Origin of the sequence: Pseudoalteromonas fenneropenaei (assembly GCF_042643375.1) — a bacterium.
GTDB classification, from domain to species: Bacteria; Pseudomonadota; Gammaproteobacteria; order Enterobacterales; family Alteromonadaceae; genus Pseudoalteromonas; species Pseudoalteromonas fenneropenaei.
On the sequence record NZ_JBHRSD010000017.1, the window covers coordinates 172,255 to 287,597 of the forward strand.

The 115,343-nt window shown below is 42.3% G+C and carries 93 protein-coding genes, 1 tRNA gene and 3 pseudogenes (1 of these 97 running past the window's edge); 80 read left to right on the top strand and 17 right to left on the bottom strand.

Features of this window, described 5'->3' with window-relative positions; translation table 11 throughout:
• The first annotated feature begins 83 nt into the window (after positions 1–83).
• Positions 84–314, top strand: a complete 231-nt coding sequence (locus ACFOEE_RS10970) for a helix-turn-helix domain-containing protein (RefSeq protein ID WP_377124128.1) — start codon at positions 84–86, stop codon at positions 312–314.
• Positions 315–340: 26 nt separating this feature from the next.
• On the opposite strand, the gene ACFOEE_RS10975 is transcribed toward ACFOEE_RS10970, so the two are convergent.
• The 3 genes from ACFOEE_RS10975 to ACFOEE_RS10985 form a co-directional block, all read right to left on the bottom strand.
• Positions 341–2,410 (bottom strand): M13 family metallopeptidase, encoded by a 2,070-nt coding sequence (locus ACFOEE_RS10975; RefSeq protein WP_377124130.1) that lies wholly within the window; start codon positions 2,408–2,410, stop codon positions 341–343.
• Positions 2,411–2,633: 223 nt separating this feature from the next.
• Positions 2,634–4,043 carry a YfcC family protein gene (locus tag ACFOEE_RS10980; RefSeq protein WP_377124132.1) on the bottom strand — a complete coding sequence of 470 codons (1,410 nt, stop codon included), beginning with the start codon at positions 4,041–4,043 and terminating at the stop codon, positions 2,634–2,636.
• 134 nt (positions 4,044–4,177) lie between these two features.
• Positions 4,178–5,428 carry a glycerophosphodiester phosphodiesterase family protein gene (locus ACFOEE_RS10985; RefSeq protein ID WP_377124425.1) on the bottom strand — a complete coding sequence of 417 codons (1,251 nt, stop codon included), beginning with the start codon at positions 5,426–5,428 and terminating at the stop codon, positions 4,178–4,180.
• A 356-nt stretch (positions 5,429–5,784) separates the two neighbouring features.
• On the opposite strand from ACFOEE_RS10985, the gene ACFOEE_RS10990 reads away from it, so the two are divergent.
• The gene (locus ACFOEE_RS10990; RefSeq protein ID WP_377124134.1) at positions 5,785–6,972 is read left to right on the top strand and encodes a cation:proton antiporter domain-containing protein; all 1,188 of its coding nucleotides are present in this window, start codon (positions 5,785–5,787) and stop codon (positions 6,970–6,972) included.
• Positions 6,973–7,074: 102 nt separating this feature from the next.
• Complete coding sequence (locus ACFOEE_RS10995) at positions 7,075–8,763, top strand: alkaline phosphatase (RefSeq protein WP_377124136.1); 1,689 nt, start codon at positions 7,075–7,077, stop codon at positions 8,761–8,763.
• A gap of 88 nt (positions 8,764–8,851) precedes the next feature.
• On the opposite strand, the gene ACFOEE_RS11000 is transcribed toward ACFOEE_RS10995, so the two are convergent.
• Positions 8,852–11,875: a bifunctional diguanylate cyclase/phosphodiesterase gene (locus tag ACFOEE_RS11000; RefSeq protein ID WP_377124138.1), complete on the bottom strand. Its 3,024-nt coding sequence runs from the start codon at positions 11,873–11,875 to the stop codon at positions 8,852–8,854.
• A gap of 438 nt (positions 11,876–12,313) precedes the next feature.
• Between ACFOEE_RS11000 and mraZ the strand changes: the two genes are divergently transcribed.
• The 16 genes from mraZ to lpxC all read left to right on the top strand — a co-directional run bounded on the left by mraZ (position 12,314) and on the right by lpxC (position 30,143).
• On the top strand, positions 12,314–12,772 hold the full coding sequence (gene mraZ / locus ACFOEE_RS11005; RefSeq protein ID WP_377124140.1) for a division/cell wall cluster transcriptional repressor MraZ: 459 nt from the start codon (positions 12,314–12,316) through the stop codon (positions 12,770–12,772).
• A 32-nt stretch (positions 12,773–12,804) separates the two neighbouring features.
• Entirely contained in the window at positions 12,805–13,740 is a 936-nt protein-coding gene (rsmH, locus tag ACFOEE_RS11010) for a 16S rRNA (cytosine(1402)-N(4))-methyltransferase RsmH (protein WP_377124142.1), read from the top strand.
• Positions 13,740–14,066 (top strand): cell division protein FtsL, encoded by a 327-nt coding sequence (ftsL, locus tag ACFOEE_RS11015; RefSeq protein ID WP_377124144.1) that lies wholly within the window; start codon positions 13,740–13,742, stop codon positions 14,064–14,066. The genes rsmH and ftsL overlap by 1 nt, the downstream gene beginning before the upstream one ends.
• Positions 14,063–15,877: a penicillin-binding transpeptidase domain-containing protein gene (locus ACFOEE_RS11020; protein WP_377124146.1), complete on the top strand. Its 1,815-nt coding sequence runs from the start codon at positions 14,063–14,065 to the stop codon at positions 15,875–15,877. The genes ftsL and ACFOEE_RS11020 overlap by 4 nt, the downstream gene beginning before the upstream one ends.
• A complete protein-coding gene (locus ACFOEE_RS11025) occupies positions 15,870–17,357 on the top strand; it encodes a UDP-N-acetylmuramoyl-L-alanyl-D-glutamate--2,6-diaminopimelate ligase (RefSeq protein WP_377124148.1) in 1,488 nt (495 codons plus the stop codon). The genes ACFOEE_RS11020 and ACFOEE_RS11025 overlap by 8 nt, the downstream gene beginning before the upstream one ends.
• On the top strand, positions 17,354–18,742 hold the full coding sequence (locus ACFOEE_RS11030) for a UDP-N-acetylmuramoyl-tripeptide--D-alanyl-D-alanine ligase (RefSeq protein ID WP_377124150.1): 1,389 nt from the start codon (positions 17,354–17,356) through the stop codon (positions 18,740–18,742). Before ACFOEE_RS11025 ends, ACFOEE_RS11030 begins: the two co-directional genes overlap by 4 nt.
• On the top strand, positions 18,736–19,818 hold the full coding sequence (gene mraY / locus ACFOEE_RS11035; protein WP_377124152.1) for a phospho-N-acetylmuramoyl-pentapeptide-transferase: 1,083 nt from the start codon (positions 18,736–18,738) through the stop codon (positions 19,816–19,818). The genes ACFOEE_RS11030 and mraY overlap by 7 nt, the downstream gene beginning before the upstream one ends.
• The gene (murD, locus tag ACFOEE_RS11040) at positions 19,819–21,156 is read left to right on the top strand and encodes a UDP-N-acetylmuramoyl-L-alanine--D-glutamate ligase (RefSeq protein ID WP_377124154.1); all 1,338 of its coding nucleotides are present in this window, start codon (positions 19,819–19,821) and stop codon (positions 21,154–21,156) included.
• The gene (ftsW, locus tag ACFOEE_RS11045) at positions 21,153–22,382 is read left to right on the top strand and encodes a cell division protein FtsW (protein ID WP_377124156.1); all 1,230 of its coding nucleotides are present in this window, start codon (positions 21,153–21,155) and stop codon (positions 22,380–22,382) included. The genes murD and ftsW overlap by 4 nt, the downstream gene beginning before the upstream one ends.
• Entirely contained in the window at positions 22,379–23,434 is a 1,056-nt protein-coding gene (gene murG / locus ACFOEE_RS11050) for an undecaprenyldiphospho-muramoylpentapeptide beta-N-acetylglucosaminyltransferase (protein WP_377124158.1), read from the top strand. Before ftsW ends, murG begins: the two co-directional genes overlap by 4 nt.
• Positions 23,435–23,502: 68 nt before the next feature.
• Positions 23,503–24,912 carry a UDP-N-acetylmuramate--L-alanine ligase gene (murC, locus tag ACFOEE_RS11055; protein WP_377124427.1) on the top strand — a complete coding sequence of 470 codons (1,410 nt, stop codon included), beginning with the start codon at positions 23,503–23,505 and terminating at the stop codon, positions 24,910–24,912.
• Positions 24,909–25,817 (top strand): D-alanine--D-alanine ligase, encoded by a 909-nt coding sequence (locus ACFOEE_RS11060; RefSeq protein WP_377124160.1) that lies wholly within the window; start codon positions 24,909–24,911, stop codon positions 25,815–25,817. The genes murC and ACFOEE_RS11060 overlap by 4 nt, the downstream gene beginning before the upstream one ends.
• Position 25,818: 1 nt before the next feature.
• A complete protein-coding gene (locus tag ACFOEE_RS11065) occupies positions 25,819–26,598 on the top strand; it encodes a cell division protein FtsQ/DivIB (protein ID WP_377124162.1) in 780 nt (259 codons plus the stop codon).
• Positions 26,595–27,827, top strand: coding sequence for a cell division protein FtsA (gene ftsA, locus ACFOEE_RS11070; RefSeq protein WP_377124164.1), 1,233 nt, complete (start codon positions 26,595–26,597; stop codon positions 27,825–27,827). The genes ACFOEE_RS11065 and ftsA overlap by 4 nt, the downstream gene beginning before the upstream one ends.
• Positions 27,828–27,849: 22 nt before the next feature.
• On the top strand, positions 27,850–29,064 hold the full coding sequence (gene ftsZ / locus ACFOEE_RS11075; RefSeq protein ID WP_377124166.1) for a cell division protein FtsZ: 1,215 nt from the start codon (positions 27,850–27,852) through the stop codon (positions 29,062–29,064).
• A 158-nt stretch (positions 29,065–29,222) separates the two neighbouring features.
• On the top strand, positions 29,223–30,143 hold the full coding sequence (gene lpxC, locus ACFOEE_RS11080) for a UDP-3-O-acyl-N-acetylglucosamine deacetylase (RefSeq protein WP_377124168.1): 921 nt from the start codon (positions 29,223–29,225) through the stop codon (positions 30,141–30,143).
• A 40-nt stretch (positions 30,144–30,183) separates the two neighbouring features.
• On the opposite strand, the gene ACFOEE_RS11085 is transcribed toward lpxC, so the two are convergent.
• Positions 30,184–30,693 (bottom strand): DciA family protein, encoded by a 510-nt coding sequence (locus ACFOEE_RS11085; protein ID WP_377124170.1) that lies wholly within the window; start codon positions 30,691–30,693, stop codon positions 30,184–30,186.
• 423 nt (positions 30,694–31,116) lie between these two features.
• On the opposite strand from ACFOEE_RS11085, the gene secA reads away from it, so the two are divergent.
• The 6 genes from secA to nagP all read left to right on the top strand — a co-directional run bounded on the left by secA (position 31,117) and on the right by nagP (position 42,923).
• Positions 31,117–33,822: a preprotein translocase subunit SecA gene (secA, locus tag ACFOEE_RS11090; RefSeq protein WP_377124172.1), complete on the top strand. Its 2,706-nt coding sequence runs from the start codon at positions 31,117–31,119 to the stop codon at positions 33,820–33,822.
• A gap of 53 nt (positions 33,823–33,875) precedes the next feature.
• Positions 33,876–34,277, top strand: coding sequence for an 8-oxo-dGTP diphosphatase MutT (mutT, locus tag ACFOEE_RS11095; RefSeq protein WP_377124174.1), 402 nt, complete (start codon positions 33,876–33,878; stop codon positions 34,275–34,277).
• 306 nt (positions 34,278–34,583) lie between these two features.
• Entirely contained in the window at positions 34,584–36,644 is a 2,061-nt protein-coding gene (locus ACFOEE_RS11100) for a M13 family metallopeptidase (protein ID WP_377124176.1), read from the top strand.
• Positions 36,645–36,806: 162 nt separating this feature from the next.
• A complete protein-coding gene (gene ggt, locus ACFOEE_RS11105) occupies positions 36,807–38,498 on the top strand; it encodes a gamma-glutamyltransferase (RefSeq protein ID WP_377124429.1) in 1,692 nt (563 codons plus the stop codon).
• 338 nt (positions 38,499–38,836) lie between these two features.
• Entirely contained in the window at positions 38,837–41,416 is a 2,580-nt protein-coding gene (locus ACFOEE_RS11110; protein WP_377124178.1) for a family 20 glycosylhydrolase, read from the top strand.
• Between the two features lie 205 nt (positions 41,417–41,621).
• Positions 41,622–42,923 carry an N-acetylglucosamine MFS transporter NagP gene (nagP, locus tag ACFOEE_RS11115; RefSeq protein ID WP_377124180.1) on the top strand — a complete coding sequence of 434 codons (1,302 nt, stop codon included), beginning with the start codon at positions 41,622–41,624 and terminating at the stop codon, positions 42,921–42,923.
• 330 nt (positions 42,924–43,253) lie between these two features.
• Here the strand turns inward: nagP and ACFOEE_RS11120 are convergent.
• A tRNA-His gene (locus ACFOEE_RS11120) sits at positions 43,254–43,329 on the bottom strand.
• Between the two features lie 187 nt (positions 43,330–43,516).
• Between ACFOEE_RS11120 and ACFOEE_RS11125 the strand changes: the two genes are divergently transcribed.
• From ACFOEE_RS11125 to ACFOEE_RS11210, 18 genes are all read left to right on the top strand, one after another.
• Entirely contained in the window at positions 43,517–44,332 is an 816-nt protein-coding gene (locus ACFOEE_RS11125; protein ID WP_377124182.1) for a mechanosensitive ion channel family protein, read from the top strand.
• A gap of 30 nt (positions 44,333–44,362) precedes the next feature.
• Positions 44,363–45,139 carry a DUF481 domain-containing protein gene (locus tag ACFOEE_RS11130; RefSeq protein ID WP_377124184.1) on the top strand — a complete coding sequence of 259 codons (777 nt, stop codon included), beginning with the start codon at positions 44,363–44,365 and terminating at the stop codon, positions 45,137–45,139.
• 443 nt (positions 45,140–45,582) lie between these two features.
• The gene (locus ACFOEE_RS11135; RefSeq protein ID WP_377124431.1) at positions 45,583–48,228 is read left to right on the top strand and encodes an SLBB domain-containing protein; all 2,646 of its coding nucleotides are present in this window, start codon (positions 45,583–45,585) and stop codon (positions 48,226–48,228) included.
• A 40-nt stretch (positions 48,229–48,268) separates the two neighbouring features.
• Positions 48,269–49,309, top strand: coding sequence for a nitroreductase family protein (locus tag ACFOEE_RS11140; protein ID WP_377124186.1), 1,041 nt, complete (start codon positions 48,269–48,271; stop codon positions 49,307–49,309).
• A gap of 50 nt (positions 49,310–49,359) precedes the next feature.
• Positions 49,360–50,481: a polysaccharide pyruvyl transferase family protein gene (locus tag ACFOEE_RS11145; RefSeq protein ID WP_377124188.1), complete on the top strand. Its 1,122-nt coding sequence runs from the start codon at positions 49,360–49,362 to the stop codon at positions 50,479–50,481.
• A gap of 37 nt (positions 50,482–50,518) precedes the next feature.
• Positions 50,519–50,914, top strand: a complete 396-nt coding sequence (gene gspG / locus ACFOEE_RS11150) for a type II secretion system major pseudopilin GspG (protein ID WP_377124190.1) — start codon at positions 50,519–50,521, stop codon at positions 50,912–50,914.
• Positions 50,914–52,572: a GspE/PulE family protein gene (locus ACFOEE_RS11155; protein WP_377124433.1), complete on the top strand. Its 1,659-nt coding sequence runs from the start codon at positions 50,914–50,916 to the stop codon at positions 52,570–52,572. Before gspG ends, ACFOEE_RS11155 begins: the two co-directional genes overlap by 1 nt.
• Positions 52,572–53,768: a type II secretion system F family protein gene (locus tag ACFOEE_RS11160; RefSeq protein WP_377124192.1), complete on the top strand. Its 1,197-nt coding sequence runs from the start codon at positions 52,572–52,574 to the stop codon at positions 53,766–53,768. Before ACFOEE_RS11155 ends, ACFOEE_RS11160 begins: the two co-directional genes overlap by 1 nt.
• Complete coding sequence (locus tag ACFOEE_RS11165; RefSeq protein ID WP_377124194.1) at positions 53,752–54,162, top strand: type II secretion system protein; 411 nt, start codon at positions 53,752–53,754, stop codon at positions 54,160–54,162. Before ACFOEE_RS11160 ends, ACFOEE_RS11165 begins: the two co-directional genes overlap by 17 nt.
• Positions 54,143–54,553, top strand: coding sequence for a PulJ/GspJ family protein (locus ACFOEE_RS11170; RefSeq protein ID WP_377124196.1), 411 nt, complete (start codon positions 54,143–54,145; stop codon positions 54,551–54,553). Before ACFOEE_RS11165 ends, ACFOEE_RS11170 begins: the two co-directional genes overlap by 20 nt.
• Before the next feature lies 1 nt (position 54,554).
• The gene (locus ACFOEE_RS11175) at positions 54,555–55,271 is read left to right on the top strand and encodes a prepilin-type N-terminal cleavage/methylation domain-containing protein (protein ID WP_377124198.1); all 717 of its coding nucleotides are present in this window, start codon (positions 54,555–54,557) and stop codon (positions 55,269–55,271) included.
• Positions 55,268–56,152 carry a hypothetical protein gene (locus ACFOEE_RS11180; RefSeq protein ID WP_377124200.1) on the top strand — a complete coding sequence of 295 codons (885 nt, stop codon included), beginning with the start codon at positions 55,268–55,270 and terminating at the stop codon, positions 56,150–56,152. The genes ACFOEE_RS11175 and ACFOEE_RS11180 overlap by 4 nt, the downstream gene beginning before the upstream one ends.
• Entirely contained in the window at positions 56,140–57,228 is a 1,089-nt protein-coding gene (locus ACFOEE_RS11185; protein ID WP_377124202.1) for a hypothetical protein, read from the top strand. Before ACFOEE_RS11180 ends, ACFOEE_RS11185 begins: the two co-directional genes overlap by 13 nt.
• A 10-nt stretch (positions 57,229–57,238) precedes the next feature.
• Positions 57,239–57,793 carry a hypothetical protein gene (locus tag ACFOEE_RS11190; protein WP_377124204.1) on the top strand — a complete coding sequence of 185 codons (555 nt, stop codon included), beginning with the start codon at positions 57,239–57,241 and terminating at the stop codon, positions 57,791–57,793.
• Positions 57,790–58,284: a hypothetical protein gene (locus tag ACFOEE_RS11195; RefSeq protein ID WP_377124206.1), complete on the top strand. Its 495-nt coding sequence runs from the start codon at positions 57,790–57,792 to the stop codon at positions 58,282–58,284. Before ACFOEE_RS11190 ends, ACFOEE_RS11195 begins: the two co-directional genes overlap by 4 nt.
• Complete coding sequence (locus ACFOEE_RS11200) at positions 58,268–60,340, top strand: secretin N-terminal domain-containing protein (protein ID WP_377124208.1); 2,073 nt, start codon at positions 58,268–58,270, stop codon at positions 60,338–60,340. The genes ACFOEE_RS11195 and ACFOEE_RS11200 overlap by 17 nt, the downstream gene beginning before the upstream one ends.
• Before the next feature lie 299 nt (positions 60,341–60,639).
• On the top strand, positions 60,640–62,061 hold the full coding sequence (locus ACFOEE_RS11205; protein ID WP_377124210.1) for a hypothetical protein: 1,422 nt from the start codon (positions 60,640–60,642) through the stop codon (positions 62,059–62,061).
• Positions 62,062–62,143: 82 nt separating this feature from the next.
• Positions 62,144–62,698 carry a hypothetical protein gene (locus ACFOEE_RS11210; protein ID WP_377124212.1) on the top strand — a complete coding sequence of 185 codons (555 nt, stop codon included), beginning with the start codon at positions 62,144–62,146 and terminating at the stop codon, positions 62,696–62,698.
• A gap of 191 nt (positions 62,699–62,889) precedes the next feature.
• Here ACFOEE_RS11210 and ACFOEE_RS11215 read toward each other — a convergent pair whose 3' ends face one another.
• A complete protein-coding gene (locus tag ACFOEE_RS11215) occupies positions 62,890–64,143 on the bottom strand; it encodes a flippase (protein ID WP_377124214.1) in 1,254 nt (417 codons plus the stop codon).
• Positions 64,133–65,023: a hypothetical protein gene (locus ACFOEE_RS11220; RefSeq protein WP_377124216.1), complete on the bottom strand. Its 891-nt coding sequence runs from the start codon at positions 65,021–65,023 to the stop codon at positions 64,133–64,135. The genes ACFOEE_RS11215 and ACFOEE_RS11220 overlap by 11 nt, the downstream gene beginning before the upstream one ends.
• Before the next feature lie 219 nt (positions 65,024–65,242).
• On the opposite strand from ACFOEE_RS11220, the gene wecA reads away from it, so the two are divergent.
• From wecA to ACFOEE_RS11245, 5 genes are read left to right on the top strand one after another with little or no spacing between them, the layout of a single operon-like run.
• The gene (gene wecA / locus ACFOEE_RS11225; RefSeq protein ID WP_377124218.1) at positions 65,243–66,322 is read left to right on the top strand and encodes a UDP-N-acetylglucosamine--undecaprenyl-phosphate N-acetylglucosaminephosphotransferase; all 1,080 of its coding nucleotides are present in this window, start codon (positions 65,243–65,245) and stop codon (positions 66,320–66,322) included.
• Between the two features lie 6 nt (positions 66,323–66,328).
• Positions 66,329–66,796 carry a PssD/Cps14F family polysaccharide biosynthesis glycosyltransferase gene (gene pssD / locus ACFOEE_RS11230; protein ID WP_377124220.1) on the top strand — a complete coding sequence of 156 codons (468 nt, stop codon included), beginning with the start codon at positions 66,329–66,331 and terminating at the stop codon, positions 66,794–66,796.
• Positions 66,793–67,239 (top strand): PssE/Cps14G family polysaccharide biosynthesis glycosyltransferase, encoded by a 447-nt coding sequence (gene pssE / locus ACFOEE_RS11235; protein WP_377124222.1) that lies wholly within the window; start codon positions 66,793–66,795, stop codon positions 67,237–67,239. Before pssD ends, pssE begins: the two co-directional genes overlap by 4 nt.
• Positions 67,239–68,666 carry a lipopolysaccharide biosynthesis protein gene (locus tag ACFOEE_RS11240; RefSeq protein WP_377124224.1) on the top strand — a complete coding sequence of 476 codons (1,428 nt, stop codon included), beginning with the start codon at positions 67,239–67,241 and terminating at the stop codon, positions 68,664–68,666. Before pssE ends, ACFOEE_RS11240 begins: the two co-directional genes overlap by 1 nt.
• Positions 68,629–69,759, top strand: a complete 1,131-nt coding sequence (locus ACFOEE_RS11245) for a TDP-N-acetylfucosamine:lipid II N-acetylfucosaminyltransferase (RefSeq protein WP_377124226.1) — start codon at positions 68,629–68,631, stop codon at positions 69,757–69,759. The genes ACFOEE_RS11240 and ACFOEE_RS11245 overlap by 38 nt, the downstream gene beginning before the upstream one ends.
• Here ACFOEE_RS11245 and rffA read toward each other — a convergent pair whose 3' ends face one another.
• Genes rffA through rfbB form a run of 4 tightly spaced genes read right to left on the bottom strand, consistent with a single transcriptional unit; the run spans position 69,760 to position 73,502 of the window.
• The gene (gene rffA / locus ACFOEE_RS11250; RefSeq protein WP_377124228.1) at positions 69,760–70,896 is read right to left on the bottom strand and encodes a dTDP-4-amino-4,6-dideoxygalactose transaminase; all 1,137 of its coding nucleotides are present in this window, start codon (positions 70,894–70,896) and stop codon (positions 69,760–69,762) included.
• Positions 70,893–71,594 (bottom strand): GNAT family N-acetyltransferase, encoded by a 702-nt coding sequence (locus ACFOEE_RS11255; protein WP_377124230.1) that lies wholly within the window; start codon positions 71,592–71,594, stop codon positions 70,893–70,895. Before ACFOEE_RS11255 ends, rffA begins: the two co-directional genes overlap by 4 nt.
• Positions 71,584–72,453 carry a glucose-1-phosphate thymidylyltransferase RfbA gene (gene rfbA, locus ACFOEE_RS11260; protein WP_377124232.1) on the bottom strand — a complete coding sequence of 290 codons (870 nt, stop codon included), beginning with the start codon at positions 72,451–72,453 and terminating at the stop codon, positions 71,584–71,586. The genes ACFOEE_RS11255 and rfbA overlap by 11 nt, the downstream gene beginning before the upstream one ends.
• A complete protein-coding gene (gene rfbB, locus ACFOEE_RS11265) occupies positions 72,450–73,502 on the bottom strand; it encodes a dTDP-glucose 4,6-dehydratase (RefSeq protein ID WP_377124234.1) in 1,053 nt (350 codons plus the stop codon). The genes rfbA and rfbB overlap by 4 nt, the downstream gene beginning before the upstream one ends.
• Positions 73,503–73,663: 161 nt before the next feature.
• On the opposite strand from rfbB, the gene ACFOEE_RS11270 reads away from it, so the two are divergent.
• From ACFOEE_RS11270 to ACFOEE_RS11410, 29 genes and pseudogenes are all read left to right on the top strand, one after another.
• Positions 73,664–74,590 carry a Wzz/FepE/Etk N-terminal domain-containing protein gene (locus ACFOEE_RS11270; protein ID WP_377124236.1) on the top strand — a complete coding sequence of 309 codons (927 nt, stop codon included), beginning with the start codon at positions 73,664–73,666 and terminating at the stop codon, positions 74,588–74,590.
• A complete protein-coding gene (locus ACFOEE_RS11275) occupies positions 74,590–75,795 on the top strand; it encodes a glycosyltransferase family 4 protein (protein WP_377124238.1) in 1,206 nt (401 codons plus the stop codon). The genes ACFOEE_RS11270 and ACFOEE_RS11275 overlap by 1 nt, the downstream gene beginning before the upstream one ends.
• 38 nt (positions 75,796–75,833) lie before the next feature.
• Positions 75,834–76,343, top strand: coding sequence for a DapH/DapD/GlmU-related protein (locus ACFOEE_RS11280; RefSeq protein WP_377124240.1), 510 nt, complete (start codon positions 75,834–75,836; stop codon positions 76,341–76,343).
• A complete protein-coding gene (locus tag ACFOEE_RS11285; protein ID WP_377124242.1) occupies positions 76,343–77,620 on the top strand; it encodes a hypothetical protein in 1,278 nt (425 codons plus the stop codon). Before ACFOEE_RS11280 ends, ACFOEE_RS11285 begins: the two co-directional genes overlap by 1 nt.
• Positions 77,620–78,483: a glycosyltransferase gene (locus tag ACFOEE_RS11290; protein ID WP_377124244.1), complete on the top strand. Its 864-nt coding sequence runs from the start codon at positions 77,620–77,622 to the stop codon at positions 78,481–78,483. Before ACFOEE_RS11285 ends, ACFOEE_RS11290 begins: the two co-directional genes overlap by 1 nt.
• A 1-nt stretch (position 78,484) precedes the next feature.
• A complete protein-coding gene (locus tag ACFOEE_RS11295; protein ID WP_377124246.1) occupies positions 78,485–79,591 on the top strand; it encodes a glycosyltransferase family 4 protein in 1,107 nt (368 codons plus the stop codon).
• A complete protein-coding gene (locus ACFOEE_RS11300) occupies positions 79,592–80,761 on the top strand; it encodes a nucleotide sugar dehydrogenase (RefSeq protein WP_377124248.1) in 1,170 nt (389 codons plus the stop codon). It begins immediately after the preceding gene.
• Between the two features lie 677 nt (positions 80,762–81,438).
• Positions 81,439–81,933, top strand: a complete 495-nt coding sequence (gene rfaH / locus ACFOEE_RS11305; protein WP_377124250.1) for a transcription/translation regulatory transformer protein RfaH — start codon at positions 81,439–81,441, stop codon at positions 81,931–81,933.
• A 1,249-nt stretch (positions 81,934–83,182) separates the two neighbouring features.
• Positions 83,183–84,298: a polysaccharide export protein gene (locus ACFOEE_RS11310; RefSeq protein ID WP_377124252.1), complete on the top strand. Its 1,116-nt coding sequence runs from the start codon at positions 83,183–83,185 to the stop codon at positions 84,296–84,298.
• Positions 84,299–84,307: 9 nt separating this feature from the next.
• Positions 84,308–84,742 carry a low molecular weight protein-tyrosine-phosphatase gene (locus tag ACFOEE_RS11315; RefSeq protein ID WP_377124254.1) on the top strand — a complete coding sequence of 145 codons (435 nt, stop codon included), beginning with the start codon at positions 84,308–84,310 and terminating at the stop codon, positions 84,740–84,742.
• A gap of 13 nt (positions 84,743–84,755) precedes the next feature.
• Positions 84,756–87,002: a polysaccharide biosynthesis tyrosine autokinase gene (locus ACFOEE_RS11320; protein WP_377124256.1), complete on the top strand. Its 2,247-nt coding sequence runs from the start codon at positions 84,756–84,758 to the stop codon at positions 87,000–87,002.
• Positions 87,003–87,272: 270 nt separating this feature from the next.
• Positions 87,273–87,647, top strand: a pseudogene (locus ACFOEE_RS11325) (UDP-N-acetylglucosamine 2-epimerase); the annotation flags it as partial.
• A 47-nt stretch (positions 87,648–87,694) separates the two neighbouring features.
• Positions 87,695–87,841 (top strand): annotated as a pseudogene (locus ACFOEE_RS11330) (3-hydroxyacyl-CoA dehydrogenase NAD-binding domain-containing protein); the annotation flags it as partial.
• Between the two features lie 65 nt (positions 87,842–87,906).
• Positions 87,907–88,812 (top strand): formyltransferase family protein, encoded by a 906-nt coding sequence (locus tag ACFOEE_RS11335; RefSeq protein ID WP_377124258.1) that lies wholly within the window; start codon positions 87,907–87,909, stop codon positions 88,810–88,812.
• Positions 88,799–89,375, top strand: a pseudogene (locus ACFOEE_RS11340) (aminotransferase class I/II-fold pyridoxal phosphate-dependent enzyme); the annotation flags it as partial. The gene ACFOEE_RS11335 and the pseudogene ACFOEE_RS11340, both read left to right, overlap by 14 nt.
• A gap of 447 nt (positions 89,376–89,822) precedes the next feature.
• Complete coding sequence (gene wecB / locus ACFOEE_RS11345) at positions 89,823–90,971, top strand: non-hydrolyzing UDP-N-acetylglucosamine 2-epimerase (protein ID WP_377124260.1); 1,149 nt, start codon at positions 89,823–89,825, stop codon at positions 90,969–90,971.
• A 26-nt stretch (positions 90,972–90,997) separates the two neighbouring features.
• Positions 90,998–92,263: a UDP-N-acetyl-D-mannosamine dehydrogenase gene (wecC, locus tag ACFOEE_RS11350; protein ID WP_377124262.1), complete on the top strand. Its 1,266-nt coding sequence runs from the start codon at positions 90,998–91,000 to the stop codon at positions 92,261–92,263.
• A gap of 112 nt (positions 92,264–92,375) precedes the next feature.
• Positions 92,376–93,266 carry a hypothetical protein gene (locus tag ACFOEE_RS11355; RefSeq protein ID WP_377124264.1) on the top strand — a complete coding sequence of 297 codons (891 nt, stop codon included), beginning with the start codon at positions 92,376–92,378 and terminating at the stop codon, positions 93,264–93,266.
• On the top strand, positions 93,263–94,495 hold the full coding sequence (locus ACFOEE_RS11360) for a hypothetical protein (protein ID WP_377124266.1): 1,233 nt from the start codon (positions 93,263–93,265) through the stop codon (positions 94,493–94,495). Before ACFOEE_RS11355 ends, ACFOEE_RS11360 begins: the two co-directional genes overlap by 4 nt.
• A 19-nt stretch (positions 94,496–94,514) precedes the next feature.
• A complete protein-coding gene (locus ACFOEE_RS11365; RefSeq protein WP_377124268.1) occupies positions 94,515–95,624 on the top strand; it encodes a glycosyltransferase family 4 protein in 1,110 nt (369 codons plus the stop codon).
• Positions 95,625–95,642: 18 nt separating this feature from the next.
• Positions 95,643–96,689, top strand: coding sequence for a CapA family protein (locus ACFOEE_RS11370; protein WP_377124270.1), 1,047 nt, complete (start codon positions 95,643–95,645; stop codon positions 96,687–96,689).
• Between the two features lie 2 nt (positions 96,690–96,691).
• Positions 96,692–98,077, top strand: a complete 1,386-nt coding sequence (locus ACFOEE_RS11375; protein ID WP_377124272.1) for a hypothetical protein — start codon at positions 96,692–96,694, stop codon at positions 98,075–98,077.
• Positions 98,074–100,212 carry a bi-domain-containing oxidoreductase gene (locus ACFOEE_RS11380; RefSeq protein ID WP_377124274.1) on the top strand — a complete coding sequence of 713 codons (2,139 nt, stop codon included), beginning with the start codon at positions 98,074–98,076 and terminating at the stop codon, positions 100,210–100,212. The genes ACFOEE_RS11375 and ACFOEE_RS11380 overlap by 4 nt, the downstream gene beginning before the upstream one ends.
• Positions 100,212–102,026 carry a heparinase II/III family protein gene (locus ACFOEE_RS11385; protein ID WP_377124276.1) on the top strand — a complete coding sequence of 605 codons (1,815 nt, stop codon included), beginning with the start codon at positions 100,212–100,214 and terminating at the stop codon, positions 102,024–102,026. Before ACFOEE_RS11380 ends, ACFOEE_RS11385 begins: the two co-directional genes overlap by 1 nt.
• Before the next feature lies 1 nt (position 102,027).
• The gene (locus ACFOEE_RS11390; RefSeq protein WP_377124278.1) at positions 102,028–103,245 is read left to right on the top strand and encodes a glycosyltransferase family 4 protein; all 1,218 of its coding nucleotides are present in this window, start codon (positions 102,028–102,030) and stop codon (positions 103,243–103,245) included.
• Positions 103,242–103,844 (top strand): sugar transferase, encoded by a 603-nt coding sequence (locus ACFOEE_RS11395; RefSeq protein ID WP_377124280.1) that lies wholly within the window; start codon positions 103,242–103,244, stop codon positions 103,842–103,844. The genes ACFOEE_RS11390 and ACFOEE_RS11395 overlap by 4 nt, the downstream gene beginning before the upstream one ends.
• Positions 103,831–104,472 carry an acetyltransferase gene (locus ACFOEE_RS11400; protein ID WP_377124282.1) on the top strand — a complete coding sequence of 214 codons (642 nt, stop codon included), beginning with the start codon at positions 103,831–103,833 and terminating at the stop codon, positions 104,470–104,472. The genes ACFOEE_RS11395 and ACFOEE_RS11400 overlap by 14 nt, the downstream gene beginning before the upstream one ends.
• A gap of 3 nt (positions 104,473–104,475) precedes the next feature.
• On the top strand, positions 104,476–105,654 hold the full coding sequence (locus ACFOEE_RS11405) for a DegT/DnrJ/EryC1/StrS family aminotransferase (RefSeq protein ID WP_377124284.1): 1,179 nt from the start codon (positions 104,476–104,478) through the stop codon (positions 105,652–105,654).
• A 584-nt stretch (positions 105,655–106,238) separates the two neighbouring features.
• On the top strand, positions 106,239–108,179 hold the full coding sequence (locus tag ACFOEE_RS11410) for a polysaccharide biosynthesis protein (RefSeq protein WP_377124286.1): 1,941 nt from the start codon (positions 106,239–106,241) through the stop codon (positions 108,177–108,179).
• 751 nt (positions 108,180–108,930) lie between these two features.
• Here the strand turns inward: ACFOEE_RS11410 and ACFOEE_RS11415 are convergent.
• Positions 108,931–111,006 carry a YjbH domain-containing protein gene (locus ACFOEE_RS11415; RefSeq protein WP_377124288.1) on the bottom strand — a complete coding sequence of 692 codons (2,076 nt, stop codon included), beginning with the start codon at positions 111,004–111,006 and terminating at the stop codon, positions 108,931–108,933.
• A 400-nt stretch (positions 111,007–111,406) separates the two neighbouring features.
• On the opposite strand from ACFOEE_RS11415, the gene gloA2 reads away from it, so the two are divergent.
• Positions 111,407–111,802 carry an SMU1112c/YaeR family gloxylase I-like metalloprotein gene (gene gloA2, locus ACFOEE_RS11420; RefSeq protein WP_377124290.1) on the top strand — a complete coding sequence of 132 codons (396 nt, stop codon included), beginning with the start codon at positions 111,407–111,409 and terminating at the stop codon, positions 111,800–111,802.
• A gap of 437 nt (positions 111,803–112,239) precedes the next feature.
• Positions 112,240–112,689 carry an REP-associated tyrosine transposase gene (locus tag ACFOEE_RS11425; RefSeq protein ID WP_377124292.1) on the top strand — a complete coding sequence of 150 codons (450 nt, stop codon included), beginning with the start codon at positions 112,240–112,242 and terminating at the stop codon, positions 112,687–112,689.
• 438 nt (positions 112,690–113,127) lie between these two features.
• Here the strand turns inward: ACFOEE_RS11425 and ACFOEE_RS11430 are convergent, their stop codons facing one another.
• From ACFOEE_RS11430 to ACFOEE_RS11445, 4 genes are all read right to left on the bottom strand, one after another.
• Positions 113,128–113,478 (bottom strand): DUF2750 domain-containing protein, encoded by a 351-nt coding sequence (locus ACFOEE_RS11430; RefSeq protein WP_377124294.1) that lies wholly within the window; start codon positions 113,476–113,478, stop codon positions 113,128–113,130.
• 10 nt (positions 113,479–113,488) lie between these two features.
• Entirely contained in the window at positions 113,489–114,073 is a 585-nt protein-coding gene (locus ACFOEE_RS11435) for a glutathione S-transferase family protein (protein WP_377124296.1), read from the bottom strand.
• A 115-nt stretch (positions 114,074–114,188) separates the two neighbouring features.
• The gene (locus ACFOEE_RS11440) at positions 114,189–114,470 is read right to left on the bottom strand and encodes a peptidylprolyl isomerase (protein WP_377124298.1); all 282 of its coding nucleotides are present in this window, start codon (positions 114,468–114,470) and stop codon (positions 114,189–114,191) included.
• Positions 114,471–114,535: 65 nt separating this feature from the next.
• A complete protein-coding gene (locus ACFOEE_RS11445) occupies positions 114,536–115,078 on the bottom strand; it encodes a glutathione peroxidase (protein WP_377124300.1) in 543 nt (180 codons plus the stop codon).
• Positions 115,079–115,147: 69 nt separating this feature from the next.
• Between ACFOEE_RS11445 and ACFOEE_RS11450 the strand changes: the two genes are divergently transcribed.
• On the top strand, positions 115,148–115,343 hold the beginning of the coding sequence (locus ACFOEE_RS11450) for a GNAT family N-acetyltransferase (protein ID WP_377124302.1). The gene runs 347 nt beyond the window's last position; the window shows 196 of its 543 coding nt (coding positions 1–196); its start codon is at positions 115,148–115,150; its stop codon lies beyond the right edge, outside the window.

Here is a 115,343-nt window from a genome sequence, read left to right on the forward strand (position 1 = left end):
TTTACCAATGCCAGCTTACTCTTTACTAACTTTACTAACTTTACTAGGATCCGTGCACCTACCCCCACGGGCAAAGCCAGCTGATGCGATTACCAAAAGGGGCTGAAATATTGCGCTATGCGCGTAAATTACGAGGCTGGACGCAAGCGGAGTCAGCTGTCTGCTATGGAATTGAAGAACGCACCTTAAGACGTTGGGAAAACAACGAATTTAATCCAAAATGGATTGACGTGGTCGGTTTGGTAGAAGATGTTTATGCGTTAGATTTGGCGCAGTTGTTGTTTGGTATTAAAGCCAACCAAGGCTCGAATTAACGAGCCTTAATTGTTGCGAAGCGTTTTTACCAAATGCGTACGCGCTGATCTTCTGGAAGATACAGTTTGTCACCTGGTTTCACGTCGAATGCTTTGTACCATGCGTCATGGTTGCGTGGTGCTAAAGCACGGAATTGACCTGGTGCGTGCGTACCTGCACGGAGCTGATTGAGCATGCTTTGTTCAGTACGTTTTTCTTTCCATACTTGTGCCCACGCAAGGAAGAAGCGTTGGTCACCCGTTAAGCCGTCAATGATTGGCGCTTCTTTGCCATTGAGGCTTAGTTTGTAAGCATGGTATGCCATGGCTAGACCGCCGACATCACCGATGTTTTCACCCAAACTGTTACGACCGTTTACGAAGTTACCAGGGATTGGCTCATACTTACTGTATTGCTCAGCCAATTGGTCGGCTTTGGCTTCAAACGCGGCGCGGTCAGCATCTGTCCACCAGTTGCGTTGAATACCATTGGCATCCGATTTAGAACCTTGGTCGTCAAAACCGTGACCCATTTCGTGGCCGATAACCGCGCCTATGCCGCCGTAGTTTACTGCGGCATCTGCATTTGGATCAAAGAATGGTGGTTGTAAAATCGCCGCTGGGAACACGATTTCGTTAAATGAGCTGTTGTAGTAGGCATTGACTTGTTGTGGTGTCATACCCCAACGATTACGGTCAGTTTTCTCTAGCTCTTTCGCTACGCTGTCGGCTTGGAAGAATTGACGAACGTTTCTGATGTTGCCCATGAGGTCGTTGTTGCTAATCGTGAGGCCATCAAATGATTGCCAAACATCTGGGTAGCCGATTTTTGGCGTGAAGGCGGCCAGTTTGGCTTTGGCGTTCACTTTGGTTTCTGCGCCCATCCAATCTAAACCATCAATACGCTCACCAAGTGCGGTGCGGAGGTTTTCAACCAGTTCAGACATCTGGTGCTTAGATGACTCAGGGAAATGGCGTTTCACGTACACTTTACCAATTGCGAAACCGAGCGAGTCAGTGTCTGACATTTGGTTGATGGCACGTTTCCAACGTGGACGAGGCTCTTGTTGACCACTTAACTCTTTACCATAGAAAGCAAAGTTAGTGTTGAAAATCTCTTCTGACAATAAGTCTGCATTACCGCTTAGCGCGTGATAAGTAAGGTAATCTTTCCATACTGCCAAGTCTTCTTGATTGATTAAAGCAATCATGGCTTTAATCGGCTCAGGCTGTGACATATTCAGCTGCGGCACTTGGTAGCCGGTTTGTGCGAAGTATAAATCCCAGTTAAAGCCTGGATAAGCGGCCGCAAGTTCAGTGCGTTTGATTTGGTTTAAGGTTAAATCGCGGTCACGGCGTTTTTCACGCGGCCAGTGGCCTTCGGCAATTTTTGTTTCAAGTGCTAAAATGGCCTCTGCGCGGGCTTTGCCGTCTTCAATACCCGCAAATTTCAGCATGTCGGCAATGTGCGCCACATAAGCTTCGCGAGTTTTAACAAAACGCTCAGCACTTTCTAAATAGTAAGATCTATCTGGTAAACCTAAACCACCGGCACCCATAGACATTTCATATTGATTTGGGTCTAAACGGTTAAACCACATTCCGCCACCTAATGGTGCTTTTACGCCAGTCAGCCAAGCTTGCCCAAACACTTTAGTCAGGTCATCAGTGTTAGCAATCGCATTGATTTCTTGTAGCAGTGGTTCAAGTGGCTTAGTGCCTAGCTTATTGAGCGTTTCAGTATCCATGTAGGCTGCGTAGAAGTCCGCGACTAATTTCTCTTCACCGGTCAAGTCCTGACGAGAGGCTAGATCATCAATAATGGCTTTAACTTGTTCTTCACTGCGATCAGCAAGTGCTGAAAACGCGCCGTAGCGAGTTTTATCCGCAGGCATTTGGTAGTTGTCGTACCATGTGCCACTGGCGTACATAAAGAAGTCATCACCTGGTTTAACCGCTTCGTTGCGGGCGGTTAAATCGACCCCAAAACTGCCTAGCTCAGCTTTGCCAGTTTTAACTTCAGCTTGAGTCACAGTTTCGGTTTGTTTTACTTCTGGTTTTGAGCAACCGGCTAGAAAAGTAGCAGCCAGTGCCGCAGCGATTAGGGATTTTTTCATTGTTATTTTCTCTTGTTAGCGAAAGCGTAAGAAAGTGAGTTAATCACAGCACTATTGCATAAAATCGCTTCAGGATGCAAACGGGCTGCAAATCGGAACACTTTCGCGTTAAAAGTAGCGCAAGTCAACGTAGGTTCAAAATATTACGGGGGAATTGCGACTAGTTGCGGATTTAGTAGACAGTTTGACGGACTAAGCCGTCAAACTGCACATCTAGTTGGATTTAGTGAATTAGACCCGGTTGGACATCTAACCCATAACCAAACATCACGGCAAGGATTAGCACTAGGGCTGCAGCTGCCATAAGTTTTAACAACAGTGGTAAGCAGAATCGGAACCAATGACCGTAAGGAACACCAGCCATGCCTAAGATCCCCATCAATACCGCATTGGTTGGGATGATCATATTACTTAAACCATCGCCAAACTGATAAGCTAGCACCGACACTTGTCGTGACACGCCAACTAAATCACCCAGTGGAGCCATCAATGGCATAGTCACATAAGCTTGACCAGAACCGGAAGGAATAAAGAAGTTCAGCACGGTTTGCATCATTAACATGCCAGTGGCAGAAATTTCCGCAGGGACGTAAGACAGCGGTAACGACATACCATAAACTAAACTATGCAGAATTTGCCCGTCATCTAAGATCAAGGCAATACCGCGTGCCACGCCAATAAGCAGGGCGGTAGTGACTAAGTCAGATACGCCAGAGATAAACTGTTTCGCGCTGTCATCGGCTGACAGACCACCGATAATCGCAGTTAATATACCCCAAGCGATAAACACCGCACCGAGTTCGTACAAGTACCACCCTTGTGTAGCGATACCTGTGACTGCAACGATTAAAGTGATAATAAAACTGCCTAAAATCAACTGATGGCGGCGGTTTAGGCGCGGATAATCCGGTGCAGTTTTACCTGCTAAAGGGCAAGGTACATCCAGCATTATGGAATTGTTTGGGTCCGCTTGGACGCGTTTGGTGTATTGCCAAACATGATGAAAACCAATTAGGACAAATGGCAGGAAAATCGCTAAGCGTAGCCAAATACCTGAGTAAACGGGGATTTCAGCGATTTGCTGGGCGATTAACACGGTAAATGGATTAAAAGCCGAAACCCCGTACCCTATGCCGTAACCTGCGACTATCATGCCAACGGCAGTCATGGCATCAAGTCGCATAGCCTTACAAAGTGCCACCAAAATAATCACAAACGGAATATATTCCCCTGCGGTGCCAATACTGCTGGAGGCTAAGGCAAAGCAAAATACCACCATAAAAATAAGGCGCTCTGGGTGTTTGCCGTGTTTTTCTAAGAGGCGACCAATTAATGCGTCGACTGTCCCTGTGGCTCTGGCAATAGCTAATACCCCACCGACAATCAACACAAAGAAAATCACGTCTTGGGCGGCAGCAAACGCACGCGGAATGGCTTTGAGTAAATCCCAAGGGGTAAGGTATTGGCGTTCTTCAACAAGCTGGTAGGTACCAGCGATGACCATTTGGCGGCCAGACTCTAAAGTCTTCGTTTCAAAAAAGCCCTGCGGTACTATCCAAGTGGCTATCAGCGCGACCAGCATCATTGCCAGCAGCAGAATGAGGGTGTGCGGCACGCGAAAGGAATGAGACACGATACTTCCTACATTGTTAACAGACTAAGCCACAATTGTATCTAAAAAGGGAATTAAGACCAGATAAATACGTTGCTAGTGCGATTTCGTCGGACAAATAGCCATAATGTTGCTGCTAAGAGTCCATTACATCACTATTTTACTATCGACAGCTGCATGCAGTTGGCATAAAAGCTGGTGGTAGCAGGCCAATCGGAAAACACCCCAATTACGCCAATGTCTTTTGCTAGCACATCAAGCAGAGTTAGCACATCGCCTTCGGTGCGAAGTTGATTTTGGCCTTCGAGCTGACCGTTGATACTTTGATAGTACCAGCCGCCGCCTTGTCGCAATGGACCGGAACGCTCCAAACTCCACGCGATAATGTCTAACCCCGCTGCACGCGCCGCTTTAGCATAGGCGGAAGGCACAAGTTGCTGGTTTTCTACTGTCACTAAAGCCCAAAGTGGAGGCGCGATAATTTTTACCCCAAGCCCAGCCAGCTCAGCCATGGTCGGTGTCAGTTGTTCAGGATGATGGAGCAAAGTTAAGGCCTCGACTTGGCGCTCTAGGGAATTGTGTTGTGGCTCATCGCGGTCTTCAAGATAGATGGCTTGCTTGGCAAAATCTGGAGCGATTTTTTGCCAGTAAAGAATGTCTTTTAGGTTAAAGCTTTGTGGCCACACTTCGGCTGGATCTATACCCGCGGAGCGGTACTCATCAATCAAGGCTTTGGCAAATTGCTGCTGGCTAAGGTGACTTTTATCCTCACTGACTTCAGGCGCTTTTAGTTCAGGCGTAAAGTGACGACCTAAGGACTTAAATAACGCAATGCTTTGTGCATGGGTCATCAACGTGCCGTGGCTGGCGTAAAGTTCGGTGCGCCACGGTGGCGTGCCGCCGAGGTACTCGGCAACCGTTTTTGCGTGCGGGTTTGCGGCATCCATTTTTCCGTCTAAGGTGAGAAATTCCGCTAAGCTAATGTCCGACGTACAACATTTGGCAGAAGCAGGAGTGCCTTGATTGGGATCCGCTGGGGTAAATGGCACACTGCACTTGCTGGCAAGTGAGGTGGCAAGAATATTGGTGGTGGTATGCAAATCGCACTGTGAATGGCGGCAGACGAGCTGATGATCTTTAGTGAAAGTGACATCACATTCCAATGCACCAGCCCCCATTTTGGCTGCAGCTAGATAAGATTGTTGCGTATGTTCAGGAAACTGCAGTGGTGCACCACGGTGGCCGATAGAAAATCGCGATGGATAAAAAGGCCCGTTTTGACAAGCGCTTAACTTATCTTTTAGGCCGCCTTCTGGCATTGCTGCCAGTAAGTAAAAGGGACGTGGACCAAGCTGAACGTGACTGTTTGGATCAGATTGCGAAGTTTGGCTACACGCTGCCAGCATCAGTAGAGATAACCAAGGTAGCAGCAAGTGGTGCGGCAAACGTCGAAGCATAAGAACAATTCCTAACAGGTTGAATGTGTTAATAAACTCAAAGTTTAACAAGCAAATATGACAAATTAGGGAGCAGTAAAACATCGCCAGTCACACCAAACTGCTTTAAGTTAGGCACTTTGAGCGCCTCACCATGACTCCATATCTGCTTTGCCCAAGTAACGCTTAACTTACTCCACCAAATATCAAATGCCAACGGCAAGCGAGTTTAACTTCTGCCTATTAAGAGGGTTTAGCGCTGCTTGTGCTTTTTGATGCCTTATCGCATAGTTAGTTAATAAAAATCAAAACAACTAGGTAAAACCGTGAGTTACACCGCCCTTGCGTGGCTTGGCGTCGCGCTATTTATTTATTCTATTTCAGTGCGGCAATTGCAGCGTGCCGAACTGACCGGGCCGATGTGGTTTGTGTTAATTGGTATAGGGTTAGCGCTTGGGTTTGAACACCATGTCTCCATTCGTGAACTCGACAGACAACTTTGGCAGCCTGTGGTTGAGCTAACGCTGGCGATTTTTTTATTTTCAGACGCGGCAAAAACCCGCTTAAGGGTGTTGGCTGCTTCCTATCAATTACCCACTTTACTGCTGTTACTGGGTTTACCGCTGACCGTGTTGTTTGCCACTGCAGTTGCGCATTACTTGCTGGGGTTATCATTTGCCGCGGCGGCGTTATTGGCGATAGTGGTAACCCCCACCGATGCAGCGCTATGTCGCGGTTTTATTACTGCCAAACAAGTACCGGCCAATTTACGTGAAGCCATCAATATTGAAAGTGGTCTTAATGACGGTTTGTGTGTGCCGCTATTCTTATTGGCCTTGGCACTCTTTGATAATCCGCAGGCACTTGCTGGTGGTGATATCTTTATGGTGTTTATTCGCGAATTAGGCATCGCACTTGGAGTGGCTGTAAGTTTGACGTTAATCGCCATTTTGCTGTTGAAGCGCGCTAAATTTCATCATTTGTTTGCCAAAAACACCAGCCCATTTTTGTTTGTTGGGTTTGCGATCATGGTTTATGCCCTGACTCAAAGTTTGCATGGCAGCGGCTTTATCGCCGCGTTCGTCAGTGGTTTGTTGTTTGACCGTTTTTACAATGATGAGCTTAAAGACACGCTGATTGCCGAAGGCGAAAACATAGCAGAGCTCGCGGCGATGTTGAGCTGGACTATTTTCGGTTTTATCTCGCTTGCGACTTTGAGCCAGCTCAGTTTAGCGGGGTTTTGTTACGCTTTAGGAGCGGTGACGATTTTACGGGTGTTGCCGGTGTTGCTGGCACTTGGCCGCAGCAACTTAGACTGGCAAGCTAAACTGACATTAGCTTGGTTTGGCCCGCGCGGCTTAGCTTCTGTGGTTTTTACCTTGATGCTATTAGATATGGCTAATCCTGAAGTGCGTTTGATAACCGAAGTTGCCGTCTGTACGATTTTACTCAGCGTTTTTTTGCATGGCCTAACAACCCGACCCATTGCGTTGAGCTTTGCTAAAAAGTTCTAATTTCAATACATTAAATTGTCATAAAGGTGAAATAAAAGCGTCATTAAGCGTCCCTAGACTGTGCCGCAATTTAGAACAAGAACTCTACCTTAGGGACATAACATGAAAAAATCCGTGCTCGCGCTGAGTGTCTCAGCATTACTCCTCACTGCTTGTAATGACAACAGCCCAAATGTGGTTGAAGTTGTCAAAGAAGTGGAAGTGATCAAAGAAGTACCTGTGACACCAACGCCTGTTACCTCAGTGAAAAACGTCATCCTTATGATAGGTGATGGGATGGGGCCACAACAGGTGGGTCTGCTTGAAGATTATGCGCGTCGTGCGCCAAACTCGACTTACAACGGCAAAGGCAATTTAACTGCGTTGTCTAAGTTGGCGGACAACGGACATTTAGGTTTAGCACTCAACCAACCGTACGGCGCGACCAGCGGCAAATTAGTTGTAGACTCAGCATGTTCTGCAACGCAGCTGGCAACGGGTAAAGCATCAGGTTCGGAAATGATAGGTCTTGATGAGCAAGGCTTTATTGTTGAAACAATTCTAGAAAAAGCCAAAAAGGCCGGCAAAGCCACAGGGCTTGTGTCTGACACCCGTATCACCCATGCAACGCCAGCCGCTTTTGCAGCCCACCAAGCACATCGTTCGCTAGAAGGGGCAATTGCGGTTGAGCTAGTAACCTCAGGCAGTGTCGATGTGTTGCTCTCAGGTGGTGCGCGTGAGTTTGTGCCAGCGGATATTAAAACCAATACGGCTGCACAACAAGCGATTGAAGCATTGGGCGCTGCGCCAAGTGTGTATAAAAAATCTAAGCGTAAAGACAGCCGCAACTTATTAGTTGAAGCCAAAGAACAGCATGGCTACAGCTTGGCATTCGATAAAACGCAACTTGCCAATAGCGATGCAACTAAGCTACTTGGCCTATTCGCTAACTCTGGCATGGCCGATGCGATTGCCTATAAAGCCTGTAGCGCTAATAACAGTTGTACCGAGCCATCATTAAAAGAAATGACCGTAAAAGCCTTGGATATTTTGGCTAAAGATCCTGATGGTTTCTTCTTGATGGTCGAGGGCGGTCAAATTGACTGGGCAGGCCATGCCAATGACGCCGGTTGGATGCTAAATGAATTACTGAAATTTGATGAAGCAGTAGAAGCGGTTTACCAGTGGGTAAAAGACCGTAACGATACACTAGTGGTGGTGACCGCTGACCATGAAACGGGCAGCTTTGGTTTTAGCTACTCGCGTAAAGATCTGCAAGAGGGTAAAGATTTACCGGGTGATGGTATGCACGGTGCGCAGTACAAGCCGAATTTTAACTTTGGTAACTTAAGCAACTTAGATATGCTTTATAAGCAAACTGGTACTTTCTTTAATATGATGGATGCCGCCAATGCGAATTGGGATTTTGCTTCTGCTACTGCCAGTGATTGGATGAACGCTATCAACAAGTACAGCGAATATAAAGTTAATATCGATCAAGCAGCGAAAGTCGGTGAGCGTGAAGTGAACGATTACTACGCGCCAGATCATAGTTACCAAAGCGCCACTATGGTGCCTAAGTTTGAAGACTTTAAAGAGTTTTATGTTTACGCCGACGAAGATCACACCGGTAAAATTGCGCGTGCGTTAGCAGCGGATCAAAACGTAGTGTGGGGTACCGGCACACATACTGCGGCACCAGTACCGGTTTATGCTTTTGGCCCAGAAGGCGTGACCAAAGCGTTTTCAACCATGCAGCATCACACTGATTTAGCCAACAAGATGATGGTGGCGTTAGGGGTTGCAGAGTAACTGACTAACGGCATTTAAAGGCCCTAGATAGAGCCGCTGACTTCGGTCGCGGCTTTTTTCATGCTGATTGCAGTGTTGCTTCTGTGCTCTAACTCAGTGTGTTCAGCAATTGCGAAAGTGGCATCGGCTTAGCATAGTAATAACCTTGCCCATAGTCACAACCCATAGCACTGAGCAGGGCGTCTTGCTGCGCACTCTCTATGCCTTCGGCAATCACTTTTAGTCCGAGCTGATGAGCCATGGCGATAATAGCCTCGCATAAAACTTGTGCTTCTCGTTCGGTGGCAAGGTTATCAACAAAGCGTTTATCGATTTTAATAAAGTCGCATTGCAGCTTCTGTAAATAAGCCAACGATGAATAGCCGGTGCCAAAATCATCAAGTGCTAATTGTAAGTCGGCACTGCGCAAGTCTTGCAAGCGTTGTTTGGTGAGAGCGCTGTCGCTCATCATTACCCCTTCGGTGATTTCAAGCACTATATCTTTAGGGGTTAAACCAGTTTTGATGAGATTGCGTTGCCATTCGCCGATGCGACTATGTGCGTTACTGAGCTGCACTGGCGAGACGTTGATGCTGAGCTGAAACTCAGAGTTCACTCGTTTTAATTCAGTGAGACTTTCCAGCGCAGTGGCAAAGATCCAGTCGCTTAACGGTAAGATCAGGCGAGTTTCTTCGGCAAGTGGAATAAACTCAGCTGGGCTAATCATGCCTGAACGGGGGTGTTGCCAACGAATTAAGCACTCTGCTTTAACAAACTGACGGCTGCTTAGGTTGATTATGGGTTGGTAAAGGAGATTAAATTCTTGGTTAGGTAACGCCGAGCGCAGTTGGCGCAATAAGCGCATCCGCAACATGGCCTGCTCGCGCATACTGTGACTAAACACTGCGATGGTGTTACGACCTTGCTGTTTGGCCTGATACATGGCTTGATCAGCTGCTTTTAGCAATTGTTCACTGTTTTTGCCATCCTCCGGCGCAAACGCGATACCAATACTGGCGCTGAGATGATGATATTCATTATCTATCAGCAGTGGTGTTTGGAATACGCGTTGTAAATGCTCGGCAAACTGCATTGCATCGAGTTTAGATTGGGCACTAAACACCACCACAAACTCATCACCGCCTATTCGCGACAGCAACATCCCGTCACTACAGCGCGCTTTGAGTAAAGCCGAAACCGACTTGAGCACTTGGTCGCCATGAAAATGGCCTAAAGTGTCATTAATGTCTTTAAAATGGTCAAGATCAAGCAGTAACACCGCCAGTGTCGCCTGATCATTGAGCTTACTCAGTTGCTGACGCAGTTGTTTTTTCAGCTCGGTACGGTTGGCTAAATCGGTCAGTAAGTCAAAGTGGGCTTGGCGCCAAATGACCTCATCTTGGCGCTTTTTCTCCGTAATATCGGTGAAGTTCGCCACGCGACGATAAGGTTCACCACGGTCATTATAGATGGTATTAATCGTGAGCCATTCGGTAAATAGTTCACCGTCTTTTTTACGGTTAATGATCTCACCTTGCCATTTACCTGAGTCGTTAAGCTTTTGCCACATTGCTTGATAAAACGCCGCATCGTGCTTGCCTGAGCTTAACATAGCGGTATTTTGCCCCAGTACTTCCTGGCGGCTAAAACCAGTTACCTGAGTAAAGGCGGGATTCACATCTAAGATATAACCATTGGCGTCGGTCACCGCCATGCCTTCACTGCTGTTTTCATAAACCAACGCTGCTAAGCGCATGGCTTCTTCTGATTGCTTACGACGACTAATGTCGCGAATAACCACAATTGCTTGGCGTTGCGACGACAAAGGTTGCAAGCGAAACTCGTAGATACGGGGGGAGGCATGTGGTTCAGTGGCCACTTCAAGTTGGCATTCAATCACGCTTTCTTGCCCATCATGAATACAACGTTGTAGCGGTTGGGCTAAACGAGTCACCACAGAGTGTGGTAACAGGGTCTCTAATTGTAGTGGTTGCGTGTCATCGAGGGTTGGGAAGAAATGGCCAAACTGCATACAAACATGATTATCGGCATCAATCCGTAAATAACTGTCAGGCAACGCACTGAGTAGTGCGACAAGTTCATCATGTTTGGCAGTCAACGCCATTTCTGCAGCAAGGCGAGTATTAGCCATGGCTAGGAAGGTGTCATGCACTTGCTTGAGCTCAGGGCTGTGCGGGGTATCGTGCTGAATAGCTAAGGTACCTTTGCCGAGCGAGTCGATGTTATATAGCAGTTGTTCCAAAGGCTTAAGTAGTAACGCGTGTAATTGATAGCGCGCCCATCCGGCAAGCCCAAGGAAAATCCCAAGCAGTAGTGCCGCCAGCCACAAGAAATGTCGCTCTACGGTGCTATACGCATTGTCAAACGGCACTGCAACCGTCAAGGTCAAGCTCTCATGTTGATTGGCGATTGCCAGAGCTTTACTGGTGAGTAAATAGCGTTTGTTATTGACGTTACGCAGTGTAAATGGCGCATCTTGTTGCTGTTGCCATTGTGGGTCGATGTATTGCCCAAGCGATGCCGCAACAAAAGGATAATGAGCAAGAATATGTTGATCGCGGTCAGTTACCCAGACTTTGCTGCCAAATGGCAATTTGGTTTTTGCAAGTTGGTGGCTCCAATGATTAAGGCTTTTTACCGCGACTAAGACATAAGCGACTTTGCCCGCTTGATACAACGGGGTAGCAAAATTTAAGGTCTTGGTGTGGACGCTACGGTCATGTTGAAATTGCCCAATGACAAAGCTTTGCCCAGATAACGCGGTTTGAAAATAGGGTCTGTCGGCAATATTAATGCCGCGTTCTGGCTCGCTCACGTTACACATAACTTCACCATTTGGCGCGACAATCCCGATATTGGCAAGCTGTGGATTAAGTGCCAAAGTAGTTTGCAGAAGCGGCTGACAACCCTGCTCAAAATCAAACAGCGCGGCTTGCTGGCCAACCTGTTTGAGTAATGAGCGCATATGATTCATATCGGCATGTTGTTGCAAGGCGATTTGCTCAGCAATCGCTATGGCTTGTTGTTGATATTGATTTAGAACCTGATTGCGGCCTTGCCATACACCAAAGGTAATTAATAGTACTGCAGGTAAACAGAGCAGGACAAACAAGCGATAAAAGCGCCACTTGAGCGTTGCAGAAATAATAGTCTAGCCTTTTGCGATGAACGAAACCGGGCGCGTATCATACAAAAGGCTAGGCTTTTTCGCTATGCTTTGTTGCCAAAATTACCACGCTGTAGTTCGTCTTTTGTTCTTAGCACTCAGCCATAATTCTGACAAATATCGTTCGGCTAAGTTGCAAGATTATTGTGATTTTTCTGTTATTGCATTGTGCGGTTTTTCTCATCACCACTTTTTCCCACCTTTTTCATAGACTTCGCTGGAAGCCTTATTTTTTCTGGCTTTCTGGGCAATTTTATCGGGGTGATTTTCTTGACAAAATAGGGTTGCAAGCCCTAGACTGTTCCACTGTGGTAAAAAGTGGTGTGAAGTGGATCAAGTTGGATCTTGGATGAGTAAAAAGGTGTTGGATTAGGTACGAAAAGCATGTTTCGCGGGGCAACGTCATTAAGCTTGGATGATAAAGGCAGGTTTGCGGTACCGACTAAGTATCGTCACACCCTTTTGTCTGAGCAGGATGGTACGGTGATCTGTACAGTCGCTTTAAACGAACCTTGTCTATGGTTGTATCCTCTTAGCGAATGGCTACTGATAGAAGCTAAGCTCGCAAAACTCTCCAGCATGAATCCTCGCGCTCGTCGTATGCAACGTTTGTTGTTAGGTCACGCCACTGAATACCAACTGGACCGAAATGGCCGTATTTTGCTTGCTCCGTCGCTACGTGCTCACGTTGGCTTAGGTAAAAAACTAATGCTGGTGGGGTTACTCAACAAGTTTGAGATTTGGGACGAAGAGACGTGGCTTGCGCAAATGCAACAGGACGTGGAACTGGAACGCAGCGGCGAATTTGACGCTGATCCAGACATTGACGCCATTTCGCTATGAAGACGAGATTTTTAAGGCACCTTTAACCACTCATGACTGCGCAATTTGAACATATTTCAGTGTTGATGGAAGAAACCATCGAGGCACTGGCGATTAAACCGGACGGTATTTACATCGACGGCACCTTTGGCCGTGGAGGTCATTCCGGACAGATCCTTGCGCGTTTGGGTGAACAAGGGCGCCTGCAAGCTATAGATCAAGACCCGCAAGCCATTGCCGCTGCACAAAAATATGCCGCTGATCCACGTTTTAATATTGCCCATAAACGTTTTTCTGCAATGCGGAGTGTTGCCGAGGAAGCGGGCATTTTAGGCCAAGTTGATGGCATTTTACTCGACATTGGGGTGTCTTCACCGCAGCTTGACGACGCGGCGCGCGGCTTTAGTTTTATGAAAGACGGCCCGCTTGATATGCGCATGAATCCAACTGCTGGGCGCAGTGCCGCTGAGTGGTTGGCTGAGGCGGATTTGGAAGAGATCACGCATGTCATCAAAGAATTTGGTGAAGAGAAATTTGGCCGCCGCATTGCGACTAAAATTATTGAAACGCGTGATGCCAACCCAATCACAACGACTAAGCAGCTCGCTGAATTAGTGGATTTAGCTGTACCGGTAAAAGATAAGTTTAAACACCCAGCGACACGTACTTTCCAAGCCATTCGTATTTATATCAACAGTGAACTGGAAGAAATTCAAACCGCTCTACGTGAAGCGCTCGATGTGCTTAAACCGGGTGGTCGTTTAGTGGTGATCTCTTTCCATTCTTTAGAAGACCGCATAGTTAAACAATTTATCAAGAAGCAAAGTAAGGGAGAGGCTTTACCAAGAGGCCTGCCGTTGACGGATGCGCAAATAAAACAACATCTCACCCTCTCGGCAGTCGGTAAAGCAATTAAACCAAGTGCGGCAGAGATCGCACAAAATCCACGGGCAAGAAGCTCGGTGTTAAGGGTGGCGCAGAAACTCTAATGAACCAAAAAGCGCAGTTGCGCCAACCCAATTTATTTTACGAGATTTTAAAGGGCTTGTTTTCGAACAAGTTCATCGCGTTTTTATTGGTGTTGATTTTTACCTCTAGCTTGGCCTTGGTGCAAATTACCCATTTCACCCGTCAACAACTGATTCAGCAGGACAAATTGCTGCAACAGCGTGATGAGCTTGATTTAGAGTGGCGTTACCTGCTCGTGGAAGAAGAGTTTTACTCACAACATGCGCGCATTGAAGAAGTTGCCACCACGCAACTGCAAATGAAGCGTCCGACCAGCAAAGACGAACAAGTGGTGGTGTTGCCATGATAGCGCCGAAAAAAACTGTCAATAAGCTTATCACTTGGCGTTTTGTGTTGGTGTGCTCCGTGTTGGTGATGGTGTTTATCACCTTGGTCGCACGCGCCGCTTACTTACAAGTTATTGAGCCGGACCGTGCGCGGGAAGAAAATGAAAAACGTACCGTACGGGTAGAAAAGCTTAAAGTTCAGCGCGGAATGATTTTTGACCGTAACGGCAACGAGCTGGCAGTCAGTGTGCCGGTGGTAAGTGTCTACGCTGACCCGTTGGCACTCGACAAGGCACTTACTAAAACCGTATTAAAACAGGCGAAAAAAGCCGGTGAAGACGTGGTTGCGCTGGAAAAAGACAGTACCGCACTCGCTGAGCGCAAACACATGTATTACCAAAATGACTTGCGCTGGCGTGAACTTGCTGACGTATTGCAGTTGGATAGCCAAGAAATTGATAGCCGTTTGCGTGCTGACCCAAGTCGCCGTTTTGTTTATTTAAAGCGTCAAGTCACGCCAGCGGTAGCGAATTATATCGACGACCTGTCTTTAGCTGGAATTCATCTGATTGACGAGTCAAAGCGTTACTATCCGAGTGGTGAAGTCACAGCGCATGTGCTTGGTTTTACCAATATCGACGGTCAAGGTATTGAAGGGATTGAAAAACTTTATGACAAAGCACTAACTGGTACGGAAGGGCGTCGTACTATCCGTAAGGATGCGCAAGGCCGTGAAATTCAAGTATTGGATGAGCAGCAGCGCGTTGAACCTGAAAATATCTACCTGAGTATTGATCAGCGCATTCAAGCGATTGCTTATCGTGCACTGAAATCTGCGGTGCTGTCATATCAGGCGACATCGGGTTCCGCTATGGTGGTGGATGTAAGTAGCGGCGAGATTTTAGCTATGGTCAACAGCCCCTCATTTAATCCTAACAATATGAGCGATGCGGCGCCGCATAAACGCCGTAACCGTGCTATTACCGATTTATTTGAACCTGGCTCCACTGTTAAGCCTCTGGCCATTTTGGCGGGGTTAGAGTACGGCGCTGTAAAGGCAACCGACACAGTCAATACCTATCCAGGCTGGATGCGCATTGGTGGCAGTTTGGTGCTAGATCCGCAAAATCGGGGCGAAATGACGCTACGTGACGTTCTTAAGTACTCCAGTAACATGGGCGTTGCTAAGATTAGCCAAATGGTGCCAAAGGATTATTTTGTTGAAGCTTATCAAAAAGTTGGATTTGGTGAAGAAACCGGCACCAATATGGTTGGGGAAAGCAGCGGGCTGTTTTATCCCAATCGACGTTGGTCTGACTTTGAAGTCGCAACCTTATCCTACGGCTACGCGGTTGGCGTTAGTACCGCGCAAATGGCACGTTTTTATTCGATTTTAGGCTCAGGTGGCATTAAACGACCCCTAACCATCATCAAACAAGATACCCCACCAGAAGGTGAGCGTATTTTCTCTGAAGACCATGTAAAAGCTGTGGTCGATATGATGGAAAGCGTATTTGAGAAAGGCGGTACAGCCCAAAAGCTGGCTGTTGATGGCTATCGTGCCGCGGGTAAAACCGGCACCTCGAAAAAAGCCGCAGCTGGTGGATATGGTGATGAATATGTTGGCTACTTTGCAGGGATAGCCCCAGTGAGCGATCCGCGCTTGGCCGTAGTGGTAATGATCAACGAGCCAGGTGGCGATGTGTATTACGGTGGGGCGACCTCAGGGCCTGCGTTTGCTGAAATCATGTCAAACGCGTTAAGACTTCTCAACGTTGCGCCAGATAAGGAGCGCGTAGCGTATTTAACAGGACGAGATAACGGTGCGTGATTTAAAAGCAGTACTTGCGCATTTTGCGATAGATATTTTACCAAGCCACAGCGAATTTCTGGTCGCTGACTTACGGCTGGACAGCCGTAGTGTTGTACAACATGATGTGTTTGTGGCTTTAGCTGGCCATCAAGTGCATGGCGCTGCATTTATTCAAACTGCACTAGCACAAGGTGCTGCCTGCGCTTTAGTTGATGCAGCGGTTAAACTCGACTTTACTGACGAGCGCGTTTTTGCCATTGCCGATCTGGAAGCTCGGATTGCAGAATTGGCGCATTACTTCTATCAATCGCCTAGCCAAACCATGCAACTTGTAGGGGTTACTGGCACCAATGGCAAATCAACCACCACCACTATGATTGCAAACTTGGCAACAGCTTGTGGTAAGCAAGGAGCGGTGATTGGCACGCTGGGTTTTGGTCAACCACACAAGCTAACAGCACTGGCTAATACTACCCCAGCACATGTCGATGTAGCGCGTATATTGGCACAATTGCAGGCTGATAATGTACAAGTGGTAGCGATGGAGGTGTCATCTCATGGTTTAGCACAAGGGCGTGTTGCGGGCTGTCAGTTCAAAGTGGGGGTATTTACCAATTTATCCCGTGACCATCTTGATTATCATGGTGATATGGCAAGCTATGCAGGGGCTAAACAGCAGTTGTTTACCCGCTATCAGCCGAGTGTTGCGGTGCTAAACGGCGATGATGAAGTGGCACAAACTTGGCTTAAAACGCCAGCAAGCCTTGCACCAAATTGTGTGGTGTACGGTCAAAAGCAAACCTCGTTAGCAGCCAATCTACGCTATGTGTGGATTGTGAACAGTCAATTCGATAAGCACGGTAGCCGTTGTCAGTTTAAGACCAGTTGGGGCGACTGTGACATTCATACGGCACTGTATGGCGAGTTTAATCTTTATAACTTAGCTGCCGCATTTGCGACTTTATTAAGTTTGGGTATTACTTTGCCAGCCCTCGCAAAAGCTGCACAAACACTTTCTCCAGTCGCTGGACGGATGCAGGCATTTTCAGCCATGCAACAGCCAACTTGTGTTGTTGATTACGCCCATACGCCAGACGCATTAGCGCAGGCGCTCAAAGCCTTGCAGCAACATGTGCCAGGTAAAGTCACTTGTGTATTTGGTTGTGGCGGCGATAGAGATAAAGGTAAACGTCCGCAAATGGCGGCAATTGCTGAGCAGTATGCTGATACTGTAGTGATCACCAGTGATAATCCCCGCAGCGAAGACCCTCAAGCCATTATTAACGATGTTTTAGCAGGTTTAAAACATCCAGAGCGCGCGTTTGTTGAAGCTGACCGAGGCGCGGCAATTCGTCTTGCCATTCAACATGCCGATGCCGACAGTGTGGTGTTAGTCGCAGGGAAAGGTCATGAAGACTACCAAATTATCGGTAACCAAGTTTTACCATTTTGCGATAGAAGCTGGGTGCAGCAGTTACTTGCGGAGGCAACGGCATGATAGCAATGGATTTTAACTGGATAGCTAAGGTATTACAGTGCGAAGTGCCAGAAGGTTCTGCGCCTGTGCTCAATATCAATACTGACACGCGTACGGTGAGCCACGGCGAAGTGTTTTTAGCCTTAAGTGGTGCCAATTTTGATGGCCATGCTTTTGTGGCAGACGCACACGCAAAAGGCGCGATAGCCGCGATTGTGAGTCGCAAAGTAGATGTCAATTTACCGCAATTTGTGGTTGCCGATACCCGCATTGCATTGGGTTTATTGGGCAAAGCCGTTATCGAACAAGTTAAGCCGAAAACCATCGCCATTACTGGCAGTGTGGGTAAAACCACAGTGAAAGAAATGTGCGCGGCGATTTTACGCCAAAAAGGCAAAACCCTAGCTACCAATGGCAACTTTAATAATGATATTGGTGTGCCGCTGACCCTACTGCGTTTGAGCGCCGATGATGAATATGCGGTGATTGAACTGGGTGCCAACCATATTGGTGAAATTGCCTATACCACCCAGTTGGTGTCACCAGATGTTGCCACTGTCTGTAACGTTGCACCAGCGCACATTGAAGGGTTTGGCTCGATTGATGGCGTTGGCCAAGCAAAAGGTGAAATCTTTACCGGTTTAAAAGCCAACGGCACGGCGCTCTTGAATGATGATTGCAGCTATGCCAACGATTGGCTGGCGCACCTTACATCCCAACAAGTACAACGTTTTGCCGCGCAAACTGAGCGAGATTATTGGCCATCAGAAATAAGCCTTGATGAAGTTGCGCGTGCCACTTTTACCCTTCATACGCCTCAAGGCGAAGCCCGTTTAAGCTTACCTTTGTCGGGGCGCCACAATGTGGTGAATGCCATCATCGCTGCCGGTTTGACTATGGCGGTTGGTGCTACGCTCAGTGAGGTAGTAAATGGCCTTACGCAAATGGGGGAAGTAAAAGGGCGCGTGAACTTAGTTAAAGTAAGCTCGCAGTTAACAGTCATTGATGACAGCTATAACGCCAATGTTAAATCGGTTAAAGCGGCCATAGATTTACTGGCAGATTTACCCACTAAGCAAGTTTTAGTGCTCGGTGATATGGGTGAACTTGGGCCAGATGCAAACACATACCATAGCGAAATTGGCGAGTACGCCAAAGCAGCTGGGCTGGATGCCTTATTTACCTTAGGTAAATTAACTGCCCATAGCAGTGCGGCGTTTGCCGCTGCGGGCGGACATTATTCTGAGCGAGAGGCGTTATTAGATGCCTTAAACGCTTATCTGGCAGAATTAACTCTGCCAGTGACGATTTTAGTGAAAGGATCACGCAGTGCGCGAATGGAACTTGTTGCGCAAGCTTTAATTTCACTGGGCCGACAAGGCAACAAGGGAGAAGTAACATGTTAGTGTGGTTGGCCGAGTATTTAACCCAGTTTTACAGCGGGTTTCACGTATTTTCCTATTTAACCTTTCGTGCCATCCTCGGCATCTTAACGGCATTAATGATCTCGTTATATTTTGGCCCGAAATTGATCCGTGCGTTACAGCGGATGCAAATTGGCCAAACAGTACGCAATGATGGCCCACAATCGCATTTTTCTAAGGCGGGCACCCCAACTATGGGTGGCATCCTCATTTTAGGTTCGATTTTTGTCAGCACTTTAATGTGGGGTGACTTAGAGAACAAATATGTTTGGGTCACGCTGTTTGTACTTGGTAGTTTAGGCATAGTGGGTTTTGTTGATGATTATCGCAAAGTCATTCGCAAAGATTCCAAAGGCTTAATCGCACGTTGGAAATACTTCTGGCAGTCCGTGATTGCATTGGCAACTGCTTCTTTTATGTATTTCAGCTCACATTCAGCCGCTGAAACTGTGCTAGTCGTGCCGTTTTTTAAAGAAGTCTTGCCACAACTGGGACTGTTTTACTTAGTCATGACTTATTTTGTGATTGTGGGCACTTCAAACGCGGTGAACCTAACTGATGGCTTGGATGGCTTAGCCATAGTGCCAACCATTTTAGTGGCTGGAGCCTTGGCGATTATTGCTTATGTCACGGGTAACGTGAATTTCTCCCACTATTTGAACTTGCCACACTTGCCGCTCGCCAGTGAGTTGGTAGTGGTCTGTACTGCGATTGTTGGTGCTGGCCTTGGCTTTCTATGGTTTAACACGTATCCAGCGCAAGTATTTATGGGCGATGTTGGCTCATTAGCGCTTGGTGGCGCGCTTGGCATTATTGCCGTGTTGGTTCGTCAAGAGTTGGTGCTACTGATCATGGGTGGGGTGTTTGTGATGGAAGCGTTGTCGGTTATTTTACAGGTCGGCTCATACAAGTTGCGCGGCCAACGCATTTTCCGCATGGCGCCGATTCACCACCATTATGAATTAAAAGGTTGGCCAGAGCCGCGCGTGATAGTGCGTTTTTGGATCATTTCATTAATTTTAGTGTTAGCTGGGCTTGCAACCCTGAAGTTGAGATAAATGAACTACTTAGAGTCATTAAAAGACAAAAATATCACGGTACTGGGGCTAGGTGTAACTGGCCTTGGCATCGTGCGTTTTTTACTGGCCCACGGCATAGTGCCAAAAGTGGTGGACAGTCGTACTGCACCGCCGGGTGCCGCTTGGTTGAGTCAGCAAGGCGTTGAAATAGAAGCTGTATTTGGCGATTTGGCCGAAGCTTGTTTACCGAATTGCGATATGTTGATCATCAGTCCTGGGATCCCCCTCTATGAGCCAAACGTTGCCAAAGCGATTGCGGCTGGCGTAGAAGTGATTGGTGATATTGAATTATTTGCTCGGCTTAACACCAAACCAGTAATTGCGGTAACGGGTTCAAACGGTAAATCGACAGTTGTATCGCTGGCAACTGCAGTGTTGAAGGCCGCAGGTTACAAAGTGGGCCTAGGTGGCAATATTGGCACCGCGGCACTCGATTTACTGGCGCTGGATGCCGACATTTATGTACTAGAGCTGTCGAGCTTTCAGCTTGAAACCACCACCAGTTTACGTTGCAAAAGTGCCATGATCTTAAATGTGACGGAAGATCACATGGACAGATACCCCGACTTTGCGGCGTATCGCGATGCGAAATTACGTATTTATCAACATGCTGAGCGCGTAGTGGTGAATGCTGACGATGCCAATACTTACTTTGCTTTGACTCCCGATCCACAGCAAGAGCAGGTCACAGTGTCTTTAACGCGCGGTGATTACTGTGTTGAAATTGCTGAAGGTAAAGCGCACTTTTCGGCACTCGGGCAAGTTTGCTTTGCAACCAATGAATTGGCGCTACTCGGCGGTCATAACCAGTTCAATGCGCTTGCAGTGATGGCATTGTTGGCGCCGTTTGCTGTGCCTGTGGGCGTATTTAAAGAAACTTTTGCGAGCTTTGTTGGGCTACCTCACCGTTGTCAGTTTGTCGCTGAAGTGAATGGTGTACGTTATATCAATGATTCAAAGGCGACCAATGTAGGTGCGGCGATTGCCGCTATCGAAAGTTTGGCAGACACACTTGGTAAGCTTGTGCTTATCGTGGGGGGGGATGCCAAAGGTGCCGATTTGGCACCGCTCGGTAAAGTGCTTAGACAACACTGTAAAGCGGTATTCAGTTTTGGCCAAGATGGCGCGCAGTTTTTAGCTTTGCACCCAGAAGCGCAGTTAGTTGCGAATTTGGATGAAGCGGTACAACGGGCACAGCAAATAGCAACGCCGGGTGACCAAGTGGTATTAGCCCCAGCTTGTGCCAGCATTGATATGTACAGCAACTATATGGCCCGAGGTGAACACTTCGTGCAGCTCGTGGAGGGCTTGGTATGAGTTTCTTCGCGCGCTTGAAGGAGTGGTGCTTTCCAAATCAGTCCAATAGCTTATATGACGTAGGTTTGCTCTACGCGATGCTGTGCCTCATCGGCATTGGGTTTGTGATGGTAACGAGTGCCTCGATGCCTGCTGGCGAGCGAATTTTTGACAATCCCTACCATTTTATTATCCGCCATGGCGCTTTTATCATGCTATCGAGCGTGCTGTTTATCATCACCACCTCCGTTCCCATGACTTGGTGGAAGCGCGCTAATCCATATTTGCTGCTTTTTGGCGTGTTACTGTTAATCGTTGTGTTAGTCATCGGCCGGGAAGTGAATGGTTCAAAACGTTGGATCCCAATTGGTCCAGTGGGTATTCAAGTTGCTGAATTAGCAAAATTGTTTTTCTTTAGTTATGTCGCTGGTTACTTAGTGCGTAAGCGTGAAGAAGTGCAGGAAAACCTCAAAGGCTTCGCCAAGCCGATGGCGGTATTTGCCGTTTATGCGTCGCTGATTTTATTGCAACCTGACTTAGGTACTGTGGTGGTGATGTTTGTGACCACAGTTGGGTTGCTATTTTTGGCTGGCGCGAAACTTTGGCAGTTTTTTGCTTTGATCTTAACCGGCGTAGGTATGGTGATTTTGCTTATCATCATCGAACCTTACCGGATGGCGCGGGTGGTGAGCTTTTGGGAGCCGTGGAATGACCCCTTTGGCAAAGGTTATCAGTTGGTGCAATCGCTGATGGCGTATAGCCAAGGCGGTTGGTTTGGTCAAGGGTTAGGTAACAGCATTCAAAAATTGCAATATCTGCCCGAGGCGCATAACGACTTTATCTTTGCCATTATCGCTGAAGAACTGGGTTTTGTTGGCGTGGTCAGCATTTTGTTATTGCTCGGTACTTTGGTGTTTCGCGCGTTGTTTATTGGTCAGCGAGCATTAAAGAATGGCCGTGAATATGAAGGGTATTTAGCACTGGGTATTGGTATTTGGTTTGCATTTCAAACCATGGTGAATATTGGCGCAAGCGCAGGGATTTTGCCAACTAAAGGCCTGACTTTGCCGTTTGTATCTCAAGGTGGCTCAAGTTTTATGGTGATGACAGTAGCGGCTGCTGTGCTATTTAGAATTGATTTTGAAACTAAGATGGCCAATCGTCAGGCGATTTCGCGTGGTTCATCTGGCCGTGCGGCTAGCCGTAATTCGGCTAGTCAGCCCAAATTGCAAGGAGCGGCACGATGAGTAAACGTTTATTGGTCGTCGCCGGTGGTACAGGCGGGCATATTTTCCCCGGTATTGCGGTGGCAGAAGAGCTTAAAGCGCGCGGCTGGCAAGTGTCTTGGATTGGCACAGCAGATCGCATGGAAGCTGAAGTGGTGCCAAAACACGGAATTGAAATTGATTTCATCCAAGTTAAAGGGGTGCGAGGCAACGGGATAAAGCGTTTGCTTGGGGCGCCTTGGATGGTTATTAAGGCAGTACGTGCCGCGATGGCGGTCATCAAACAGCGCCGCCCAGATGTGATCTTAGCCATGGGTGGGTATGTTACTGGACCGGTTGGCGTGGCGGCAAAATTATGTGGCGTGCCCTTGGTCATTCATGAACAAAATGCCATTGCAGGAATGAGTAACCGCTACCTTGCCAAATTGGCAAACCGCGTGTTAGCTGCCTTCCCTGGTGCGTTTAGTAATGCCGAGGTAGTGGGCAATCCGGTACGTGCCAGCGTCGCGGCAATCACCGCGAAAGCGCCTGCACAACCACTGCATGTGTTAATTGTCGGTGGTTCATTAGGCGCAGAGGTTTTCAACGAGGTACTGCCGCCAGTGCTAGCGGAGCTGAACCAAGAAGTGGCTATTGCGGTCCGTCATCAAACGGGTAAAGGCCATTGTGGCAAAGTGCAGTCGGCTTATCAGGCGGTGGCCATGAGCAATGCGCAGGTCGATGAATTTATTCATGATATGGATGCCGCTTATGCTTGGGCGGATCTCGTTATTTGCCGTGCAGGGGCGCTGACGGTAAGTGAAATTGCCGCAGCTGGGAAAATGGCGTTATTTGTCCCGTATCCACATGCGGTGGACGACCATCAAACAGCAAATGCGCGCTTTTTGGTCGAAGGTAAAGCGGCACATTTATTGGCGCAAAAAGACTTTAACCGCGAACAAATTATGGCAATATTACGCCCTTATATCAGCGACCCAGCACAGATTGGTCCATTAGCAACCGCAGCTAAAGCGCTGGCAACCATCAATGCCAGCACGCGTGTTGCTGATGTATGTGAAGAATTAACCGTATAGCTTGCGCAGTGGCGAGCTTAGGAAAAAGCGAAGAGAAATTTGTGATAGAACGTAAAACAGCAAGAGTAATGAGACGGATCAACACCATACACTTTATCGGTATTGGCGGTGCAGGTATGGGTGGGATCGCCGAAGTCATGGCCTTTGAAGGATATCGGATCACCGGATCGGATATCGCCGCAAACGCCATGACTGAACGCTTGTTGCGCGTTGGTGCGGAAGTTTTTATCGGCCATCATGAAAACAACGTTAAAGACGCTGACGTGGTGGTGGTTTCTAGTGCAATTGATGAGCGTAACCCTGAGATCATTGCAGCCAAAGCGGCACGTATTCCAGTGGTACGCCGTGCTGAAATGTTAGCGGAATTGATGCGTTTTCGCCATGGTATTGCCATTGCAGGCACGCATGGCAAAACCACGACAACCAGTTTAATTGCCAGTATTTTTGCTGAAGCGGGCTTAGATCCGACTTTTGTCATTGGTGGTTTGCTTAACAGTGCAGGCAGTAATGCCAAACTCGGCAGCAGTAATTATCTGGTCGCAGAAGCGGATGAGTCTGATGCCTCATTCTTGCACTTGCAGCCTATGGTGTCGGTAGTAACGAATATCGAAGCCGACCATATGGATACTTATGGCGGCGATTTTGAAAAGATGAAAGACACCTACGTCGAATTTATTCATAATTTGCCGTTTTACGGTTTGGCGGTGGTGTGTAGTGATTCAGACGTAGTGTGTGAGCTTATCCCTCGTTTCGCGCGGCCAGTGATCACGTATGGTTTGAATAAAGACGCCGATTATCGCGTCACCGAATTTAGTCAAAACGCCAGCAGCTCGCAGTTTACTGTGGTCACTAAACAGGGCAAAGCGCTTGAGGTCACGTTGAATATGCCGGGGCTACATAATGCTTTGAATGCCACTGCTGCGATTGCGGTAGCAAAAGATCACGATATTAGCGATGTTGCAATTTTAGCCGCATTGGCGAAGTTTGCCGGAGTTGGGAGGCGCTTCCAACACTACGGCACCTTTAACAACGAACGCGGCGAAGTCATGTTGGTGGATGATTATGGTCACCATCCGTCAGAAGTCGCCGCAACGGTACGTGCCGCAAAAGCCGGCTGGCCGAACAAACGGATTGTGATGGTATACCAACCACACCGTTTTACCCGTACTCGTGATTTGTACGAAGACTTTGTTAAAGTGCTGGCCGAAGTCGATTTACTTTTGCTACTCGATGTATACAGTGCCGGTGAAGCACCGATTGTGGGGGCGGATAGTAAAAGCTTGTGCCGCAGTCTTCGTCAACGTGGCGTTGAGCCTATTCATGTGGCGAAACATGAAGAACTATCGGGTATCCTTGCTGAGGTATTGAAAGATCAGGATTTAGTCATCACGCAAGGCGCAGGTAATATAGGTCAGCTAGTGAAAAAACTGGCCGCGACCGAACTTTCTATTGAAGCATTAAAACAAGGTGAACTATGACCCAGTTTGGTAAAGTTGCAGTCTTACTAGGTGGGAACTCAGCTGAGCGTGAAGTTTCGCTGAAGTCTGGCAATGCGGTATTAAAAGCACTGCAAAATGCAGGCGTGGATGCGTTTGCCTTCGACCCAGCAGAGCAGAACTTAGCGGAATTGCGCACACTCGATGTAACACGGGTATTTATTGCTTTGCATGGTCGTGGTGGAGAGGATGGCACAGTGCAAGGCGCATTGCAGTATTTAGGTTTACCTTACACTGGCTCTGGCGTACTAGGTAGTGCGTTGGCCATGGATAAAGTACGATGCAAGCATTTATTCCAGTCTGCTGGATTAAGCACTTCTCCATATCGCGTTGTGGATGCACAGCAAGCCCATGATGTTGAAGCGATTATTTCCGAACTTGGGGCTGTGATGGTGAAACCAAGTCACGAAGGCTCGAGCATCGGCATGTCGAAGGCAAGCAGCGCCGAGGAATTACAAGCCGCCTTGGAAGAGGCGTTTAAATATGACTCGCAAGTATTGGTGGAGCGTTGGATCACAGGCCGCGAGTTTACTGTGGCCATGTTGGGTGCAGATGTGCTGCCAGTTATCGAAATGACTACGCCGCGCGGCTTTTATGATTATCAGGCAAAATATCAGTCAACGACCACCGAGTACCATTGCCCTGCAGCATTAACGCCTGAGCAGACCACGCACTTACAGCATTTAGCTAAGCAAGCCTTTGATTTAGTGGGTGCTTCTGGTTGGGGGCGAGTGGATGCGATGCAAGATCAAAATGGTCAGTTTTACCTATTGGAAGTGAATACGGTGCCGGGTATGACAGAAAAGTCTTTGGTGCCAATGGCTGCCAAGGCGACGGGTTTAACATTTGAGCAATTAGTTATTCGCATTTTGGAGCAAACGCTTTAATATGCGTACATTTTTGGGGAAGACTCGGGCATTTTTACACAGCTGTAACTGGCCGTTGCTGGGTGGCGTGAGTTTTTTTCTGATTGTGCTACTGACCTTGTGGCAATTGGTGTTTGGCGTCAGTGACTGGCTGGTTACGCATAAAGATGCGCAAATCAAACAATTGACTGTACTAGGAAAGCCTCAGTATACCGAGGAGCGTGAGATCATCGCAGCAATCAAACGGGTTGATCTCAGCAGTTATTTTAAGCTGGATGTGAAGCGTGTGCAGCAAGAGGTACAAGCTTTGCCTTGGGTTGCGAGCGCCTCGGTGCGTAAGCAGTGGCCTAATACCTTGCAAGTATACGTGGTTGAACATCAGCCGATGGCTATTTGGAACAGTGATTTATTACTAAACCAGCAAGGGCAAGTGTTTCAGGCACAAAGTGAAAAATTGGCGGATGATTTACCGCAGCTTTATGGCCCAGAAGGGAGCGAAGTTGAAGCTTGGCAAACCTTTGTGCAATTTCGTGAATTGCTGGCGGTAAACCAGTTTAAGCTAGTGAGTTTGGCGTTATCAGAGCGTTTTGCTTGGCAGCTATGGCTTGACAATGGCATTCGTTTAAACCTTGGGCGGGAAGAAAAAGCCCAACGAGTACAAAGATTTATTGATGTTTTTCCGCATTTGGAAAGACCTGATGGCGCTAAAATCGACGCAGTAGATTTACGCTATGACACCGGATTAGCGGTAAGTTGGAAATTCCCAGCATCGCAACAACAACAGAATAAGAGTGCAGCATGACCAAATCAGCAGAGAGAAATTTGGTGATTGGATTGGACGTAGGGACTTCAAAAGTGGTCGCTACCGTCGGAGAGATCACGGCAGACAACCAGCTTAGTATTGTCGGGGTTGGTCGTCAGGTGTCTCATGGTATGGATAAAGGCGGAGTGAATGACCTCAACCTAGTGTCGGAATCGATTCGCCGTGCCATTGATGAAGCCGAGCTTATGGCTGATTGCCGCATCAGTTCCGTGTATTTGGGGATTTCCGGCAAACATATTCAGTGTCAGAACGAAAATGGCGTAGTTGCTATCAACAACGCTGAAGTGACGGACGAAGATATCGCTAACGTGATCCACATTGCCCGTTCAGTGCCTATTTCCGCTGAGCGTAAAATGCTGCATTCATTGCCACAAGAGTACAGTATCGACATGCAAGAAGGGATCAAAAACCCACTTGGCATGAGTGGGGTACGGATGGAAGCGCGCGCGCACATCATTACTTGCTCAAATGATATGGCGAAAAACATTGAGAAATGCGTTGAGCGCTGTGGCTTACAGGTAGATCAGTTGATATTCAGCGCTTTGGCCTCGTCTTATGCGTCTTTGACCGAAGATGAAAAAGAACTCGGCGTGGCGGTGATTGATATTGGTGGTGGCACGATGGACATCGCGATATTTATCAACGGTTCATTACGCCATTCTGCGGTGATCCCAGTGGCAGGCAATCAAGTGACCGGTGATATCGCAAAGATTTTCCGTACGCCAATCTCGCATGCAGAATCGCTTAAAGTACAATATGCCTGCGCGAGCAGCCAAATGGCGAGCAATGAAGAAACCATTGAAGTACCAAGCGTTGGTGGACGCCCAGCACGTTTAATGTCGCGTCATACATTGTCTGAAGTAGTGGAGCCGCGCTTTAGAGAATTATTTGAACTGGCGCTAGAAGAAATTCGTAGCGCGGGTTATGAAGAACAGATAGCTGCTGGGATAGTATTAACTGGCGGTACTGCGAAAATGCACGGCGCATTGGAAGTGGCAGAAGAAATCTTCCAGATGCCAGTGCGTATCGGCAAGCCCCTTGGTATGGTGGGGCTAACAGATTATGTTAACGATCCTGCTTTTGCTACGGCGGTAGGGCTATTACAATATGGCCGTACGTTGCAAACCATGAATGCGCAAAAGTCCAAAGCGGATCAGCAGGGGAGTTGGTGGAACCGAGTCACTAAATGGTTCCAAGGTGAGTTTTAATACTCAAAGTCGGAGAGTAGAGATGTTTGATATTATGGAACAGCACAGCGAAGAAGCTGTCATTAAAGTCATCGGCGTCGGTGGTGGCGGTGGCAATGCCGTCGAACACATGGTGAAACAACAAATCGAAGGCGTACGTTTTATCGTCGCCAATACCGATGCCCAAGTATTACGTAAGTCAGGTGCGGATATTACCGTTCAGCTTGGCAAGCAGATCACCGCAGGTTTAGGTGCTGGTGCAAACCCTGATGTTGGTCGCAAGGCGGCAGAAGAAGACGCCGAGTCGATTCGTAATGCCTTAGACGGCGCGGACATGGTGTTTATCGCTGCGGGTATGGGCGGTGGTACAGGTACTGGGGCTGCGCCAGTTGTTGCGCGTATCGCCAAAGAATTAGGGATTTTGACGGTTGCGGTAGTAACACGTCCATTTGACCTAGAAGGTAAAAAGCGTATGGCAGCGGCTGAGCAAGGTATTGCTGAGCTGGCTGAAATTGTAGACTCGCTTATTACAATTCCGAACAATAAATTACTTAAAGTATTAGGTAAGGGCACTACACTGCTAGATGCCTTCGCTAAAGCAAATGACGTATTGTACGGTGCGGTGCAAGGTATTGCTGAGCTTATCACTCGTTCAGGTCTTATCAACGTTGACTTTGCTGACGTGCGTACTGTGATGTCAGCGATGGGTACGGCGATGATGGGTACAGCATCTGCAACGGGTCCAGACCGTGCACAAGAAGCCGCAGAAGCTGCGATTTCTAGCCCGCTGTTGGAAGATGTTGACCTGACCGGGGCAAAAGGTATTTTGGTAAACATTACCGCCGGTATGGACATCACCATCGAAGAATTTGAAATTGTCGGGAACCATGTCAAGGCATTGGCGTCTGAGAATGCAACGGTGGTGGTTGGTGCGGTGATCGACCCAGAAATGAGTGAAGAGCTGCGTGTAACGGTGGTTGCGACAGGCCTAGGTGGTGATCGTCGCCCTCAATTTGGCATCGTCAACAACCACTACAAAAAAGCGGTTGGCGCTGAAACCACGCATGTGAGCAGCGTAGCTAACAATATGTTTGTACCAAGCTTTACTAGCCCAATGGCTGATGACGACCTAATGCCGACGGCTAAGCCTGAAGCTGCAGAGCCAAGCATCAAAGCAGAAGCGGCGAAGCCAAGTGCGAAAAAAGACAACGCAGATTATTTTGATATCCCAGCGTTTTTGCGTAAGCAAAGCGATTAATTGTAAAGCGCGGGTGCTGCGGTAAAGTAACTCGGAATAAGTGGTGAAATCCTTTTAGGGACATAGCACTTTTTTCATTGGTTGATGTTTAAACAATTTGGCAGCTGGTCGTATGTATGGTACGATCCGCGGTCTTACGTATTAGAGTAGGCGAACCTATGATTAAACAGCGTACGATTGCAGAAGTAGTCAAAGCAACGGGTGTAGGACTTCACAAGGGAGAAAAGGTCACTATCACTCTCCGACCTGCGCAGGCGAATACCGGAGTTGTATTTCGTCGCGTTGACCTTGATCCTGTGGTGGACTTCGAAACTACCCCAGAAGCCGTTGGTGATACGCAATTGTGTACCTGTTTAACAAACAAAGATGGGGTTCGTCTATCAACCACTGAACACTTAATCGCAGCTGTGGCAGCGCTTGGTATTGATAACTTGATCGTTGAACTCGATAGCGCTGAAGTGCCTATCATGGACGGCAGTGCTTTACCTTTCATTTATATGATCCAAAAAGGTGGTATTGCAGAGCTTAATGCGGCAAAGAAATTTATCCGCATTAAAGAAAAAGTCCGTGTCGAAGATGGGGATAAATGGGCGGAAATCGAACCTTATGATGGCTTTCATATTGATTTCGAAATTGCCTTTAATCACCCAGCGATTAATGACAGTCGTCAGCGTATCGGTTTGGATATCACGCCACGTAGCTTTACTGAAGAGATCAGCCGCGCGCGCACCTTTGGCTTTATGAAAGATATCGAATACATGCATGCGAATAACCTCGCGTTAGGTGGCAGCATGGATAACGCAGTGGTATTGGACGAGTTTAAGGTCTTAAATCCAAATGGACTGCGTTATGCAGACGAGTTCGTTAAGCACAAGATCTTAGACTGTGTTGGTGACATGTTTATGGCAGGCCACAACATTCTAGGTAAAATTCGCTGCTATAAATCGGGCCATGGTTTGAATAACAAGCTGCTGCGCAAAATTATGGCGACAGAATCAGCGTGGGAATGGGCAACATTTGATACACCAGTACAAATGCCAGCACCTGGTTTAGACTTAGTAACAGCTAAAACAGCCTGATGTTAAGAAAAAGAATTTGTTAGAAAATGACGCTTCGGCGTCATTTTTTATGCTTATCAGCAAGGGCTGCAAGTTTTAGAAATTTGGCTCGTAAACTCGGTGGTGCCTGCTGCGCGAGCGCTTCAAGCTGAGCTGCGGTAGCTTCACTCAGTTGGCGAGTGTTTTGCTCTTGCCCACTTTGATAGCTGGCTGAACTTTCTTTTACGCGATTGGCTTTTTGTAGCCGAGTTTGTGCTTCTGGGCTGCTGGTGATCTTTAGTGAGGCACAGTCAGGGAGTCCATTAGCACGAAACCCAGACAGCAAATCACCCTTAAGATACTGCAACCGCGTCGCCAGTGTTGGGGATGCCGCCTCGATAAATAGAATACCTTCGCGGTAATGACTAACGCGGCATTTTTTGCCTATGATTGGCCCTAAGATTTGTTGCAAAAGTGCTTGCCATTGCGCTTGCTGTGCGCTTTGTGTGGCATAACGCTGCATTTTTCCACGGTCTTGCAACGTTGCAAAGACTTCATCAAGCGCTTTGGGCGCATAGCGATTTTTGGCCATAGCAAACTACCTGTGGTAAAGATTAACTGAGCTCAAGAGATAGCTAGCAACTTGGTGCTATACCCTTCCTATAAGTACAAGTAATTTGGTAGGGTATCTCTGCTATAGATTGTATCAGAGTCGCGCGCCAAGCGAAGTGTTATCTCTTTAACAGATTTTAAACTTGTCAAACAAGTTATGCAGTTTACTCTTGAAAACGGGCAAAGCTGCCTTCATATCATGCAGATAGCAACAGCCAAGGGAAAGTGCCCCACATTTCTGACCAGTCGTTGTATATTCATTTACATCAATAGGTTTGCAGCGCCGCTAAGTCTGGTATGATATGGCAACTTTTTAGACTCTAAAGCTTAAAAACTCATCACTTGTTAGTAGTGGATTGGGATAAGTGGGGCGTAGACCCCAGAATTATGTAACGGTTTGAACATGATAACTAAAATTTTTACCAAGCTTTTTGGTAGTCGCAACGACCGCACGATCAGAAACTTACGAAAAACAGTGGCGCTTATTAATGCAATGGAAGCAGATATTGCAGCTTTAAGTGACGAACAATTAAAAGCGAAAACAGCAGAGTTTCGCGCGCGTTTTGATGCTGGCACCAGTTTAGATGATTTGCTGCCAGAAGCTTTTGCGGTAGTCCGCGAAGCGTCAAAACGGGTGTACGGCATGCGTCATTTCGACGTACAAATGATTGGTGGCATGGTATTACACCAAGGCCGTATCGCAGAAATGCGTACTGGTGAAGGTAAAACCCTGACCGCAACCTTGCCTGCTTATCTAAACGGTTTAACCGGCAAAGGCGTGCACGTTATTACCGTGAACGACTACCTCGCCAAGCGTGATGCTGAAAACAACCGCCCGTTATTTGAATTTTTAGGCTTATCAGTTGGTTGTAATGTGCCAGGTATGATGGGCGCACAGAAAAAACAAGCTTATGCTGCGGATATCACATACGGTACCAATAACGAATTTGGCTTTGATTATCTGCGCGATAATATGGCGTTCAGTATCAATGAGCGAGTACAACGTCCGTTGTATTTTGCTGTAGTCGACGAAGTTGACTCAATCCTCATCGACGAAGCGCGTACGCCTCTGATTATTTCAGGGCCAGCTGAAGACAGCTCGCACCTCTATGCTGAAATCAACAAAATTGTTCCAGAGCTACAACGTCAGGAAAAAGAAGACGAAGAAGGCGTTGAAGGCGATGGCGATTTCACTATCGACGAAAAGTCGAAACAAGTGCATTTGACTGAGCGTGGCCAAATTAAGGTTGAAGAGTTATTAACTAGCCGTGGTTTACTGCAAGAGGGTGATTCACTTTACTCTGCTGGTAATATTTCATTACTAAGCCATGTTTATGCGGCGTTACGTGCACACAAACTCTATCAAAAAGACGTCGACTATGTGGTAAAAGACAACGAAGTGATTATCGTTGATGAACACACAGGTCGTACTATGGAAGGCCGTCGTTGGTCAGAAGGCTTGCACCAGGCGGTTGAAGCCAAAGAAGGCGTTCGGATCCAAAACGAAAACCAAACATTGGCATCAATTACCTTCCAAAACTATTTCCGTCTGTACGACAAACTGGCAGGTATGACAGGTACTGCGGATACTGAAGCTTTTGAATTCCAATCTATTTATGCTTTAGATACGGTAGTTATCCCAACCAATAAACCTATGGTACGTGATGACCGTACTGATTTGGTTTACCTGACTCAAGAAGAAAAGTACGAAGCAATTTTGGCCGACATTCGTGGTTGCCAAGAGCGAGGTCAGCCAGTATTGGTGGGTACGATTTCAATTGAGAGCTCTGAATATCTTTCACATTTCCTGCGCAAAGAGAAAATCGAACACAACGTGCTGAACGCTAAGTTCCACGCGCAAGAAGCTGAGATTGTTGCTGATGCGGGTTTACCGGGTAAAGTTACTATCGCCACTAACATGGCTGGCCGTGGTACGGATATCGTGCTAGGTGGTAACTGGCAGGCAGAAGTTGCCAAGCTAGATAATCCAAGCGAAGAGCAAATTGCCGCAATTAAAGCCGCGTGGCAAGCTCGTCATGATGCGGTATTGGCTGCCGGTGGTTTACATATTATCGGTACTGAGCGCCATGAATCGCGTCGTATTGATAACCAATTACGTGGTCGTTCGGGTCGTCAAGGGGATGCGGGTTCAAGCCGTTTCTATCTGTCGATGGAAGATGCGCTAATGCGTATTTTTGCTGGCGAACGTATGACCAACATGATGCGTAAGCTCGGCATGCAACGTGGTGAAGCGATTGAGCACCCGTGGGTAAACCGTGCGATTGAAAACGCCCAGCGTAAAGTAGAAGCACGTAACTTTGATATTCGTAAACAATTGCTTGAATACGATGACGTTGCGAACGACCAGCGTCGCGTAGTCTACGAGCAACGTAACGAACTGTTGGAAGAAGGTGACATTTCTGAGACTATTGCGGCTATTCGTAGCGACGTAGTTGGTAGTGTCATAGATCAATACATAGCGCCGCAAAGTTTGGCAGAGATGTGGGATATTCCAGGTTTGGAAGAGCGTATTAAAGCTGACTTCTTAATTGAACTGCCAATCGCGCAGTGGCTAGCAGAAGACCACAAACTGTACGAAGAAGCCTTACGTGAACGTATCGCTGAACATATTGAACAAGCATACAAACGCAAAGAAGATATGGTTGGTGCGCAGGTACTACGCCAGTTCGAAAAGGCTGTAATGTTACAAAGCCTAGATCAACACTGGAAAGATCATTTGGCAGCGATGGATCATCTACGTCAAGGTATCCATTTACGTGGCTATGCACAAAAGAACCCTAAGCAAGAGTACAAGCGTGAATCGTTTGAACTATTCTCACAAATGTTGGAAAACCTCAAGATTGATGTGGTCGGGATCTTAAGTAAAGTACAGGTCCGTGCCGAAGAAGATGTTGAAAAAGTGGAAGAGCAACACCGTCGTAGCGAGCAAGCGCCACGCGAGTATCAACATGCTGAAGCGGAGCACATTGGTGGTGAAGTACCACAAAACGTGGTAGTGGCACGCCATGAGCCGAAAGTGGGCCGTAATGACCCATGTCCTTGTCAATCGGGTAAAAAATACAAACAATGCTGTGGCAAGCTGAGCTAAGCTAGCACAGAGGTAAAAAAGCGACTGCGGTCGCTTTTTTTATTGGAGGAAGTATGACTAAGAAAATCGTTAAGGTAGCCGTTGGTGTGGTACTTAAGGGCGAACAAGTGCTGATCTGTAAACGTAGTGCAGAGCAACATCAAGGTGGTTTATGGGAATTCCCAGGCGGCAAAATCGAAGCCAGTGAATCTGTGTTTAGTGCATTGCAACGTGAGTTAAAAGAAGAAGTTGACATCACTATTACCAAAGCTCAGCCGCTTATCGACATTGATCATGATTACGGAGATAAATTAGTTGCGCTAAAAGTGCTGCTGGTAACCGATTTTGTTGGTGAAGCCAAAGGCTTGGAAGGGCAACCCTTGTGTTGGGTCAATAAATCACAACTGGCTGAGTATGAGTTTCCTGCTGCCAATCAAGCAATTTTACATGCCTTGATTACGTATTTTAAGCAATAACCCCACTTATTACACCTAGGCTCAATACTTGACCAAGTAGTGAGCCAAGCTCCTTTTCAGCCCACATATCTTGTTACAAAATACATGGTTTTCAGCGCTTTCTCGACAAAGGTACACTATAGTCTATGACGCTAGGTCAGGTTCAGCGACGATAACTACATTGGCAAAGGCAGTAAGTCAGTAATGCTGAGGTTTATCAGCGTATTTGAGTGTGATCAAGTTATCAAACCTGAGCTTAGCTGAATAGACCTTGAGAAGGATGACACGCATCCAATCAATTGAACTGGGTATAATAAAGAGACGGCTATGAAAAAAATAACGTTAACCGCCGCAAGTATCGCACTTGCTTTAGGTCTGGTTGGCTGTGGCGAGAAAGTGGCACAAACGCCTACGGTCACAGTGGCTCCTGCAGCGACTTTACAGTCTGGTATCGCGCTAGAAAATTTGGATCAAAGTGTACGTGCACAAGACGACTTCTATTATTTTGTGAATGGCAAGTGGCTTGAGAAAACCGAGATCCCAGCAGATAAATCTAACTACGGATCTTTCACTCAGCTGTATGACGAGTCGCAAAAAGCGATGAAAACAGTACTTGAAACAGCAGCGCAAAATTTGGGCGTTGATCACACCAGTGATGAGTACAAACTTGGTGCTTTTTATCTTAGCTATATGAATGAAAGCGCTCGTAACGAGCTTGGTTTTGAGCCACTACGTGGCTATTTGGCGCAAATCAGTGCAGTCCAAAATAAAGCTGAACTTGCAAGCTTGATGGGGTCGTTGCAAACAAAAGGCGGGAGTTTACCATTTGGATGGTATGTGAATAATGACGAGAAAAACTCTAGCCAATATGCGTTATATATTTATCAGTCAGGTTTAGGTTTGCCAGATAGAGACTACTACCTCAAAAATGACGATAAGTTTGCGACCATCCGTGATAAGTATCAGGCTTATGTCACCGAGATTTTAAGCCGCGCAGGGATAGCAGAAGCAGAGAAAGCGGCGGCAGCTGTGATTGCGCTTGAGCATCAGATCGCGCAGGCGCAGTGGAGTCGTGTTGAAACACGCGATGCCACTAAGTCATACAATAAAATGAGTGTAACTGAACTCAACTCACTGCTTGGTGAATTTGATGTTAACGCATACTTAGCTGCCGCTGGTGTTAATACACAGGAGCTTGTGGTGAACCAGCCGAGTTATCTCGAAAAATTAGCTGGCATTTATGCGCAAACCCCAATTCAGACTTGGCAGCATTATCTGGCTTTCCATTTCGTCAATAATTACGCTGCGTTACTTGATAAAAACACCGTAGACCTCAATTTTGCGTTTTATTCCACCACGCTGCGCGGGGTTGCTGAGCAATCACCAACGTGGAAAAAAGCGGTGGATGCCAGTAACGAAGTGATTGGCGAAATCTTAGGTAAAATCTACGTAAAAGAGTATTTTCCGCCAGAAGCTAAAGCGCGTATGCAGGAACTGGTTGGTAATTTGATCAAAGGCTTTGAGCAAGCAATTGATGGCCTTGAGTGGATGAGCACAGAAACCAAAGTGGCCGCTAAAGCTAAGCTGCACAAGTTTACGCCGAAAATTGGTTATCCAGATAAATGGAAGGACTACTCGGCACTTGAGATCAAATCTGATGACTTAGTTGGTAACTATGTGCGCCACAACAATTGGGCTTACCAAGATATGGCCAACAAGCTCGGTAAACCAGTTGATCGCTCTGAGTGGTTTATGACACCACAAACCGTGAACGCCTATTATAATCCAGTAAATAACGAAATTGTTTTCCCTGCGGCGATTCTCCAACCGCCATTCTTTAATTTAGCAGCGGATGATGCGGTTAACTATGGTGCGATAGGTGCGGTGATAGGCCATGAACTGGGCCACGGCTTTGACGACCAAGGTGCAAAATATGATGGCGACGGTAATCTGCGCAATTGGTGGAGTGAAGCAGACCTTGCACAATTCGAAGCGCGTGGTAAGCAGTTGGTTGCTCAGTATGATGGTTTTAAACCATTCGAAGATGCGAACGTCAATGGTCAACTCACGCTTGGCGAAAATATCGGTGACTTAGGTGGCTTGACTGTAGCGTACAAAGCCTATCAAATCGCTTTGGCTGGTAAGCCTGCGCCAGTTATTGATGGCTACACAGGCGAGCAGCGTTTCTTTATGGGCTGGGGACAAATCTGGCGCCGTAAATACCGTGATGAGGAACTGCGCAACCGTTTGATGACAGATCCGCATTCACCTAGCCACTATCGTGTAATCGGCATTTTGTCCAACATGCCAGAGTTTTACCAGGCATTTGATGTGAAAGAGGGCGATAAGATGTACCTCAAACCTCAAGATCGCGTCAAGATTTGGTAAGTTCGTTTCTAAACCCGCCACATGGCGGGTTTTTTGTCTCAACCCATTCCCCCTTAGTCGCATTCATATTGTATGTGTGGCACGAAGCTTTACAGTCTAAGTAAACCTAACAAAAAAACAGGATCGGACATGGCTTGGCGAATTTCCTTTACTCTTAAACCTATGCTGCGATATTGGCTGGCGGCGAGCTGCTTAGGCATGATTACTTTGCTACAGACTGCACTGGCTTATGACCGGATCACAGGGCAGCACTTTGCTAGTCGCTCAGAAGTGATAGCACCGCACGCCATGGCGGCAACATCGCAACCGCTTGCAACGCAAGTGGCGCTCGACGTGATGAAGCAAGGCGGTAATGCAATAGATGCAGCCATTGCAGCGAATGCGGTGTTGGGTTTGGTAGAGCCTACCGGATGTGGTATTGGTGGCGATCTGTTCGCCATCGTATGGCATGCGAAATCGCAAAAATTATATGGCCTTAATGCCAGTGGCCGCTCTCCACAAGCGCTGAGCTTGGCAACGTTAAAAGCGCAGGGCGATAAAATCCCCAGTTATGGTCCATTACCAGTATCTGTGCCGGGGGCGGTTGATGGGTGGTTTGAGCTACATCAGAAGTTTGGTAGCACTGCCATGAGTAAACTGTTGGCTCCCGCGATTGCATATGCCGAGCAGGGGTTTCCAGTCTCAGAATTGATAGCCTATTACATGCAGAAGAGTGTGGCTGCGCGTGGGCAATATCCAGGTTTTAAAGACGTGTTTATGCCAAATGGGGCTATGCCTAAAAAAGGTGAGCTATTTAAAAATCCGGCGCTTGCAAACAGTTATCGCTTATTGGCAAAGCACGGGCGGAGCGCGTTTTATGAAGGTGAAATCGCCCGTGAAATCGATACTTATATGCGTGAGCAAGGTGGTTATCTACGCTATGAAGATTTAAAAGCGCACCGCAGCGAATGGGTAGAGCCAATAGGGGTTGATTATCGTGGCTATACGCTATGGGAACTGCCACCCAATGGTCAAGGTATAGCAGCGCAGCAGATCCTTAATATTCTAGAAGGTTATGACCTCAAAACCATGGGGTTTGATAGTGCTGAGTATATTCATGCCTTTGTTGAAGCCAAAAAGTTGGCTTTTGCTGACCGCGCTAAATATTACGCGGACCCTGATTTTGCCAAAGCTCCATTACAGCAGCTGCTGTCAAAAGACTATGCCGCCAAGCGTCGTGCGCAAATTAATCCAGATAAAGCAGCAAAGCGCGACCATGCAGGACCAGTTGAGGGTGACACTATCTATATGACCACTGCGGATAGCGAAGGCAATATGGTTTCGCTTATTCAAAGTAATTACCGAGGCATGGGCTCGGGGATGACCCCAGCGAAACTGGGTTTTGTGCTACAAAACCGTGGTGAAATGTTTAGCTTAACTGAAGGCCACAATAATGTGTATGCGCCGGGCAAGCGGCCATTCCACACTATTATTCCTGCCTTTGTCACTAAAGATGGCAAGCCTTATATGAGTTTTGGCGTAATGGGCGGCGCCACGCAGCCGCAAATGCATGCCCAAATCTTAATCAACATGATTGATTTTGGTATGAATTTGCAAGAAGCGGGTGATGCACCACGCATTTTGCATACAGGTAGCTCACAACCGACAGACGAAATTATGCTCGATGGTGGTCAGGTGCATTTGGAAAATGGTTTTAGTGCGGGTGTACGCCGGGCGTTAATTGAAAAAGGACATCAACTGAGTGAAGCGGTTGGCCCTTATGGTGGTTATCAGGCGATTTTGCGCGATAGCAAAAACGGTGTTTATTACGGCGCTTCAGAAAGTCGTAAAGATGGTCAGGCAGCTGGTTATTAATCATGAAGATTACTTCTATACTTTACCTACTTGAAGCTAGAGCGGTTGGCTGCGTTTGCGCACCCCAATCACCTAGGGGATGAGCCTATTTTCCGCCTGACAACATCTAGTTTAGGTGTAAGCAAGTAAAACGGCGCGATTTTTAGCGCCGTTTTTTTATATAAAGCAAACGGTTATAAGCCTTTATGCGGCCAGCTAACATTGCAACAAGTTCAATAGAGTGAAATTTGATAGCGCTGTCATTTTATCTTCTATATGATGAAGTGTAATAAGTTGAGTAAAATATCTGCAATAAACACACAAATTGTTGTGTGACTCTGTGACCGGAGCAAAATCTGATGACGATAAAAAGAACACTATTGGCGGCGCTAGTTTTGAGCAGCCCGTTATTGGCTGAAGCCAAATTTGCACAAGCCCAACTGGATGCTTTTGCTAAAGCAACGCAGCTGACGTTTGCGGTGGAAGATAACTTTTATGGTGAAGCTGGGCAATTCTTGGGTTCTATGACCTTAAAGAATTACTCGCAGGTTGCGTTACCAAAAGGCAAAGGTGACTGGCAGCTTTACATACATTCAGTACGCAAGCTAAACGAGGTAAAATTTACCGGCCTTACTTTAGAGCATATTAATGGTGACTTACATCGTTTAACGCCAAATAAGGATTTCCCGGGGTTGGCCGTGGGTGCTGAGATAAAAGTGCCTTTTGTTGGCTCAGCTTGGGTAGTGGCTTACAGTGATTTTATGCCAAGGGCATTTATCACCGTGGACAAATTGCAACCAGCGATTTTTGCCAACACAGATACGGAAGAATTAAGCCAATTCGTCGCTCCGTTTGTCAAAGAGCAACAGCTTAAGCGCTACAATACCCCGCAAGACCATACGCAAACGGCCACGGCTGAATTACGCTTTGTACAAAACTTACAACTCAATGCTGTTGCTGAAAGTGCGGCTTTGAAACGTATTATCCCTAAACCACAGTCGGTCGATTACAAACGTGGCGAAGCCTTACTAGACAGCAGTTGGGAGTTGCGTTTTGCCGGTCAGCTAAAATCTGAAGTCGGGGTGTTTTTAGACGATTTAAAAACCTATGGTATCGAACTCAAAGCCGAAGCGGATCATATTAGCCCAACTAAGGGCGCTAAAGTCTTAAGTCTGAGTGTAAAACCGGATTTTAAAGATACAGAGGCGTATCGCTTAGTAATTGATAGCAATCGCATTAGCATTGAAGCAGCAGACAATGCGGGTGCCTTCTATGGTTTGCAAAGCTTGCTGGCGCTATTTCCAGCCTCAGCAGCAGGCAGTGTGACCTTACCACAGCTGAAAATTGCCGATGCGCCGCGTTTTCTTTGGCGCGGTATGCATTATGACAACGGCCGTAACTACCACGGCAAAGCGGCGATGTTTAAGCTGGTTGAGCAAATGGCGCGCTATAAACTCAATAAGTTCCACTGGCACTTCTCTGAAGATGAAGGCTGGCGTTTGGAAATACCTGATCTTCCTGAATTGACAGAGATTGGTGCCAACCGTTGTTTTGATTTAACCGAACGTGAGTGTTTACTTACTCAGTTAGGTACAGGTCCATTTAAATCAGGCTCTGGTAATGGTTATCTGACGCGAGCGGAATTTGTTGAATTGCTCAAGTTCGCTAAAGCGCGCCATGTCCAAATAATTCCTGAAATTGAAGGGCCGGGTCACGCTCGAGCAGCTATTAAGGCCATGGAAGCGCGTTATCATAAATTACTGGCTGCAGGGAAAAAAGACCAAGCAGAGCAGTATTTGTTAAGCGACCTCAATGACCAATCACAATACAGCTCGGTACAAGCCTATACGGATAACTCAGTAAACGTGTGCATGGAGTCCAGCTATCGTTTTATTGAGAAAGTGACTTATGAACTACAGGCCATGTATCGTGAAGCGGGTGTGCAGTTAACCAACTTACATTTTGGTGGTGACGAAGTGGGAGTCGGCTCATGGCAACAATCTCCGGCTTGTCAGGCATTGTTTGCCGAAGGCAAACCGGGGGTCATTGGTGTGCAAGATCTTAAGCCTTATTTTACCAAGCGCGTTTCCGAAATCTTTGCGCGCCGCGGTATTGCGCCGGGTGCATGGGAAGATGGCTTAATGTATGACACCACTAATCCATTTAAGCGCGATGAATTTGCTAACAAAACCTTTACTGCCAACGTATGGGACAACATTTGGGAATGGGGTGTTGCCGATAGGGCGTATCGTCTTGCCAACGATGGTTATCAGGTGATCTTGTCGCATGGCACGCATCTTTATTTCGACCATCCTTACGAAGCGCATCCTGAAGAACGTGGCTATTATTGGGCAGCCCGCTACACAGACGCGCGCAAAGTGTTTAGTTACATGCCAGATCACGTCTATGCCAATGCAGACTTTACTCGTAACCTTGAACCAATCGCTAATCTTGAAGCTTTGGTTGGTCGGCCATTGCCGCAGTTAGAAAAGCCAGAAAACATTTTAGGGATCCAAGGTCAGGTATGGAGTGAAACAATTCGTACCGAAGAACAGCTATTAGCTATGGTGTTCCCACGCTTACTACCTTTAGCTGAGCGAGCATGGTATCAAGCGTCCTGGGAAGGGAATAGTCGCAATGAGAAAGCTTTTAATGAAGATTGGTCGGAATTTGCTGCCACTTTAAGTGCAAAGGAGCTTGCAAAACTCAGTCGCGCAGGGATCAAGTTACACCTACCTGTACCGGGTGGAGTTATCGAAGAAGGAAAGTTGCTTGCTAACAGTGCATTCCCTCATTTAACTATTCAATTTAGCGTCGACAATGGCCAAAGTTGGCAAAATTATGCAAGTCCTACCAGTGTTGAGAAGGGACAAGTCATTTTACTGCGGACTTATTTAGACGAGCAAAATGTGAGTCGTGTCACTAAGTTAGGCGAGTAAGTTTGTGAGTTCAACGCAATAAAAGGGTCCTATGGCCCTTTTTTAGTTAAAGTGGTGAATAAAAACACGCTAGTCAAAGCGAGTTTTTTAACGTAAAGTTAAATGTCAGCGCTGTCATTTGATGATCTCAATTTACAGTGCAAATAATAATAGCCAGCCCCAAGCCAAGCAGGCATAGTTAAATTTAAACAACGAGTAGAAGTTTATGGAAGCCACCGTGGATTATGAATCGAATAAAAAAAGCAGCTTAATGCCCATGATAGTTGCAGCATCGTCGTTTTTCTTGCTGGGATTTATCGCCTGGATCAACGGCTCATTGATGCCCTATCTCAAGCAAATGCTTGAGTTAACGCCGCTTAAAACCTCCTTGATCATTTTTACCTTTTATATTTCCGTAACTTTCAGTGCTATTCCATCGGCCAAAATCATCAAGAAGATTGGCTACAAAAATAGTATGGCGCTTGGCATGGTGATCATGATGATTGCAGCGCTGTTATATATTCCGGCTGCTAAAACCCATCTATTTGAAGTGTTTTTAGCTGCACAAATTATTTATGGTATTGGTTTTACGTTGCTACAAACCGCGGTTAACCCGTATGTGGTGAAGTTTGGCCCAGAGGAATCTGCCGCGGTGCGCGTCAGTATCATGGGGATCTTGAACAAATTTGCCGGTGTTATTGCCCCGCACATTTTCACTGCGTTAATCGTTGTGAATTTGGACTTTTCGGTGGGTAGCACCTTGACCATGGAACAAAAAGACATGATGGCGCAAAGCTTAGTGATGCCATATGTTTACATGGCGTTATTGATCTTAGCCTTTACACTATTTGTAAAATTCTCTTCGTTACCTGAGCTACAACTTGAGCAAAACGAGGGCACGCCAGGCGTAAGCGAGATTAAAGAAGCCTTAAAACACCCAAGCTTAGCACTGGGTGTAGTCGCGCTATTCTTCTATGTAGCAGTTGAAGTTATCGCGGGTGACACCATAGGTATCTACGCGTTGTCATTAAAAGTTGAAAACTACAGTATCATGACTTCATACACCATGTTCTGTATGGTGATTGGTTATATTATCGGTATCGCATTGATCCCTAGATTTATTTCTCAGCAAACTGCGTTGACTGGGTCGGCAGTGATTGGTATTTTACTGTCATTGGCGGTGGTATTCGGTAATGCTGAGTCTTATGTGCTCTCGAATGCTCTACTAGTGCCATTTGGGTTAATTGCGCTACCAGATACGCTAATGTTTATTGCAGCCCTTGGTCTTGCTAATGCAATGGTCTGGCCAGCAGTATGGCCGCTGGCTTTGTCTGGACTCGGACGGTTAACTAGCGTAGGCTCTGGATTATTGATTATGGGCATTGCTGGTGGTGCGTTTGGTCCATTGATGTGGGGTGGCGTAAGCTCTACAGCATTAGGGCAGCAAGGTGCCTACTTGGTGATGATCCCTTGTTACCTGTTTATTCTGTTCTATGCGCTAAAAGGCCATAAAATGAAAAGCTGGTAAGTGCAAGCAACAATCTGAATTACAATAATAATAACAAGTACCTCATTTCTATCTGTAAATAGAAATAATCCCGTGTGTGATGCCACCGAAAGGTGGCATTTTTATTTTCTGCTCTCGTATCTCACCATTTTTTCGCTGGCATGTGCCATTCAATTGGGCATTATTCAGATTGAGCAGTAACACGAACATTTTCCACGCGTACTAAGTCTGTATTGCTGAGAGAATGTTAAAGTAGTTTGAGGATTTTTTTGAGCAGAGCGAATTGAATAATTCGAGAAAGCGATAACAACTTGTTGTTTGAGTAAGTAAGGGAATAAAAACAAGATAAGATGGGGCGACTGATGGGGATCGAACCCACGACAACCGGAATCACAATCCGGGGCTCTACCAACTGAGCTACAGCCGCCACTAAGGAGTGTTACACCGCGTTTGGTGTGGCGCGCATATTACATAAAACTCAGAGGGATGGGAAGCAAAATTTGAAAAATTTTATGATTTCCGAAAATTTTCTGCCGTACAGGTAAAATTCATATAGTCTATGTATGATCATCGGATCAAAAATAATCAATAGCGCTTAACTTAAGGGGAAAGTGATGGACACATTCTTAGATTGGATCACCAAAAACTCTGATTTAATTATCCATTATGCGATTCAAGGCATTTTGGCTCTTATTATATTGTTCGTTGGTATGCGGATCGCAAAATTCTGCGAAAGCCTGACTGAAAAAGGTTTTGAGAAGAAAAAAGTTGATAAAGCAGTTGGCTCGTTTGTGGCGAACATTATTTACGCTTTGGTGTTTGCAGCTACAGTGTTAATGGCGCTGTCTCAAGTTGGCATCGAAACCACAAGCTTTATCGCAATTTTAGGTGCCGCAGGCTTAGCCGTTGGTTTGGCATTACAAGGTTCTTTGTCAAACTTCGCTTCCGGTGTCTTAATTATCATTCTACGTCCTTTCAAATCAGGCGATTATATTGAAGCTGGCGGTCGCGCAGGTAGCGTACAAAAAATCGAGATATTCTCAACTGAGCTTAAAACGCCTGACAACAAAGTCATCATCATGCCGAATTCGGCGATTATGTCTGGTCCGATAGTCAATTACTCACGTGAAAAAACGCGTCGTATTGACCTAGTCATTGGTGTCAGTTACGACTCTGACTTGAAAAAAGCCAAAGAAGTACTGAAGGCGGTTTTGGATGCGGATAGCCGCGTGCTAAAAGATCCTGCTTATACCGTTGCTGTACATGAGCTTGCTGCGTCTAGTGTCAACTTTGTGGTGCGGCCATGGGTTAATACCACAGAATACTGGCCAACTTACTTTGATTTGGTAGAAAATATCAAAGTTGCATTAGATGAAGCCAATATCACCATTCCATTCCCGCAAATGGACGTGCATTTGCACAAAGATTAATCAAGATAATACAAAAAGGGTTTAAATCACATGAAATTACCAGTTTTAACAGTGGTTGCAGCGGCATGTTTGTCTGCCAACGTGTACGCGAAAGATGATAAAACTTGGGAAGTCACCAGTGAAGTCGGTGCCATTGTAACCAGTGGTAATACTGAAACCACCACCTTGAAAGGCGGTATCAAAGCCAAGCACAATCTGGAAATGTGGAACAACGAATACAAACTTGATGGCATCTACAAAGAAGATGAAATTGAAGACGCGGATGGTGTAAAACGTTCTGAACGCACCAACGAAAAGTATTCGGCGTCGGTACAAGGTAACTACAAGCTGAACGAGAAACATACGCACTTCTACGTTTATGGTGGTCATGTGTCCGATTACTTCGGCGCGTATCGCAGCGAGTCGGTTGTCTCTTTGGGTTATGGTACGCGTTTCATCAGTAACGAAACTATGGTTCTAAACGCAGAAATCGGTCCGGGTTATAAGTACTTTACCTATCAAGATGACAGTATTGAAGTGGATGGCAATGGCAACTCTTTAGCCGGAGAGGCTGAAGGGGAACCGATTGCCCTTGGTAAGCTCGATTTCAGTTGGCAAATTTCTGACAACGCCAAATTCACCCAACTGCTTGCAGTTGAATATGGTGATACCAATACTAAAACCAAGTCTGAGACGGCATTACTGACTAAAATCAATGGTTCGCTACAGATGAAGGTAGCTTTCAATGTGACCAACAACTCTGATGTTGCTGCTGACAAAGAAAACACCGACACCGAAACTTCACTGACGTTGGTTTATAGTTTTTGATACCTCAGTTTCTTATGAGCCTTAACGTACCGCGTTAAGGCTCTGTTTATAGCAATTACAAGTAACTGTTGCTTATCCAAGCATGATTTGGATTGCCTTGTAAGTAATGTCTAGATTTTAAAATTGAATTGATCATGAAATTCAGGCCAAGTTCAATTTCATTATCAGTAATATTTTCTGCTAGTTATCTTGTTATAGCCCCTTCCTGTGCATAGCCTATTGTGAACTATAGTTTTGCACTGTTGAGGTCACTTGTAGTCCTAATCATTCATGGATTCAGCGTGTTAGACCCAAAAAAGATACCCCTAACAGGATAATCTGTACCACTTTGACTTCATGGTTGTAAGTAGCATTTTTTTTATTCTTTAAATACGGTATCATTCGTAAGTTTTCAATTGAGATACAGACAAATTAAGGGCTTGTTCGTGAAGTTTGTAATCGTGATGCGCAATCTACTATGGATATGTTTTGTTATTTTATTAGGGGCTAATGCGCAAGCATTTACGCCAACACCGCAACAAATTGAACAGTTTAAAAAACTGCCAAAAGCTCAACAGCAAGCCTTAGCAAAACAGTATGGTTTTGATCTAAGTATTTTGGAGAAGTCTGGAGTCCCGCAAGGGAAAGAATCTACTGATGTAGAAGTTATTCAACCGCTTCCTGTTGAAGAGCAAAAACAAACTCCGGAAGAGAAGTTTAAGCCAGTAATTGAGGACATTAAGCCATTTGGCTATGAGCTTTTTGCAAATCAGCCTCAAGTAATGCAGCAAAATTTGAGTATCTCAATTCCAGACAACTACATGGTGTCAACTGGTGATGAGTTTCAAATCAGCTACTATGGTAAAGAAAATGAAACGTATCAACTTGAAGTTGATAGGGAGGGGAGAATACTAATCCCTTCACTGTCTCCGATAAATGTTGCGGGTTTGCAATTTGCTGAAGCCAAAAAGTTGATTTTAAATAAAGTTAAACAGGAGATTATCGGAGTAGAAGCTTTTGCTACGCTTGCAAAGCTACGTTCAATGCGAGTGCTAGTATTGGGTGAGGTGAACAAACCTGGTTCTTTTAACATTCCAGCGCTTTCATCTATTACACAGGCTCTATTTGCGAGTGAAGGAATTACAGAAATTGGCTCGCTTCGAAATGTTCAAGTCAAAAGGTCTGGAAAGGTCGTTGCGACACTTGACTTATATGACTTATTGACTAGAGGCGATAGTTCAAATGACATTATTCTTCAAGCTGGCGATGTTGTTTTTGTCCCTCCAGTAGGTAAGCAAATTAGTATATCTGGTTTAGTTAAACGCCCTGCGCTGTTCGAATTAAAAGAGTCTGAATCGGTGAAGGAATTGCTCTATTTTTCAGGGGGGTTTAAAGCTGGCGCACAATTAAAGAAGACTATTATTGAACGTTATTCAAATGGCTCTAAAACTGTACTAACTAAAGATTTTAGCAGTGAAAAAATAGATTACATTCCGATTAATGGCGATGCTATTAAGATTAGAGCAGCTTCAACACAGTTAAACAATATAGTTACTTTAATGGGTGCAGTGTCTTTCCCTGGTCATTACGAATGGAAAGAAGGGAAGAGAATATCAGATCTCATTCCTTCGCTACGAAATGATTTACTTCCTTATGCTGATTTCAATTACTCATTAATCATCCGTGAAGCGAATTTAGAAGGTGAAATTGAGATCCATCAGTTTTCTCTGAGTCAAGCTCTCAAGCGAAATCCGGCAAATGACCTTGAAATTAAGCCGCGAGATACTGTCGTTATTTTCAGTCGTTTTGAAGAAAAGAAAGATGAGGTCAAATTGCTTGCTGATCTCGCAATGACGCAACAAGAGCTTGATGAAAAAGCTAAAGTAGAACTGTGGAATAAATTCGAAAATAAGGAGTTTTTGAAGTTTATCGGGGAGTTTGACGATGTATTGGAAGAAGAGCCTACGGAAAAGGTTGATAGTTTAACAAAACTATTATCAGGTCAGCGAAAAGAATTATCTGATGACGAATATGCAACATTTAGCCGTAAGCGCCTGCTGACACCGATAATAATGAAGTTAAAAGATCAGGCGAATGTCTTGAACCCAGCTAAGTTGTTTGGGATATCAGGCAAAGTGAAGTATGAAGGTGTCTACCCGCTCGCAAACAATATGAATGTCGAAAAGGCTTTGTCTGCTGCCGGAGGGTTATTAGAGTCGGCTTATTTAAATAATGCTGAAATTACTAGGATTACGAAAGGTGAACATGCTGCGGTTGAGCACATTAGTGTTGATTTGCAAAATGCGACAAGGTTGCCGGATGAATATCCAATTTTCAGTAAAGACAGTATTAATATTTTCCCTACACCAAATTGGCAAGAAGAGCTGACTGTTAATCTATATGGAGAAGTCAGGTTTCCAGGTTCATATAGCATAAAAAGAGGCGAAAGCATAATTTCCGTACTCAAACGCGCAGGTGGGTTGACCGAATATGCATTTGCAGAAGGAGCGATCTTTACTCGAGAAGCTATCAGAGTGCAAGAACGAAACCAGCTACGAAAACTTTCAGAAGACTTGCGTCGTGAAATTGCCTCGAAGAGTTTTTCTAACTCGGTAACAAATAATACTTTGAGCTATGATGAAACTAATAAGCTTCTAAATGATCTATCAGAAGTTCAGGCATTAGGACGTTTGGTTGTAAATCTACCTATGATGTTATCGGGCAAACAAAATTTGGAGCTGGAGTCAGGCGACGCTTTGTATGTGCCAGCAAAATTAAGTACAGTGAGTGTTATTGGTGAAGTTAACGTAGCAACCTCTCATTTATATGATGCAAATTTATCTGTTGAGGACTACCTAAATCTAAGCGGTGGTTTAAAAATCAGAGGTGATGATAGTCGGGTTTATGTGATTAAGGCAAATGGTTCTGTTTATATTCCAAATCAAGGTAATTGGTTTGCCGCTAGTAGCTCAGCAAATCATTTAGAACCGGGAGATACTATAGTCGTACCTCTAAATGCGGACTATTTGGACAAGTTAACTCTTTGGAGTACAGCAACACAAATAGTTTATCAACTAGGTCTCGCTGCAGCAGCTATATCTTCTCTATAAATATTAAGGGGCTAAATGCCCCTTTTTAAACGAGATACACATGTTTCATTTTAAAAAACTTATCATTCGCTCAATTGACTTATTTCGTGATGCGATTAAGCCGCTTTTCGCAAAGTATTCATTTTTGTCTAGATTATATTATTTGCTTTTTGATCAATCATTTGCATTTGAACAACAAGCAATTTTAAAAGGACAAGTCCAGTACAAGAGACAAAGTGGTGTTCAACAATATAGTAGTTCGCTATTAAGACGCAATATTCATCGGTTGGAAAAAGGTCTGATTATGCGGCCTAGGAAACCAATTTTTGCACTAGACTATATTACTGAGACAATTGAAATCTACAAATTAGTGAAGACGAGAGCAGAATTTGATCTAGAGGAATTAAAATGGGCAGAGTCTGTGTTGACTGAATATTTCTCTATAGTAGATAGGCACCCAAAAGTTGATTTTTTGCGTGAACAATTTGAGAGTTTATGTATATCAATAGACTCTTCTTTTAAGCCTTATCCTAGCACTGAAAGATATAAACATACGGTAAAATACGATGAGTTTTTAGCTCTTGCTAAGGCCCGTCGTTCCGTCAGATGGTTTGACCCTGAATCAGTTGACTTAATTTTGGTTAAAAAAGCAATTGAAATTGGACTTCAAGCCCCAAGCGCGTGCAATCGACAATCATACGAATTTATGTTGATTGATGATGCTGAAACTCTGACCAAGGTTGTGCAACTCCCTGGAGGAACTAGCGGGTTTGCAGATAATATTCCTCTTTTAATTGCAGTAATTGGTGATTTATCTTGTTATCCAATGGCTCGTGATAGACATCTTATCTACATAGATTCAAGCCTTGCGAGTATGCAATTTATGCTTGCATTAGAAACATTAGGTTTATCTTCATGTGCGATTAATTGGCCAGAGCTTAAAAAGCTAGACAAGCGAGTGAATAAATTACTTGCTTTACCACAATACAAGCGAGTTGTGATGTTTATAGCTGTTGGGCATGCTATGGCTGACGGAGAAATCCCCTATTCGCAGAAAAAATCAGTTGAACTAGTAATTGAAACAGGCGTTGATAAGAATTGATTAATATAGAAATAAAGGGTGTGCAGTTCTCTAATAAGGGTGCTGAGCTTATGTTAGAAGCAATTCTGCAGCAACTCGACGAAAATCTACCTGAATACCAAATTACCTTATCACCAGGTGAGAATTTACCCTACGAGCGCCGTGCTAAATTGGGGGCGTGGCAAAAATTGAGTTTTCGTAGAGGAAAGCTTGACTTAACAGGTATGTTTGCATATTTGCCTATCAAAGTTAGGAATCTGCTAAAGCGCTATGGTATTGTGACAGAAGCTGATATCGATGTAATTCTTAATGCGAGTGGATTTGCATATGGAGATCAATGGCCTATTAATGAATTGGTTCATACCTCTAATGAAGTTTTACGTTTTCAAAGAGCAAAAAAGCCATATATATTTTTGCCGCAAGCTTTAGGACCATTTAGGAACGAACAGTCAATTAAATACGCAAAAATAATTATTGAGAAGTCTCCTCTTATATTTGCACGCGAGCAAGATTCTTATAAATATTGTCGTGAAGTAGCGGAGACTGCCAGTATTTTAATTAGTCCAGACTTTACCGCATTGGTCGACGTTAATGTGGATAGTAAATTTACGACACCAACGGTGTGTTTAATTCCTAATAATAAGGTGGTATCAAAGTATAACGGTGATGTCGCGCATAAAAATAAATATCATTATATCGATTTCTGGTGTTTTGTTATTGATGCTTTTAAAAGTAGAGGCTTCCAAGTGGTATTGTTGAATCATGAAGGAGAGGAAGATTTTGAGCTTTGCCAAGCTATCATGCAAAAAAGTAAGCATCAAATTTTTTTTAAGAATGGTTTAAATGCAAAGGAAGTAAAAGTCTTACTAGGCCAATGCCATGCAGTAGTGAGTAGTCGATATCATGGCTGTGTTAGCGCACTTACACAAGGTGTACCTTGCTTAGCTACTAGTTGGAGTCACAAGTACGAAAAGCTATTCGAAGAGTACAAGTTGCAGGAAAATATTGTTAACTTTTTGAACCCTATAAGAGAAACAGAATCTAAGTTGGGAAGCTTTTTAGATACATTGGAAAAGCAATCAAAAATAGCATTGATTGAATCTAAAAGGGTCAAAGAAGAAAACAAGATCATGTGGTCTAAAGTGTTTCAATTAGTGAATTCCTTCATGGTCGACAGCAAAAAAGGCTCTTGATATACTTGCTTGATAGTCAATTCAAAAGGTTAATTTTATGAAAAAGAAAGAAGGTTTTAGTTTAGTCGAGTTGCTTATTGTCTTGATTATATTGGGATTGCTTGGCTCTCTTGTAGCTCCGAAACTGTTTTCAAAAGTCAGTTCTTCCAAAACGAAAACCGCGTTAGCTCAAATGCAAATGCTGGAAACCGCAATTGATACCTATCGTTTAGATATGGGGAATGTACCTAGCAATCTGGAGTTGTTGGTGAGGAGTGCTGCAGCTGGATGGGATGGTCCTTATCTGCCAAAAGATGTTCCCTTAGATCCATGGGGAAATCCATACAATTATATCGTTCCGGGTGAAGATGGACGCCCTTTTAAATTATTTTCTTATGGTCTTGATGGACAAGTTGGTGGTGAAGGTGAAAATGAGGATGTCGTCCTAAGATGATGACACTGAAAGATTTGTTAATTGACAGGTTTCAAGTAACAGCTCTTGATCTTGAAAAGGCATCGACATATCAAGAAAGATATGGTGGTCGTTTAGAAGATATTTTAGTGAATCTTGGTTGCCTTACTGAGGAAGATCTAACCGTTTTATATCATCATCTATTCGGTTATATGTTATTTGAGCCAGACAATTACCCTAATTGGGAACCACCCAAAGAGGTTGGCTTCGATGTACACATATCATTAAGAGAGCTACAATGCATTTTGCTTGATATTCGAGATAATATATGGATTATTGCATGTAAAGACCCTTTAGATTCTGAACTATCTGAATATTTAAATACAAGGCACATATCTCCGGAAGTATTACTTGCCACTGACTCCCAACTACAAAAATTTTATTTTGAAATTCAAAGTAAAAATGAATTGCTTGATGAGTCCGAAGAGCTAAGTGGAGCAGAGGAAGCGAGATTAAGGGAACTTGCTTCTGAAGCACCTACAGTAAATCTTTTGAATTCTTTAATCACAAAAGCTTTAATTCGGGGTGCGTCTGATATGCATCTAGAGCCTTTTATGGGGAAATTCCGGGTTAGGTTTCGCGTTGATGGTGTACTTCAAGACGCAGAAAGATTAGCACTCAAAATGCAATTGCCAATTACCACTCGTCTTAAGATTTTATCTGGAATGGACATTGCCGAAAAGCGACGTCCTCAAGATGGTAAAATTGAAATGCGTATTGCAAATCAGGATGTCGATATTCGTGTTTCTGCACTACCTCTTAATGAAGGAGAAAGTATAGTTTTAAGATTCCTAAGAAAGGAATCAATCAGGCATGATATGTCGGTACTAGGGCTTTCTGCAGATACGCAAAGGCTGATTTACGAAGATCTAAAGAAAACGACCGGAGTGATTTTATTAACTGGCCCTACAGGATCCGGCAAAACAACTACTCTCTATACTTTTTTAAATGAACTCAACAGTGACGACGTAAAGATCATTACTTTGGAAGACCCCGTCGAGTATCAAATGGAAGGAGTCAACCAAGTACAAGTTAATTCTGATATTGGTTTTAACTTCGCAGCTGGACTTAGATCTATAGTGCGGCAAGATCCTGATATTATCATGGTTGGTGAGATTCGTGATAAAGAGACTGCTCAAATTGCTTTGCAGTCAGCATTAACAGGACATTTAGTGTTTAGTACAGTACACACAAATGATGCTGCAAGTGCCTATACACGATTGTTAGACCTTGGTGTTGAGGAGTTTTTACTCAATGCAGCTCTAGTATCTATTGTCGCGCAGCGCCTAGCGAGAAAACTCTGCACTAAATGCTCTATAGAAATTGAGTCACCGGATGACTTAATGAGTAAATATCCCCTCCGTGAAATTGCTGATAAATCAGGTGTAAATAATATCTGTTTAAAGAGACCAGTTGGTTGTGAGTACTGTAATCACACAGGTTACAAAGGGAGAATTGCAATAAATGAATATCTCCGATGTGATGACGTAATAAAATCTATGCCAAAAGATGATCAATTCATTCAAAAAGTCCAAGCCCATACTGCATCATTACGTAGACGGAGTCTACTTGAAGACGGTTTCTATAAAGTTATTAATGGTATAACAACTATAGATGAAGTAATAAGGGTTGCAGGTTAATGGAATTTGAATATAAGGCCATTGATACTCAAGGTAGTAGACATGAGGGGGTTATAGACGCAAATGATAGAGGTGATGCACTTGTTAAGTTAAATGAAATTGGATTAACACCAATAACTCTAAAAGAAATAAGAAGGGCAGCATCAATTAACTTCTTTAAAAATAAAGTTAATCCTTCAGATTTAGAGTTTTTCACAAACGAGTTGTCGCTTTTACTCGAAAGTGGCATTAAAGTCGATAAAGCTATAGATATTATAAAAAAGTCTAATGCAAATTCTGCTCTTACCGCTTTACTTAATCAGATATCTACTTCATTAAAGCAAGGGGTGTCTTTAAGCGATGCATTTGGTAAGCATGAGAAAATATTTGGTTCCCTTTATGTGCAGTTGATAAAAATCGGTGAGGCATCAGGGAACTTGTCTGAGGTATTAAAAAAGCTTGCCAAGGACCTAAAATTTCAGATGGAATTGAGGAATCAAGTCAGTACTGCTTTGACCTATCCGAGTGTGATACTATTTGTTTGTATTTCGGCAGTATATTTTGTTCTTACTTTTATTGTACCCAAAATGTCGGGGATATTTACTGATTTGGATTCTGCGCCTTGGTACACCCAAGCTATTGTAAAAGCAAGTGCTTTCTTCAGCAAACATCAATTATATTTTTTGTTGGTTATTTTGACCCTCATTATTTCATTAACTTACTTTTTGAAAAAAGTAAAGGTGCGAGAGTGGTTTTATGTTCATTTAAGTCGATTTCCTGGCATAGGTAAAGTAATTATAACATCCGAAAGGATCCGATTTTCGCAATCAGTAGCGATGATGTTAGACGCTGGATTGCAACTTGATATTTGTCTCGAACTTACTTTAGGTACTTTAAAGCATCCTGATTTTCGGCGAGATACTAAGTTAGCAGTAAAACATTTAAAATCAGGAAAACAACTTTGTGATGTTTTATCGAAAACTCGAATATTTCCTTCATTTTTCTTATCTATTATTAAAGTCGGAGAGGAAACTAATCGTTTAGATATTGTATTTGCAGATATAGCTGCACGTTCAAGAAGTGACCTTGAAAATTTAATACGAAAGCTAACAAGCATGCTTGAACCCTTAATGCTATTATTTATGGGCGGGTTCGTTGGTGGAATTGTGATAGTTATGCTTATGAGCATGGTTTCGATAAATGATGTTCCTATATAATAGTAAAGTAAGAGGATTTTCTTTAATAGAGTTACTCGTCGTGCTTTCTATAATTTCTGTTGTTATGAGTTTGACAGGCGGTATTTTAATCGGAAGTATAGAGAAACAAAGACAGCTTGTTGAGGTCGAACAGACTAAGCAAATAATAAAATCACTTGGTTACGAATCTTATCTGACTGGCAGAAGCGTTAAAGTAACATTGAAAGATAATGAGATTATAGTGCATAGTCCTGAGCCTAAAGTGGTTAAATTTGAATCTATTTATTTTGTTTATTTGGATATCTTGATAAATTCAAACGGTATAACTCAACAGAGAGGTTTTAGTGTGAAGCTTAAATCTGGAGTGAAAAATTTCGAAATAAAGAGTATTTTTGATGAAAGTAGTGCAAAATAGTGGTTTTACATTAGTTGAGGTCTTAATCTCGGCCATAATATTATTTTCTGCGATAGCTGTCACTTCACAAATTTATAAACAAGTTTCTTTTAGTTCAAAAAAGGCAAGTGATGTTACTAGAAGTGCTCAGCTATCATATATAGCGATTGATTTAATAAAGGCTAAGTTGCAGAGCGCCAAAGTTGCGTCTACAGATCAATCTTTATATATGGATGAGCTTGAGTTAAATGGTGTCGATTTCAATTGGGTCGCCAAGAGGCAAGATAGAGTAAGCCCGGCACCTGACTTTGATGATATTAACCCGCCAGGAAAAATGTTTTCTCTTTTTCAAGTAACTGTAACATCTTCGGTAAATGATAATTTTCAATTTAAAGTGATGGTTTGGGATTGATGTGAATAATCAAAGGGCTTTTACTTTAGTTGAATTGTTAATATCAACCTCAATAATGATGATGGTTTTTTTTGTTGGTTATTATTCTTATAGTTTATTCTCAAGCTCATGGGGGAAAAGGGCCGATGCTTTTTGGTCTGTCACCGATAACGGAATAGGGATAGAATTTCTCAATCGAGTACTCCAATCTTGTTCACAATATATAGTGAGAGGGAGTGCTAGTGGAAATAAACCTATGTATCTTTTTGATGGTGGTCGTAATTATATTTACTGTGTGAGTAATAACGGGTTGGTTTCTAGTGAAAGGTCATTGATACATATCTATCATGATAACTCGTCTCAAGTATTAGTTTATGAAGAACACGCATTATTGCAGGACTTAGTGGTTAATTGGCCTCAGAAGGATATTGTTTGGGATTTTAAAATTACCTTGCTGGAAAATGTGAATGATTTTAATATATCGTATTTTGGTTTCGAAAATATGACGCAAGCTCTTCGATTATCTTCGGATAGACAAGTTGTGGATTTGTTGGAAAATGATTCGGAGCTAGCTTCTTACTCTCGGCACGATCCGATTATAAGGCAAGTTATGCCTTTGAAAGTTGAAGTTGAAATATTTCAGTTTCAGGGTGAGCGTAAAACTAATTTGCTACAAGTTTTTAATAGATTTTCTATATTGGGTTTGGTTGCTTTTGACCAAGTAGGAGATTTATATTGAAATTTGATAAAGGAATTGCATTGGTTCAAGTTTTGATAATAATGCTTTCTTTGACTCTTTTCAGTATATTTTTGAGTAAAAGTGTAAAACAGCAGTTGTCGATTGCTTCAAGTGCGAAAGAGAGGTTGCTGTTAAGATTAGAGTTGGAAAATGCAGAGGCTTATTTGTTTAAATCGCTATTAAGCAATAAGTTATATATCAATAGTAAAAGCGATGATGATATTGCAAAAGTATGGAATTTCTACGGAAGGCCGTTCAAAATAAACGATAAGGTCTCAGTAATCCTTCAAGATCAGGCTGGTTTAGTTAATCTAAATTTTACTAACTCTAGACTGTTGAAAAGTACCCTATTACAACTAGGCTTTGAAGACAAGGAAGCAACTAGCTTTTCAGAGTCGTTAGAGGATTGGAAAGACCGAGATGACCTGAAACGCTTAAATGGTGCCGAAAGGGACTACTATAAGAAGGTTGGTCAGCCCAGAAATGATATGCTACAAAGTGTGGAAGAAATGAGGCTGGTTAAAGAGGGGGGGAAGTTACAGAATTTAGATTTAGAGAAGATTTTTAGCACGGCTTTAGTCGGGGTCTTTAACCCCCTGACGGCACCAAATCTTGTTTTACGCTCATACCTTAACAATGAGAGTCTAGTTTCCAAGTTAGAAAAGTTAAGAGTAAATGGTGAACTCACACCGTCTGGATTTTACTCAGTTACAGGTATCGCAGATGGCGAATACATTACTTTTGCTACAAGCACTTTCCTTACTGTAGAATTACTAGCGGAATCGAATGGTATTCGGTTAAATAAACGATTTGAGGTAGAAGTTCGGCCGAAAGCCGTAGATCGCCCTTTAACTATTAAAAGTGTATCGTGGAAAAAATGATAAGTATAACTAGAGTCTTAAGCAGTTGGTGGAAAAGACATCTGCCTAGTTTCGTAAGCTATTACCATGAACACCCGTACAAGTTTGATAAGGGGGAGCTTGTACAGAGTGATAAGGTTGGTGTGATTTGTATTGTATCGAAGAAGTTTTGCAAAGTTTCCCGTAAGCATTATCACTCGGTAAGCCCATCTGAAATTAGGTCAATAGTAAAAATACAGAAAAAGAACATTGGTAACTTAGTCCATGTTAAAATCTGTCCGCTACAAGTTGATGATGAATTCGAGGTTATTACTACAGAGTTTTTAATTGACGAAGCGTACTCGAATCGTTTTTGTATTTATTTAGCTGAAGATGCATTGTTTAGCAGGGTTTTGAAAGCCAAATTATTATCTTTGCATACTCCAGCGGGGCAACTTTTTATTGCTCGGTCTGTCAGCAAAAGTGCGTATAAGGGAGGGTTAATACAGTCTTTAGAGCAGTTTTCTCATAGCGTTGGCGTTGCTTTTATTGATGCTATTGAAGTTCAACCTTCAAAGTTTCCTGAATTCCTCTTATCAGCTATTTTTAAGCTAAATATCAAGGATATCGCAAAAGAGGGCTTTATTAAAACGAGAATTTCAACTTCTCCAATACAGAACCATTCACTGATAATAGCTCCTATTGTCGCTTTTACATTGGGTGTTGGAGTATATTGTCTCTCTCTCTTTTGGCAGCTTGAAAGCGTAAAAGCAACTCTAATGAATAGTACTTCGATAGCCAACAAGATTATTCAGCATAAAGCTGAATTAGATACCAAAACAGACATGGTGAATGATGTAAGTAAATTGCTGATGGAGCAGAGATTGACTTACCCTCATTGGCAGTTAATAGAGTTGGCACTTAGTCGCGGTACAATGATGAATTACTTTCGCTTTGAGAATGATGTCTTCAAGTTAGATGGCGTTGTAGAGGATGCTAATGCACTTCTAGAGGAATTTAACAACCATCCGTTGGTTAGCTCTGCTGTATTCGATGGCGCTGTGAGAAAAAATAACAATCTCGATAATTTCGTTATTCAAGTATCGTTCAAAAATTGAGGGACGCTAAATGAATTATATGAATAAATATAAGTATTATATTAGCATCGCTCTCACTTTAATCTTCTTTGCTTATATAACTGAACCTTTGCAAGAGTTGAAAGTTGAGTTAGATGGTGAGCTAGATATGCAAACTAAACGTTTGCTTAAAGTTGAAAATTTGCTTGAAAATAAAAATCAAGTTGAAGAACAGTTATCTTCTATTATTCAGCTTGATGAAAAGTTACAATCGTATTTGTTTAAAGTGAAAAGCGAGGGGCAGCTAAAATTAGAGGTCCAGCAGAAAATTGACAATCTGTTGAAAGAAGCAAATTGCCAAATAGATAGTTTGAATTGGTTAGATAAACTTGTTTTAAACAATAAAGTGAACCAATGGCAAGTAAAGTTGGAATTCAAAGGACCATCGGTTTGTGCGATTAAATTGATGAGATTGTTGGAAAACAGCACACCGATAATGCGAATATCATACTATGCTATAGGCGGCCAAGATTGGACAGGGAAGGCTTCCGAAGAATTGCTAGGTGAAATTACAGTAAAAGTCTGGCAATTTGAGGAGGCAATATGAAGGCTCTGGTATTTAGCATCTCTTTAGTTGCGTTTCTAACGCCTTTTAAAAGTCTTTTATTTAGTCAAAGTGTTAAGCAAGCAGTAAAAAGTGACCGAGAAGTCGCAACGGTTGAGTTTATTGGCGTGGACGTGGCTCCTATACCTCTAGAAATGAAGTGGCATAATGCTTATATCTCAAGTTTGGAAAACGTCAATACAGATAAACCTATTGAAATTAATAGTAACAATGTTGCCAATACAAGCAAGCAAGTGTTCTTCGAAGACAAGCGCTTTGAACTCGTCGGCATCTTCCATGTCAGTGGGAAGGCATTTGTGCTTCTAAAAACAGATGAAGGTAACCTAGTTAAAGTGACTGAGGACCAGTCTATAACTAATAGCGTGAGCGTCCACAAAATTGGTTCCGATTTTGTGACTTTTTCTGAACGTGGCCAGCAAGTTGCTGAATTAAAACTATTTAAATGGCAAAGTAATAATGAAGCAGTTGAGTAAACTTTCAATATTCATCATTTCCTCTTTAGCTCTGCAAGGTTGTCAAAGTGTTATTTATCCGGATGACAATACAAAAGCTAAGCAGGTTAATATTAATACGTCTTATCTGGCAGTCGATTCTGCTAAAGGGTCTCCGAGTGAGGGAGATATCAATAGTGAAGGGGAAGTTGAATCGGTTGCAGAGTTTGAGCGTTTGCGTTCGCTTAAAGATTCTCAACAGGATTTGAAGCTGGAGTTAGATCTTTCACAACAGTTTGATAATAAAGCTAAGTTTCAAGTTTCTTCTAATGCTTTGCCCATGAGCGACTTTTTGCATTATGCGTTAGGCGAGTTACTCAATGTTTCCTATGTAATTGAGCCAACACTAAAGGAAAGTACGACACCCGTTACGCTTGAATTAAAGAATGCTGTTAGTGCAAGGAGGTTTTATCAGCTCGTTCAAGAGGTTTTGACTCGCAACAATATAAGCATATCTTTGAACGAAGGGATTTTTTATGTATATCCAAGTCGAGAAGGAAGCTCAAACTCTGAGCGAGCATTTGGATTTGGCCGCACTAAAGCTAGTGTCCCAAATGTAGCAAATGAAATTATTCAACTTGTTCCTACTAAATATGGTGCAACATCAGGTTTAAGGAATGCAGTGGCGGGTCTCGTTGATGCAAGCGTAGCGGTTGATACACAACAAGGAGTACTGACAATTCAGGGTAAAAGGGAACAGATCTTAAGAGCTTTAGACCTGATAGCGATTATTGATAGTTCTGCATTAAGTAATAAATCTATTGCATTAATGAGTTTTACCTATATTGACTCGCAAAGCTTTGTTGAAAAGGTCTCTGAGTTGTTAAGTAACGAGGGTATTGCTACAAAAAACTTAGGAGGAGGCTCTAGCAGTTTGCAATTTGTTCCGATAGAACATCTGGGAAAAGTAGTCGCCTTTGCTACAGCAGACGAAATCATTGATAGGGTTGAATACTGGGCTAGACAGCTTGATAAGCCAGCCACCGGCTCAGAACAAAGTTTTTTTATTTATCACCCTAAATATGCAAGAGCATCTGATTTAGGGATTAGTTTAGCTCCTCTTTTAGGAGCAACGACACCTTTAAAGTCTTCAAAGCCTAGTGCGAGCACGAATATGTCGAATGCGGGGGCAACACAACAAGGACAAGCTAATGCAGCCAATCAGGGTTTTTCAGTGGAAAATGACCAGCTCAAGTTGGTTGTTGATGAGAGAGCTAATGCTCTAATTTTCTATTCATCTGGAAAGTATTATCAAGACCTACAGCCAATCTTGCGACAGCTAGATATAATGCCTAAACAAGTTATGATGGAGGTGGTTATCGCTGAGGTAAAGCTTACTGGCAGCTTTGCAAAAGGGGTTCAGTTTGCGCTAAGTAGCGGTCTATCAAGTGATAGGAAAGAATCGTTTAAGTTCAATTCTAAAGATGGATTTAGTTATTCAATTGTCGGTCTTCCAGGAGAAGTGTCGCTTAATCTAGCGCAAAAAGACGGTCAGGTAAATGTGCTCTCACGTCCAACGCTTTTAGTTAGAGATGGTGTGGCTGCAAACATTAGCGTTGGTGATGATATCCCAACAATTGGCTCAACTACTGCTGATCCTATCAATAGCGCGCGTGAAACAACGACGATTCAATATCGTAAAACAGGTGTGGAATTAAATGTAACACCAACGATAAACGCTCAGGGAACAGTAATTATGTCGATTGAGCAAAAGATATCTAGTGTAAACAAGGAGCTTAGTGTTGGAAGTGATAGCCCAGCGATCTTTGAAAGAAGCATTAGTACAGAAGTTGTTGCGGGGAATGGTCAGACGGTGTTACTTGGAGGGTTAATAAGCCATAATCAATCAGTGGGCGCATCCTCCATACCTTTAATGGGCAGCCTCCCTCTTTTCGGGCATTTGTTTCGCAATGATGAAAGTAGCTCCGACAAAACTGAATTGGTCGTGCTTGTGACACCAAAAATCATTCAGAGTAATGAGGATTGGTTTAAAGTTGAGCAAAGTTTTAAAAAAGGGCTTGAAAATTTAGTCTTTTAGCTTGATTCTATTGCTGATAATCGGTATTTTAGCAACGATAGTACAGCACTGTTTGGGATTGCTGTGCTTCTACTAACTGAAGAGGCACGCAATTTTTGGCAAATGTTGGACTTATGAGGTCAAATAAAATGTCAACTAAAATTTGACTTCAAATCTACGAAATTTAACATTTCTGTGTTGTAACTTGACAGATATTAAAGTTGAACATAGATTGACATCATCTCGAGACAAGTCGAGAATATAGGTTCTTGGTTTATTGACATTCCTAATCAGTAAACCTGTTTCATGAAACTAGGAGAATGGAAATAATGAAACTATTCAAACAAGCACTCGTAGCATCTGCTATTTTAGGTGCGTTTGGCGCTCAAGCTGCAGATTTAACTGATGCAGTTACTAAAACATCAAAGCAAGGTTTGGAAGTAGCTGCAGCTGCTGCAGACTCTTCTATTCGTGTAATCGTTCGTGAGCAGTTAGAAGCTGGCGATCGTATTAAACTAGTATTTGGCACTGGTGTTACTGGTCTAACTTCTGTTGCCGTAAACGGCTCTGGTGAAGCGACTGCTACAACTACTGACAACCAACTTGGTATCGTGTACGGTTCAGGTACTTACAAAATCAAGCCAATTTCTACAACAACTGCAAGTGGCGTGACTACAGTAGTTCTTGAAGTTATGACTGGTGACCCAGTAACTAAAGATTCTTCATTTGAAGTTCAAGTACGCGGTGCGAACATTGATAAAGCTAAGTCATCAGCTGCAACAGTTACTTACTCTGCAACTTCAGGCTTAACAGGCAATGCTAAAGATACTACTGGTGACAACACTGGTGCGTTTATCATTCTAGCAGACCAATACGGCGCGTCTGTTAGCACAAAAGCAAACGGTGTTATTCAACGCAACCCAGCGACTTCATTCGTAAGTGGCGGTGTTACTGGTAACACTAACGCAGACACTATCGTAATTGATATCTCTGATGATCAAACGCTACTTTCTGCCGCAACTGGTGTTAATGTTCAAGCTACTGTTACTTTAGAAGGCGACTTTACTGGTGCTATCACTGCATCTGACGTTACTCTAACTAACGATATCGGTACTCCTGCTTCTATCGCCGTTTCTGGTGTAACAATTGCTACTGATAAGAAGTCTCTAAGCTTCACTATCACTGATACTGCGACAGCTCCAAATGGCATCGCTGGTAAGTACACTATCCAGTTAGACCACACTGCTACCACTTCAACTATCAAAGCTTCTACATTTAAGGCTACAGTAGTTGTTGATGCTGACTCAACGTCTGCAACAAACACTAAGCAAGAAGCTCTAGTTAAAGCTGACGCTGGTGAGTGGGTTGTTGACGCGACTATCATCAACATTCCATACTTCCCAGTTGATTTTGCAGGTGTTAACACTTCAGTTCACTTCGCTAACGAAACTTCTTCTGCTGTTGATGCTATCATCACTGCAATCGATGGCAAGGGTGTATCTTACTCTACCCAAAACATCACTGGTTTCCTACCTAAAGGTCAAGTAACTAAGTTTTCTCACTTAGATCTACAAAAGTTACTAAAAGACAGCAAAGGTAACACTGTTCCAGCTGAGAGCAAGCTAAGCATCACTTTCAACCTTGATGTTGAAGATGGCAAAGTCAACGCATATGCGTTCAGTGAAAAGACTGGTAACGGTCGTCAATCACTAGTGACTTCACAACAAAAAGGCATCAAGTAATTAAATAATTACTTGCTTGATATTTTGTTGAAAACCCGGCTTATGCCGGGTTTTTTCTTGGTTTAAATTTTCGAGGTTGAGGATGAGAGAACTGATCAAAGCGTTGCTGATAGCAGCGTCCGTATTTTACTCAGGGTTTACAGCTGCAGAATATTGTGACCTATCATTATCATTTGAAACAGAACCCAAATATTCAAGCCAGATTGTAGATGTTCATGAGGGGAAAAAGCTTAAACTTAAGCGCTGGGTAGCTATCCAAACAATTGCCGCAAGTAGTGCGAGAAGAGCTACCAATGTTACATGTCAGACAATAGATGGTGTGGTTTACTCGGGAGGTACTGAGGAATGGAAGCAGTTTATAGAAAGTGCAGCTAAAGGGCTTAGCCAGGCGAATGCTAAAGATATCCGCTTTACATTAATTGGTAGTGATGAGGCACTTTACCATGGAAAACTAGAACATCTAGAGTATCGATTTGATGCAGTAATTGGTGATCATGAGCAGGTTATTAAAAATATTACGCTGATAGAAAGAGATAGAAATGAGGTTATCACTGTATCAGTGAGTGGTAGCAAGTTAGTTGAAGAAGAGATAATATCTGAATATCAAAGGGTTATTGAGTTATTTAGTCGACACTGAAAATCACTTAATTTATTGATCTTCTTGATGATCTAAACGATCTTACTATCCTCATTTTGCAAGGTTTGTTTTCTCACCCCTCAAAACCTTGCAAAATGGAGATTAAAAATGGCGGCTTAGCTAAACTTGCAGTAAGACAATTGGAAACAAGAACGCTCCGTTATCTGTTAAGCCGAGATTTTCAGTGTAGACTAATTACCTATATAATTTTTTATAAAAACTCTGCCTCTCTCAAACAGAAATAAAAATAAGATCGAAGAAACAAAGTATGCGATTACACTCGCAACTGCAGCACCAACAGTGCCGTAGGTAGGAATAAGTAGTGCATTTAAAATGATATTCACCACTGCACCTAGGCAATGACTATATAAGCTCAAGTTGTAATTTCGTGATAAGATCAACCATTTACTTAAAAAAGCTCGAAAAAATATAAATAAGGTAGCTGTTATGTGAACTTTTAATATTAAAGCAGAATTTGAGTACTCTGTGCCGTATATATAAAATATCAGGCTGTTTGCCGATAACGCAAAGATTGTAATGAGAAGCAAGCTTGACACAGTTGATAATGTTATTAGCTTCCTCTGAAAATCCCAAAATTTAAATCTATCTCTTTTATACAAGTTTACCAACTTCGGCATCAGGATATTTGCAACTATCGTTGGAAACACGAACCATAGTTCAGAAAATTTTAATGCTGCAGCATACTCTCCGACGGCTTTATGGTTTAGGTAGTAAGCTATCATTACTTGATCTATCTTCAAATAGATTATTGATGCAAAGCCAGACAATGCAAGCCATTTTGACTGATGAAATAGCTTGCTTGCGACATGCTTTATTGAAGTTCTGGAACCTATTTTATAATGGTAATTGTGGCGTCGATAAATCCAAATGTAGCCTATTGCGGATAAGAGATATTCCAGTCCTGTGAATAGAATAAGTAGTGTTAGGCTTGCGTTGATTGATATCAGATATAACAATGATACTTTACAAAATAATTTGGTAAATATTCGTATCAAAGCTGTTGTTTTGGCATTTTCGTTGGAGAGAAATGCAAATTCTACATGAGAAACACAATTAGCGGACTGCAGTAGTACAAGTAGTAGAATTAGCAAACTAGTTGAATGTTGCGAATAGAATAGATGAACTAAGGTAACTAAGCATAGAGCTAAAGCACTAAAGGTAATGCGAATAGCAAGAGCTGCTCTGAAGTAATAATGCAAGTTATTTGGATAAAGACTGAAGTATTTCCCGCAGAGATTGTTTAGTCCCATCTGAGTCAAAGGGAAAAACATGAATGCTGATGCCAGGATCACTGAGTATTGGCCAAATACTTCAGGACCAAGTTGCCGAGCGAGTAATAAGGTTGTAATAAAACCTAGAAATAAAACAATTATTTTCTCGGTAAACAATATGGCAACATTAGTTAAGCTTCTATTATTTGCCAAGATATATCTCTTTTGCTTTCTCGATGTTATAAATGTCATTTTTACATATAGTTTCTATATGTCTATGAACGTTTTTTTGAGAAAAATAGTCTTTAAGAGTATCGTGTATATGAACTTTATTCGGTCCTTTTTGATCATTAGTTTTGTTCTTCTTTTTGATATTCAACGAGACTCCATATGTAGAAGAAAATTGGTTTTCAAATTGCTCCAAGGCATCCAAAAATCCTACAATTTTGAATTTTTTAATGTTTTCTTGAAACTCCTGCTGCAATTGCGTCGCATGAGATTGATCTCTAGGATATTTACCTGTGATAAAGGCTGTTTGTGTATTTGCCATTTGCCAGCCTCGTAATCCGAAAACGATTTCATCAGCTTCTTCTATTAAATTATCATTTCTTAATGCGTTAGGGCGCATAACGCTTAGATTATTAGATAATTTATTAAAAATATAGTTTGATTTGAATCGTTCGACAGGGTCACGTAAGAGCGTAATAAAGTCAGTTGTCTGGTAATGATATTGTAAAATTTGACTATCTACGGGCCAGTGACCACTGATGTACTGCTGATCTAGAGAAAGGTAGTAAGAAAGTATGCCTTTAAGCACTTGTAGGTGATGTTCACTAAACTGACAAGATTCGTCGAGTGACATTACCGGCTTATTGAAACTGGCTATGCTCGCTGCGATTGATGTCATTCTGCAAAGTCTATGCTGGCCTGGTTTCGCTAATTTAGAGCGCATAGCTGTATCTATGGAGATACCACCACATTTAGCAATATGTATGAAAGCAACTGAACGGTTGAGTTGGACTTTTCCGATTGGCATAAGCTGAACTTCATAGCCAACAGCATTAAGCATATTTTTTGCGAGCGATTTTAACATAGTAGACTTAACAAATTTTTGGAAATCATAACACCTAAGTAGTAACGAACAAAATGGGATGTTCCGGAGCTCACTCAAGAGAGCTATTACAAGGCTTTGTCTTGGCTGTTTGGTAACAATTTTTATCGATCTGGCAGATAGCAATTTTTATCGAAGCTTGTTAGAATTTTGCGGTATTGCAACAATTTGACACGCCCAGTTAAGACATAAGCTGAATATATGAATAGCATTTTATTACTGACTTCGTGCAGTATTTTTTTTAGTTCGATCATTAGTCTCTTTTTTTTCCGTAAAGTGGCTAAGATCATCAACCTAGTTGATGTGCCATCAGGCAGAAAAGAACATAGCGGTCAAATTCCTCTAGTTGGTGGTATTTCTATTTTCGTAGTAGTGTTGAGCTTTATTTCGACTCAGCCTGAACCTTTAGTGAACATGACCGTTTATGTCTCTTGTTCATTCATTCTTTTGGCAATGGGTGTATTAGATGACTATTTCGATTTGGACTTCAGAATTCGAATAGGATGTCAGCTGTTAGTGACGCTAATAATGATCTTTTCAGTTGATATCGTTTTAAATGATCTTTCTGGAGTTTTTTCTCCACACTCGTTGCAGATAGGTTCTTTAGGTATTTTCCTTACCATTGTAGCAGTCATTGGCGCAATAAATAGTTTCAATATGATAGACGGTATTGATGGGCTGCTCGGTGGTATGGCGACTGTCTCATTTGGTTCGATGTGCCTGCTTTTTTATCTTGCCGGTGACAGTGACAATGCGTTTTTGTGTTTAGTGATAGTGATAGCAACAATTCCATATATGTTGATGAATTTGGGGATCCCATTTGGTCAACGGTTTAAAGTGTTTATGGGAGACGCTGGCAGTACAGTCATAGGTTTTACCGTTGTTTGGTTACTTATAGCTGGTTCTCAAGGCGAGCACGCGGCTTTTAGTGCAGTAACCGGTTTATGGGTGGCCGCTATCCCAATTATGGACGCTGTATCAACCATAGCTAGGCGTATAAAAAAACGTCAATCGCCATTTGTTGCTGATAGAGAGCATTTGCACCACGTTTTAATGAGATTGGGACTGAGCCAGCATCTTGCTCTAGTCTTCATCAGTTGTTTAGCTTTGCTGTTTGCTGTAATTGGAATTCTGGCAGAAGTCTTTTCGGTTCCATCATATATTATGTTCTGGCTGTTTTTTATGATTTCAGTATGCTATTACCTGATTATGTCGAGAATATGGCGTGTTACTGTAATCCTTAGAAGGAAATTGGGTATCAAAGCTAAACGCCGTGGATAGTTTTTCATGAAAAAGGTTGTACTTTTAATTTACGGCGAAGGTGGCCATCGCCAAGAAATGAAGCTCTTACTCGAACATATAGACACTGGAACTCTAGATTTTATTTCTGTGGGGCCCGCGCCTCTCGATGAATCTATCCGCCATGTAAGTCTCATGGATGTTCGGGATAAAAATAAGCATTCAAATCTAATAACTCTATTGATTAGAAACTTATCTTGTTTACCAATGCTTTATAAAATAGTGAAAAAGTATGGTGTTAGTGGTGCTATCTCTACCGGACCAGGTAACGCTATATTGCCTTTTATTCTTCTTAGATTGCTAGGTAAAAAAACTGTTTTCGTCGAAACATTTTGTCGTTTCTACACAAGATCAATAACTGGTAGGGTAATGTATCGCATTGCAAGCGACTTTTATGTTCAGAATAAAGAGCAGCTGGTGTTTTATAAGAATGCAAAATATAGCGGTCGTTTATGAAAGTTTTTGTGACAGTAGGCTCATCACCTTTTGACTCTCTAGTAAAAACTGTTGATGAGTCTATCGCGTGCAAAGGAGAGATTGAATGCGTATTCCAAATCTCACATGGTCAATATCTGCCAAAAAATGGTAAGTATTTTGACTTTTCTGATGTCTTTCATTCATATGTTAATGAGTGTGATGTCGTTATCACTCATGCAGGAGCAGGCACTATTTTCTATCTATTAGATCAGAATAAGCGTTTTGTTGCAGTGCCGAATTTAGAAAGAATAGATAAACATCAAGCAGATCTTGCTAACTATATAAAAAATAATGGTTTGGCGCTTGTATGTAATGACCTAACGAGTTTAGCTTCAATATTCGATCAGTTATCAACATTTTGTCCTGCATATTACGAAAAAGATAGCTTTTTTGTAGCCAATGAATTGATAGCATTATTTTGATGAACCTCAAAACTCTTCTTTATTATGCCCTTGGGCCTGTTGCAGCAGCAGCAATTGGATTGTTGAGTGTTCCATTGTTGGCTTGGGTATTTCCTGTCGATGCAGTAGGGATGGTTGCAATACTCAATGCAACTCTGACAGGAGCGGCGTTAGTCTTGACGTTAGGGTTTGATCAATCCTATGTAAGAGAGTTTCACGATGCGTCAAACAAGGTTGTTCTATTTCGTTCGGTTTTCATTGTACCATTGTCTGTAACAGCATTATTTTGCCTACTATTGCTAGTTTTTCATACAAAGCTTGCAGATTGGTTTTTGCTACCAAAAGACGACTCATCTAAGTTAATTACTATTTTTTCTATCGCTATATTCTCAACAGTCATTTTTCGATTTAATTCGCTCATCATAAGGATGCAGGAGCGACCATTAATTTTATCTTTACTGCAAATCTTACCTAAGGCCTTAATACTACTTGCGATACCAATAGTTTTTTTTAAAGGGTTTGATAAAAGTAGTATTTCCGCAACTTTTATATTTACTTTTGCATTAGTGATTAATACTGCATTGGCTTGTTATCTATGTCGTCATGAGCTGATTTCTGCTTTGTTCTTAAAGGTTAAAAGTGACCAAAACCTAGATAAAAGAGTAAAACGCTTTGGTTTGCCTTTAGTTCTATCAGGCGCGATATTGTGGTGCTTAAGCAGCTTTGATCGATTCTTACTTACCTATTTTTCTGACCTAGAAAGTTTAGGGCGTTATTCCGTTGCGTTAAGTTTTGCGTCTGCGGTGACTATATTGCAGCAAATATTTTCAACTGTCTGGACGCCTCAGGTATATAAGCTAAATAAAGAAGGTGCGAGTATCGTTCAATTTGAAAAGGTAATGATAAATACTCTGCTTGGTCTGGCAGTTGCTTATATATTAATATTGATATTTTCTCCTGCTACAGCGTGGTTTATTCCAAAAGAATATAGTGTAGTTGTTTTGTTGTTACCATTATGTGTTTTACAACCTCTTTACTTTACCTTGTCTGAAACAACCGTTATTGGCATCAATATTTCTCGGAAAAGTCACTACATGCTACCCGTAACAATCGTAGCACTTACTGTTGCAGTGTTATTGGCAGTTATTTTAATTCCAAAATATAAAGAGGTTGGTGCAGCGATTTCACTGGCTTCAGGTTTCTTTGCTTTTTTTATGGCTAGAACAGAAATATCAAGACGCATATGGAAACCTTTCGGAGTCAAAAAGTTATATACAGTGACAGCTGTTATTTATTTTTCAGCTATTGCTCAGGCTTTTTTTGTAGGTGAATATCTGGTTTTATTCAAAATTTTTGTTTCAACTACACTTATTATTATGCTTAAAAATGAGATTATAGGGCTGAAAAAGCGTGAAAAAAATCCTTCATCTGATGACAAAACTCCCTGACAAATATAACGGTAAGTTCGTCGAGATATCATCGTTACATTTAAGTGAGTATCAACACTATTATGTTGCGCTTGTATCAGACGGTACTGACTTAGCTAAATATTACCCCGAACAGGCCAATATTTTAGATCTCAATAGCCTTGGTAAAATATCGAAATGGAAGAAAATCTACTCTTTATTGAGTAGTAAAGATTTTGAGCTTAATGTGTTTCATGGATTGTTTTACACAGGACCATTCCTTGCTTTTATTGCCTTTCTTTTTACTTTTTTCAAACTCGGTGATAAGTCACTTTGGATGACTTGGGGCGGAGATATCTATTACTTTCAAAATAGACCAAAAAATTTCTTGGGATGGATAAATGAGTTGTTCAGAAAACGAGTTATAAGAAAATTCTTTGCAATTGCCTCTCCATTAGATGAAGAGCTAAAATTAATTTCTTTAAACTATAAGACAAGTGCGCTTCATTTAAATTTACTTTATCCGAATCCAATAGGGATTGAGAAAAGTCCGGAAAAAAAAATCGAAAAAGGTAAACCTGTTAAGATCTTAGCTGGTAACTCTGCTGATCCACAAAATAATCATCTTGAAATATTTCATCGCTTAGAGAATTTGAAAAACGATGTGGTCGTTTATTGCATATTATCCTACGCTGTTGTGGATTTATCTTATCGAGATCAAGTTATTAAGAAAGGATATGACATCTTCGGGGAGAATTTTATTCCTATTCTAGATTTTATGGGTCCCGAAAAGTACAAAGAGTTACTAAATGATATTGATATTTCAATATTTTTCCATAACCGCCAGCAAGCTATGGGGAATATCTACCAGTTTCTATATTCTGGAAAATGTGTTTTTTTAAGAAAGGATACATTGTCCAGTGTGTTTTTGAAGAGAATAGGTTTTAATATTTACGATAGTAATAGTTTAATTCATCTAAATAAAACCCAATTGATGAAATTAATTGAGTCGGAAAAGAAAAATACTGAGCGTTACAGGGAAATTATTGAAGAATATTTTGATACGCCCGCAGTGATTTCAGTTTGGGAAAATGGGCTAGAAAAGTTATTTGCTTATATTAAAAAGAGCCATTAACTAATGGCTCTCTAGGTAATTCCTAATCACTTCAATTATATAATCAATTTCGCTTTCATTCATGTTAAAATATAATGGTAATCTCACTAGTTTTTCTGATTCTTTAGTTGTGTGTAAATCTTCACCGGTTAATTCACCAAGTCTCTTTCCTGCTGGACTGGAGTGCAATGGTATATAGTGAAATGGAGATATTATATTTTTATCTTTACAATGAAGAATAAAATCAGTTCTTTTATCAATGTTTTCGAACTTAAGGAAAAACATATGGGCGTTGTGCGTGTTGAATTTGGGTATTGAAGGTAGTGATATTTTGCCAGAGTCTACATAACTATTAAATGCGGCATAATATTTATCCCAAATGTAGAGCCGCTTTTTATTAATTAAGTCTAAACATTCTAACTGAGCATATAAGTAGGCTGCTTGAATTTCAGAGGGCAGGTAGCTCGAGCCTATATCTTGCCAAGTGTACTTATCTACTTGTCCTCTGAACATTTGCGCTCGGTTTGTACCCTTTTCTCTAATTATTTCAGCTCGTTCAACAAGTTCTTGACTGTTAATTACAATAGCGCCACCTTCACCACCAGAAGTGTAATTTTTGGTTTCGTGAAAACTATAACATCCGATATGTCCAATTGTACCTAAATATTTGTCTTTATACTTAGCATTTACGCCTTGAGCTGCGTCTTCTACCACCCAAATCGCATATTTTTTCGCTATCGACATTAACCTATCCATATCGCATGATGTGCCAGCATAATGGACAGGCACAATTACTTTTGTATTAGGAGTAATTGCCTGTTCTACTGCATCTAAATCTAGGTTCATTGTTAATGGGTCGACATCGACAAATTTTATTTTTGCGCCCCTCAAAGCGAATGCATTTGCTGTTGAAACAAATGTGTAGCTCGGTATGATAACTTCCGATTGGGAATCTAAGTCAAGCAACAGGGCTGCAAGTTCTAGTGATGCTGTACACGAGGGTGTAAGTAACACTTTATGCGCTTGAAATTCAGCCTCCATTAATTCGCAAGCTTTCTTAGTAAAACCGCCATCACCACATAGTTTGTTCGATAGCATTGCTGTTTCTATGTATTTTAGTTCTGTGCCAACAATTGCTGGCTTATTGAATGGGATCATGTCCGGTAAAACCAATAGTTAATTGAATTAGGTGTAAAGCCAGCTTTTGCGTATGCTTGAATGGCAGCTGTATTTGACATTTGAGTAGAAACTAATAAAGAATCACAACCCTTTTTCTGACAGGCAATTATTACGGATGCTAATAATTGCTTACCAACTCCTTGTCTGCGAAAGCGGCTGTCAACCGTGATAAGCCCTATTCTTGCATGTTGTCCATGAAATTTTAGGGTCGCAAATCCAGTTATTGAACCTGAGTTATCTTTAGCAACTAAACAAATATCGTCATATTGACCTAAAACTGCTTTTTGGGCCCAAGTTGAGTAAAGGTTGCTGCGGTGTAAATCTGAAAACCAAGGTGCTCTATAGCGAGAGGTTTGTAATTCGTTACTTGCTATCTTACAAATCTCATTAATATCATTTGGGGTTGCGGTTACAGCTGGTTCAAAGTTATTTGAGTACTTATTATTTGTAAGATCTAGAATAAAGTTCAACTCACCTTCTACAAAAACAAACCCCATATTAGATGGGTTATCAATATGAGTACTATTACTTGCCGATACTTTTGCTTGAACTAGTTCGAAATCAGCGAAATTTAAATTCAGCTCGATTTCCTCATTACTTTCAAAGTGTCCAATTTCTTTTCCGAAAAACTCGCTATCCCAATCTAGTCGACGCAGCGAGCTAAGCTTATCTGCCATTAGCGATTTCCTGTAGATAAACTCCGTAACCCGTCTTCATTAATGGTGTCGCAAATTCTAGCAATTCGCTTTTTGAAATCCACTTCTTTCTAAAAGCGATTTCTTCAAGACACGCAATTTTATAGCCTTGCCTATGCTCTAATGTTTGTACGTATTGGCTAGCCTCAATCAGGCTATCGTGTGTACCAGTATCTAACCAAGCAAACCCGCGCCCTAACAATTGCACTTGAAGTTGACCTTGAGCAAGGTAAGCATTATTAATACAAGTGATCTCTAATTCTCCGCGAGATGAGGGTTTAATTGATTTGGCAATTTCAACAACTTTATTGTCATAGAAATAAAGCCCCGTAACTGCCCAGTTTGATTTTGGGTGTTCAGGTTTTTCTTCAATACTTAAAACAGTCTGTGTATCGTCAAATTCGACTACACCAAAACGATTCGGATCTTTCACTTGATAGCCAAAAATACAGGCTCCATGTGTAATTTCTCTAGCCGTTTTTAATTTTTCTGCAAATCCTTGGCCATGATAAATGTTGTCGCCTAAAACCAGACAAACACTGTCTGTACCAATAAACTTTTCACCTATAGTAAATGCTTGTGCAAGTCCTTGCGGTTCGTCTTGGATTGCATATTCAATACTAAGCCCAAAGCGACTTCCGTCGCCCAATAATTGTTTGAAACTGTCTTGGTCCTGTTTGGTGGTGATGATTAAAATTTCACGAATATCAGCCAGCATTAACACAGACAGCGGGTAATAAATCATGGGTTTATCGTAAATAGGTAATAGTTGTTTGGAAACCCCAAGGGTTATCGGGTAGAGTCTGGTACCTGAACCGCCAGCTAATACAATCCCTTTCATGCTATAGTCTCGTTTGATATTTTATAACTGCCATCTACAACCTTAGTCCACCACCATTGGTTTTCTAAGTACCACTCTATCGTTTTTCTTAATCCGGTGCTGAATGTTTCGCTTGGTTTCCAACCTAATTCTTGTGTAATTTTGGAGGCATCAATGGCATAACGTTTGTCATGACCTGGCCTATCGGTAATGAAATGAATAAGCTGTTTGAAATCTGTAATGCCTGCAGGTTTAGTTTGCACGAGCTCATTGAGTATTTCACAAATACTATAAACAACTTCTAGGTTGGTCATTTCATTGTAACCACCTATGTTATAGGATTCATTTAATTTGCCTTGTTTCGCAACCATTAGCAAAGCCCTAGCATGGTCTTCAACAAATAACCAATCCCTAATTTGTTGTCCATCTCCGTAAATAGGCAATTGTTTACCTGCAATTGCATTCAAAATCATTAACGGAATTAACTTCTCAGGGAAATGGAAGGGTCCGTAATTATTTGAACAGTTTGTGATAACAACAGGTAAATTGTAAGTTCGGCCCCAAGCTCGCACTAAGTGATCTGAGCTTGCTTTCGACGCGGAATAAGGGGAGCTGGGGGCATAAGGTGTCTGTTCAGTAAAGAGCGCTGATGTCCCATCTAAGTCACCAAATACTTCGTCCGTAGAAACGTGATGAAAGCGAAAATGTGGCACCGATGTCTTTTCTAAATATTCTCTGGAGACTTCCAACAGAGTAAAAGTACCAATGATATTAGTGTTGATAAATTCAGCAGGACCAGATATCGAACGATCAACATGACTCTCTGCAGCCAAATGCATCACAACATCGGGCTTAAAATTGTCAAAAATACATTGAAGAGAGGTTTTGTCGCATACATCAATTTGTGCAAATTGGTAACGCGGGTGTTCACTATATCCGGTCAATGAATCTAGATTGCCGGCATAAGTAAGCTTGTCTATGTTTAGTACATTATCTTCCGTATTATCAATGATATGACGAACAACCGCAGAACCTATAAATCCAGCACCACCCGTTACAATTATATTCATATGTTTTCCCAAATAGACTACGCGCTACTTTTTCAAACGCTAATTTTACCTCATGTGATGAGGTAAACTCAATTTTTGCTTGAGTAGGTAGAACTTTTTCCAATGGGAAAAACTTTTGATATACTGCGCGTCATTTGTTTTGTTTATAGTGACTGAAATATATGGATATCCCTCCAACGACTCAAAGTCTATCTAACGCGGCTTCGCTTGCTTTTAAAGAAATCGGGCGATTTAAATGGCTAGTAATCATAGGTTTTTTACTATCCGCTGGGGTGTCGATTCTCATCGCGGTAAATCAACCAAACATATACACAGCAAAAATGATTGTAGTGCCAAGCAAATCTAAAGATTCCGGCGGTTTATCCAAGCTTGCAGGACAATTTGGTGGCTTAGCGAGCATGGCGGGTATTTCACTGGGTAGTTCAGGAGACCAGACCGCTGCTGCAATAGAGTTCATGAAAAGTAGGAACTTCCTGCACAACTTTATCGAAAAGCGTGAACTATTACCTTACTTACTTGCATTGGAAGGGTGGGATCGGGTAACTCGAAAGCCAATTTTTAATATTGAAATTTATGACTCAAACACAAAGACTTGGACCAGAACCCCTGCTCCTGGTAAAAATCAAATTCCAACGCCTTGGGAGGGTTATGATGCTTTAGTTCCGAAGATTACGCTGGCGAACTCAGATAAAAAGGGAATTGTTGAGATAAAGGTAAGCAGTTTATCACCAGACTTATCTCAGAACATTGCAAATTGGCTAATTGAAGACATAAACCTTTTTTGGAAAGAACAAGACAAAATTCAAGCCGACCAAGCTATTTCTTATCTAGAAAAGAAGGCAAACGAAACAACAGTTGCGGAGTTGCGGACGATGTTTTACGAGCTTATTGCAGAACAAACTCGAACAAAACTTGTTTCTGCGGCGAGTGATGATTACCTTTTTAAAGCATTAGCGCCAGCATTTTATCCTGAGGAAAAGTCAGGGCCATCACGCGCTTTGATCTGCATTGCAATAACGATGTTAGGTGGTCTAATGTCTCTAATCTTAGCTTTCATTCTGGCTTTAAAGACCAGAGGCCAAAAATAATGTCGCCTAACAACACTGATAAAAAAGTAGTTTTGATTACGAGTAATCAGTACAAGCCTAACATTGGTGGAATTGAAAACTCGCTTTTTCATCTAGCCCAAGAATATAAGGAACTTGGATATAAGCCAATCTTAGTAGTTAGTGATCTGAATCCGGAACAGCAAGCGTTGCCCGCTGAGAGTAACGAAAATGGTGTAGCCATCTTCAGATATGCTGCGTTTCAAGGTGAGGGCATGGTCGGGTTCATTCGTCATGTTCAAAGTGCCTATAAGTTATATAGAAAAGTGAATAAGCAGTACGATATTAAATTTACAGTTTGCCGCTACCACTTCAATCTAGTGTTGTTAAAAATTGCTGGGCTCAGAAATGTTAATTATCTTGTCCCTGGCGTGGTAAAAAACGAGTCCAAAGCCAGCCCAATTGAAAATCCAAGATTTTTATCACAAGTTAAGTCTCATCTATCTTTTAATTTTCATAAGCTGCTGCAATGGATTGCATTTGCCACTGCGGATAAAGTCAGTGTGTTCAGTCAAAATATGTTTGAGCAAGTAAGAGATGTGCACCTACCAAAAAATGGCATTTTTATTTGCAAGCCCGGTGTAAGTTTGTCACGTTTCGAGCAAATCAGTTTTGAAGAGAAAATAAAACTGAGAGGGAAATTGGGATTGGCTGCTAACAAAAAGGCGTTTCTTTGTATTGGTCGGTTTGTAAAAGCAAAAGGATTTGAAACCGCAATTAATGCGTTTTCCAAAGTCGAAGATGACAATAGTGAATTATGGTTGCTAGGTGAAGGACCATTGGGTGAAAAGCTAAAGGAGCGCGTATTAGAACTAAATTTGAGTAATAGAGTCCGTTTTTTAGGCAAGCAAAGTTGTCCTGAATTATACTATAAAGCAGCTGATTTCTTTGTTATGTCATCGACTTATGAACCATTAGGGCAAACTATATTGGAAGCCTTAGCGTGCGGTTTACCTATTATAGCAGCCTCAGCATCTTCTGAGGTTGTGACAGCCTCGTCAGAAATATTAGAAGAAACCCGAAACCTATTTGTTGCCAAGCACGATGCAGATGAATTTGCGCGCGCTTTCGAGCGGTGTTTGACTATGTCAGAGGAAGATTACGCAATCATAAGCGCGGAAAACCGAGTGTTGGCCGAGTCAAAATTTAGTTGGGTTAAACTTGCTCAAGATTTGGAGCTTACTTAATGGGTGTCTACATTCGCTATTATATGTGTAGATTGCTCATGGTAGTTTGGAGTAATCGAAAGCTTCAAGAGTTAGTAGCTAGATTGGGTTATGAATTGACACTTTCTCGCTATCGAAAAAAAGGGGTTGATGTTGGCACAAATACACTGCTGATAAATTGTACTTTTTCGTCTTCATTCAAAGGTGACCAATTTAAAATAGGTAATGACTGTACGATTACTGGGGTTACTCTATTGGGTCACGACGCGTCACCAACCTTATTTCTTGAAAGCTTAGTAAAAAGAACAGAAGTCTATTTGCCAGGCTCTAGATGTTCCTACCGAGCGCCAATTACGATTGGTAATAAGGTCTTTGTTGGCTGGGGAAGTATAATAATGCCTGGAGTCACTATAGGAGACAATGTTGTTATTGGCGCCGGGAGTGTAGTTACTAGAGATGTACCCTCAAATGTTGTCGTTGCTGGCAATCCTGCACGAATAATTAAAACGATTGAGGAATACAAATCAAACTACGTGGAGAAGCTAAGAAATGAACCGGAAAAATTTTGATGGCTGATTCCTTAGACCTAATGAAAAATAATAATCCTAGCATATTGCATAGTATCGTAATGCTGCTGCTGTCATTTTACTTGTTGGCCGATGTGGTTTCAGGTTTTGCTGTTTTACAGCTTAATATCGATTTAAAAATTTCTCTTGCTTATAAGTTGTTTTTAACTTTAATTTTGTTGTTTTTGATCTTCGTTTTGAACTTTAGTTATATTTTGTTTTTCTTGGTTATATTATCTTACTATTTGTTGGCACCAGCTTTGCAGGTTTTAAAGGGTAGTGATATTGCATTTTTTGTTTCTGACTTTTCAAATGTGGTAAAAATATTAATGCCATTTATTGTGTTTGTATATATTGGCTTGATGAGTGAACGTTATTACCATTTTACGAGTAAGTGGGTAGAACGGGCTCTGTTTAGTAATTTCATCATTCTTTGCGGTAATCTTGTTATCGGTTTAATGGGGTTTGGAAGGCCTAGTTACGAACTAAGAGATGGTGAAAGCGCAGGTACAAATGGATTTATATATTCTGCAAATGAGCTTGGTGCAACTATGGTTGTACTGTTTTGCTTCGCCTTACATTTATGTTGGAATCGTAAACCAAAATTTTACTGGTTAGCTGCTGCCGGCTCATTACTTGCTGGGGTCGCAGTGGCGACAAAAACAGCTCTTCTAGCTACATTTTTGATTATTTTTTTAGTGCCTATTTTCAACGAAAGAGAGCGGTTTTTATCTTTAACTAAGCTAAAATTTGCAATGTTTGCTCCTGCTTTAGCACTCACATCAGTGTTCGTTATAATGATCGTAGACTTCTTAAATGCGTTAGGTCTATATGATAAATTTGTTTGGGTTTTAGACCAAAAAGGTGTTTTAGGAATTATATTGTCTGGTCGCGACCTGTATGCAAAAGAAATCTTGCAAGTTTACTTTTATCAGCTTGAGCTTTGGCAGCAAGTTATAGGGGTAAGTAGTGCAGGCATCGCGCAATTTATACACATAAAATATTCAGCTGAGATTGATTCAGTTGATATTCTTGCTTGGTTTGGTGTTGTTGGACTGTTTATCTGTTTGAGTTTGCATCTTTATTTATTCATTAAGGCATGGGTACAGTTTCGATCCCCTTCGTCACTGTACAGCCCATGTGTCGCACTGGGTTTATCTATTCTATTTTGTTTATCTCAGTTGAGTGGACATGTCTGGATGTCAGGCACACTAGGAGTCTCCTTGGGGTTATTCGCAAGCTTGTTGTGGTTCGATAAACCTCAGCAGGAGGTAGTGTGATGTCACCCCTCGTTACAGTTTGGTTACCAACCTATAATCGTTTACATCTCCTTAAGCGCGCAGTTGATTCAGTACTAGCTCAAACCTATAAAAACATTGAGTTGTTCATTGTTGACAATGGGTCTAAAGATGGGACACAAGAATTCATAAGAGACTTAATGTTGCGTCATCCTAATATCAGGTATAAAAGGTTTGATGAAAATCGGGGAGCCTGTAATGCACGCAATTACGCCATTTTAAATGGCGAAGGATTGTATGCGACGGGATTGGATGACGATGATGAATTTTTACCAAATCGGATTCAAAGTTTACTTGAAGCCTTTGATAAGCAAGATGCATTTGTTTGCTCTGGTTACTATTGGGATTACGGAAGCCGACGAAAAGCCATTCTATCAAGTCAACTTTCAATCGGGATTAATGAACAATTAAACTTTAATCAGGCTTCAAATCAAGTATTCACTTTCAGAAATCGTCTGATTGAAAGTGGATTATTTGATCCTGATTTGGTTTCTTCCCAAGATTGGGATATGTGGACTAGACTTATTCTTAAATATGGTAATGGTAAGCGTATCGCAACCGTGTCTTACATTGTGCACACTGCCCACGATCTACCTAGAATAACGAGTAGTGAAGATGCTCGAGTGCGAGGTTTAGAACAATTTTTTTCTAAATATGAAATGTATATGTCGGAGCAAAACAAAAAATGTTTTTCCTTCTTTATGCATTATACTCAAGGTAAATGTGTAACACTCATGGATGTTAAACGATTTTATTGTAAACCGATAGCAGTAAAAGTTATTAAAGCATGGCTTGCTTCATTATTCCCTTACTTAGCAAGAAAAAGATTAGAGATCCTCAAGTAAAATGAAAAATATTATTAAAGTATGTTTCATTGCTAATCTATTCCCTTCAGTGAGAGATCCTTCTTTTGGATCGTTTGTAGGAAAAAACTATCAACATCTAAAAGAAGTTAATTATGATATAACTGAAACTATAGTTATTGATGAAAGGGTGGTTGGATTTAGAAAACTGATCACATACATGGTTTTTATTTTTAAAGGTTTTTTTAAGATTTTTAAAGGTAATTATGATTTTATTTATATTCACTATTTGACTTATTCGACAATTCCCCTTTTACCTTATTTGTTTTTCGGAAATCCTATCTATGTTGTAAATATTCATGGTGATGATCTTGTTGGTGAAGGGCGGATTCATAAAGTGATGGGAATGTTTTCAAATATCATTCTCTCAAAAAGTAAGGCGCTGGTTGTGCCCTCTTTATACTTTAAAGATGAACTGATTAAGCGTTATCCTCATGTAAATAAAGAAAAAATAATTGTTTCTCCATCAAGTGGTTTTGATGAGAAGGTGTTTTTTCCAGCACGTAAAACATTTAATAGTGAGCAATTAAAGCTAGGCTATGTATCACGCATAGATGAAGGGAAAGGATGGCAAGAGTTACTTCAAGCGCTCGTATTGATTCGCAAAACTACCCCTAATGTTTATGCTCAACTCTCGTTAGATATATACGGTACAGGTTCCCAAGTTTCAGAATTGAATCAGCAGCTTGCTGATTATAATTTGCGTGATAAAGTGGCGTATTTTGGTGCTCTAGAACAAAAGGAATTGGGGTCAAAGTATCGAGAGTTTGACGCGTTTGTGTTTCCAACGCACCGCGAGAGTTTTGGCCTAGTTGCGATTGAAGCTATGGCATGTGGAATTCCAGTGTTGGCAAGCGATATTAGACCGGTAAATGATATAGTTGAACACAATAGTACCGGTTTACTTTTTAAACGTGGTTGTGCCAAGAGTATTGCCGACGCTATCGTCGAATTTGCGTTGATGCCAACTGAGAGAAAGCACGAGTTAGGGGTCGGAGCACAGCTCTCTGTGATTGAATATGGTAGCGTACAAGTCCGTGAGAAGTTGAAGCTTGATCTTCACTTTGCTTTGAATAAAGAGGAAATTTAAGTGACAAAGATAGCTGTAGTTGGTACGGGATATGTCGGTTTATCAAATGCGTTACTTTTAGCTCAGCATAATGAGGTTATTGCTTTAGATATTGATGAGACAAAAGTAAATTTGCTGAATCGTAATCAGTCTCCAATCGTTGATAAGGAGGTTGAGCAGTTCCTATTAAGTGGTCGGCTTAATTTTTGTGCAACGATGGATAAAGCAAAGGCTTTTGATGAAGCTAAGTTTATTATTGTGGCGACTCCCACGGATTATGACCCACAAACTAATTACTTTAATACGAGCTCTGTAGAGTCAGTTCTTAAAGATATCGAGAATCATAATCCAAACGCAATTGTAGTCATTAAGTCGACTATTCCGGTAGGTTATACCGAATCTTTAAAGTCACGTTTCCCAACGTTGAAAGTTCTGTTTTCGCCAGAGTTTTTACGTGAAGGGAAAGCACTGCATGATAATTTATATCCATCTCGCATTGTTGTGGGTGGGCATTGTAAGGACGCGAAGTTATTCGCCTCTTTATTGAAGCAAGCGGCAATAAAGGAGGATGTTGCTGTATTGCATACCGGAGCGACGGAAGCTGAGGCGATCAAGTTATTTTCCAACACTTATCTGGCAATGCGAGTAGCTTACTTTAATGAATTAGATAGCTATGCTGAAAGCCATGGCTTAGATTCGCGTCAGATCATTGAAGGGGTAGGGCTTGACCCCAGGATCGGCAATCATTATAACAATCCTTCATTTGGTTACGGTGGGTATTGCTTACCGAAAGACACCAAGCAGTTGCTGGCTAATTACCAAAACGTACCTAACAACCTGATCCGTGCGATTGTGGATGCTAATACCACCCGTAAAGACTTTATAGCCAATAGCATTCTTAAGCGCGAGCCGAATGTTGTAGGGGTGTTTCGATTGATCATGAAGTCAGGCTCAGATAACTTTCGTGCGTCATCCGTTCAAGGCGTGATGAAACGCTTAAAAGCCAAAGGCGTGACAGTTATAGTTTATGAACCTGAGCTACATGAGCGCTATTTCTATCGTTCAGAAGTCGTGCGTGATTTAAACGAATTTAAAGCACGTAGCGATGTGATTGTATCTAACCGAATGTTTACAGAGCTTGAAGACGTGCAAGACAAAGTTTATACCCGAGATCTATTTCAGAAAGATTAGCAAATGCTAAATTCTTACTTCTAAAGCTCAAGCCTGCTATCTAACTTATTTCGTAACTCGAACACAAAAGTAGAGGGACATAACTGGAGTTTGGAATAACAACTTGTTCTCTTGCAGTTGTTATTCCTTATTACTGCGTTAAATTTGTTTGCAATAGCCCAGCTATTAATGCACAAATGCGCCTTGTCTTAAAAAACACCAAGCTACAGCGCAAAAGTGTTTGCGCGCCTATGGTTATTTGTAAGTTAACTAACTTCTTATCTCGGCTTCAGGGACGCAAAAAGCCTCAAGATACTCTTGGTCTGTTTGGGAGCTGTACTATATAAAAAGATTATAAGTGCATAAGGCTCAACAATAAGCCTTCACAATGCCATTTCAAGCTAGATTATTTTCTGAAAATACTTATTTTTTCCACATTTTAGCGCTACAGTGATAGATACTTTTATTTAACATTTAATTGTGTTTTTGTAAATTGATGGTTGTCTTTATAATGTCAGCTGGTTTTTTGTAACTTCATGAATTTTAATGTTATTACTTGTTGTTGGTGAATGAGGTTAAGACCAAATGCTGAGTTTTATGTTGGATAAGATCTTTGCCCTGTGTATAATGCGCAAGGCATGTCACCAGTGTAAGCACTATGTTGTCAGTAATGCAGCGTTTATGGAAGTTTAGTCATAATGGATTATTGGTTTTTGTTGTATTGTAAACCTAAACAAGAGCAGCGAGCACAAGCTAATTTAGCTCACCAAGGGATTGAGAGCTTTTTCCCATTCGCTGAGTTCACCACGCTTAATCGCGGTAAGCGCGTTACATCCTTACGTCCAGTATTTCCAAACTATTTATTCGTTAAGCTCAACGCTGAGAGCGGTCCGTTTGCTGCGGTGAAAAACACTCGCGGTGTGAGCCGTTTTATTGCTTACGGCCAGAAATACCAAACTGTGCCTGACTCCCTTGTTGATCAACTTAAAATAATGGAACCTAAACAGTTGCATGGCGATACCTTGCCTAAGCAAGGCGATGTAGTGATCTTAAATACGGATTCATTTCAGAATGTACAAGCAATTTACCAAGAGCCAGACGGTGACACTCGCTGTGTTTTGCTATTACAGCTTCTGAATCAAGAAGTTAAAATTATCGTAGACAATACGGCGATAGAACGAACTACAAATTGATATTTCGTTTTATTTTAAGAAAATACATAAATTTTAATAACTTATCAGCATGTGGGGGCTGTAACCTAGGGGCGGAAGCGTGCCCAATGGCCACATCATTTTCATGTAGGCGCGATTTTACATCGTGCTTTTGGCAGCGACACCGGTGCGGCGAATTGAAAAACATGCGGGGTATAAAACCCCGCCTACAAAATTGGGTGCAATGCCGTTCAATCATGCCCCTGTAGGCGCGATTTTACATCGCGCTTTTAGCAGCGATACCGGTGCGGCGAATTGAAACGGTGAACGAAAACATGCGGGGTATAAAACCCCGCCTACAAAATAGGGTGAAACCCAGTTTAATCATGCCCCTGTAGGCGCGATTTTACATCGCGCTTTTGGCAGCGACACCGATGCGGCACATTGAAACGGTGAACGAAAACATGCGGGGTATAAAACCCCGCCTACAAAATAGGGTGAAATCCCGTTTAATCATGCCCCTGTAGGCGCGATTTTACATCGCGCTTTTGGTGGCCACACCGATGCGGCGAATTGAAACGTGAACGAAAACATGCGGGGTATAAAACCCCGCCTACAAAATAGGGTGCAATGCCGTTTAATCATGCCCCTGTAGGCGCGATTTTACATCGTGCTTTTGGTAGCGACACCGGTGCGGCGAATTGAAACGGTGAACAAAAATATGTGGGGTATAAAACCCAGCCTACAAAATCGGGTGAAATCTCGTTCAATCATGCCCCTGTAGGCGCGATTTTACATCGTGCTTTTGGTGGATGCGGCGAATTGAAACGGTGAACGAAAACATGCGGGGTATAAAACCCCGCCTACAAAATTGGGTGCAATGCCGTTCAATCATGCCCCTGTAGGCGCGATTTTACATCGTGCTTTTGGCAGCGACACCGGTGCGGCGAATTGAAACGGTGAACAAAAATATGCGGGGTATAAAACCCCGCCTACAGGCGCGATTTTATATCGCGCTTTTGGCTGCGACACCAGTGCGGCGAATTGAAACGGTGAACAAAAATATGTGGGGTATAAAACCCCGCCTACAGGCGCGATTTTATATCGCGCTGCGAATTTCGATTACACAAAATTGCAAATTTATAAATATCAAATAATTAAACCTTTGGCTGCTAAAGCCAAAATCATCATTTAACCCATTTGTCTGCTTGCGGCGGCACTACGGGCATGGTTTAATTTCACGAATTAAAAATTACTTAACAACTTGTTAGGCAAAAATTTGGGAAAACACATGGCGTTACGCGGTAAATCACTTTTAGCCTCCGTTGTTGTATTAACCCTTGGCGGTTGCAACATCATACCTGGTAGTCACTTTGAAGGCGTTGAATCAAGCCAAAGTGCAGAGCAACTTAATAGTGAGCTGGAAAAGGTCAATATCCAAATGATTGACTCTCAGCTTATTGCTACACAAAAGCAGCTGCAAAGCGCAGCTAAAATAACGGTAAACAGCAAAGGCCTAGATACCTCAAACTATGAGTATCGTCTTGGTGTGGGTGATGTACTCACCATAGGTGTCTGGGATCATCCAGAGCTGACGATTCCAGCTGCGGTTCAACGTACGGCAGAATTTGACGGTTTTCGTGTGCAGGCAGACGGCACAATTTCATACGCTTATGCGCCTAATATCAAAGCGGAAGGCCGTACAGTTACAGAAGTACGTGCTGACTTAGTAAAGCGCTTAAGTCGAGTAATTGAAGACCCACAAGTGGATGTGAAAGTAGTAGGTTTTAGAAGCCAAAAAAGCTACGTAACAGGTGAGGTAAACAAGCCGGGTGTTTACGCTATTACAGAAACCCCACTTACGCTGATTGATGCCCTGAATCAAGCCGGCGGCCTTACGGAAAACGCAGATTGGCGTACCGTCACTTTTACCCGTGGCGATAAAACCGAGGTTATTCGTCTAGATGATTTTTATGCTAAAGGCGATATTTCGCAAAACCGCTTACTTAAACATGGCGATGTTATTCATGTAAACCGTGACGATGCACAAAATGTGTTTGTACTTGGTGATGTGAAAAAATCTGGCACAGTTAAAGTGAAACGCTATGGTTTGAGCTTAGCGCAGGCGCTAAGTGACTCTGGCGGCTTAAACGAAAATACCGCCAATGCCAGTGGCGTATTTGTATTACGTAAACGTGACTTAGCAAAAGACGGCGTATTGGCCGATGTATACCAGTTAAATGCCAAAAATATCTCTGCCTTAGTACTTGCGGACCAGTTTGCGTTAGAACCAAGCGACATAGTTTACGTAACTACGGCACCAGTGGCGCGCTGGAATCGCGTAATTAGTCTATTATTACCTTCGGTCAGCGTGGTTGAACGTGTTGACGACCTGACAACCAACTAAGGAATAAGCATGTTTGACTCTGTTCTTGTGGTTTGTGCTGGCAATATTTGCCGCAGCCCAACCGCAGAATATGTACTAAAGCAAAAGCTCGAAGGTAAAAACATTGCGGTTAGCTCGGCAGGGCTAACCGCAATGGAAGGCAAGCCTGCCGATGCGATGGCCCAGCAAATTGCGGCCAAGCATGGGGTAGATTTAAGTGCTCACGCAGGGCGCCAGCTAAATAGTAGCTTAGTGGCGCAAAACGCGGTGATTTTAGTGATGGAGCAGCGCCATTTAAGTGATCTCTGTACCCGTTACCCACAAGCGCGCGGCAAAACCTTTTTACTTGGTAAATGGCTAGGTGATAAAGACGTACCCGACCCATACAAGCAAAGCCAGGAAGCCTTTGAGCACGTATACCAGTTAATTGACAGTGCCTGTAACGCCTGGCAAAAGTATTTATAGGGATCATGGGTTCATGAATGTTCCTCCTCAAGTTATGATGAATAGTCCAAGCAAAACACAGACAAATGATGTTCAAGAAATCGATTTAATGGCGTTGATTGGCGCGTTACTCGATAGAAAATTGTTTATTTTATTGGTTACCGCTTTATTTACCCTAGTTGGCATTGCCTATGCGGTATTTTCCACGCCTATCTACCAAGCAACAGCCATGATCCAAGTTGAGGAAAAGTCTTCATCAGTACCTGGGTTTGATGATGTATCAGGGATGTTTGAAAGCACCTCCGCTGCTGTAACTGAGATAGAGCTACTTAAGTCTCGCAGTGTGATTGGTGAAGCCGTTGATGCACTAAAGCTAGACATAGTTGCAGAGCCAAAGCTATTCCCTGTTGTGGGCGGCCGCGCCTTTAGAAGCTTTCGCGCAAAGCAACTAGGCGATTTAGCATCGCCAACCTTTGGCGCAAGCTCATACGCGTGGGGCGGCGAGCAAGTTGAAATCTTTAAATTTGAAGTACCAAGCTATGCCATTGGTGCAGAGTTTACTTTGCAGGCTTTGGGCAATGAGCAAGTTGCGCTATTGGACGCAGACGGTGAGCAAATATTAGCAGGGCCAATTGGCGAACAAATTGAGCAAGGCGCATTTATTCTTACGGTTAAAACCTTAATTGCCAACGAAGGCACCGAGTTTTTATTAGTAAAACGCGATAGGCTCAATACCATTTTAGACTTACAAGCCGATATCAGCGCCAGTGAAAAGGGTAAAGATTCCGGCATTATTAACCTCGCATTTCAGCATGAAAACGCCCATTACGCGCAAAAAGTGCTAGATAAAGTGGCCGATATTTATGTGCGCCGTAATGTGGAACGTAATAGTGCTGAAGCACAAAAGTCATTAGAGTTTTTAGAAGTACAACTACCTGAGGTGAAAAAGGAGCTAGAAGCCGCGGAGCAAAAGTTTAATAACTATAAGGTTAAACAGCGCTCAGTCGATATTAGCTTAGAGACCCAAGGCGTACTAACCCAAGTAGTAGAGCTAGATACCAAATTACAAGAGTTAGAGTTAAAGCGCTTAGAACTAGGGCGTAAATTTAAAAAGGACCACCCAACTTACCAAGGTATGCTTGAGCAAATTGCGGTAGTTAAAGAGCAAAAGCGCAAACTTACCAGTGAAGTGAGCAACCTGCCAGAAACACAACAAGAGTTACTGCGCCTAACGCGCGATGTTGAAGTAAACAACCAAATCTACACTTTGTTACTGGGTAAAACCCAAGAGCTGGATATAGTACGGGCTGGTACTGTGGGTAACGTGCGGGTTATTGACTCTGCTGAAGTTAACCGTTCAAAACCAGTTAAACCGAAAAAAGCCTTGATAGTAGTTATGGCCACTCTGCTAGGCGGTATGTTAGCCGTTGCTATTGTGCTTATTCAACGCGCATTGCACCGTGGTATTGAAGACCCGGGTGATATTGAAGCGCTTGGCATTCCAGTTTATGCCAGCATTCCGTACTCAGAATACCAAGATAAACTCACCGGTTTTAGTAAAGTACGTAAGGGGAAAAAAGAGGGTAAAGCGCGCTCAATACTGGCGGTAGATAACCCGGCTGACCTCTCAATTGAAGCAATGCGAAGCCTGCGTACTAGCCTACACTTTGCGTTACTTGAAGCAAAAAACAATATTATCTCTATCTCTGGCCCAAGCCCAGGTGTGGGTAAGTCGTTTGTTTCGGTAAACCTTGCCACGGTACTTGCACAAAGTGGCAAGCGAGTGTTGGTTATAGACTCTGACATGCGTAAAGGATACTTGCAAACTCAGTTTGGTATGGAGTGGGACAACGGTTTAAGTGATTACTTATCAAACCGCTTAACGTTAGAGCAAGTAATTAAACACTCGCAAGTTGCTGGGCTTGATGTAATTACCCGCGGGCAAATACCACCCAACCCAAGTGAGCTTTTAATGCATGCTAACTTTACCCGTTTGGTAGAAGAAGTAAGCAAACTGTACGATTTAGTAATTATCGATACCCCGCCAATTTTAGCGGTAACCGACCCTGCTATTGTAAGTGCCCACGCAGGTTGTACACTCTTGGTTACCCGATATGGTCAAACCCATGCAAAAGAGCTGGAAGTAACCCGCAACCGCTTTGAGCAAAATGGCGTAGATATTAAAGGCGTAGTATTTAACGGTGTATTGCGTAAGGCATCTAACGCCTACGGTTACTACGGTTATTACTACAACTACGAATATAAATCAGACAAGTCTTAACTCAAAACTCTGTAGGCGCGATTTTGTATCGCGCTTCTAACAGAGAATCGCAAAGCGGCCGAGTAAAACCAGCATCCTGTAGGCGCGATTTCACATCGCGCTTCTAACAGAGAATCGCAAAGTGGCTGAGTAAAACCAGCACCTTGTAGGCGCGATTTCACATCGCGCTTCTTACAGACAATCGCAAAGTGGCCGAATAAAACCAGCGCCCTGTAGGCGCGATTTTACATCGCGCTTCTAACAGAGAACCGCAAAGCGGCCGAGTCAAACCAGAACCCTGTTAATCGTATTCTTAACGGCGTAAATAACATTACTTTAATTGAACCACAGCAGTACTTGCCTTTTGTGTATTTAATGAATAAAGCGCATATCATCTTAACCGACTCTGGCGGTATTCAAGAAGAAGCCCTAAGCCTCGGTAAACCTGTTTTAGTTATGCGTGATACAACAGAGCGACCAGAAGCGGTTGAAGCCGGTACAGTGAGGTTGGTAGGGACGAGCATTGATAAAATTGTTGAAGAATTAAAGCAACTACTAACTAATCAAGATGCCTACAATGCAATGAGTTTTGCCCATAATCCTTATGGGGATGGTAAAGCGCGTGAGTGTATTTGCACAGCGGTTATACAACATAAATCAAATTAATTACTAGCAATATAGGCTACATATAAACGTTTTTGAAAAGGGATACCATGTCATTTAAAACAATTTCGGTAATTGGCCTAGGTTATATCGGATTACCTACCGCAGCTATGTTTGCATCACGTAAAATAAAAGTAATAGGTGTAGATGTTAATCAAAATGCAGTCGATACCATTAACCGTGGCGAAGTCCACATTAGAAAAGCTTATTAAGCCTCTTGTGAAGAGTGGTTATGGTAAATATGTTTTTGAGCTTTTAAAAAATGAATAAAAAAAGAGTGTGTGTCAATCTATTGGGAAAAAAAGGCTATGACTGTTTGAAAAGTCTTGTTAACTCTAACTTACATGATTGTTTGAGCATTCTTGTAGTAATAGGACAAGATGATAACGTAACAAATGATTATTCTGCAGAAGTAGAAGGATTGTGTAACAACTTTGATATCGACTTTGTATACAGAGATAAAACGTTAGATTACTCACTTTTTGACTATGTTTTTGCTGTTGGATGGCGTTGGCTGATTCGTGGTGTTTTAGAACAAAAGCTCATAGTATTTCATGACTCTATATTGCCAAAATATAGAGGCTTCGCTCCATTAGTGAATGCGGCGATGAATAAAGAGCCTCAACTGGGTGTTACAGCTTTATATGGTCATACTGAGTATGATAAAGGTGATATAATAGGTCAACGAATTATAAATGTAACTTACCCTAATAGAATTAGTCACTTTATAGATGTAATTTCAAATTGCTATGCAGTTCTTTTTATCGATATTGTCGAGCAAATTTTAGATGAAAAACCAATTTGTTCGATAGTTCAAAATGAAGCTGAAGCCTCTTATAGTATTTGGTTAGATGATGAAGATTATTATATCAATTGGGCAGATAGCGCAGAAGATATCGCTCATAAAATTAACTTATTAGGGGCGCCTTATAAGCATGCATGCACGTTTCTAAAAGAAGATAGAATAAACCTAATATCTGCCGAGGTTTACAAAGATTTAACCGTGGAAGCGAGGCATATTGGAAAAGTTATGTTAATTGATGATGGATGTCCTGTAATAATTTGTGGTGATGGTTTGATTAAGTTGACAGACTTCACAGATTCAAAAGGAAATTCTCTAATTCCTTATACCTCTATAAGAGCAAGATTTAAAAATGATTCCATTTAATACCCCCCAAGTTTGGGTTCCGAACTAAATTACATAAAGCAAGCGATTGAATGTGGCGAGCTTTGCGAAGAAGGTCCATTTCAAAAAAGTGTCAAGCCTGGTTTGAAGAGCATTTTAATACACATTTGGCATTGCTTACGCCCTCTTGTACTGCAGCATTAGAGATGGCAGCGATTTTGCTCGATATTAAGCCTGAAGATGAAGTTATTATGCCGTCTTATACGTTTGTATCGACCTCAAATGCGTTTGTTTTGAGGGGAGCGAAGATAGTGTTTGCTGATATACGCCCAGATACTATGAATATTGATGAAACAAAAATTGAATCATTGATTACACAGAAAACAAAAGCAATTGTACCCGTTCACTATGCTGGTGTGGCATGTGAAATGGACACAATTATGCAGATTGCTGCCAAACATGATTTATATGTAGTTGAGGATGCTGCCCAAGGGGTTATGTCGACTTATAAAGGTAAGGCTCTGGGAACGATTGGTCATATTGGATGTTATAGCTTCCATGCGACTAAAAACTACACTTCCGGCGGTGAAGGTGGTTTATTGCTCAAAACCCTGTAGGTGCGATTTCACATCGCGCTTCTAACAGACAATGGCAAAGCTGCCAGATAAACCCAGAACTTTGTAGGCGCGATTATACATCGCGCTTCTAACAGAGAATCGCAAAGCGGCCGAGTAAAACCAGCACCCTGTAGGCGCGATTTCACATCGCGCTTCTAACAGGCAATGGTAAAGCGGCCGAGTAGAACCAGAACCCTGTAGGCGCGATTTCACATCACGCTTCCAGCAGACAATGGCGAAGTGCCGAGTAAAACCAGCACCCTGTAGGCGCGATTTTATATCGCGCCTCTAACAGGCAATGGCAAAGCGGCCGAGTAAAACCAGCACCCTGTAGGCGTGATTTTATATCGCACTTTTTAAAAATAATCAGTATCCTAAACACGTCGTCAATTGACGTGCTTAACTAATTAGTAAATTTAGCAATTAGGAAGTATCATGAAAGTACTAACCGTTTTTGGTACTCGCCCAGAAGCAATAAAAATGGCTCCGCTCGTCAAAGCATTAGAGAGCGATTCGAGATTCGATGCAAAAGTATGCGTCACGGCTCAGCACCGAGAGATGCTTGATCAAGTACTTTCACTTTTTAATATCACCCCAGATTACGACCTTAATCTAATGAAAGCAGGCCAAACGTTACCAGAGGTGACAAGCCGCATACTCCTAGAACTTACACCTGTTTTAAAAGAATTTAAACCCGATGTAGTCTTAGTTCATGGTGATACAGCAACAACCTTTGCAGCAAGTTTAGCTGCTTACTATGAGCAAATTGCTGTAGGGCATGTTGAGGCTGGGCTGCGGACAGGTAATATCTATTCTCCTTGGCCAGAAGAAGCAAACCGCAAGCTAACAGGTGCGCTAACAAAATACCACTTTGCACCAACACAAACCTCTAAACAAAATTTACTTGCGGAAAATTACCCAGAAAGTTCAATTTACGTTACAGGTAATACGGTAATTGATGCTTTATTATTGGTGAAACAGCAAATTGAATCAGATGCAGACTTAAATTCAACGCTTGCGTCAAAATTCCCATTTTTAGACTCAACAAAAAAGCTTATTTTAGTAACGGGCCACCGGCGAGAAAGCTTTGGCGGAGGATTTGAGCGTATTTGCGAAGCGCTCGTCAAGGTTGCTAATCAGCACTCTGATGTACAGATTGTTTACCCCGTGCACTTAAATCCAAATGTACAAGAGCCTGTTAATCGTATTCTTAACTGCGTAAATAACATTACTTTAATTGAACCACAGCAGTACTTGCCTTTTGTGTATTTAATGAATAAAGCGCATATCATCTTAACCGACTCTGGCGGTATTCAAGAAGAAGCCCCAAGCCTCGGTAAACCCGTTTTAGTAATGCGCGACACCACTGAGCGACCAGAAGCGGTTGAAGCTGGTACAGTAAAGTTAGTAGGTACAGACGTAATTAAAATTACTGATGAGCTGAACCAATTGCTTACCAATCAAGATGCTTATAATGCAATGAGTTTTGCCCACAACCCTTATGGGGATGGCCAGGCTTGTGCTCGCATTTGTGAAGCGCTTATAAAAAAATTATTAAAATTAAGAATTAGTGAATATTGCTAGCACAGCCATTTTTGAAAAGGGATACCATGTCATTTAAAACAATTTCGGTAATCGGCCTAGGTTATATCGGATTACCAACCGCAGCTATGTTTGCCTCACGTAAAATAAAAGTAATAGGTGTAGATGTTAACCAAAAAGCTGTCGATACCATTAACCGTGGCGAAGTTCACATAGTAGAGCCAGAGCTTGATATGATAGTGCATGCGGTGGTTTCAGAAGGCTATTTAAAAGCAACCACGAAGCCAGAGCCTGCAGAAGCATTCTTAATTGCTGTGCCAACACCTTTTAAAAAGAGTGATAATCCAATTCCTGAGCCGGATTTAAGCTACATAGAGGCAGCAAGTAAAGCTATTGCACCAGTACTTAAAAAAGGCGACTTAGTGATTCTTGAGTCGACATCACCAGTTGGAGCAACTGAGCAAATGTCGGCATGGCTTGCCGAAGCTCGCCCCGATTTAACCTTCCCTCAACAAACAGGTGAAGAGTCTGACATTCGCATCGCCCATTGCCCAGAGCGTGTATTACCCGGTCATGTAGTGAGAGAGCTAGTTGAAAATGACCGTGTAATTGGCGGTATGACGGCAAAATGCTCAACTCGTGCAATTGAATTATATAAAACCTTTGTGAAGGGCGAATGTGTGGTTACAAATGCGCGCACTGCTGAAATGGCAAAGCTAACCGAAAACAGCTTCCGCGATGTAAATATTGCATTTGCTAACGAGCTTTCCATGATCTGTGACAAGCTCGATATTAATGTGTGGGAATTAATAAAACTTGCTAACCGTCACCCGCGTGTAAATATTTTACAGCCAGGCCCTGGAGTCGGTGGGCACTGTATTGCAGTAGACCCTTGGTTTATCGTTTCAAAAACGCCAGATGATGCAAAACTTATCCACACCGCTCGTAAAGTGAACGATAGCAAGCCAGAATGGGTAATTAATAAGGTTAAAGTAGCAATTGCTGATTTTTTGCAAGCAAACCCTAATAAAACCGCAAAAGATATAACAATTGCATGTTATGGCTTAGCCTTTAAAGCAAATATTGACGATTTACGCGAAAGCCCTGCTTTAAATATCGCTAAACAATTAGCTGAGCTGCATTCTGGAGTTGTTATCGCTGTAGAGCCAAATATAGAAAAATTACCACAAGAGCATAATCACATTGAGCTTGTAAGTATTGATTATGCTGTGTCACAAGCGTCTATAAGTGTGATATTGGTAAGACACCGTGAGTTTGAAAAAATTACTTTCAGTATCGAAAACCTAGTTATTGATACGATAGGAATAAGCTAGTTTTACTTTTAACTTAAATTATGATGAGAGTGAATTGTTATTAAATAGTAAGTACAGTATTAGGTTTGTGGTCTCGGTAATAGTATTTGTATTAACTTTTATCTGGTCTCAAATGTTGTTAGGTTCATATACTGAAGGTGATCAATATCATTATATTAAATTTTACAACGCGCTTAAAAATGCTGAGTTATCCTCATTATTACAACTTATGAAAGGGTATCTTAATGCTGGAGAACCCTTGTCAGGATTTGTTTTATGGCTAGGTGCTAATGCTAATATAGATAAAATCATATACATTTCATTTTTGAATTCTATTTTTGCTGTGGGTTTATACTTACTTTGTGCAAAGCATGATGCAAAGTGGTACTTCATATTGTTGCTGTATTTTAATTTTTACATAATAGTTCTATTTACGGGGGCTGAAAGATTAAAGATTTCAATTCTGCTTTTGACTTATGGGTTGCTGATAAGAAATGCAATAGGGAATATACTTTCTCTAAGTTCATGCGTTGCTCACTTTCAATCATCAATAGTTATCTTTTCAATGTTATTTGAGTATTGTATAAAAGCATCTTTAAGTATATTCAAATCATTAACTTTTAAAGGTAAAGATCTCGCATTTATTATTATATCTTTAATAGTGGGTGGGGCTTTGTTGACTGTATTTGGTAAGTCAATTATTGGTAAGATATCAGGATATAGTGAATTAAGTAGAGGGATTGTTGAACTAACTCAGCTAATATCGCTGTGCTTTTTGGCGTTTTTTGTTTTAAAAAATAGGTTTGAATTTTACTGTTACATGCTTCCAGTTATGCTGATTTCATTTGTGGTTGGTTCTTCAAGAATTAATATACTCGCCTTTTTGATTTTTTCTTTTTTTGTATTGGTGCAAAAAAAAACGAATCACCCAATTGTGATTGCTCTTATGTCTTATTTTGTTTTTAAAGGCTATTTATTTATTGAAAATATCTTTGTGTATGGTAATGGCTTTTATATAAAATGATTAAACTTTTTTTCATAAACGTAATGTCTGTTCTTGTTGCGTTGATATTTACACCTCTATTGACAAGAGAGTTGCATGAGGACTACGGTAAAATAGCGCTTTTTCTATTGGTTACAAATCTTGTTATGTCACTGGATTCTAATAGAGTAATAACAACTAGCGTTTTTATAAAAAACAATTGTAAGCTTCCCCTTTTTAATGTTGCAATCCCCCAGTTAATATATTTCTCTATTTTAATTCCTTTGTTTTTTCTTGTTGAATATTTTTATAGCTTCGATGGTTTTTATTGTGTTGTTGTTATTTTTTTATTGTCTATGTTTTCATCTGTACTGTATGGCACGATTGATGGTATGAAAAAGGTGGTTTTATCTGCAGTAATAAAAATGTTTTTCTGGTTCGTGCTCTTTTCATTATTGTATATTTATAGTTTGAAATTCAAAGTAATGGATTATATTGGTTTTGTTTTTGTTTTGGCTTTTTTTGTTCAGTTTTTTGTGTTGGTTGTAACCATCTTTTTCATTAAGTTGAAAGTTGATTTGCAATTTAATTCAAATCAAGCCAAGTCTTATTTCTATAATTTAATAAAGGTTTCAATTTTTAACCTTATCACGATAGTTTTGTCTGCGTTCGATAGGCTATTAATAAACTACAAGGTTGGTAGTGAAGGGCTTGCGTACTATTCAGTTCAGTCAGAGACAATATTGAAGGCAGGGATATTATATAGAACTATTACTTCGTATCTTTATCCTAGGTTGATAGAATCTGAGTCTAGCTTTAGAGTGCGTATATATAATTTTTACTTTCTGCCAGTATCAGTTTTTATCGTATTGATATTTCTATTTTCTAATTATTTGCCATTTCTATTTGAGTTTTATAGCGGTTTTGATAAAACTCACTTAGGGAATGTAGCAATTATTTTGTCTATGGCTTTTGCATTTAGCTGGTATGGATTTGCTGCTGTTAATTTATTGAATTCATTCGGTGATTTTTCATTTCAGATTAGGTTTTATTTGCTTCAGTTGCTTATTGTTGTTACGGCAGTTTCCGTGTTTTATGACTTGCTCGATTTTCATAAAATAGCTTTGCTTGTATTTATGATTAAGTTTACTGAGCCATTTATGTATGTCTACATTTCATTTAAACTAAGTTTGAAGTTGCAATTGATTTCAGTCTTAAATTTGTGTTTTCAAATTGTTCTAGCTAGTTATTTGCTGTTGGGTTTAATCTGATTTTGGTGTCTATAATGTTATGAGGAAGAAAGTTTTAATAAATGCTGCGAACTTACATTGTGGTGGCGGAGTTCAAGTTGCAGCTTCATTTATTAGTGAACTCGCAAATGAATGTATTGAGAACTTGGAAATAGTAATTTTTGTCTCTACAACAGTTCATGAAAACGTTCAGGGTTTACATTTTGAGGGGAATGTGGAATTAGAAGTCGTGAATGTAAATGGTTTCTCAAGGGAATTACCAAGTGCATTTGACCGTCATTTTGATTTGATTTTTACTGTATTTGGTCCTGTGTACTTTACCGTAAAAGTAAAGCATATTGTAGGTTTTGCTAACGCTTGGATTCTATACCCAGATAATGAAACATTAAAAAGGCGTAAATTTTTAAATAAAATGTTCACGCTCCTAAAGCTGTATTTACAGCGGAGAAGTTTTCAAAAAGCTGATAGGTTAGTAGTAGAACTTGAACATGTTAAAGAGGAACTGGTTAGAAAACACTACTTCAAAGCTGAAAATATTGATGTTGTTTATAATTGTGTTTCAAGTTTGTATTTTGACGAAAAGCTTTGGCTCCCATTAGATGCTAACATTAAAACAACAGAAGCTGTAAAAATTGGATTTTTAGGGCGTAATTATCCACACAAAAATACCAACTATTTGCTGGAAATAAAAGAATGTCTAAAAAAAATATATAATATTGATTCTGAAATTTATGTAACTTTTACAGATGAAGAGTGGGGTGCTGTAACTCCCGAATTTAAAAATGGTGCAAATAATTTAGGGTCTTTAAATGTAAATCAATGTCCGGCTTTCTATCAAGCAATGGATTTAATCCTATTTCCAAGCTTTTTAGAATGCTTCTCTGCAACACCATTCGAAGCAATGCTTATGAATAAACCTGTTTTTGCTTCAGATAAGCCTTTTATAAGGGATGCCTGTGCAGAACATGTTTTTTATATTGACCCTAATGACGCTAGTCATGGTTCTAAAGTTATAGTTGATTATTTAAGATTAAAGGCCGATAAAAAGGAGCAACTACTTTATGATGCAAAGATATACGCTAAAAATTTCTCTTCAGCTAAGGAAAGAGCTGAGAATTATATAAAAATTATCAAGCAGACGCTTATATAAGGTTGGAAGGGGAATAGATTGTTTTTTTTAGGTGATGTGGCTCATCCATTTAACGGAAAACCGAAGTGGCCTGACTTTGAAGGTAAACCACCACTTGTTGTGAACTTAGAAGGACCATTGACGGGACTCGATGAACAAGTTTTATTGAAAGAAAGTGTTTTATTTAATCATGATTCTATATTAAGTACGTTAGTAGACAGTAATGTAGTAGCCGCTTGCCTTGCAAATAATCATATCACAGATTTACCAGATGGAATTCTTGATACACAGAAAAAGCTTAGTAAATGCCGTATTTTGGGGTTTGGTGCAGCGAAAGATAAGTTTTCCGACCTGATTCCGGAGCCTATATTATGTGGGAATCTAAATTACATATTTTTGGGTTTTGGTTGGGATGTTATTCAGTGTAAAAATTTAACAACTAAAAGGGAAGGAGTCTCACCACTTAAAAAAAATAATGTTATCGCTAAAGTTAAGGAGGCTCGAACTCTATATCCTAATGCAATATTAGTGTGCAGTTTCCACTGGAATTATGAGTTAGAGCTCTACCCACAACCAGCTCATAGACAGCTTGCAATGTTAGCTATAGATTGCGGTGCCGACTTAATTATTGGTCATCATTCACATATTGTTGGTGGGGTTGAGATTTATAAGAATGTACCTATTGTATACAGCCTAGGTAATTGGTGGTTACCACAAGGAGTATTTTTTAATGGGAATATAAAGTATCCAGAGGAAAGTTTTCAGCAATTAGCTTTTGAATACTGTCCTTTTGGTAATCACAAGTGTCATTGGTTTAAGTATTCTATTGAAAAACATGAGCTTATATTTGATGGGGTGGAAGAGGTAAATAAGTCAAAAAGGATTTTAGAGCTTACTCCATTCTCAGGTATGGGGCATCAAGATTATATTAATTGGTTTAAAGTGAATAGGAAAAAGAGTAAAGCACTTCCTGTATATAAGTATTTAGATGCAGTGTTTTTAAATGAATTAAAGGATGTGTGGATTAAACTTAGGCATCCCTTGATGTTGACTGTGAAGTGGTTGTCCACCGTGTTTAGGAGATGATTGTGAGGTTTGCAATATATGAGAAATCACCAATTTTTTTACAAAACATTTTTTGTTCTTTTTATGGTTATTTAGAGTCAAAGAAAAGGTTTAACAAAGATTTTAAGGACTCCCTTTCTTCTTTATTGGAGTCTGACTTTTATAGTGCCGATGAAATTGATGAATGCAAAAAAAAGTTGATAACAGCATCTTTGTTAAATGCAAAAAAGTCAGGTTTATATACTTCATTAAATCATGTTTCTGAAGAGGATGTAGTTAGAGAGCCATATATAGTCTTAAGGTCTTTGCCAATATTAACTAAAGATGATCTCCGTACGCTGGATTTATCCAAAATAAAATCAGGTGACAAGTTGCAAACAGTTGTTACAAGCGGGACAACTGGGAAAGCACTTAAACTAGTTAGAGAAGCAAAATGCTTTGCGATTCAATGGGCTGTTTGGTTTCGTCATAGATATCGGTTCGGTATTAAAAAAGGTGATGTAAGTGTGAACTTTTCAGGAAAACCCTTAGTGCCTGTCTCTCAAAAGTCGCCACCGTATTGGCGCTACAATGCCCCCATGAAACAGCACTTGATCAGTATGCAGCATATAAACGACAATACAATTGCACCTATAGTGGAATTTCTTAACACCGTAAGGCCTTCGTTTTATTCGGGTTATCCTAGCATAGTTTCTGAGGTTGCAAGGTTAGCATTATCAAAAGGATTAACACTTGAAGCTGAAGCTACTCCTCAGGTGGTTTTTACTGGAGCTGAAAAATTATTGGGCTATCAGAAACAGGCTATTAAAGAATGGTTGGGTCCAAATGTAGTTGTTACTGATCAGTATGGATTAACAGAAGGTAATTGTAACTTTTCTCAATGCGAAGCAGGGAATTACCATGAGGATTTTGAATTTAGTCATATTGAAATTGTAGATGGCGTAATCAATAGTGATGGGAGTACAACAGGAAGGCTTATAGGGACAACTCTCCATAATAAAGCTTTTCCTCTTATTCGCTATGATACTGGTGATATTGCTACTATGGCTAGTGCAGACTTTAAATGTGAATGCGGTAGAAGCTCTAGGGTGATTTTGGAGGTCGATGGCCGTTCTGATGACTTCGTCCTTCTCCCAAACAATCAGCGTGTAATGAGGTTTGATTACCTATTCAAAGACACTTACGAAGTTATAGAAGCTCAAGTCATTCAAAGTGAACGACATGTAATCGATATTAAAGCGGTTTTGGCCGAAAAGGGAAATAAGCACGCCTTTGAGGAAAAAGTTGAAGGCCATTTCAGAGAATATATTAGTAATGATATAAAATTGCGTTTTAATTACGTTGATATGATTGAGAAAACAGCGACAGGAAAATTTAAAGCCGTCCTAAATAAACTGGATTTACCATGAAACAAATTCTACAAGACATGGCTAAAGGAGGCTCAGCCATAGTTGAAGCTCCTGCACCTCAAGCAAACAAAAACCATGTAGTGATTAATACAACTACAACGCTTATTTCTGCGGGCACAGAGAGAATGCTTGTAGATTTTGGTAAAGCTAATTTAATCGACAAGGCACGTGCGCAACCAGACAAAGTAAAAATGGTTTTAGAGAAAGTACAGACCGATGGCCTGATGACTACCATTGATGCCGTTAAGTCTAAACTCGCTCAACCTTTACCTTTAGGTTATTGTAATGTTGGCACTATTGATTCCATAGGCTCTGGAGTTGATTCATTTAAAGAAGGCGATCGCGTTGTTTCAAACGGACCTCACGCTGATGTTGTTCGAGTTTCTAAAAATTTAATAGCTAAAATCCCTGATAATGTCTCTGATGAAGAGGCTGCTTTTACAGTTGTTGCAAGTATCGGTTTGCAAGGTATTCGCTTAGCTAACCCAACTATGGGTGAGTGCTTTGTTGTAACTGGTGTTGGCTTGATTGGTTTGTTAACCGTTCAAATGCTGCGAGCGCAAGGTTGTCGCGTTTTAGCAATTGACTTCGACCAATCAAAGCTAGAGCTCGCAAAGCAATTTGGTGCTGAAGTTTGTAACCCTGGTAAAGGTGAAGACCCTGTAGCCGCTGGTATCGCATTTAGCCGTGGAGTAGGTGTGGATGGGGTTATAATTACGGCATCGACAAAGTCGAACGATCCTGTAACGCAAGCAGCGCGAATGAGCAGAAAGCGTGGTCGTATTATTCTTGTTGGTGTGACTGGTTTAGAGTTAAGTCGTGCTGACTTTTACGAAAAAGAACTAACTTTTCAGGTTTCTTGTTCTTATGGTCCAGGTCGCTACGATCCAAATTACGAAGAAAAGGGTAACGATTATCCAATAGCGTTTGTTCGCTGGACTGAGCAGCGCAATTTCGAAGCTATTTTAGATATGGTGGCTGGTGGGCAACTTGACGTTAAGCCACTTATTTCTCATCGTTTTAAGTTTGAAAACGCGAGTGATGCATATGATCTCTTAACGAGTGATAAAAGTGCATTAGGGATCTTATTACAGTTCGAATCTAGTCCAGCTAGCCGACATGAAAAAACAATAAAGTTGAAAACGAATGTTAGCTATTCAGCTTGTGCACCGGTAGTTGGGTTTGTTGGTGCTGGGAATTATGCATCGAGAATGTTGATCCCTGCCTTTAAAAATGCTGGCGCTCAATTTCATAGTATTGCTACATCTGGCGGTATTAATGGTGTGATTCATGGCGAAAAAGCAGGGTTTGCTGAAGCGACTACTGATACACAAGCTATGATTAATAACCCTAGCATCAATACAATCGCTATTGTCACCAGACACAATAGTCATGCATATTTTGTTGAGCAAGCGTTAAAAGCAGGCAAAAATGTTTTTGTGGAAAAGCCATTAGCAATAACTCAGGATGAATTAGCTTCGGTAAAGCATGCATATTACGAAGCTATAAAAGCTGAAAATGCGCCTAAATTAATGGTTGGCTTTAACCGCCGCTTTTCACCTCAAGTGCAAAAAATGAAACAATTGCTTGCGCCTGTTAAAGAACCTAAATCTTTTATCATGACTATGAACGCAGGTAATATTCCAGCTGAACATTGGACACAAGATGTTAATGTTGGTGGTGGTAGAATTATTGGTGAAGCTTGTCACTTTATTGATCTCATGCGTTTTTTAGCTGGTAGTGAAATTGTATCAGTTCAGGCAAGACGTATGGGTGATACAGCCGCTGTAGAAGTCACAGAAGACAAAGCCGCTATTATTTTAGGGTTTGCAGATGGTTCTTTTGGCACAATTCATTATCTAGCAAACGGCGCTTCTAGCTTCCCTAAAGAGCGAGTTGAGGTGTTTGCTGCTGGCGGTACTTTACAGTTAGACAATTTTGTAAAGCTTAAAGGCTTCGGCTGGAAAGGTTTTAATAAAATGAATTTATGGAAGCAGGACAAAGGACAAAAAGCGTGTTCGTTAGCGTTCATTGAATCAATAAAAAATGGTACTGATGCGCCAATTTCAGCTGATGAATTGTTTGAGGTCGCAAAAGTAACTATTGATATTGCAGAGCAGCTTCGAAATCAATAATGAGTTTAATAAAAGTTAAAACAGCGCTTGCGCTAGGTTTACCCAACCTAGCGCGAGTTTTCGCTTACCAACTAGGGGTTAAGACAGGTTTAAACCCAGTTAAAAAAATTAACGCTTTACTTAAAACTGGCGAGTTCTTTTCTGCTGATTTTAGTATGGCTCCAACATTAAAGGCAAACAGCTATTGGATTGAAAACCACTATTATTTCGGTCAAGCAACAGAACTTACTGGTATACCTAACTGGCATAAAAATTTCCTTACTGGCGCAAGTACAAACTCAAATAAACCTTGGTTTTTACTGAGTGATTTCAACGACCAGTTGGGTGATATAAAGGGTGTTTGGGAGGCATCTCGCTTTGACTGGGTTGTAAGTTTTGCGCAAAATGCGAAGGTTGGTAACAGTGGATCATTAGAGCAACTAAATACTTGGCTTAACGACTGGACAGTGAATAATCCTGCCTATATGGGCGTTAATTGGAAGTGCGGTCAAGAGGCTTCTGTTCGCGTAATGCATCTTGCTTTAGCTGCGATAATCCTAGAACAAACAAGTAATACAAGTAATGTGCTTTTGAGTTTTATCAGGGCGCACCTTAAGCGAATTTCACCCACCATTATGTATGCTGTTGCTCAAGATAATAACCATGGTACATCAGAAGCTGCTGCATTGTTCATAGGTGGTTCTTGGCTAGCCAATAATGGTGACAAACAAGGTGAAAATTGGTCGCAGCAAGGACGAAAATGGCTAGAAAACAGAGCGAAACGCTTAATTGAAAGTGATGGCAGCTTTAGCCAATACTCGGTTACATACCATAGAGTGATGCTAGATACTTACTGTTTGGTTGAAGTGTGGAGGCGAAAACATAACCTACAACTGTTTTCACCCAAACTATACAACAAGTTAAGTGCAGCGAGTATGTGGCTTTATTATTTCACCAATATTAATACTGGAGATGCACCTAACTTAGGGGCTAATGACGGCGCTCGTTTAATACCATTAACAAACACTGATTACAGAGATTTTAGACCAAGTGTTCAATTAGCTAATTCCATCTTTAATAACGCGCTCGCTTACAAAGAACAAGGTGAATATGATCTTCCCATTGAATGGCTAAGAATTGAAAGACCAATGGCTGAGCTACCCCTGAAGACAAGTACTGACTTTACTCGAGGCGGTTACTGTTTTTTAAAACAAGGTGATATTGAAGTTTATTTAAATTATCCCCAGTTCAAGTTTAGGCCAAGCCAGTGTGATGCGCTTCACTTAGATCTTTGGATTCACGGTGTGAATATTATCCGAGACGGCGGCACCTATAGTTACAATGCGGGCAGCAACTACATTGATTATTATGGGGGTACTGAAAGTCACAGTACTGTTCAGTTTGACAATCACGAGCAAATGCCGCGATTAAGCCGTTTTTTACTGGGGGATTGGCTTAAAGCGATTGAAAAAGAAGTTCTAGTCAAACAAGCTGGTTTGCAATCACTTTCAGTCGGTTACAAGGATAGATTTAACTGTAAACACGTTCGTAGTCTAAAGTTAACTGAAAAAAAGCTAATCATATCTGATAATGTATCTGGTTTTAAAACCAAAGCAATTTCAAGGCTTCGGCTAGCGTCATTAGATTGGGTGCTTGAAGGCAATAAATTAACTAGTTCGGTGTGCACGATAATTTTTAACGCAGATGTTTCAATTAAGCGAGCCGAACTAACTAGTGGTAAAGAGTCGCGTTATTACTATCAAGAATCAGATTTACCAGTTCTTGAAATAGAAATTCAATGTGCTGGAACCATTACAACGGAAATCATTTTTTAATATGAAAGTTTTATATTTTCACCAGCATTTTTCAACCCCTAAGGGCTCTACAGGCATACGTTCTTATGAAATGGCGCAAAGATTAATAAACCATGGTCATGAAGTGACAATGGTTTGTGGAAGTTATGGTGGCGGTGAAACAGGGTTAGACCAAGTTTTTAAAAACGGACGTCGAGAAGGGGTTGTTGACGGTATTAATATTATCGAGTTTGATTTAGCCTATTCTAATAAAGATGGCTTTGCCAAAAGAGCAATGACCTTCTTAAAGTTTGCTTTAAAAAGTATTGGTATTGCATTAACACATAAATACGATGTTCTTTTTGCAACGACTACGCCTCTTACGGCTGGAATCCCGGGAATATTTGCTAGATGGTTGCGTTTTAAACCTTTTGTTTTTGAAGTCCGTGATTTATGGCCTGAGCTACCTAAAGAGATGGGGGTGATAAAAAACCCACTTGTTTTAGCCGCAATGTCTGCGCTTGAATGGTGTTCTTATCGTTCTGCGCATCGATGTATTGGGTTGTCCCCTGGTATCGTCGAAGGGATTACAAAACGTGGGGTTGCAACTTCAAAAGTTGAATTAGTCCCAAACGGGTGCGATTTAGGAATATTTGCGGATGATGTTCCTGCATGGAGGCCTGCAGGCGTTAGTGAAGATGATTTAATGGCCGTGTTTACTGGTACCCATGGAATAGCAAATGGCCTAGGTGCAGCTCTAGATGCAGCAGCAGAACTTAAAAAGCGTAACAGAAACGACATCAAGTTAGTGTTGGTAGGCCAAGGTAAACTAAAAGAACGATTGCAGCAACGAGTGGCAAAAGAGCTGTTAGACAACGTTATTTTTCATCCACCTGTTAACAAAGCAAAGTTGGCTGAATTAATGCGGGGTGCTGATATCGGTATGCAGTTACTTGCTAATATCCCAGCGTTTTATTTCGGTACTTCGCCTAATAAGTTTTTTGATTATATCTCAGCTGGACTACCCGTTTTAAACAATTACCCTGGCTGGCTAGCTGGAATGATTAAAGAAAATAGCTGTGGATATTCTGTTGAACCAGATGATCCCATCGCATTTGCCGATGCTTTAGAACATGCTGCCGCTAATAGAGCTCAGTTGCGAGAAATGGGAAAACGCGCTCAGCAGTTGGCAAAGCGAGAATTTAATCGCCATGATCTTGCCGATAAGTGGGTGATGTGGGTCACAGGAGCTGTAAAATGAAGCGAGTGTTTGATATTTTTGCAGCTTTAGTTGCATTGGTATTTCTATTGCCAGTTATTCTTCTGGTTGCTGTACTAATAAGAGTAAAGCTGGGTTCACCTATTTTATTTACTCAAGACCGTCCTGGCTTGGATGGTAAAATATTTAAAATGATGAAGTTCAGAAGTATGCTAGACGCAAAAGGAAAGGATGGCAATTTACTGCCTGATGCTCAAAGGCTAACTCCGTTTGGTAAGTTTTTACGCTCTACTAGCTTAGACGAGTTACCCGGGTTATTTAATGTAATTAAAGGCGATATGAGCTTGGTTGGGCCAAGGCCTTTGCTGGTTCAGTATCTTCCACTTTATAACTCAGAACAAGCTCGCCGTCATGATGTTCGCCCTGGCATAACGGGTTGGGCACAGGTCAATGGTCGTAATGCTATCAGTTGGGAAGATAAGTTTAAGCTTGATGTGTGGTATGTCGATAATCGCTCGTTTTGGCTCGATTTAAAAATACTTTTACTTACCGTTAAAAAAGTATTTGTCAGAGAAGGTATTTCTGCCGAAGGCCACGTAACCATCGAACCTTTTAAAGGTAGCTCGAATGAGCTCAAATGAAGTACAAACATGTGCCATTCTGGGGGCTAGCGGCCATGGAAAGGTGATTGCTGAAATGGCCGAACTTTGCGGTTATGAGGAAATATATTTTTTTGACGACCGCTGGCCTGCGCTGCAGGGTATTGAGCATTGGTCTGTATTTGGTGATACAGCATCGTTGTTTGAGTCCTGTTTAAAGTTTACCAACGTTGTTATTGCTATTGGTAACAATACAATTCGTATAGAAAAACAGCGCCTATTGCAAAGTGCTGGAGCAAACTTTTCCCCTCTTTGTCACCCTAAATCGCATATAAGCTCCTATGCAAAAATTGGGGCTGGTAGCGTTGTTATGGCGAATGCTGTTATCAATCCGTTTGCATACGTAGGCAATGGTTGCATTATTAACACCTCAGCTGTTATTGAACACGATTGCTCAATAGAAGATGGCGCACATGTCAGCCCTGGAGCAATGTTAGCTGGAGGTGTTTGCGTTGGTGAAACTAGCTGGGTTGGGATAGGTGCTCAAGTAAAACAATTAGTTAAAATTGGTAGCCGATGCGTGGTTGGTGCAGGAGCTACGGTGGTTAATGATATTTCTGATGGTTTAACAGTAGTAGGAACGCCTGCTAAGCCAATTGTTCAAGGATAAAAAGTGCTAAATACCCAATTTTCTCCATGGCCTTCATTTACAGAAGAAGAAGCCAATGCCATAAGTCGAGTTTTACTCTCAAATAAAGTGAATTATTGGACTGGTACAGAGTGCCGTGAATTTGAAAAAGAATTTGCGTCTTGGTGTGGGGCAGAATATGCCATTGCGCTAGGCAATGGTACTTTGGCGTTAGATCTTGCGCTTAAAGCGTTAGGTGTTAGTGCTGGCGATGAGGTTATTACAACACCTCGTACGTTTTTGGCTTCGGCATCAAGTATTGTAACTGCTGGTGCAACACCAAAGTTTGCTGATGTAGATTTAAATAGCCAAGCTATTACAGCAGAGTCAATAAAGGCGGTATTAACGCCAAAAACCAAAGCAGTAATTGTGGTGCATTTAGCTGGTATGCCGGCAGAAATGGATGACATTATGGCTTTAAGCGCACAGCACGGCTTTTTTGTAATTGAAGATTGCGCGCAAGCACACGGTGCCAAGTATAAAGGCCGCTCTGTTGGCACAATAGGCCATGTTGGTGCGTGGTCATTTTGCCAAGATAAAATTATGACCACAGGTGGTGAAGGTGGAATGGTAACCACTAACGACAAAGCCCTTTGGTCTGCTATGTGGTCTTATAAAGATCATGGTAAGAGTTTTGATGCGATATACAATCGTGAACATCCTCCAGGTTTTCGCTGGTTACATGAGAGCTTTGGGACTAACTGGCGCATGACCGAATTACAAGGTGTGATTGGCCGTATTCAACTTACTCGGATGGCAGATTGGACTGCAAAACGGCAAGCTAATGCGAAGTTGTTAGATAAGGCCGCGAGTGTGTTCCCATTAATTCGTTTGGTTGATGTACCGGATTATACTGAGCATGCTGAATATAAGCACTATATGTTCATTAGGCCTGAATATTTAGCGGATGGTTGGACAAGAGACCGCATTGTTGAAGAAATTAACAAGCTAGGCGTACCATGTTACCAAGGTAGTTGCTCTGAGGTGTATTTAGAAAAGGCATTTGACGGCACGCCATGGCGCCCTAGTGTGCGTCTGCCGAATGCTGTTCAACTAGGAGAGACTTCTTTGATGTTTTTGGTTCACCCAACATTAACATCGGAAGAAGTAAGCAAAACGTTAGAAGCGATGACAACTGTGTTTAAAGCTGCGAGCGCGATATAAAATCGCGCCTACAGGCGGCGTTTTACACCCCGCATTTTATCTGCGGTTTTTCTCCGTAGGGTAAGGTGTATTTGGTTGGATACGCGATATAAAATGGCGCCTACAGGCGGGGTTTTACACCCCGTATTTTATCTGCGGTTTTATCTGTTTGTGTCGGTGTGGTTGGTTGGAAGCGCGATATAAAATCGCGCCTACAGGCGGGGTTTTACACCCCGCATTTTATCTGCGGTTTTTCTCCGTAGGGTAAGGTGTATTTGGTTGGATACGCGATATAAAATCGCGCCTACAGGCGGGTTTTACACGTTGCATTTTATCCGCAGGTTTTAATCAGTAGGGTAAGGTGTGGTTGGTTGGAAGCGCGATATAAAATCGCGCCTACACGCGGAATGTTTTGTCCCCGCATTTTATCTTGGCGTCAAACCCTTAACTTTAAAAGTGCCATTTCCCCATACTTTGTTCTAGTAACAATCATTACAAAATCACTCGCTCAGATCATTTGTTTTTGCACAATTCGCGATTATAGTTAAAGCATCTCAGCGTTTTGTTTTTTGGGCGTGGATGCGCCCAAGCAGTAAGGAAATACAGTGGATAGTGTCCTCAATTCTTTATTTAGTGCCTCTCGTACGCAAAAAAGGTTAATTACCTTATTTTTCGACTCTTTATTTATCGTTATTGCCTTTTGGTTGGCCTTGATTGTAAGGCTCGATAGTCTCGCGCCACTGGCCAAGTTAGAAAATTGGTTGGTGCTGCTGGCGTTAGTGCCGTTAAGCTTATTTGCGTTTATTAATCTTGGTTTATACCGAGCAGTGCTGCGTTATGTTACCACGCAAGCTGCATGGGCAATTATTGGTGGTACATTAATCAGTACAGTGGTATTGGTACTGGTCGCATTTTTTGTGCAGGTGAACATCCCTCGTACCATGCCGTTTATTTATGCTTGGTTGGTGCTGCTTACAGTAGGTGGCTCGCGTATTTTCGCACGCGCTTTACTTAGCCGTTTAACGTTATCTAACAAAGAGCCTGTGGTGATTTATGGTGCGGGTGATGCAGGGCGTCAGCTTGCTTACGCGCTTTGGTCAAGCCCTGAATATTATGTCACTGCTTTTATTGACGATTGCTCAACTAAACAAGGCGCAATTGTGCAGGGTATTCCTATTTTGCCATTTCACCAGCTTTATAAGCTTGTTGACCAAGGTAAAGTTGAGAAAGTGCTATTGGCTATGCCATCAGTCAAGCGCTCAAAACGTAAAGAGATCCTCGCTAAGCTTGAGCAATTCCCAGTTAAAGTGATGACGGTGCCGGGCATGGCTGACGTTATCGAGGGTAAACCGCTTGCCGAGTTTAAAGACGTCGAAATTGAAGACTTATTAGGCCGCGATCCGGTAGACCCAAAACCTGAGTTAATGGCTGAAAATATTACTGCTAAAGTGGTCATGGTGACAGGTGCTGGCGGTTCTATTGGTTCGGAACTATGTCGTCAAATTATCCGCCATAAGCCTGCTAAATTGGTGCTGTTTGAGCTTTCGGAATATGCGCTCTATGCAATTGAAAAAGAGCTTAGCCAAATTGTGCTAGAGTGTGGGTTGAAAGTGAAATTGGTGCCCATTATGGGCTCGGTACAGCACATAAACCGCATCGAAACCTGTATGAAGGCGTTTGCTGTACAAACTGTTTACCATGCCGCGGCTTACAAGCATGTGCCTTTGGTTGAACACAATGTGGTTGAAGGGGTACGTAACAACGTATTTGGCACTTACTTTACTGCTAAAGCCGCAGTGAATGCAGGTGTTGAGACTTTTGTTCTAATCTCTACTGATAAGGCCGTGCGCCCAACCAACGTAATGGGCGCAACTAAGCGCATGGCTGAGCTAGTATTACAGGCCTTTGCGAAAGATAAGGCCTTTAACAAAACCCGCTTTTGCATGGTACGGTTTGGTAATGTTTTGGGCTCTTCAGGTTCTGTGGTGCCGCTGTTCCGCAAGCAGATTATGCAAGGCGGGCCTATTACGCTTACACATCAAGACATTACACGCTTTTTTATGACTATCCCAGAAGCGGCTCAGCTGGTTATTCAGGCAGGCGCGATGGGCAAAGGTGGGGATGTGTTTGTATTGGACATGGGCGAGTCGGTTAAGATTAAAGATTTGGCTGAAAAGATGGTGCGTTTGTCTGGGTTAGAGGTGAAATCAGAACGTAATCCTCATGGCGATATTGAAATTGTCTGTACTGGCTTGCGCCCAGGTGAAAAGCTCTATGAAGAGTTATTGATTGGCGACAATGTCGAGCAGACTACCCACGAGCGTATTATGACGGCAAAAGAGGTGATGTTACCGTTGGCCGAGTTGAATGTATTTTTAGAAGCGTTTGACATTGCGTGTCATAATTTTGACCATGAAACCATCCGCCAATTGTTGCTAGATGCGCCTACTGGGTTTAACCCAACCGATGGCATTGGCGATTTAGTGTGGAATGCTAAGCAAAGCAAGCAAGATAAAAGTAATGTGGTCAGTATTAAAGCCAGTTAGTGGTTAAGGCTGTGGGCGAGGGTTTTACACCCCGCATTTTATCCGCAGGCAATGTGAAGTTGGCAAGAAGCGCGATATAAAATCGCGCCTACAGCATTCGTCACATTGTTCGCCTGTAGGCGGGGTTTTATACCCCGCATTTTATCCGCAGGTTTTTATCCGTAGGGTAAGGTGTGGTTGGTAGGATGCGCGATATAAAATCGCGCCCACAGCATTCGTCACATTTTTCGCCTGTAGGCGGGGTTTTACACCCCGCATTTTATCCGCAGTTTTTCATCCGTAGGGTAAGGTGTGGTTGGTAAGATGCGCGATATAAAATCGCGCCCACAACAATATGAAGCCCCTGTAGGCGGGGTTTTACACCTCGTATTTTATCGGCAGGTTTTTATCCGTAGGGTAGAATGTGGTTGGTAAGATGCGCGATATAAAATCGCGCCCACAACAAAATGAAGCCTCTGTAGGCGGGGTTTTACACCCCGCATTTTATCCGTAGGTTTTTATCCGTAGGGTAAGGTGTGGTTGGTAAGATGCGCGATATAAAATCGCGCCTACAGCATTCGTCACATTGTTCGCCTGTAGGGGGGGACAACAATATGAAGCCCCTGTAGGCGGGGTTTTACACCCCGCATTTTATCTGTAGGTTTACCCGTAGGGTAAGGTGTGGTTGGTAAGATGCGCGATATAAAATCGCGCCTTGTATTCGTCACATGTTTGCCGGTAGGCGGGGTTTTACACCCCGCATTTCGGTGGGTTATTTGAACGTACTGTACGCTTCTTTTAGGCGCTCTAAGTGGTTTTGAATATACCCTACCGATAGCCTGTCTTGGTTTAAGTAAGTGCGCTCAATACTTTGGCTGGTTTGCGGTAGTATTGCAGTATTGAAACTCAAGTTATTGCTTGTCTCACCAATACGAGTGCGTACTTGGTGGCGCCAGTTTTTGTTGCCTGAGAGCTGGCCAAATTGGGTAACCGCGTAATCTTTTCTTGGCGTGAGTGGAATGTTAAAGCCAATCCCTACCATTTGTACGTCGGTGTTTTGGTAGAAGATATCTACTGCTGCATCGCCAAACCAGAATTTCCCTTCTAATTTAAAGCCGGTATCGCCATAAAGGAATTTACCTGCTTTGGCAGATAGCGTTACATCGTGATCAGCAAAGTGATAACGGTAACCACCAACGTAGTATTTTAGCTCGCTGCTATAGTCTTTATATTCAAAATAACCTACCTCTGCAGTTAACTGATGCGCGCCTGCTGGGCTATGCCACAAGCTTTGGTTGCGTACCCCGTACATATCATAAAAGTCTTGATATAAACCCGCTTGCGTTTGGTTGGTAATGTTAAAGGGCAGCTTAAGGGTTTGAGTAAAGAGAATATCTTTTACGCCATTTTTGTGCTCGTAAAAGTTAAATGGTTGGCCATCTTTATAGTCATCAGAGCTTGTTAAATGCTGGCGTGCGGAAACGTCGATACTCGCACCTTGCCACAGCGGTAGGCTAACGTCTGCTTGTAGTGCCAATGAATAATCTAGTACCCCAAGTTCAGTTGCTACCGTTGTTACTAAAGCTGGGCTTAATGCCACGCGAGGTAACCAGTAAGGGGTCTTGTTGGCACCGTGGTGCACCCACTTTAACCCGCCTCGGTCAATGACTGGGGTTTGCGTTATCGTCAGTGCTGGGGTAATACCCTGCGTGATAAAGTTTTGATAGTCGGCCACTAAACCTTTAATTTGTACTTGGCTAATGTCGAGCTTTTTCATGGTTACAGTAAAGGCGATATGGGCAGGTAGCTGCGCCTGTATACGACCAAGCACTAAACCAAGCGCGTCTAGCTCGTTGCGGTTAAACACATGGTTTTCAAAAATCACTGCAACTTCACTGTCGTTATAGCCAACTTCAACGCCTTCAAAGCCATCTTTAAGCAATTGATATTTGAGCGCGATAACGTCTTTTTCAAGCGCGTTAATTGAAGTTTGGTATTCGTTTAATTCTGCTTTGGTGTAGGTTTGCTTTCTTAGAGCTGGGGCATGTTTAGTTGCTATTTGTTGTATATCGGGCGCCGCACTGACTTTTACTTTGTGCTCTTCTTTGAGTAGTTTAAATTTGGCGTTAATGCCAAAGTAGCTGCTGTCTTCTGTATGGGTATCGTCTACATCGCTGTAGAGTTTGCCGCTCAGGGTTAAATCAACCCAGTCGCCAGTCCATTCACTTGGAATATGCACTTTTACGCCCGCATTGAGCGCCTGGGCGTCGTGCTCGGCGCTTACTGTCAGCCATGTAAATGGCATCCATTCCACACCACCAAATGCGCCATCTAAGCGGCCAGTTAAGTTTTCTGTGCTGCCTGCACCTAAGGTAAAGCGAAAATCCCCTAGCTCTTTACTGGCAACGGCATAATAAGCTTCATAGTTGTTGGCAGCTCCACCTAAGTCTTGGCCACCAATGGCAAGGGTAAACCAGTCTTTGGGAATATAAGGCACTTGGTATTTAAGGTTAAAGGATAGGTCACGGGTTTCTTTGCCACGATATTGTGAAGAGAACAAGTTGTGGTTCATTGAGCTGGAGGCAATTTTCCCCGCAACTTCTAACCCTTCAAACAATCCTGCTGCGAAGTTAAAGTTGTAGCCATCGACATATTTGCCACGAAATTCGAGTTGGTTGTTATAGCCTACTGCTACATCGCCACGGTCTAACACTTCGGCGTTGGGAATATTAAATAGCCCAGTAAAACCATAAAAAGCTTGGTCGGTTTGGTTATTGGCTGAAGTGGTAAAGGTTGCACCGGCGCATAGGCTGGCTAAAAGTAGCTGAGCTTGACGTGACTGTTTCAAAGTAATGCCCTTTTTGAATTATTGTCGTGTCCCGATGGGCCGGGAGATCCTCTTGTAGTTATTATGCCTTGCGGTGTGGGATGTTCAAGGTGAATTACATAATATTCAGGAAATTATAAGTGATAAGGGTGGTACAATATTTTGCTGATTGGCGGGGATTACACACCGCAGTCTTGTCAGTGCGTAATGTGTGGTTGCCGCTCGGTAGTTGAAATGCGCGCCCGTAGAATCTGTAACATTTTTCGCCTGTAGGCGGGGTTTTACACCCCGCATTCTATCCGCAGGCAATGTGCAGTTGGCAAGAAGCACGATATAAAATCGTGCCTACAGAATGTGCCACATTTTTGCCGGTATGCAGGGTTTTACACCCGCATTTTTGTACTAACAGGAGGTTTCGCTTATGCTTACTGCAATGCACCACGTTGCGATTATTGCCAGTGATTATGCTAAGGCAAAACATTTTTATCTGGACATTTTGGGGTTAGAGCTAATTGCCGAACATTATCAGGTGCATCGCGATAGTTACAAAATAGATTTGCGGGTGCCAGATGGCGTACAAATTGAGCTGTTTGTTTTTAATAACCCGCCACCGAGACCAAGCTATCCAGAGGCCAGTGGTTTAAGGCATCTGGCTTTTGCGGTTGCGGATATCGAACTTGCGCGAGCCAATATAGTTGCTTTAGGAGTTGGCTGCGAAGAAATTAGAGTCGATCCCTATACAGAACTAAGATTTTGCTTTTTGGCTGATCCAGATGGCTTGCCCATCGAATTGTACGAGGTGAAAAGCGCGATATAAAATTGCGCCCACAGTTTTTGCCACATTTTCGCCTGTAGGCGGGGTTTTACACCCCGCATTTTATCCGTAGGTTTTTATCTGGGGAAATGTGCAGTTGGCAAGAAGCGCGATATAAAATCGCGCCCACAGAATTTGCCATATTTTCGCCTGTAGGCGGGGTTTTACACCCCGCATTTTATCCGCAGGTTTTTATCTGGGGAAATGTGCAGTTGGCAAGAAGCGCGATATAAAATCGCGCCTACAGAATGTGCCACATTTTCGCCTGTAGGCGGGGTTTTACACCCCGCATTTTATCCGCAGGTTTTTATCTGGGGAAATGTGCAGTTGGCAAGACGCGCGATATAAAATCGCGCCCACAGAATGTGCTACACTTTTCGCCTGTAGGCGGGGTTTTACACCCCGCATGTTATTTAGATTTACAGTTAACAAGGATTGTTATGTATCGCTCTCATCTACTTCGCGTAGGTCGTCGCTCTATACCTTACCATGCTTATTTATTGACCTTTGTATGCGCGCAGCGTCGCAATCATTTTGATTCCCTTGAGTTTAATCGAGTAGTTGTTAATCAAATATACAGACAATGTGAAGAATCAGGCGTGTGTTTAATTGCCTATGTACTTATGCCTGATCACTGTCATCTTTTGATCCAATTGGACAAAACGACAGAATTGTCTGACTTTGTGAAAAAAGTAAAAGGTAACGTAGCTAAAGAAGCACGTCCATATTTGGCTGGGGCAAGGTTATGGCAAAGTGGATTTCATGAAAGGTGTATTCGCTGTGAAGTTGATTTGGTGGTTGCTGCGCGTTATGTCGTGGCAAATCCATTGCGTAAGAAGTTGGTCGATAAAATAGGCCAATTCCCTTATTGGAATTGCATCTATCTCTAGGCTAAGAAAAGCGCGATATAAAATCGCGCCCACAGAATTTGTCACATTTTTGCCGGTAGGCGGGTTTTACACCCCGCATTTTATCTGCAGGTTTTTATTTGGGAAAATGTGCAATTGGCAAGAAGCGCGATGTAAAATCGTGCCCACAAAAAAATCTGCTACAGTTTTTGCCTGTAGGCGGGGTTTTACACCCCGGATTTATCCGCAGGTTTTATTTGGGAAAATGTGCAGTTGGCAATACGCGCGATATAAAATCGCGCCCACAGAATGTGCCACATTTTTGCCGGTATGCAGGGTTTTACCCCCCGCATTTTATCCGCAGGTTTTTATTTGGGAAAATGTGCAGTTGGCAAGAAGCGCGATATAAAATCGCGCCCACAGAATTTGCCACATTTTTGCCTGTAGGCGGGGTTTTACACCCCGCAGAGTCAATCTTGCTTAGGCTTCTAGTGCGTGAGCTAGGCTTGTTGGCTCGATTTCAATACATACGTTGTCATCGTTCCAGTTAAGGCCAACGAGCGCGTCGTCTGCGTTCAAGTCTTCAATCCACTCATCAAGAAAATCCGCTAAGCTGATGGCAACGGGTGAAAACTCAGCCCATTCTTCTTTGCACTGAGCTTTGGCCTTAGCTTCGTCGTCCCACAATAACAATACATCAGTTTCGTCAAATTGGTTGGAATCGCAAACCACTAAGCCGCCGTCTTCTGCGCTAAGCGCCCATACTTTGTCGGCAATACGTGCGTTACTCACAAAAGTGACTACATCAGATTCGAGTTCTAGTTCATTCATACTTAATTCTCTATGCATAGTTACGTGGATCTGTCTTAGCAACCGGTAAAGTCTCAGAGACTTTGTGATGGAATGCCAGCAGTGCTGAATAGGGCTGTAAATCCCACAAATTGCGGAACAAAATCCAATCCAGTAGGCAGTATAAACTGATCTCAATATAACTGCAGTCACTATCCTTAAATTTAACAGATTGTTCATTTAATAAACTCAAGATAGTAGCGACTCGCTCTTTTTGTAGCTTAAAAAACAATTTGTCATCATCCGTATTAAAGCCAGAGCGTTGACACAGTAAAAGTTCTATCAAGGAGTCGTTAGCAGCATTGATAGTGGTCAGTGTATTCTCTTGCTGCCAACTGAGTTTGGGCAGTTTGCACTTCTCGCTGAGGTAACGATAAATCACGCCAGAATCAACAACGGTTTCTTCGCCATCGAGTAAAAAGGGGATCTTCTTCGTCGGGTTATGTTGGCTTAATGTGGCTCGACCTTCTGGTGAGAAGATATCAATATGAATATATTCATAATCAAGCTTTTGCTCATCAAGCCACAAACGCAAACGACGAACATAAGGGGAAGTGTGTGAACCATATAAAATCATCAGCTATTATCCTTTCTCCAGATAGCAGAAAACCCAAGTCCTGAATGGAGTTGGGTTTTAGTGTTTGCTTGCCAACGTTAAAACTTTAATAAACTACTGGCGCTTTAGCGTTAGCTTAGTCGCTACGACTTGTCACTTCAAGTAAGTGATAACCAAACTGAGTTTGGACTGGGCCTTGCACTTCATTAACAGGAGCGGAAAAAACCACGCGGTCAAATTCTGCTACCATCATGCCTGGGCCAAATTCTCCTAAGGCACCACCATCTTGAGCCGAAGGGCAATTCGAATGGTGTTTGGCTAATTCAGCGAAATCTTCACCGGCTAAAATGCGCGCTTTCAAGTCCAAACACTCGGCCTCACTATCGACCAAAATATGGCGTGCACTTGCTAATTTCATAGGCTTATCCTTAATCTGTTATTATTCATACTTTATTCTAGGATAAAAACGTCAAAATAACAGGTTTATTTCAGCTGCTTTTCTATCGCTTGGCGTAGCTCGTCGGATTCTGGTGTAGTTTTGCTATTAAAACGCTCAATTGTCTTGCGGTCAGCAGAAACTAAATATTTGTAAAAGTTCCAGTTTGGTGAGCTGGTGGCCGCATTCAAATGCTTGAACACGTCATTGGCATCGCTACCTCGCACAGCGGTAGTGGCCATCATTGGGAAGGTAACGCCATAGTTCATAAAACACACTTTGGCGGTATTCGCTTCGTCTTCTTCCTCTTGGAAAAAATCATCAGATGGGAAGCCAATCACCACTAAACCTTTATCTTTATAATCCTGATAAAGTTGCTCTAAACCTTTAAATTGGCCAGTAAAACCACAATTGCTGGCAGTATTTACAATCAGCAGAGGTTTGTCTTTAAACTCACATAGGTTGATAGACTCTTTTGAGTGTAATTTACGTAAACTCACATTGGTGAAATCGTCGCACTCTGAGCCTGTTGCGAAGAGTGAAACGCTTAATAACGCACTACAAATTCCGATTGTCGCAAATCTAAACATGGTTGTTTCCTTCTTAAAATAGCTGCTCTAGTATACGCAAGCATAGCGGTCTTTGATCACAACTTATCCATGAGCAACATTATAAACACAACTGACAGCCTGCCAAGTGGCATACGTCCAGCACAATTAGCGGACCTCAGCGCAATTGTCGCGATTTACAATCAAACTATTGCTGGCCGCATGGTCACCGCAGATACCGAAGAGGTGAGTGTGGAATCTCGGCGTGAATGGTTTTTAGGCCACACAGCAACGCGGCCAATCTTTG

What these genes read in the sequence shown, in the direction of transcription:
- ACFOEE_RS11310 (WP_377124252.1), top strand. Translation starts at nt 83,183, where the DNA reads ATGGCGTTACGCGGTAAATCACTTTTAGCCTCCGTTGTTGTATTAACC.
- pssE (WP_377124222.1), top strand. Translation starts at nt 66,793, where the DNA reads ATGAAAGTTTTTGTGACAGTAGGCTCATCACCTTTTGACTCTCTAGTA.
- ACFOEE_RS11445 (WP_377124300.1), bottom strand. Translation starts at nt 115,078, where the DNA reads ATGTTTAGATTTGCGACAATCGGAATTTGTAGTGCGTTATTAAGCGTT.
- ACFOEE_RS11315 (WP_377124254.1), top strand. Translation starts at nt 84,308, where the DNA reads ATGTTTGACTCTGTTCTTGTGGTTTGTGCTGGCAATATTTGCCGCAGC.
- ACFOEE_RS11430 (WP_377124294.1), bottom strand. Translation starts at nt 113,478, where the DNA reads ATGAATGAACTAGAACTCGAATCTGATGTAGTCACTTTTGTGAGTAAC.
- ACFOEE_RS11065 (WP_377124162.1), top strand. Translation starts at nt 25,819, where the DNA reads ATGCGTACATTTTTGGGGAAGACTCGGGCATTTTTACACAGCTGTAAC.
- ACFOEE_RS11140 (WP_377124186.1), top strand. Translation starts at nt 48,269, where the DNA reads ATGTTTCATTTTAAAAAACTTATCATTCGCTCAATTGACTTATTTCGT.
- lpxC (WP_377124168.1), top strand. Translation starts at nt 29,223, where the DNA reads ATGATTAAACAGCGTACGATTGCAGAAGTAGTCAAAGCAACGGGTGTA.
- ftsL (WP_377124144.1), top strand. Translation starts at nt 13,740, where the DNA reads ATGAACCAAAAAGCGCAGTTGCGCCAACCCAATTTATTTTACGAGATT.
- ACFOEE_RS10975 (WP_377124130.1), bottom strand. Translation starts at nt 2,410, where the DNA reads ATGAAAAAATCCCTAATCGCTGCGGCACTGGCTGCTACTTTTCTAGCC.
- gspG (WP_377124190.1), top strand. Translation starts at nt 50,519, where the DNA reads ATGAAAAAGAAAGAAGGTTTTAGTTTAGTCGAGTTGCTTATTGTCTTG.
- ACFOEE_RS10985 (WP_377124425.1), bottom strand. Translation starts at nt 5,428, where the DNA reads ATGCTGGCAGCGTGTAGCCAAACTTCGCAATCTGATCCAAACAGTCAC.
- ACFOEE_RS11255 (WP_377124230.1), bottom strand. Translation starts at nt 71,594, where the DNA reads ATGGCAGATAAGCTTAGCTCGCTGCGTCGACTAGATTGGGATAGCGAG.
- ACFOEE_RS10970 (WP_377124128.1), top strand. Translation starts at nt 84, where the DNA reads ATGCGATTACCAAAAGGGGCTGAAATATTGCGCTATGCGCGTAAATTA.
- ACFOEE_RS11360 (WP_377124266.1), top strand. Translation starts at nt 93,263, where the DNA reads ATGATTAAACTTTTTTTCATAAACGTAATGTCTGTTCTTGTTGCGTTG.
- mutT (WP_377124174.1), top strand. Translation starts at nt 33,876, where the DNA reads ATGACTAAGAAAATCGTTAAGGTAGCCGTTGGTGTGGTACTTAAGGGC.
- pssD (WP_377124220.1), top strand. Translation starts at nt 66,329, where the DNA reads ATGAAAAAGGTTGTACTTTTAATTTACGGCGAAGGTGGCCATCGCCAA.
- ACFOEE_RS11030 (WP_377124150.1), top strand. Translation starts at nt 17,354, where the DNA reads ATGATAGCAATGGATTTTAACTGGATAGCTAAGGTATTACAGTGCGAA.
- ACFOEE_RS11125 (WP_377124182.1), top strand. Translation starts at nt 43,517, where the DNA reads ATGGACACATTCTTAGATTGGATCACCAAAAACTCTGATTTAATTATC.
- ACFOEE_RS11135 (WP_377124431.1), top strand. Translation starts at nt 45,583, where the DNA reads ATGCGCAATCTACTATGGATATGTTTTGTTATTTTATTAGGGGCTAAT.
- mraZ (WP_377124140.1), top strand. Translation starts at nt 12,314, where the DNA reads ATGTTTCGCGGGGCAACGTCATTAAGCTTGGATGATAAAGGCAGGTTT.
- ACFOEE_RS11335 (WP_377124258.1), top strand. Translation starts at nt 87,907, where the DNA reads ATGAATAAAAAAAGAGTGTGTGTCAATCTATTGGGAAAAAAAGGCTAT.
- gloA2 (WP_377124290.1), top strand. Translation starts at nt 111,407, where the DNA reads ATGCTTACTGCAATGCACCACGTTGCGATTATTGCCAGTGATTATGCT.
- ACFOEE_RS11160 (WP_377124192.1), top strand. Translation starts at nt 52,572, where the DNA reads ATGGAATTTGAATATAAGGCCATTGATACTCAAGGTAGTAGACATGAG.
- ACFOEE_RS11290 (WP_377124244.1), top strand. Translation starts at nt 77,620, where the DNA reads ATGTCACCCCTCGTTACAGTTTGGTTACCAACCTATAATCGTTTACAT.
- ACFOEE_RS11195 (WP_377124206.1), top strand. Translation starts at nt 57,790, where the DNA reads ATGAAGGCTCTGGTATTTAGCATCTCTTTAGTTGCGTTTCTAACGCCT.
- ACFOEE_RS11085 (WP_377124170.1), bottom strand. Translation starts at nt 30,693, where the DNA reads ATGGCCAAAAATCGCTATGCGCCCAAAGCGCTTGATGAAGTCTTTGCA.
- nagP (WP_377124180.1), top strand. Translation starts at nt 41,622, where the DNA reads ATGGAAGCCACCGTGGATTATGAATCGAATAAAAAAAGCAGCTTAATG.
- wecB (WP_377124260.1), top strand. Translation starts at nt 89,823, where the DNA reads ATGAAAGTACTAACCGTTTTTGGTACTCGCCCAGAAGCAATAAAAATG.
- ACFOEE_RS11425 (WP_377124292.1), top strand. Translation starts at nt 112,240, where the DNA reads ATGTATCGCTCTCATCTACTTCGCGTAGGTCGTCGCTCTATACCTTAC.
- ACFOEE_RS10995 (WP_377124136.1), top strand. Translation starts at nt 7,075, where the DNA reads ATGAAAAAATCCGTGCTCGCGCTGAGTGTCTCAGCATTACTCCTCACT.
- ACFOEE_RS11275 (WP_377124238.1), top strand. Translation starts at nt 74,590, where the DNA reads ATGTCGCCTAACAACACTGATAAAAAAGTAGTTTTGATTACGAGTAAT.
- ACFOEE_RS11100 (WP_377124176.1), top strand. Translation starts at nt 34,584, where the DNA reads ATGAAAAAAATAACGTTAACCGCCGCAAGTATCGCACTTGCTTTAGGT.
- ACFOEE_RS11285 (WP_377124242.1), top strand. Translation starts at nt 76,343, where the DNA reads ATGGCTGATTCCTTAGACCTAATGAAAAATAATAATCCTAGCATATTG.
- ACFOEE_RS11440 (WP_377124298.1), bottom strand. Translation starts at nt 114,470, where the DNA reads ATGAAATTAGCAAGTGCACGCCATATTTTGGTCGATAGTGAGGCCGAG.
- ACFOEE_RS11200 (WP_377124208.1), top strand. Translation starts at nt 58,268, where the DNA reads ATGAAGCAGTTGAGTAAACTTTCAATATTCATCATTTCCTCTTTAGCT.
- ACFOEE_RS11270 (WP_377124236.1), top strand. Translation starts at nt 73,664, where the DNA reads ATGGATATCCCTCCAACGACTCAAAGTCTATCTAACGCGGCTTCGCTT.
- ACFOEE_RS11295 (WP_377124246.1), top strand. Translation starts at nt 78,485, where the DNA reads ATGAAAAATATTATTAAAGTATGTTTCATTGCTAATCTATTCCCTTCA.
- mraY (WP_377124152.1), top strand. Translation starts at nt 18,736, where the DNA reads ATGTTAGTGTGGTTGGCCGAGTATTTAACCCAGTTTTACAGCGGGTTT.
- ACFOEE_RS11165 (WP_377124194.1), top strand. Translation starts at nt 53,752, where the DNA reads ATGATGTTCCTATATAATAGTAAAGTAAGAGGATTTTCTTTAATAGAG.
- ACFOEE_RS11390 (WP_377124278.1), top strand. Translation starts at nt 102,028, where the DNA reads ATGAAAGTTTTATATTTTCACCAGCATTTTTCAACCCCTAAGGGCTCT.
- rfaH (WP_377124250.1), top strand. Translation starts at nt 81,439, where the DNA reads ATGGATTATTGGTTTTTGTTGTATTGTAAACCTAAACAAGAGCAGCGA.
- ACFOEE_RS11280 (WP_377124240.1), top strand. Translation starts at nt 75,834, where the DNA reads ATGGTAGTTTGGAGTAATCGAAAGCTTCAAGAGTTAGTAGCTAGATTG.
- murD (WP_377124154.1), top strand. Translation starts at nt 19,819, where the DNA reads ATGAACTACTTAGAGTCATTAAAAGACAAAAATATCACGGTACTGGGG.
- ftsA (WP_377124164.1), top strand. Translation starts at nt 26,595, where the DNA reads ATGACCAAATCAGCAGAGAGAAATTTGGTGATTGGATTGGACGTAGGG.
- ACFOEE_RS11170 (WP_377124196.1), top strand. Translation starts at nt 54,143, where the DNA reads ATGAAAGTAGTGCAAAATAGTGGTTTTACATTAGTTGAGGTCTTAATC.
- ggt (WP_377124429.1), top strand. Translation starts at nt 36,807, where the DNA reads ATGCTGCGATATTGGCTGGCGGCGAGCTGCTTAGGCATGATTACTTTG.
- ACFOEE_RS11020 (WP_377124146.1), top strand. Translation starts at nt 14,063, where the DNA reads ATGATAGCGCCGAAAAAAACTGTCAATAAGCTTATCACTTGGCGTTTT.
- murG (WP_377124158.1), top strand. Translation starts at nt 22,379, where the DNA reads ATGAGTAAACGTTTATTGGTCGTCGCCGGTGGTACAGGCGGGCATATT.
- ACFOEE_RS11365 (WP_377124268.1), top strand. Translation starts at nt 94,515, where the DNA reads ATGAGGAAGAAAGTTTTAATAAATGCTGCGAACTTACATTGTGGTGGC.
- rfbB (WP_377124234.1), bottom strand. Translation starts at nt 73,502, where the DNA reads ATGAATATAATTGTAACGGGTGGTGCTGGATTTATAGGTTCTGCGGTT.
- wecA (WP_377124218.1), top strand. Translation starts at nt 65,243, where the DNA reads ATGAATAGCATTTTATTACTGACTTCGTGCAGTATTTTTTTTAGTTCG.
- ACFOEE_RS11210 (WP_377124212.1), top strand. Translation starts at nt 62,144, where the DNA reads ATGAGAGAACTGATCAAAGCGTTGCTGATAGCAGCGTCCGTATTTTAC.
- ACFOEE_RS11320 (WP_377124256.1), top strand. Translation starts at nt 84,756, where the DNA reads ATGAATGTTCCTCCTCAAGTTATGATGAATAGTCCAAGCAAAACACAG.
- ACFOEE_RS11395 (WP_377124280.1), top strand. Translation starts at nt 103,242, where the DNA reads ATGAAGCGAGTGTTTGATATTTTTGCAGCTTTAGTTGCATTGGTATTT.
- ACFOEE_RS11130 (WP_377124184.1), top strand. Translation starts at nt 44,363, where the DNA reads ATGAAATTACCAGTTTTAACAGTGGTTGCAGCGGCATGTTTGTCTGCC.
- ACFOEE_RS11145 (WP_377124188.1), top strand. Translation starts at nt 49,360, where the DNA reads ATGTTAGAAGCAATTCTGCAGCAACTCGACGAAAATCTACCTGAATAC.
- ACFOEE_RS11380 (WP_377124274.1), top strand. Translation starts at nt 98,074, where the DNA reads ATGAAACAAATTCTACAAGACATGGCTAAAGGAGGCTCAGCCATAGTT.
- murC (WP_377124427.1), top strand. Translation starts at nt 23,503, where the DNA reads ATGAGACGGATCAACACCATACACTTTATCGGTATTGGCGGTGCAGGT.
- ACFOEE_RS11190 (WP_377124204.1), top strand. Translation starts at nt 57,239, where the DNA reads ATGAATTATATGAATAAATATAAGTATTATATTAGCATCGCTCTCACT.
- ACFOEE_RS11060 (WP_377124160.1), top strand. Translation starts at nt 24,909, where the DNA reads ATGACCCAGTTTGGTAAAGTTGCAGTCTTACTAGGTGGGAACTCAGCT.
- ftsZ (WP_377124166.1), top strand. Translation starts at nt 27,850, where the DNA reads ATGTTTGATATTATGGAACAGCACAGCGAAGAAGCTGTCATTAAAGTC.
- ACFOEE_RS11385 (WP_377124276.1), top strand. Translation starts at nt 100,212, where the DNA reads ATGAGTTTAATAAAAGTTAAAACAGCGCTTGCGCTAGGTTTACCCAAC.
- ACFOEE_RS11155 (WP_377124433.1), top strand. Translation starts at nt 50,914, where the DNA reads ATGACACTGAAAGATTTGTTAATTGACAGGTTTCAAGTAACAGCTCTT.
- ACFOEE_RS11110 (WP_377124178.1), top strand. Translation starts at nt 38,837, where the DNA reads ATGACGATAAAAAGAACACTATTGGCGGCGCTAGTTTTGAGCAGCCCG.
- wecC (WP_377124262.1), top strand. Translation starts at nt 90,998, where the DNA reads ATGTCATTTAAAACAATTTCGGTAATCGGCCTAGGTTATATCGGATTA.
- secA (WP_377124172.1), top strand. Translation starts at nt 31,117, where the DNA reads ATGATAACTAAAATTTTTACCAAGCTTTTTGGTAGTCGCAACGACCGC.
- ACFOEE_RS11205 (WP_377124210.1), top strand. Translation starts at nt 60,640, where the DNA reads ATGGAAATAATGAAACTATTCAAACAAGCACTCGTAGCATCTGCTATT.
- ACFOEE_RS11240 (WP_377124224.1), top strand. Translation starts at nt 67,239, where the DNA reads ATGAACCTCAAAACTCTTCTTTATTATGCCCTTGGGCCTGTTGCAGCA.
- ACFOEE_RS11355 (WP_377124264.1), top strand. Translation starts at nt 92,376, where the DNA reads ATGTTGTTAGGTTCATATACTGAAGGTGATCAATATCATTATATTAAA.
- ACFOEE_RS11220 (WP_377124216.1), bottom strand. Translation starts at nt 65,023, where the DNA reads ATGTTAAAATCGCTCGCAAAAAATATGCTTAATGCTGTTGGCTATGAA.
- ACFOEE_RS11435 (WP_377124296.1), bottom strand. Translation starts at nt 114,073, where the DNA reads ATGATTTTATATGGTTCACACACTTCCCCTTATGTTCGTCGTTTGCGT.
- rfbA (WP_377124232.1), bottom strand. Translation starts at nt 72,453, where the DNA reads ATGAAAGGGATTGTATTAGCTGGCGGTTCAGGTACCAGACTCTACCCG.
- ACFOEE_RS11400 (WP_377124282.1), top strand. Translation starts at nt 103,831, where the DNA reads ATGAGCTCAAATGAAGTACAAACATGTGCCATTCTGGGGGCTAGCGGC.
- ftsW (WP_377124156.1), top strand. Translation starts at nt 21,153, where the DNA reads ATGAGTTTCTTCGCGCGCTTGAAGGAGTGGTGCTTTCCAAATCAGTCC.
- rsmH (WP_377124142.1), top strand. Translation starts at nt 12,805, where the DNA reads ATGACTGCGCAATTTGAACATATTTCAGTGTTGATGGAAGAAACCATC.
- rffA (WP_377124228.1), bottom strand. Translation starts at nt 70,896, where the DNA reads ATGATCCCATTCAATAAGCCAGCAATTGTTGGCACAGAACTAAAATAC.